This is a genomic window from Sphingobium sp. YR768 (genome assembly GCF_900111125.1).
In the GTDB taxonomy this organism is placed as follows: Bacteria; Pseudomonadota; Alphaproteobacteria; order Sphingomonadales; family Sphingomonadaceae; genus Sphingobium.
On record NZ_FOGE01000009.1, the window covers coordinates 57,672 to 171,557 of the forward strand.

103 protein-coding genes and 1 pseudogene (2 of these 104 running past the window's edge) are annotated in these 113,886 nt (G+C 64.7%); 40 read left to right on the forward strand and 64 right to left on the reverse strand.

The features are described from left to right. The 3 genes from BMX92_RS12235 to BMX92_RS12245 all read left to right on the forward strand — a co-directional run. On the forward strand, nt 1–1,063 hold the 3' portion of the coding sequence (locus BMX92_RS12235; protein WP_093016817.1) for an LLM class flavin-dependent oxidoreductase. Its footprint begins 47 nt before the window's first position; only the last 1,063 of its 1,110 coding nucleotides appear in the window; its start codon lies off the left edge, out of view; it ends in the stop codon at nt 1,061–1,063. Beyond that, nucleotides 1,060–1,614 (forward strand): NADPH-dependent FMN reductase, encoded by a 555-nt coding sequence (locus BMX92_RS12240; protein WP_093016819.1) that lies wholly within the window; start codon nt 1,060–1,062, stop codon nt 1,612–1,614. Before BMX92_RS12235 ends, BMX92_RS12240 begins: the two co-directional genes overlap by 4 nt. 107 nt (nt 1,615–1,721) lie before the next feature. After that, nucleotides 1,722–4,067 (forward strand): beta-glucosidase, encoded by a 2,346-nt coding sequence (locus tag BMX92_RS12245; RefSeq protein WP_093016821.1) that lies wholly within the window; start codon nt 1,722–1,724, stop codon nt 4,065–4,067. 54 nt (nt 4,068–4,121) lie between these two features. On the opposite strand, the gene BMX92_RS12250 is transcribed toward BMX92_RS12245, so the two are convergent. From BMX92_RS12250 to BMX92_RS12315, 15 genes and pseudogenes are all read right to left on the reverse strand, one after another. Then, nucleotides 4,122–5,705: a family 43 glycosylhydrolase gene (locus BMX92_RS12250; protein ID WP_256213407.1), complete on the reverse strand. Its 1,584-nt coding sequence runs from the start codon at nt 5,703–5,705 to the stop codon at nt 4,122–4,124. 46 nt (nt 5,706–5,751) lie between these two features. Further along, on the reverse strand, nt 5,752–6,804 hold the full coding sequence (locus tag BMX92_RS12255; RefSeq protein WP_093016825.1) for a sugar phosphate isomerase/epimerase family protein: 1,053 nt from the start codon (nt 6,802–6,804) through the stop codon (nt 5,752–5,754). After that, nucleotides 6,801–7,916, reverse strand: a complete 1,116-nt coding sequence (locus tag BMX92_RS12260) for a Gfo/Idh/MocA family protein (protein ID WP_093017000.1) — start codon at nt 7,914–7,916, stop codon at nt 6,801–6,803. Before BMX92_RS12260 ends, BMX92_RS12255 begins: the two co-directional genes overlap by 4 nt. An 8-nt stretch (nt 7,917–7,924) precedes the next feature. Continuing rightward, nucleotides 7,925–8,869 (reverse strand): fumarylacetoacetate hydrolase family protein, encoded by a 945-nt coding sequence (locus BMX92_RS12265; protein WP_093016827.1) that lies wholly within the window; start codon nt 8,867–8,869, stop codon nt 7,925–7,927. Nucleotide 8,870: 1 nt separating this feature from the next. Next, nucleotides 8,871–9,662, reverse strand: a complete 792-nt coding sequence (locus BMX92_RS12270; RefSeq protein ID WP_093016829.1) for a cyclase family protein — start codon at nt 9,660–9,662, stop codon at nt 8,871–8,873. Continuing rightward, the gene (locus tag BMX92_RS12275; protein WP_093016830.1) at nt 9,659–10,816 is read right to left on the reverse strand and encodes an alpha/beta hydrolase family protein; all 1,158 of its coding nucleotides are present in this window, start codon (nt 10,814–10,816) and stop codon (nt 9,659–9,661) included. Before BMX92_RS12275 ends, BMX92_RS12270 begins: the two co-directional genes overlap by 4 nt. A gap of 15 nt (nt 10,817–10,831) precedes the next feature. Continuing rightward, a complete protein-coding gene (locus BMX92_RS12280) occupies nt 10,832–11,269 on the reverse strand; it encodes a nuclear transport factor 2 family protein (protein WP_256213408.1) in 438 nt (145 codons plus the stop codon). Further along, nucleotides 11,266–12,168 carry a VOC family protein gene (locus tag BMX92_RS12285; RefSeq protein WP_093016832.1) on the reverse strand — a complete coding sequence of 301 codons (903 nt, stop codon included), beginning with the start codon at nt 12,166–12,168 and terminating at the stop codon, nt 11,266–11,268. Before BMX92_RS12285 ends, BMX92_RS12280 begins: the two co-directional genes overlap by 4 nt. A gap of 18 nt (nt 12,169–12,186) precedes the next feature. Next, nucleotides 12,187–12,462 (reverse strand): FAD-dependent monooxygenase, encoded by a 276-nt coding sequence (locus BMX92_RS28395; RefSeq protein WP_218145783.1) that lies wholly within the window; start codon nt 12,460–12,462, stop codon nt 12,187–12,189. A gap of 368 nt (nt 12,463–12,830) precedes the next feature. Continuing rightward, a pseudogene (locus tag BMX92_RS28400) lies at nt 12,831–13,289 on the reverse strand (FAD-dependent oxidoreductase); the annotation flags it as partial. Further along, nucleotides 13,286–14,509 (reverse strand): MFS transporter, encoded by a 1,224-nt coding sequence (locus BMX92_RS12295; RefSeq protein WP_093016834.1) that lies wholly within the window; start codon nt 14,507–14,509, stop codon nt 13,286–13,288. The gene BMX92_RS12295 and the pseudogene BMX92_RS28400, both read right to left, overlap by 4 nt. A 64-nt stretch (nt 14,510–14,573) precedes the next feature. Continuing rightward, nucleotides 14,574–16,013, reverse strand: a complete 1,440-nt coding sequence (locus BMX92_RS12300) for an MFS transporter (protein WP_218145781.1) — start codon at nt 16,011–16,013, stop codon at nt 14,574–14,576. After that, the gene (locus tag BMX92_RS12305) at nt 16,010–17,692 is read right to left on the reverse strand and encodes a GMC oxidoreductase (protein ID WP_093016836.1); all 1,683 of its coding nucleotides are present in this window, start codon (nt 17,690–17,692) and stop codon (nt 16,010–16,012) included. Before BMX92_RS12305 ends, BMX92_RS12300 begins: the two co-directional genes overlap by 4 nt. After that, nucleotides 17,689–18,333, reverse strand: coding sequence for a gluconate 2-dehydrogenase subunit 3 family protein (locus tag BMX92_RS12310; protein WP_256213409.1), 645 nt, complete (start codon nt 18,331–18,333; stop codon nt 17,689–17,691). Before BMX92_RS12310 ends, BMX92_RS12305 begins: the two co-directional genes overlap by 4 nt. Before the next feature lie 174 nt (nt 18,334–18,507). Next, a complete protein-coding gene (locus BMX92_RS12315; RefSeq protein WP_093016840.1) occupies nt 18,508–19,581 on the reverse strand; it encodes an aromatic ring-hydroxylating dioxygenase subunit alpha in 1,074 nt (357 codons plus the stop codon). A gap of 291 nt (nt 19,582–19,872) precedes the next feature. Between BMX92_RS12315 and BMX92_RS12320 the strand changes: the two genes are divergently transcribed. Together BMX92_RS12320 and BMX92_RS12325 are read left to right on the forward strand one after the other, a co-directional pair. Further along, nucleotides 19,873–22,095, forward strand: coding sequence for a TonB-dependent receptor (locus BMX92_RS12320; protein WP_177185022.1), 2,223 nt, complete (start codon nt 19,873–19,875; stop codon nt 22,093–22,095). Between the two features lie 89 nt (nt 22,096–22,184). Further along, nucleotides 22,185–23,162: an MBL fold metallo-hydrolase gene (locus BMX92_RS12325; protein ID WP_093016844.1), complete on the forward strand. Its 978-nt coding sequence runs from the start codon at nt 22,185–22,187 to the stop codon at nt 23,160–23,162. A gap of 84 nt (nt 23,163–23,246) precedes the next feature. Here the strand turns inward: BMX92_RS12325 and BMX92_RS12330 are convergent, their stop codons facing one another. From BMX92_RS12330 to BMX92_RS12340, 3 genes are read right to left on the reverse strand one after another with little or no spacing between them, the layout of a single operon-like run. Further along, nucleotides 23,247–24,086, reverse strand: coding sequence for a bifunctional 5,10-methylenetetrahydrofolate dehydrogenase/5,10-methenyltetrahydrofolate cyclohydrolase (locus BMX92_RS12330; protein WP_093016846.1), 840 nt, complete (start codon nt 24,084–24,086; stop codon nt 23,247–23,249). A 2-nt stretch (nt 24,087–24,088) separates the two neighbouring features. After that, nucleotides 24,089–24,940: a formyltetrahydrofolate deformylase gene (gene purU, locus BMX92_RS12335; RefSeq protein WP_093016848.1), complete on the reverse strand. Its 852-nt coding sequence runs from the start codon at nt 24,938–24,940 to the stop codon at nt 24,089–24,091. Nucleotides 24,941–24,967: 27 nt separating this feature from the next. Beyond that, the gene (locus tag BMX92_RS12340) at nt 24,968–25,921 is read right to left on the reverse strand and encodes a methylenetetrahydrofolate reductase (protein WP_143066784.1); all 954 of its coding nucleotides are present in this window, start codon (nt 25,919–25,921) and stop codon (nt 24,968–24,970) included. Between the two features lie 156 nt (nt 25,922–26,077). Here BMX92_RS12340 and BMX92_RS12345 point away from each other — a divergent pair, with 156 nt between their 5' ends. Then, nucleotides 26,078–27,406: an aminomethyltransferase family protein gene (locus tag BMX92_RS12345; protein WP_093017006.1), complete on the forward strand. Its 1,329-nt coding sequence runs from the start codon at nt 26,078–26,080 to the stop codon at nt 27,404–27,406. 122 nt (nt 27,407–27,528) lie between these two features. Here BMX92_RS12345 and BMX92_RS12350 read toward each other — a convergent pair whose 3' ends face one another. Both BMX92_RS12350 and BMX92_RS12355 read right to left on the reverse strand, forming a co-directional pair. Continuing rightward, nucleotides 27,529–28,464: a LysR family transcriptional regulator gene (locus BMX92_RS12350; protein WP_093016852.1), complete on the reverse strand. Its 936-nt coding sequence runs from the start codon at nt 28,462–28,464 to the stop codon at nt 27,529–27,531. A 68-nt stretch (nt 28,465–28,532) separates the two neighbouring features. Then, nucleotides 28,533–29,954, reverse strand: a complete 1,422-nt coding sequence (locus BMX92_RS12355; protein ID WP_177185023.1) for an MFS transporter — start codon at nt 29,952–29,954, stop codon at nt 28,533–28,535. A gap of 207 nt (nt 29,955–30,161) precedes the next feature. Between BMX92_RS12355 and BMX92_RS12360 the strand changes: the two genes are divergently transcribed. Beyond that, nucleotides 30,162–31,355, forward strand: coding sequence for an MFS transporter (locus BMX92_RS12360; RefSeq protein ID WP_177185024.1), 1,194 nt, complete (start codon nt 30,162–30,164; stop codon nt 31,353–31,355). A gap of 6 nt (nt 31,356–31,361) precedes the next feature. Here BMX92_RS12360 and BMX92_RS12365 read toward each other — a convergent pair whose 3' ends face one another. The 4 genes from BMX92_RS12365 to BMX92_RS12380 form a co-directional block, all read right to left on the reverse strand. Beyond that, a complete protein-coding gene (locus BMX92_RS12365; RefSeq protein ID WP_371262316.1) occupies nt 31,362–32,120 on the reverse strand; it encodes a ThuA domain-containing protein in 759 nt (252 codons plus the stop codon). 20 nt (nt 32,121–32,140) lie between these two features. Beyond that, nucleotides 32,141–35,206: a glycosyl hydrolase family 28-related protein gene (locus BMX92_RS12370; protein ID WP_093016860.1), complete on the reverse strand. Its 3,066-nt coding sequence runs from the start codon at nt 35,204–35,206 to the stop codon at nt 32,141–32,143. Nucleotides 35,207–35,286: 80 nt separating this feature from the next. Beyond that, on the reverse strand, nt 35,287–38,250 hold the full coding sequence (locus BMX92_RS12375; protein ID WP_093016862.1) for a TonB-dependent receptor plug domain-containing protein: 2,964 nt from the start codon (nt 38,248–38,250) through the stop codon (nt 35,287–35,289). 135 nt (nt 38,251–38,385) lie between these two features. Beyond that, nucleotides 38,386–41,409 (reverse strand): glycosyl hydrolase family 28-related protein, encoded by a 3,024-nt coding sequence (locus tag BMX92_RS12380; RefSeq protein ID WP_093016864.1) that lies wholly within the window; start codon nt 41,407–41,409, stop codon nt 38,386–38,388. Nucleotides 41,410–41,564: 155 nt separating this feature from the next. Between BMX92_RS12380 and BMX92_RS12385 the strand changes: the two genes are divergently transcribed. Further along, the gene (locus BMX92_RS12385; protein WP_093017008.1) at nt 41,565–42,101 is read left to right on the forward strand and encodes a gluconokinase; all 537 of its coding nucleotides are present in this window, start codon (nt 41,565–41,567) and stop codon (nt 42,099–42,101) included. Between the two features lie 224 nt (nt 42,102–42,325). Here BMX92_RS12385 and aspS read toward each other — a convergent pair whose 3' ends face one another. Further along, nucleotides 42,326–44,110, reverse strand: a complete 1,785-nt coding sequence (gene aspS / locus BMX92_RS12390) for an aspartate--tRNA ligase (RefSeq protein WP_093016866.1) — start codon at nt 44,108–44,110, stop codon at nt 42,326–42,328. 128 nt (nt 44,111–44,238) lie between these two features. Here aspS and rnd point away from each other — a divergent pair, with 128 nt between their 5' ends. From rnd to BMX92_RS12405, 3 genes are all read left to right on the forward strand, one after another. Next, on the forward strand, nt 44,239–45,405 hold the full coding sequence (gene rnd / locus BMX92_RS12395; RefSeq protein ID WP_093017010.1) for a ribonuclease D: 1,167 nt from the start codon (nt 44,239–44,241) through the stop codon (nt 45,403–45,405). 11 nt (nt 45,406–45,416) lie between these two features. Then, entirely contained in the window at nt 45,417–45,719 is a 303-nt protein-coding gene (locus BMX92_RS12400) for an I78 family peptidase inhibitor (RefSeq protein WP_177185025.1), read from the forward strand. A gap of 125 nt (nt 45,720–45,844) precedes the next feature. Continuing rightward, nucleotides 45,845–46,228, forward strand: coding sequence for a DUF4440 domain-containing protein (locus tag BMX92_RS12405; protein ID WP_093017014.1), 384 nt, complete (start codon nt 45,845–45,847; stop codon nt 46,226–46,228). Here the strand turns inward: BMX92_RS12405 and BMX92_RS12410 are convergent. The 11 genes from BMX92_RS12410 to coxB form a co-directional block, all read right to left on the reverse strand. Further along, the gene (locus tag BMX92_RS12410) at nt 46,210–48,084 is read right to left on the reverse strand and encodes a diguanylate cyclase (RefSeq protein ID WP_177185026.1); all 1,875 of its coding nucleotides are present in this window, start codon (nt 48,082–48,084) and stop codon (nt 46,210–46,212) included. The two genes, BMX92_RS12405 and BMX92_RS12410, sit on opposite strands and share 19 nt — an antisense overlap. A gap of 86 nt (nt 48,085–48,170) precedes the next feature. Then, nucleotides 48,171–49,040 carry a class I SAM-dependent methyltransferase gene (locus BMX92_RS12415; RefSeq protein ID WP_093016868.1) on the reverse strand — a complete coding sequence of 290 codons (870 nt, stop codon included), beginning with the start codon at nt 49,038–49,040 and terminating at the stop codon, nt 48,171–48,173. Nucleotides 49,041–49,044: 4 nt separating this feature from the next. Further along, a complete protein-coding gene (gene thrC / locus BMX92_RS12420; RefSeq protein WP_093016870.1) occupies nt 49,045–50,445 on the reverse strand; it encodes a threonine synthase in 1,401 nt (466 codons plus the stop codon). Nucleotides 50,446–50,489: 44 nt separating this feature from the next. Beyond that, nucleotides 50,490–51,137 (reverse strand): SURF1 family protein, encoded by a 648-nt coding sequence (locus tag BMX92_RS12425; protein WP_093016872.1) that lies wholly within the window; start codon nt 51,135–51,137, stop codon nt 50,490–50,492. A 200-nt stretch (nt 51,138–51,337) separates the two neighbouring features. Then, complete coding sequence (locus tag BMX92_RS12430) at nt 51,338–52,168, reverse strand: cytochrome c oxidase subunit 3 (protein WP_093016874.1); 831 nt, start codon at nt 52,166–52,168, stop codon at nt 51,338–51,340. A 35-nt stretch (nt 52,169–52,203) separates the two neighbouring features. After that, nucleotides 52,204–52,779, reverse strand: coding sequence for a cytochrome c oxidase assembly protein (locus BMX92_RS12435; protein ID WP_093016876.1), 576 nt, complete (start codon nt 52,777–52,779; stop codon nt 52,204–52,206). Then, a complete protein-coding gene (locus BMX92_RS27345) occupies nt 52,779–52,916 on the reverse strand; it encodes a hypothetical protein (RefSeq protein ID WP_177185027.1) in 138 nt (45 codons plus the stop codon). Before BMX92_RS27345 ends, BMX92_RS12435 begins: the two co-directional genes overlap by 1 nt. Further along, nucleotides 52,913–53,824, reverse strand: a complete 912-nt coding sequence (locus BMX92_RS12440; protein ID WP_093016878.1) for a heme o synthase — start codon at nt 53,822–53,824, stop codon at nt 52,913–52,915. Before BMX92_RS12440 ends, BMX92_RS27345 begins: the two co-directional genes overlap by 4 nt. 62 nt (nt 53,825–53,886) lie before the next feature. Then, on the reverse strand, nt 53,887–54,636 hold the full coding sequence (locus BMX92_RS12445; RefSeq protein WP_177185028.1) for a class I SAM-dependent methyltransferase: 750 nt from the start codon (nt 54,634–54,636) through the stop codon (nt 53,887–53,889). 156 nt (nt 54,637–54,792) lie between these two features. Beyond that, the gene (gene ctaD, locus BMX92_RS12450; RefSeq protein WP_093016882.1) at nt 54,793–56,475 is read right to left on the reverse strand and encodes a cytochrome c oxidase subunit I; all 1,683 of its coding nucleotides are present in this window, start codon (nt 56,473–56,475) and stop codon (nt 54,793–54,795) included. A gap of 17 nt (nt 56,476–56,492) precedes the next feature. After that, on the reverse strand, nt 56,493–57,500 hold the full coding sequence (coxB, locus tag BMX92_RS12455; RefSeq protein WP_093016884.1) for a cytochrome c oxidase subunit II: 1,008 nt from the start codon (nt 57,498–57,500) through the stop codon (nt 56,493–56,495). Between the two features lie 288 nt (nt 57,501–57,788). On the opposite strand from coxB, the gene pyrE reads away from it, so the two are divergent. From pyrE to BMX92_RS12485, 6 genes are all read left to right on the forward strand, one after another. Continuing rightward, nucleotides 57,789–58,370 carry an orotate phosphoribosyltransferase gene (gene pyrE / locus BMX92_RS12460; RefSeq protein ID WP_093017018.1) on the forward strand — a complete coding sequence of 194 codons (582 nt, stop codon included), beginning with the start codon at nt 57,789–57,791 and terminating at the stop codon, nt 58,368–58,370. A gap of 2 nt (nt 58,371–58,372) precedes the next feature. Next, entirely contained in the window at nt 58,373–59,101 is a 729-nt protein-coding gene (locus tag BMX92_RS12465; protein ID WP_093016886.1) for a pyridoxine 5'-phosphate synthase, read from the forward strand. 148 nt (nt 59,102–59,249) lie between these two features. Continuing rightward, on the forward strand, nt 59,250–59,651 hold the full coding sequence (gene acpS / locus BMX92_RS12470; RefSeq protein WP_093016888.1) for a holo-ACP synthase: 402 nt from the start codon (nt 59,250–59,252) through the stop codon (nt 59,649–59,651). Further along, nucleotides 59,651–60,580, forward strand: coding sequence for a signal peptidase I (lepB, locus tag BMX92_RS12475; protein WP_093016890.1), 930 nt, complete (start codon nt 59,651–59,653; stop codon nt 60,578–60,580). Before acpS ends, lepB begins: the two co-directional genes overlap by 1 nt. A 21-nt stretch (nt 60,581–60,601) precedes the next feature. Then, nucleotides 60,602–61,687 (forward strand): AI-2E family transporter, encoded by a 1,086-nt coding sequence (locus BMX92_RS12480; protein WP_093016892.1) that lies wholly within the window; start codon nt 60,602–60,604, stop codon nt 61,685–61,687. Between the two features lie 344 nt (nt 61,688–62,031). Next, nucleotides 62,032–62,370 (forward strand): hypothetical protein, encoded by a 339-nt coding sequence (locus BMX92_RS12485; RefSeq protein ID WP_093017020.1) that lies wholly within the window; start codon nt 62,032–62,034, stop codon nt 62,368–62,370. Between the two features lie 67 nt (nt 62,371–62,437). On the opposite strand, the gene BMX92_RS12490 is transcribed toward BMX92_RS12485, so the two are convergent. Both BMX92_RS12490 and rpsU read right to left on the reverse strand, forming a co-directional pair. After that, the gene (locus BMX92_RS12490; protein WP_093016893.1) at nt 62,438–63,013 is read right to left on the reverse strand and encodes an FKBP-type peptidyl-prolyl cis-trans isomerase; all 576 of its coding nucleotides are present in this window, start codon (nt 63,011–63,013) and stop codon (nt 62,438–62,440) included. A gap of 70 nt (nt 63,014–63,083) precedes the next feature. Further along, nucleotides 63,084–63,290, reverse strand: coding sequence for a 30S ribosomal protein S21 (rpsU, locus tag BMX92_RS12495; protein WP_056686590.1), 207 nt, complete (start codon nt 63,288–63,290; stop codon nt 63,084–63,086). A 225-nt stretch (nt 63,291–63,515) separates the two neighbouring features. Between rpsU and BMX92_RS12500 the strand changes: the two genes are divergently transcribed. After that, on the forward strand, nt 63,516–64,274 hold the full coding sequence (locus tag BMX92_RS12500; protein ID WP_093016895.1) for a class II aldolase/adducin family protein: 759 nt from the start codon (nt 63,516–63,518) through the stop codon (nt 64,272–64,274). A gap of 114 nt (nt 64,275–64,388) precedes the next feature. Here BMX92_RS12500 and BMX92_RS12505 read toward each other — a convergent pair whose 3' ends face one another. Together BMX92_RS12505 and BMX92_RS27350 are read right to left on the reverse strand one after the other, a co-directional pair. Then, nucleotides 64,389–67,961 carry a hydantoinase B/oxoprolinase family protein gene (locus tag BMX92_RS12505; RefSeq protein ID WP_093016897.1) on the reverse strand — a complete coding sequence of 1,191 codons (3,573 nt, stop codon included), beginning with the start codon at nt 67,959–67,961 and terminating at the stop codon, nt 64,389–64,391. Beyond that, complete coding sequence (locus BMX92_RS27350) at nt 67,958–68,284, reverse strand: hypothetical protein (protein ID WP_177185029.1); 327 nt, start codon at nt 68,282–68,284, stop codon at nt 67,958–67,960. Before BMX92_RS27350 ends, BMX92_RS12505 begins: the two co-directional genes overlap by 4 nt. Nucleotides 68,285–68,289: 5 nt before the next feature. On the opposite strand from BMX92_RS27350, the gene BMX92_RS12510 reads away from it, so the two are divergent. The 5 genes from BMX92_RS12510 (at nt 68,290) to BMX92_RS12530 (ending at nt 72,648) form a co-directional block, all read left to right on the forward strand. Then, a complete protein-coding gene (locus tag BMX92_RS12510; protein ID WP_093016899.1) occupies nt 68,290–68,517 on the forward strand; it encodes a zinc-finger domain-containing protein in 228 nt (75 codons plus the stop codon). Nucleotides 68,518–68,685: 168 nt separating this feature from the next. After that, nucleotides 68,686–70,128, forward strand: a complete 1,443-nt coding sequence (tldD, locus tag BMX92_RS12515) for a metalloprotease TldD (protein WP_093017022.1) — start codon at nt 68,686–68,688, stop codon at nt 70,126–70,128. Between the two features lie 91 nt (nt 70,129–70,219). Then, entirely contained in the window at nt 70,220–70,795 is a 576-nt protein-coding gene (locus tag BMX92_RS12520; RefSeq protein ID WP_093016901.1) for a DUF924 family protein, read from the forward strand. 154 nt (nt 70,796–70,949) lie between these two features. After that, entirely contained in the window at nt 70,950–71,288 is a 339-nt protein-coding gene (locus BMX92_RS12525; protein ID WP_004209785.1) for a P-II family nitrogen regulator, read from the forward strand. Between the two features lie 13 nt (nt 71,289–71,301). Further along, nucleotides 71,302–72,648, forward strand: coding sequence for an ammonium transporter (locus BMX92_RS12530; RefSeq protein ID WP_093016903.1), 1,347 nt, complete (start codon nt 71,302–71,304; stop codon nt 72,646–72,648). An 881-nt stretch (nt 72,649–73,529) separates the two neighbouring features. On the opposite strand, the gene BMX92_RS12540 is transcribed toward BMX92_RS12530, so the two are convergent. From BMX92_RS12540 to crtY, 4 genes are all read right to left on the reverse strand, one after another. Then, the gene (locus tag BMX92_RS12540; protein WP_093016907.1) at nt 73,530–74,480 is read right to left on the reverse strand and encodes a phytoene/squalene synthase family protein; all 951 of its coding nucleotides are present in this window, start codon (nt 74,478–74,480) and stop codon (nt 73,530–73,532) included. Nucleotides 74,481–74,596: 116 nt separating this feature from the next. Beyond that, nucleotides 74,597–75,178, reverse strand: a complete 582-nt coding sequence (locus BMX92_RS12545) for an LOG family protein (protein WP_093016909.1) — start codon at nt 75,176–75,178, stop codon at nt 74,597–74,599. 4 nt (nt 75,179–75,182) lie between these two features. Continuing rightward, nucleotides 75,183–76,676, reverse strand: a complete 1,494-nt coding sequence (locus BMX92_RS12550) for a phytoene desaturase (protein ID WP_093016911.1) — start codon at nt 76,674–76,676, stop codon at nt 75,183–75,185. Continuing rightward, entirely contained in the window at nt 76,676–77,824 is a 1,149-nt protein-coding gene (crtY, locus tag BMX92_RS12555) for a lycopene beta-cyclase CrtY (RefSeq protein ID WP_093016913.1), read from the reverse strand. Before crtY ends, BMX92_RS12550 begins: the two co-directional genes overlap by 1 nt. A 163-nt stretch (nt 77,825–77,987) precedes the next feature. Between crtY and BMX92_RS12560 the strand changes: the two genes are divergently transcribed. Both BMX92_RS12560 and dmeF read left to right on the forward strand, forming a co-directional pair. Then, complete coding sequence (locus tag BMX92_RS12560; protein WP_093016915.1) at nt 77,988–78,260, forward strand: metal/formaldehyde-sensitive transcriptional repressor; 273 nt, start codon at nt 77,988–77,990, stop codon at nt 78,258–78,260. Further along, nucleotides 78,257–79,276: a CDF family Co(II)/Ni(II) efflux transporter DmeF gene (gene dmeF, locus BMX92_RS12565; protein ID WP_093016917.1), complete on the forward strand. Its 1,020-nt coding sequence runs from the start codon at nt 78,257–78,259 to the stop codon at nt 79,274–79,276. Before BMX92_RS12560 ends, dmeF begins: the two co-directional genes overlap by 4 nt. A gap of 271 nt (nt 79,277–79,547) precedes the next feature. On the opposite strand, the gene BMX92_RS12570 is transcribed toward dmeF, so the two are convergent. From BMX92_RS12570 to BMX92_RS12580, 3 genes are all read right to left on the reverse strand, one after another. Continuing rightward, nucleotides 79,548–79,976, reverse strand: coding sequence for a TIGR01244 family sulfur transferase (locus tag BMX92_RS12570; RefSeq protein ID WP_093016919.1), 429 nt, complete (start codon nt 79,974–79,976; stop codon nt 79,548–79,550). Nucleotides 79,977–80,120: 144 nt separating this feature from the next. Beyond that, a complete protein-coding gene (recQ, locus tag BMX92_RS12575) occupies nt 80,121–81,893 on the reverse strand; it encodes a DNA helicase RecQ (protein ID WP_093016921.1) in 1,773 nt (590 codons plus the stop codon). A gap of 228 nt (nt 81,894–82,121) precedes the next feature. Then, nucleotides 82,122–82,442 (reverse strand): hypothetical protein, encoded by a 321-nt coding sequence (locus tag BMX92_RS12580; RefSeq protein WP_093016923.1) that lies wholly within the window; start codon nt 82,440–82,442, stop codon nt 82,122–82,124. Between the two features lie 37 nt (nt 82,443–82,479). Between BMX92_RS12580 and BMX92_RS12585 the strand changes: the two genes are divergently transcribed. Further along, on the forward strand, nt 82,480–83,604 hold the full coding sequence (locus BMX92_RS12585; protein WP_093016925.1) for a serine hydrolase domain-containing protein: 1,125 nt from the start codon (nt 82,480–82,482) through the stop codon (nt 83,602–83,604). A 131-nt stretch (nt 83,605–83,735) separates the two neighbouring features. On the opposite strand, the gene BMX92_RS12590 is transcribed toward BMX92_RS12585, so the two are convergent. The 8 genes from BMX92_RS12590 to BMX92_RS12625 form a co-directional block, all read right to left on the reverse strand. Further along, complete coding sequence (locus BMX92_RS12590; RefSeq protein ID WP_093017024.1) at nt 83,736–84,521, reverse strand: PhzF family phenazine biosynthesis protein; 786 nt, start codon at nt 84,519–84,521, stop codon at nt 83,736–83,738. A gap of 77 nt (nt 84,522–84,598) precedes the next feature. Further along, nucleotides 84,599–86,383, reverse strand: a complete 1,785-nt coding sequence (locus BMX92_RS12595) for an SLC13 family permease (protein ID WP_093016927.1) — start codon at nt 86,381–86,383, stop codon at nt 84,599–84,601. Nucleotides 86,384–86,502: 119 nt separating this feature from the next. Then, nucleotides 86,503–87,573, reverse strand: coding sequence for a chorismate synthase (gene aroC, locus BMX92_RS12600; protein ID WP_093016929.1), 1,071 nt, complete (start codon nt 87,571–87,573; stop codon nt 86,503–86,505). After that, complete coding sequence (locus tag BMX92_RS12605; RefSeq protein ID WP_093016931.1) at nt 87,570–87,923, reverse strand: DUF2442 domain-containing protein; 354 nt, start codon at nt 87,921–87,923, stop codon at nt 87,570–87,572. Before BMX92_RS12605 ends, aroC begins: the two co-directional genes overlap by 4 nt. Then, nucleotides 87,916–88,143 carry a DUF4160 domain-containing protein gene (locus BMX92_RS12610; RefSeq protein WP_093016933.1) on the reverse strand — a complete coding sequence of 76 codons (228 nt, stop codon included), beginning with the start codon at nt 88,141–88,143 and terminating at the stop codon, nt 87,916–87,918. Before BMX92_RS12610 ends, BMX92_RS12605 begins: the two co-directional genes overlap by 8 nt. A gap of 4 nt (nt 88,144–88,147) precedes the next feature. Then, entirely contained in the window at nt 88,148–88,954 is an 807-nt protein-coding gene (fabI, locus tag BMX92_RS12615) for an enoyl-ACP reductase FabI (protein ID WP_093016935.1), read from the reverse strand. Then, nucleotides 88,951–89,916, reverse strand: a complete 966-nt coding sequence (locus BMX92_RS12620; RefSeq protein ID WP_093016937.1) for a YihY/virulence factor BrkB family protein — start codon at nt 89,914–89,916, stop codon at nt 88,951–88,953. Before BMX92_RS12620 ends, fabI begins: the two co-directional genes overlap by 4 nt. Before the next feature lie 133 nt (nt 89,917–90,049). Beyond that, nucleotides 90,050–90,979: a DnaJ C-terminal domain-containing protein gene (locus BMX92_RS12625; protein ID WP_093016939.1), complete on the reverse strand. Its 930-nt coding sequence runs from the start codon at nt 90,977–90,979 to the stop codon at nt 90,050–90,052. 150 nt (nt 90,980–91,129) lie between these two features. On the opposite strand from BMX92_RS12625, the gene pdxH reads away from it, so the two are divergent. After that, a complete protein-coding gene (gene pdxH, locus BMX92_RS12630) occupies nt 91,130–91,705 on the forward strand; it encodes a pyridoxamine 5'-phosphate oxidase (RefSeq protein WP_093016941.1) in 576 nt (191 codons plus the stop codon). A gap of 181 nt (nt 91,706–91,886) precedes the next feature. Continuing rightward, complete coding sequence (locus BMX92_RS12635) at nt 91,887–93,218, forward strand: dicarboxylate/amino acid:cation symporter (RefSeq protein WP_093016943.1); 1,332 nt, start codon at nt 91,887–91,889, stop codon at nt 93,216–93,218. Nucleotides 93,219–93,282: 64 nt separating this feature from the next. Here the strand turns inward: BMX92_RS12635 and BMX92_RS12640 are convergent, their stop codons facing one another. After that, complete coding sequence (locus BMX92_RS12640; protein ID WP_093016945.1) at nt 93,283–94,167, reverse strand: bestrophin family protein; 885 nt, start codon at nt 94,165–94,167, stop codon at nt 93,283–93,285. A gap of 155 nt (nt 94,168–94,322) precedes the next feature. On the opposite strand from BMX92_RS12640, the gene BMX92_RS12645 reads away from it, so the two are divergent. Next, nucleotides 94,323–95,636 carry a dicarboxylate/amino acid:cation symporter gene (locus BMX92_RS12645; RefSeq protein ID WP_371262315.1) on the forward strand — a complete coding sequence of 438 codons (1,314 nt, stop codon included), beginning with the start codon at nt 94,323–94,325 and terminating at the stop codon, nt 95,634–95,636. Continuing rightward, nucleotides 95,633–96,259 (forward strand): Pr6Pr family membrane protein, encoded by a 627-nt coding sequence (locus BMX92_RS12650; protein ID WP_093016948.1) that lies wholly within the window; start codon nt 95,633–95,635, stop codon nt 96,257–96,259. The genes BMX92_RS12645 and BMX92_RS12650 overlap by 4 nt, the downstream gene beginning before the upstream one ends. Here BMX92_RS12650 and BMX92_RS12655 read toward each other — a convergent pair. The 3 genes from BMX92_RS12655 to BMX92_RS12665 form a co-directional block, all read right to left on the reverse strand. Continuing rightward, the gene (locus BMX92_RS12655) at nt 96,222–96,791 is read right to left on the reverse strand and encodes an NADPH-dependent FMN reductase (RefSeq protein WP_093016950.1); all 570 of its coding nucleotides are present in this window, start codon (nt 96,789–96,791) and stop codon (nt 96,222–96,224) included. The genes BMX92_RS12650 and BMX92_RS12655 overlap by 38 nt on opposite strands. A gap of 155 nt (nt 96,792–96,946) precedes the next feature. Next, on the reverse strand, nt 96,947–97,129 hold the full coding sequence (locus BMX92_RS12660) for a hypothetical protein (protein WP_093017026.1): 183 nt from the start codon (nt 97,127–97,129) through the stop codon (nt 96,947–96,949). A gap of 129 nt (nt 97,130–97,258) precedes the next feature. After that, on the reverse strand, nt 97,259–98,548 hold the full coding sequence (locus BMX92_RS12665) for an adenylosuccinate synthase (protein ID WP_093016952.1): 1,290 nt from the start codon (nt 98,546–98,548) through the stop codon (nt 97,259–97,261). A 242-nt stretch (nt 98,549–98,790) separates the two neighbouring features. Here BMX92_RS12665 and BMX92_RS12670 point away from each other — a divergent pair, with 242 nt between their 5' ends. Beyond that, nucleotides 98,791–99,684, forward strand: coding sequence for an alpha/beta hydrolase (locus BMX92_RS12670; protein ID WP_093017028.1), 894 nt, complete (start codon nt 98,791–98,793; stop codon nt 99,682–99,684). 40 nt (nt 99,685–99,724) lie between these two features. Continuing rightward, on the forward strand, nt 99,725–100,156 hold the full coding sequence (locus BMX92_RS12675) for a DUF5990 family protein (protein WP_093016954.1): 432 nt from the start codon (nt 99,725–99,727) through the stop codon (nt 100,154–100,156). A 7-nt stretch (nt 100,157–100,163) separates the two neighbouring features. Here BMX92_RS12675 and BMX92_RS12680 read toward each other — a convergent pair whose 3' ends face one another. From BMX92_RS12680 to BMX92_RS12690, 3 genes are all read right to left on the reverse strand, one after another. Further along, entirely contained in the window at nt 100,164–101,294 is a 1,131-nt protein-coding gene (locus BMX92_RS12680; protein ID WP_093016956.1) for an ATP phosphoribosyltransferase regulatory subunit, read from the reverse strand. 80 nt (nt 101,295–101,374) lie between these two features. Beyond that, nucleotides 101,375–102,955 (reverse strand): phosphoglycerate dehydrogenase, encoded by a 1,581-nt coding sequence (gene serA / locus BMX92_RS12685; protein WP_093016958.1) that lies wholly within the window; start codon nt 102,953–102,955, stop codon nt 101,375–101,377. A gap of 128 nt (nt 102,956–103,083) precedes the next feature. Further along, on the reverse strand, nt 103,084–104,244 hold the full coding sequence (locus tag BMX92_RS12690) for a phosphoserine transaminase (RefSeq protein ID WP_093016960.1): 1,161 nt from the start codon (nt 104,242–104,244) through the stop codon (nt 103,084–103,086). A gap of 162 nt (nt 104,245–104,406) precedes the next feature. Here BMX92_RS12690 and BMX92_RS12695 point away from each other — a divergent pair, with 162 nt between their 5' ends. From BMX92_RS12695 to BMX92_RS12735, 8 genes are all read left to right on the forward strand, one after another. Further along, complete coding sequence (locus BMX92_RS12695; RefSeq protein ID WP_093016962.1) at nt 104,407–105,087, forward strand: extensin-like domain-containing protein; 681 nt, start codon at nt 104,407–104,409, stop codon at nt 105,085–105,087. Nucleotides 105,088–105,471: 384 nt separating this feature from the next. Continuing rightward, entirely contained in the window at nt 105,472–106,350 is an 879-nt protein-coding gene (locus tag BMX92_RS12700) for an LOG family protein (RefSeq protein WP_093016964.1), read from the forward strand. Between the two features lie 142 nt (nt 106,351–106,492). Further along, entirely contained in the window at nt 106,493–107,158 is a 666-nt protein-coding gene (locus BMX92_RS12705; RefSeq protein WP_093016966.1) for a pyrimidine 5'-nucleotidase, read from the forward strand. 3 nt (nt 107,159–107,161) lie between these two features. Further along, nucleotides 107,162–108,001 (forward strand): 2,3,4,5-tetrahydropyridine-2,6-dicarboxylate N-succinyltransferase, encoded by an 840-nt coding sequence (dapD, locus tag BMX92_RS12710; RefSeq protein WP_093016968.1) that lies wholly within the window; start codon nt 107,162–107,164, stop codon nt 107,999–108,001. A 449-nt stretch (nt 108,002–108,450) separates the two neighbouring features. After that, nucleotides 108,451–109,695: a putative DNA modification/repair radical SAM protein gene (locus BMX92_RS12720; RefSeq protein WP_093016970.1), complete on the forward strand. Its 1,245-nt coding sequence runs from the start codon at nt 108,451–108,453 to the stop codon at nt 109,693–109,695. Between the two features lie 74 nt (nt 109,696–109,769). Beyond that, on the forward strand, nt 109,770–110,120 hold the full coding sequence (locus tag BMX92_RS12725) for a hypothetical protein (RefSeq protein ID WP_093016972.1): 351 nt from the start codon (nt 109,770–109,772) through the stop codon (nt 110,118–110,120). A gap of 74 nt (nt 110,121–110,194) precedes the next feature. Further along, entirely contained in the window at nt 110,195–110,665 is a 471-nt protein-coding gene (locus BMX92_RS12730; protein ID WP_093016974.1) for a hemerythrin domain-containing protein, read from the forward strand. Between the two features lie 94 nt (nt 110,666–110,759). Then, complete coding sequence (locus BMX92_RS12735; RefSeq protein ID WP_093016976.1) at nt 110,760–112,157, forward strand: UdgX family uracil-DNA binding protein; 1,398 nt, start codon at nt 110,760–110,762, stop codon at nt 112,155–112,157. Nucleotides 112,158–112,160: 3 nt separating this feature from the next. Here BMX92_RS12735 and metW read toward each other — a convergent pair whose 3' ends face one another. Next, nucleotides 112,161–112,754, reverse strand: coding sequence for a methionine biosynthesis protein MetW (gene metW, locus BMX92_RS12740; protein WP_093016978.1), 594 nt, complete (start codon nt 112,752–112,754; stop codon nt 112,161–112,163). Beyond that, nucleotides 112,751–113,886: the 3' portion of a homoserine O-acetyltransferase MetX gene (locus BMX92_RS12745; RefSeq protein ID WP_093016980.1), read on the reverse strand. 1 nt of this gene lie beyond the right edge of the window; only the last 1,136 of its 1,137 coding nucleotides appear in the window; the start codon is cut by the window's right edge — 2 of its three bases fall inside, at nt 113,885–113,886; the stop codon is at nt 112,751–112,753. Before BMX92_RS12745 ends, metW begins: the two co-directional genes overlap by 4 nt.

A 113,886-nucleotide genomic window follows, 5' to 3' on the forward strand; every position in this document is an offset into this window, starting at 1 on the left:
GGATCGCCAGCTCATCCTGGACCTGATCGATCATAGCGAGAAGGCGGAGGCGCTGGGCTTTGACGCGGTGTTCCTGCCGGACCATCATTTCACCGGTTACATGCCCGTGGCGTCAGACCCGATGATGTTCGCCGCCTATCTGGCTGCAAAGCTGAAGCGCATGCATTTCGGTTTCTCCGTAACGTCGGTGCCGCTGCATCACCCGGTTCGTTTCGTGGAACGCATCAACATTCTGGACCAGCTGACGCAGGGCAAGCTGCTGGTCGGCATCGGCTCTGGCACCACGCCGGAAGAGATGATCGGCTTTGGCGTCAACTATAAGGAAGCCTCGGCCGTGTCCGACGCCAATCTGGCGATCGCTGAAGCATTGTGGGCCAAGACGGTCGACTCCGCTCCGGTCAAGATCGACAATGGCCCGTTCAAGGGCGAGGTGCTGCAACGCATTGCCCCTGCACCCTATTCGCCCGGCCATGCCCGGCTGATGCCCGTGGCGATGAAGGAAGCCTCCATGCGCCGCGCCGCCGAAAATGGCTGGCCCGCCTTCATCCCGGCCTTCACCCCGCCCAAGATCGGCGGGACCGAGCCGCTGACCCATGTCACCAAATATTTCACCGCCTATCGCGACGCGCTGCTGGCGGCGGGCCATTCGGACGCCATCGTAGCCGACGCGCTGTCCTGGACCACACATACCTATCAGTGCGTCCATGTCGCCGACACGGACGAGCAGGCCCGCGAGGAGCTGGAGCAGATCCTGACCGCCTATCAGGAAGCGGTCGACCGCGAGCAATATTATGCCGACAAGGCCGAACGCGAATCCGCCAACCAGAAGACCGACAAGACGCCGCTGGCGCTGACCGAGGACTGGATCGGCACCTGGTGCCTCTATGGATCGCCCGAAACGGTGATCGAGCATCTGAAGCCCTATCAGGAACTGGGCATCGGCAATGTGCTGTGCGGCACCACCACCGGTCCCCTGACGCAGGAGCGGCTGGGCTGGGGCAACCGCACGCTGGAATTGTTGTCGCAGAAGGTGATGCCGGCGCTGAACGGGACACGGCCATGACCCTGATCGTCGGCATCGGCGGCACCAATAGGCCCGGATCGTCGAGCGAGCGGCTGACCGAGGCGGCGCTGGGCTTCGCGCGCGAACTGGGTGCGGAGACGCGGATGTTCGGCGGCGCGGCGCTGGCCGCCCTGCCCCATTTCGCGCCGGAAAGCCCGGAGCGGACCGATGACGAGCGCGAACTGGTGGAAGCGGTGCGCGCGGCCGACGGCCTGATCATCGCTTCGCCCGGCTATCATGGCGGGGTGTCGGGGCTGGTGAAGAATGCCATCGACCTGCTGGAGGATCTGCGTGGCGACGCCCGCCCCTATTTTGACGGGCGCGCGGTAGGGCTGATCGTCACGGCAGCGGGCTGGCAGGCGGGCGGTGTGACGTTGCAGGCGCTGCGCGGCATCACCCATGCCATGCGCGGATGGCCGACGCCGATGGGCGTGGCGATCAACAGCATCGAGCAGAAGCCTTTTGGCGCGGATGGCGCATTGGTGGACGAGAGTGTTGCCGGACAGCTGAAGATGCTGGCCGGGCAAGTGATGGGTTTCACTCAAAGATAGAATGAAAGTCCGTTCGGGCTGAGCCTGTCGAAGCCCTGCCCTTCTTTTCCAAGAGAAGAACGGCCCTTCGACAGGCTCAGGGCGAACGGTGGAGAGAGGCAAATATAATGACCAGAGACGACGCCATTGCCCTGACTGTCGGCCGCGACATGTGGTCGACCGCCGACTTGCCCGGCATTCCTTCCGCCAGAATGGCCGACGGGCCGATGGGCATTGCCAGCGGCCGGGTCGACGAACGGGACGTATCGGTGCTGACGCCGTGCGGCATGGCGCTGGGCGCGACCTTCGATCCCCATCTGGTGCGTCAGGTCGGCGCAATCGTCGGCGGGGAGGCCAAGCGGCTGGGCGTCGACATGGTGCTGGCGCCGAACGTCAATCTGGTCCGCACGCCGCTGGCCGGGCGCGCGTTCGAACTGTTCGGGGAAGACCCGCTGCTGGCCGGGACGCTGGGCGTCGCCTGGATCGAGGGGCTGCAAAGCCGCCATGTCGGCGCGGTCGCCAAGCATCTGGTCTGCAACGACAGCGAGACGATGCGCGACAGCTATGACGCGTGGATCGACGAGAAGGCATTGCGCGAAGTCTATCTGCTGCCGTTCGAAATGGCGGCGAAAGCGGGCTGCGCGGGGTTGCTGGCGGCCTATAACCGGGTCAATGGCAGTTACTGCGCGGAACAGGCGCATGTGCTGACGACCGTGGTGCGCGACGATTGGGGCTATCAGGGCTTTACCGTCAGCGACTGGTTCGGCTCCAAATCGACTGCGCCCGCGATGATCGCGGGCCTCGATCTGGAAATGCCCGGCCCGGCGCGCTTTTATGGCCAGAAGCTGAGTGCCGCCGTGGAGGCAGGCGAACTGGACGAAGCGCGCATCCTGACCGCGGCCGATCGGGTCGCTGCGGCGGCGCAGGCATGGGCCGGGGGCGACCCCGGAGAAGAGCCGGGCGATCGCGCCACGATTTTGGCCGATGCCGCCGCTGCCAGCTTCGTGCTGCTGGACAATCGCGATGCGCTGCTGCCGATGACGCCAGGGCGGCACAAGCGGATCGCGCTGATCGGCCCCAATGCCGCCGCGCCCTGTTTTCAGGGCGGCACCTTCGCCAAGATCGCGCTGCGGCCCGACGCCATCGGCCTGGTCGATGCATTGCGGGCGCGCTATGGCGCGGACACGGAAATCAGCTTTGAGCCGGGCACCGATCCCAGCCCCCGCCTGCCCGCCATGCCGGCGACCCCGGCGCAGGATATCGGCGATGGCTGTACGCGCGGCATGACCGTTTCCTTCTTTGGCGGGCATGATTTTTCCGGCACGCCACTTTTTCAGGAAACGCGCGACACCAACAGCCTGACCTGGTTCGCCGGGATGCCGGGCATGGACGCCTTCGATCGCCCCGGCGGCGTACGCGCGGCGGGCCGCTTCGCCGCACCGGTCGATGGCGATTATCGCCTGCATATCGGCGGCACCGGATCGGTGACGCTGCTTGTAGATGGCGAGGCCGTCCATAGCGCCAGCCGGTCGATCGCGCCGGGCGATATCATGGGCGTGCTGAAGAGCGGGGACAGCGATCATGTCGTTCTGTCGCTGGAGGCAGGACGCACCTATCTGATCGAGGCGGAATTGCGGTTCGAACCGGCACGCGCGCAGGGCCTGTGGTATGGCGTGGCGACGCCGGGCGATCCCGAAACCTTGCTGGCGCGCGCAGAGGCTGCCGCACGGGATGCCGATGCGGTGGTGCTGGTGCTGGGCGAAACGTCGGACTCCGGGGTCGAGAGCAAGGATCGCGACACCACCTTCCTGTCGTCCGACCAGATCGAATTGGCCAAGCGCGTCTGCGCCGCCAATGCACAGACCGCGATCATCGCCAATGTCGCCCATGCGATCGACACCGGCTTTGCCGCCGACGCCGCCGCGCTGATGATCGTCTGGTATCCGGGCGAGGAATTCGGACCGGCGCTGGCCTCCGTACTGGCAGGCGACCGGGAGCCTTCAGGCCGCCTGCCGGTCAGCTTCGCGGCGGACGAGGCCGATTATCCGGTGTTCGGTGCGATCCCCGATGCGGACGGCCGCCTGCCTTATGCGGAAGGCACGAAGATCGGCTATCGCGGCTTTACGGCCCGGCCGGCTCATGCTTTCGGCGCGGGGACGGGCTATGGCGCCTTCGCGATGATCGATGCGCAGGCGACCGCGGCCTTCACCGTCGCCGTCACCGTGCGCAATGAGGGCAACCGCGCCAGCGCTTTCGTCGCGCAGGTCTATTGCGTCGAGGATGGCGCGCTGGCCGGATTCGCGAAGCAGATTATCGGCGCTGGCGAAATCGCTACGATCCATGTGACCGTCGATCCGATCGCGCTGCGCCGCTGGCAGGATGATGGCTGGCGCAACCCTGTCGCTCCGGTGTCGGTCGCGGTCGGCGCATCGAGCATCGACCTGCCCTTCCGCCTCGACCTGCCGGTCGCCTGAATTCGTGTCTCTCCCTGACTGCCGCAGGCGTCCTTCGCCTGCGGCACATTTTCGTCAGGTCAGCGCGCGATAACGGAAGTCAGTGAAGCGGACCGATCCCGCTCCGGCCGCGAACAGGGCCGGGCGCAGGCTGGCCAGATCATCGACCGTATTGGCGTGACAGCCCGAAGTCTCGCTGCGCACGCCATGGCGGGTCCAGTGCTGGCCATCCGCGCTATAGTGGAAGGTCAGGATATGATGATCATTGACGATCTTCAGCCATAGGCGGCGCGTGGCGGGCGCGGGTTCCTGCCAATAGGCCGCCTTACCGCCGCGATAGGTGGTCATGCGCGCGCCGTCATGGCCCATGCCGAAGAAGAGCCGGTCATTGTAGAAGAGCAGCAGGCCGCCCTGCACATCGCCGGTCAGGTCCATCGCGACGCTGATCTCATAGGCGCGGTCGCCGACCATTTGCGTGAGCGGGGAGCAGTCCTGCGGGCCGGTGCCCTTGCCCTTCAACAGCAACGCGCCCTTGCCGACCTGCGCCCGCCCCGCCTCACCCGGTGTCGCGCCATAGAAGCTCCAGCGCGTGCCGAAGGCGGGGGCGTCGAATGCATCGGAGCGGGCGATGCCATGGGGGCCAGCGCTCTTTCCGGGCATCGGCAACGGCTTTGACAGGTCGCCGCCCAATGCGCGCGGCCAGCCGTCGGCAGTCCATTCGATCGGCTCCAGCAGAGTCTGCCGACCCAGCGTACGATAATCCTTTTCATAGCCATGATAGACCAGATACCAGCGGCCGCCCGGCCCCTCGACCGCGGTGGCATGGCCACGCGACCACCAGTGTTCGGCATCGCTGCGCGTGCGCACGATGGGATTGTGCGGACAATTTTCCCATGGCCCGTTCACGGATCGGGAGCGCGCGGCGATGACCATATGGCCGGTCGCCGGGCCAGCGGTGCCGCCGACCGCGCTGATCAGATAGAACCAGTCGCCCCGCCGCATCAGCTTGGGGCCTTCCAGCGCATAGGCCTCCGTCACCCAGTCGTCGGGATAATGCCAGCCGTCATAGACTTTCTTCACCGGCCCGATGGTCGACAGGCCATCGCGGGCCAGCTTCACCCGGTTGACGCCGGAAAGGAAGAGATAGCGTTCGCCATCCTCGCCCACCAGATGGCCCGGATCGATCAGGCCGCCGATGCCCAGGTCGACCGGGTCGCTCCATGGCCCGGCCATGGTGTCGGCATGGATGACGTAGATATTGGCGAAATCCTTGAGGTCGGTCGACCAGGGCGCCTTCATGAAGGGGATATAGATATAATAGCGGCCGTCATGCTTCACGAGGTCGACGGCGAACACCGTGCCCAGCACCTTGGTCAACACCGGGCCGATCGGCGTCCAGTTCACCAGATCGCGCGAATGCCAGATGACGAGGCCGGGCGACGCATCGAAGCTGCTGTGCGTCATATAATAATCCTCGCCATCCTTGAGGATGGAAGGATCGGGATGATCGCCGGCGAGGATCGGATTGAGATAGGTGCCATCGCCCAGATCGGCGCGACGTTGCCCATCCATGCCGGTGCCCCAGCGTGGCGCGGTGGGCGCGGCACGGGCCGCTGTGCCAAGGGCTGCGGCAGCCGCGCCACCCGTTAGCGCTACCATAATTGCTTCGCGACGTGACGGCATGTGATCCTCTCCCCTTATCGTCTTAGCTTAATCCCAATATCCGGCGGTTTTGCGCGGCGTCCACGCCCGATGCGGCGAAATCGTCAAAGGCGTGCGGGGTGACGCGGATGATATGGTCGCGGATGAAGGGGGCGCCTTCTCGTGCGCCATCTTCGGGATGTTTCAGCGCGCATTCCCATTCCAGCACGGCCCAGCCGGCATAGTCATAGTGGGCGAGTTTCGAGAAGATCGCGCCGAAATCGACCTGTCCGTCGCCCAGCGACCGGAAGCGACCGGCGCGATCGGCCCAAGGCAGATAGCCGCCATAGACACCGGTACGGCCATTGGGGCGAAACTCGGCATCCTTCACATGGAAGCAACTGATCCGGTCATGATAGCGATCGATGAAGTCGAGATAGTCGAGCTGTTGCAGCACATAATGGGACGGGTCGAACAGGATGCGCGCCCGCTCATGCCCGCCGACCGCTTCCAGAAAACGTTCGAAGGTCGCGCCGTCGTGCAGATCCTCGCCCGGATGGATTTCATAGGCGCAGTCGACGCCGCAATCGGCAAAGACATCCAGAATCGGGCGCCAGCGCCGGGCCAGTTCGGCAAAGGCTTCCTCGACCAGACCCGCAGGCCGTTGCGGCCAGGGATAGACATAGGGCCATGCCAGCGCGCCCGAAAAAGTCGCATGGGCGGTGAGGCCCAGATGCGCGCTGGCCTTGGCCGCCAGCTTCATCTGGTCGATCGCCCAAGCCTGCCGCGCCGCCGGATTGCCGCGTACTTCAGGTGCGGCGAAACCGTCGAACAGCGCGTCATAGGCCGGGTGAACGGCAACGAGCTGGCCCTGCAAATGGGTCGATAATTCGGTCGGCTCGACCCCGAAAGCCGCCAGACGGCCGCGCAGATCGTCGCAATAGCCCTTGCTCTCCGCTGCGGTCTTCAGGTCGATCAGGCGCGGGTCGCAGGGGATTTGCACGCCCTTATAGCCCAGCGATCCGGCCCACTCCGCCAGATGATCCAGCGTGTCGAACGGCGCGGCATCGCCCATGAACTGGGCGAGGAAAATCGCCGGTCCCTTGATCGTCTTCATAGATCCACCCACCCCTTGCCATTGCCCTCGACACAGGCCGACACGAAGCGCATCGACCGCAGCCCTTCCGCTATGCCGGGCAGCAGTGGCGCATCCTCGCCTGCCATGCGATCGGCAAAGTCGCGATAGAGATTGGCGAAGGCCTCCAGATAGCCTTCGGGATGGCCGGCCGGCACTCGCACGGCGCGTGCGGCCCAATCGCCGACATGGCCGCTGCCAGCCCAGAGCGTGCGGTCCGATCCATCCGCATCAGTAATGATCAGCCGGTCCGCCGCCTCATGGCTCCAGCGGATCGCACCGGTTTCGCCATAGATGCGTAAGGTGAGGTTGTTGCGTTCGCCGGTCGCGATCTGCGACGCGCCGACCATGCCGCGCGCACCATTGGCGAAGCGCAGCAGCACCGTCATGTCATCGTCCAGCGCCCGGCCGGGGACGACGATGCCAAGATCGGCATTCACCTGTTCCACCGCATCGCCGACGACGAATTCGGCGAGGTTGAAGGCATGGACGCCGATGTCGCCGATGCAGCCGCCCTGCCCGGCCTGTTTGGGATCGGTGCGCCAGCCGGCTTGCTTGTTGCCGTCCTGTTCGATCGGCTGGGCCAGCCAGCCCTGATAATATTCAGCCACGACCTTGCGCACCCGGCCGATCTCGCCCGCTGCGATCCGGGCCTTCGCCTCGCGGATCATGGGATAACCGGCATAGGTGAAGGTAAGACCGTAGAGGCCGCCCTTGTCCGCCAGCAGCGCGGCCAGTTCCTGCGCCTGCGCCAAGGTCGCGGTGGCGGGCTTGTCGCTCATCACGGCGAGGCCCACGTCCAGTGCCGCCTTCGCGGCAGGCAGGTGCAGATGATTGGGCGTGGCGATGACGACCATCTGGATGCCGTCGGGGCGTTGCGCCTCCGCCGCGATCATCGCCTCGACCGAGGGATAGGCGCGGGTGGGATCGATGCCATAGGCCTCCCCCGCCGCCAGCGAGCGTGCCGGATCGGACGAAAAGGCGCCGGCGACCAGCTCGATCCGCCGGTCCATCTCCGCCGCCAGCCGATGCACCGGGCCGATAAAGGCGCCGGGGCCACCGCCGATCAGGCCCATGCGGATGCGCGCGCTCATGCCGGTGCTCATGGCTGTACCACCTGCTGGTCGATGACGCCGAAGGGACCGCCCAGCGCCTCCATCCGGACCCGGTCGCCAAAGTGGAGGAAGGGCGTCTGCGGCGCGCCATGGTCGATCATCTCGATCGCGCGCCGTTCGGACAGGCAGCTGGAGCCGACGCCGGCATAGTCGGCGTTGGAGACGGTGCCCGATCCGATGATGGTGCCCGCCACCAGATGACGGGTGCGGGCGGCGTGGGCGATCAGGTCATGGAAGCCAAAGGCCATTTCGCGGCCATGGGGATGACCGAACCAGTCGCCGTTGACATGGACCTGCAAGGACAGGTGGACGCGGCCATCGGCCCATGCGTCGCCCAGTTCGTCGGGCGTCACCGCAAAGGGCGCGACCGCGCAGGCGGGCTTGGCCTGGACCCAGCCGAAGCCGGTCTTCATTTCAACGGGGGCGATGGCGCGCAGCGACCAGTCGTTGATCAGCAGCAGCAGTTTCACATGATCGAGCGCATCCTGTGCACTGGTGCCCATCGGCACCGCGTCGGTGACAACGCCGAACTCGCCTTCGAAATCGATCCCGTCCGCTTCGCTGGGCAGCGGTACGTCCTGCGTGCCGGACAGGAAGCGATCGGACAGGCCCTGATACATGAGCGGCCGGTCCGTCTCGATCGGCGGAAGGTGGAAGGCCTTCTGCATCAGTTCGCCATGTTGCGGAAAGGCCGATCCGTCGAGCCATTGCCAGGCGCGCGGCAGCGGCGCGAGCAGACGGCTATGGTCGAGCGGTTCGCCCTCGCCCTGTTCCAGCCGGGCGGCGAGCGCGCGCAGGTACGGTTCGACGGTCGTCCAGCTTTCTATCGCCTGTTGCAGCGTGCCGCCTGCGGGCAGGCAGCGTTGCGCATCGCGCGAGACGACGAACAGGGCGCCGTCGGGCGACCCGTCGGCAAGGGTGGCGAGACGCATCTTATTCCTCGATGATGGCGACGGCGCGGGTCCAGCCGGCCGACGCGCCCTTGATCTTGTGCGGGAAGCAACTGACGGTGAAGCCGTGGGCCGGCAACGCCTCCAGATTGTGCAGCTTCTCCAGATGGCAATAGCCGATGTCGCGGCCAGCCTTATGCCCTTCCCAGATCAGCGATGTGTCGCCGGTTTCCTTGACCTTCTCCGCCGTGTAGCTGAACGGCGCGTCCCAGCTCCAGGCGTCGGTGCCCGTCACGCGCACGCCGCGCGTCGTGAGATACATGGTCGCTTCATAGCCCATGCCGCAGCCGACATTGACGAAATCGGGCCGGCCCAGCGCCTTGCCCGCCGCTGTGTTCACCAGCACGATGTCGAGCGGTTGCAGGTCATGGCCGATGCGCGCGAGTTCCGCCTCCACGTCGGCGGCGGTCACGACATAGCCATCGGGGAAATGGCGGAAGTCCAGCTTCACGCCGGGGCGGAAGCACCAGTCGAGCGGCACTTCATCGATGGTGATCGCCCGCTGGGGTTCACCGTCCTTGGCATCCATGGTCGGGGAGAAATGCCAGGGCGCGTCCAGATGCGTGCCATTATGGGTGGTCAGCGTCACCCATTCCGCCGCCGCAAAGCCTTCGCCGCCCGGCGTCTGCTCCGCCGTCACGCCGGGGAAGAAATGCTGCAATTCCTTCACCGTGTCCTGATGCGTTTCATAGGTGATCCTGGGCCGCATGAAGGGCGGGTCGGACACGACGTCATTGTCCAGCGTGATCGACAGGTCGATGAAGCGACGGGTCATGCGGTCTTCCCTCCGAGCGTTTCGGCGAACCAGTCCGAAATCAGATCGCGACCATAGGCCATATTGTCGGCGCCGACATGCTCCACGCCGCCTTCGCGGGGGGTGAAGATGACCTTCTCGCGACGCGGCGAATTGACGAGCTGGTCGTAGAGATCGTCGGCATAGGCGACGCTGATCTGGCGGTCATTGGCGCCATGGGTGACGAGGAAAGGCACCTTGATCGAACCCATATGGCCGTTGAGGTTCATCGCCTCGGACTTGGCCAGGAAGTCGTCCTGATCCTTCGCGCCGAAGGCCCAGTGGACATGCGCCCAATAATGGGGGACCGGATTCTCGCCCTCGCGCGCCATGCGCTTGTCCTGCACCTCGCGCCAATTATGGTTCGCGCCCCAGACGGCCCCGCTGGCGAAGCGCGGTTCATAGGCGACCGCGCGCGGCGCGAAATGGCCGCCCAGCGAAATGCCGGTCATGCCGATCGCCTTGGGGTCCACTTCGGGCTGTTGTTCCAGCCAGTCGACCGCCTTGCTCGCCCAGCTCTCGCTATGCGGATCAACGGGGAGATTCTGGAGGCGCAGCGCCTCCCCGCTGCCCGGCTGATCGACGCACAGGGTGGAAATGCCGCGTCGCGCCAGCTGTTCAGGCAGCCGGGTCCAGTAGAGCAGTTCCTTGCAGCTATCGAGGCCGTTGCAGAAGACCACGACAGGCTTGCGGCCGTCGCCCGGCGCGCGAGTGAACAAGGCAGGCATGGTGCCGGTGTCGAGCGGGATTTCCACGCGCTCGCGATTGATTTGGCCCAATGCGGTCGATCGGTCGAAAGCATCGCGCGCGCGGGCATAGGTCGCCTCGCGGCCCGGTGCGCCATGGCCCTGCATCCGCTCGGCGGTGATCAGGTAGAGCGACGCGCGCTCCAGCTTGTTGGAGGCGGAGAATTTACGGCCCTTCGCCTCGTCCTCGGCAGCAAGGTCGAGCAGCTTGTCGCCCATCGCGGCCCAGGCCTTCATGAACATCGGCGTGCCCGCGTCGCCGCCATTGGCGGCCGCGTCCCTGATCGGCTGGCACATGTCGACGATCTCGCCGATCTGCCCACCGCTCTCCATCGCGATCGCGACCGACAGGTTCCAGATATAATTGGGGAAATATTCGAACAGGGCCATGGGAAACTCGGTCTTTCAGAACATGGGGTGCGGATTGGCGGCGGTGGTCGGCATGGGTTGCAGCACATCCCAATGTTCGACGATGCGCCCGTCCTTGAGGCGATAAATGTCGGCCACCGCGCCGCCCGCAGAGGCCGGATCGCCCCGGCCGTGCAGATGGATCACGGCATAGTCGCCATCGACGATGATGCGCTTGATGTCGAAGGCGGCGCCGGGCTTCGAGAACATCGGTTCCAGCGCGGCGATCGCGGCGTCGCGGCCGTCGGCGATGCCGGGATTATGCTGGATATAATCGGGCGCGACATAGGTCATGAAGGCCCGGCGCACATCCTTTTCCGCATAGAAGAGCCGCGCGAAATCGCCGATGACCGCGCGGTTCCTCTCGGTATCGCCGGGGGATGCCGCCGCCATCAGCAGCATCCCGGCGACGCCCAGCGCGACCGCACGGATCACGCCTCGACGGCCTGGAACAACCCCTTGTCGGGTTCGGGATGGGGCATGGTCTGCGGACCGCCGACGCCGACGCCCCACTGATCCATCACCTTCGGCCCCGGCACATGGACCTTCGGCTCATGACCCTCGAAATCCACATAGTCCAGTTCGGACGTATATTCGACCGCGAAGCCGGCGGGGGTGGTGAAATAGCTGAAAGTGTTGTTGCCCGCCGTGTGCCGGCCCGGCCCCCAACGAATGTCGGTGCCCTTCTGCCGCAGCCGGTTGATGCCGACCATCATGTCGTCGACGCTCAGCATGTCATAGGCGACATGGTTGAGGCAGGGCGGTCCGGGCAGGATAGCGATGCGGTGATGCGCGCCGTTGCAGCGCAGGAAGCACATGAAATCGCCCAGCCAGTCCGACACCTTGAAGCCCAGCACGTCGCAGAACCACGCCACCAGCGCCTTATGATCGGGCGCGTGCAGGACGATATGGCTGATCTTCTGCGGCACGCCTTCCCAGCGGCTGAGGTCGCGGGCGTCGCGGCGGGCGACGTCGCTGGAAATCTCAAAGGTCAGGCCGTCGGGCGAGAAGAAGCGGAAGCCATAGCCGCCGCCCAGCGTGTCGAAATCCTTCGGCGCGAAGATGATGCGGGCGCCAGCCGCCGCCACCCTGTCATGCAGGGCGTCGACATCGGCGCGGCTGTCGGCGGCGAGCGCGATCACGTCGATGCGCTTTTCCTCGGCCGCGCGCAGACGCACGACATAGAGTTCATCGCCCCCGTCGGCGGCGAAATGGATCATGCCATCCTTCTCGCCCGCCTCGACCAGCTTCCACTGGTCATTATAGAAGGCGCGCTCGGCCTCCAGATCGGGGACGGCATAGCCGACATAGCGAATTTCGGTGACGCGGCTCATGGCTGCTATCCTTGATTGTCAGATGGGTTGGGAGACGACCGCGAACATCTCTGCGGTGGCCTTGTGATTATCGACCTGCGGCCCTTTGCCGATCTGGCCGTGGCAGATGGCCAGCGACTGTTCGACAATATAGCGACAGCGTTCGTAGCGGCGGTCGCGATAGGCAGCGAAGGCGGTTTGCGGGCTTTCGCCCTTGCCCAGTTCCTCGGCCAGCACGATCGCATCCTCGATCGCCATGCCCGCGCCCTGCCCCAGATGCGGCGTGGTCGCATGGACGGCATCGCCCAGCAGCACGACCCGTCCCTTCGACCAGGGACCATCATCGCTTCGAGCGGGCGATAGACGACGCCGTCATTGTCGCTGATCTGCGCGGCGAGCGCCTGAATCTGCGGCGCGGTGTTGGCCAGCTTGGCGCGCATCGTCGCGGCGAGATCGGCGCGGGCATAATGAGGATTGCCCGGCTCCGCGCTGGTCGCGAAGAGATAGATCTGCTCCGCACTCATCGGCACCAGCCCGACGCCGATCGGGCCATTATAGACATGGAGCGCATCCAGCCCGGCGGGGCGCGGGAAATTGTAACGCCACACGCCCTGTCCGGTAAATTCGGGTTTTTCCGCGTCGGGCAGGATCATCTGGCGGGTCTGCGAATAGACGCCGTCCGCGCCGACGACGATGTCATGGCGATCCGCGCTGCCATCGGAGAAACGCACGTCGACGCCCGCGCCATCATCGTCCAGCGCCTCGACGGTGAGGCCCAGCCGAATCTCCGCGCCCAGCGCCCGCGCGCTTTCGCCCAGCACCTTTTGCAGCGCGCGGCGGCCGATGCCGACATTGGCGGGCTTGCCCGGCACCAGCGTCGGAGACGGCACGCGCGCGACCCGATCGCCGCTGGGGATGTAGATTTCCACCGCGTCGAAGCCGCAGGCCGCATCGAGAAAGGCATCGAGCACGTCCAGTTGCTCCATCGCCCGCACGACATTGGCCTGCTGGATGATGCCCACGCCATAGACCGACCAGTTGGGATCGCGTTCGATGACGGTGACGGCATGACCCGCCCGGCTGAGCGCGATCGCCGCCGAAAGGCCGCCAATGCCGCCGCCGATGATCAGCGCCTTCATCATGCGACTCCCAGCTTGCCGGTCGCGCCGCGCGCCGAGCGATCGAGGAACAGGAAGATGATCACCGCCAGCACCAGTCCGATCAGGCCCGCCGCCGTGAAGGCGCCCTGCATCGTGCCGGTCGCGTCATTCAGCTTGTGGACGAGAAAGGGCGAGGAGAATTGGCCGAAGAAGAAGCAGGCGGTCCAAATACCCATGCCGCGCCCGCGATGTTCGAATGGCAACTTGGTCTGCGCCCAGGCGATCAGCGAGGGGACGGCCATGCCGGCGCCGGTCTGCTGTATCACCAGAGCGGCGATCATCCACTTCGCGCTGGTCGCCATGCCGATGCCCAGCAGGCCAAGGCCCAGCATCAGGAAGAAGGCCGAAAGCTGCACCGCATTGCTCTTGCCGCCGAGCGCCCGGAAGACCAGCGCGCCGACGATGACCGACAGGCTGGGCAGCGCGGTCATGGCGCTCAAGGCCGACGGATCGGTCACGCCGACTTCGCGGAAGGCCAGACCGCCATTGATGATGAAGACATAATAGAGGCCCGAGGCGCACAGCGTCACCAGCCCCAGCAGGCCGACCGGCTTCCAGGGGAAAGGCGTCGTCGCGCGCGGCGTGTCGGCGACCTGCGCCACGCTATGGCCTTCGCGCTTGGGCTCGAACAGCCAGGCCATCATCGCGAAAAAGATAGGGAAAGCGATCAGGTAGACGAGGAAGATGCCGTTCCAGCGGATCGCCGTGGCGGGACCGGACAGGGCGATGACGCCGCTGGCCAGGAACGGCCCGGCCACGCCTTGCAGCATCAGCCAGTCGCGCCGCCCTTCATCCTCCCAATAATCGCCGATCAGCGTGTTGACGATGGTCAGGATCGCCGCCTCCGCCACGCCCAGCAACAGGCGCGAGGCGAACACCGCGTTCAGGCTGTCGAGAAAGAAGGGGGCGGTGCCGAAAATACCGTAGAGCAAGGTCGCGCCGATCAGCAGCGGCCGCCGCCCGATCCGGTCCACGAACCAGCCGGCAAAGGGCGCGATCAGCGCGATGGTGAGGCCGGGGGCCGACACCATCATCGGCACTTTCCAGCGCGCATCGGGGTCCGCCGCGAAATGGTCGATGATCGCGGGCACGGCCGGGAACATCGATACGATCGCGAAGATCGGCAGGAAAGCGGCGGTGACGATCGTGATGCCCTGGGGCACCAATGTCAGTCGCCGAAAGAAGGAAACCAGCCGCGACATCTACCCTCCACTCAAATCTATTATTAGAATACTGGTTCTTTTTTGACGTCGATCAAGGCGCCTGTCAAGCGTCGAACAACCGGGCCGGCAACATCCGCGCCAACAGGGCGACGATCAGCAGCAACGCCACCATCGCCCCTGCCGTCGCGGTAAAGGCTTGGCGGCTAATCTCCGCCTCCTGCGCGCCCTTGGCAAGCCACAGGAACAGCGCGCCGATGCCGGCCGCGCCGATCGCGCTGCCCAGTTGCTGCACAGCTTTCAGTACCCCGCCAGCCGCGCCAGCATGCGCCCGATCGATTCGCGCCAGCGCGATCGGGGTCAGCGGGCCGGCGAGCATGCCCATGCCAAGGCCCGCCATCAGCAGGGCCAGCGCCAGCGGAGTGGCAGGGCCGCCAGCGGCGAAGACCGGCACCAGCGCGACGATCCCCGCGATCATGCAGGCTGCGCCCAGCACCAGCACATTGCGCCCCAGCTTCGGCACCAGCCCGCGTCCGATGAAGCCGACGCCCAGCCCGGCGCCGATCGCGAAGGGAATATGCGCGACGCCTGCGGTGAGCGGGTCCATGCCAAGGCCGATCTGCAACACCAGCATCATGGTCAGCAGCAGGCCGGAGGTTGCGGTGGCAAAGATGAGCGAGGCGATCACGCCCAGCCCGAAGCTGCGCTGCCGGAACAGCGCGGGATCGAGCAGCGCCGATCCATCGCGGGCGGTGCGCGCTTTCAGATAGCGCAGCGTCGTCCAGACCAGCGGCAGCGTCGCCACCAGCAGCGCCACGCACCAGAGCGGCCAGCCCAGATCGCGCCCGATCGCCAGCGGGAAGATCAGCGCAAACAGGGTCGCGATCACCAGTGCGTTGCCGGTCCAGTCCATCCGCAGCGGATGGGCGGATCGACCGACAGGCAGGAATTTCAACGCCGCGATCACCCCGGCCACGCCCAATGGCGCGTTGATGAAGAAGATCGGCCGCCAGCCAAGACCTGCAATATTCGCGTCTATCAGCGCGCCGCCGACAATCGGGCCGAGGATCGCGGACACGCCGCCCAGCAAGCCGAACATGCCCAGCACGCCCACCCGTTCCGACGGACCATAGAGCAGCTGGATCAGCGCCAGCACCTGCGGCGCCATCAGCGCGGCCGTCGCCCCCTGCGCGATTCGGGCCAGCACCAGATGCAGCGCATCATCGGCCAGACCGCAGGCGACGGAACTGAGCGAAAAGCCGATAATCCCGGTCAGGAACAGTCGGCGATAGCCGTAGAGATCGCCCAGCCGCCCGCCGCTGATCAGCAACATGCCGAACGCCAGCGCATAGCCGGCCACGATCCACTGCACCGCCAGCGCGCTGGCATGCAGATCGCTGCGGATCGCCGGGACCGCGACATTGACGATCGTGCCATCCAGCACATCGACGACAAAAGCGATGATCAGCGTGCCCAGCGCTGCGCGGCGCTGAGCCGGACTAAGAGATGCGGCCGATTGCGCCGCATCCGCCGTCAGCGCCGTCAAAGCCGGCCTTCCTTCAGCATCGTCACCGCCGCGTCGCAGGCCCGCGCGGTCAGCGCCATATAGGTGAGCGAAGGGTTCTGGCAGGCGGACGAGGCCATGGCCGCGCCATCCGTGACGAACAGGTTGGGCACGTCATGCGCGCGGTTCCATTTGTCCAGCACCGACGTCACGGGATCATGGCCCATGCGCGCGCCGCCCATTTCGTGAATGGAGGAGCCACCCGCGCCCGGCTGGTCGAAGCCGAACAGGTACGTACCCCCTGCCGCCTCCAGCATCGCCTTGGCCTCGACCTTCGCGTCGGCCAGCGCGGCGCGTTCATTGGCGCCATGGTCGAAGGCGATGTGCAGCGCCGCCATGCCATGGGCGTCGGTCTTGACCGGATCGAGCGTCAGTCGGTTGGATGCGCGCGGCAGGCTTTCGGCATAGGTGACGAGCACCATCTTCCAAGGCCCGACTTTATGGAGATTGTCCTTCATCTCCGCACCGATGCCGGGCATCCGCTTGCCCTGCGTCCAGGTCGATTGCAGCGCGCCCCCCTGATAGCTGTAACCGCGCGTGAAGCCATGCCCATCCGCCTTGTCGAGGTTGCGGAAGCGCGGGATGACGATGCCGGTCGGCCGGTTGCCATAGGTGGTCCGATCCTCGAACCCGTGCATCAGCGCCATGCCCGACAGGGTGGAGGCATGGTCCATGATATGCGTGCCCAGCACGCCACTGCTGTTGGCGAGGCCGTTGGGGAAGAGTTCCGACCGCGAGCGCAGCAGGATATGCACGCTGTTGAAAGCGCTGGCGTTGAGGAAGATCATCCGCGCCGTGGCGCGCATGGTCTTGCCGGTCGCGGTGTTCAGGATCAGCACGCCGGTCGCCTTCTTCGTGACCGGATCGATCTCCACCTGGTCCACGATGCTGTCCGTCACCAGCGTCAGATTGCCGGTCGCCTGCGCGGCGGGCAGCGTGGAACTTTGCGTCGAGAAATAGGCGCCATAGCTGCATCCACGCGCGCAGATGGAACGGTACTGGCATTTCGCCCGCCCCTCCTTCTCCTGCGTCAGATTGGCGGTGCGGCCCACGGTCAGGCAGCGGTCGGGCCACTGCTGGCCGATGACGCCGCGCACATGCTGCTCGACCACATTCAGCGCCATGGGCGGCTGGAAATGACCGTCCGGCAGGGACGCCAGCCCTTCGGCCGAACCCGATACGCCAACGAAATCCTCGACCTTGTCATACCAGGGGGCCAGGTCGGCATAGCGGATCGGCCAGTCGCTGCCATGGCCATCGGCCTTGTTCGCGCCGAAATCATAGTCGGACCAGCGATAGCATTGCCGCCCCCAGGTCAGCGATCGTCCACCCAGCTGATAGCCGCGCCACCAGTTGAACGCCTGCCCCTCGCCCACCGTATAGGGATTGATGTCGTCGCGGACGAAATGATGCTGCGTATATTCGTTGAAATGGCGATTGCCCGACTGGACCGGGTAGGATTTCAGATATTCCTCCGCGTCGCCCATGCCGCGAAAGGGCATCTCCCACGGCGCCTTCATCTCGGTCGGATAGTCTCCATGCGGTTCATTGGGGCCGCGCTCGACCAGCAGCACCTTCAGGCCCGCCTGCGTCAGTTCCTTGGCCGCCCAGCCCCCGGTGATGCCGGAGCCGACGACGATCGCATCGAAGGTCGCGCTCATCCGAAGTCCACCGCGGTCCAGTCGCTGGAAAAGGCGCGGGTTTGCAGCGTGATCGGAATGTCCGGCTCCCATCGGCCCGGCACCAGTTCATAGCGCAGTTCCTGCGAACCGCCGATTTCGGACGTATAATAGCCGGTCAGGATGAGATCCTTGATCTTGTGCCAGGGATGGGCGTCATTGCCGGGCTTGAACGCCTCTGCATCGAGCGCCGAAAGAAGGTCATGCTGGGCCTTTGCGGCGAGGCTGACGAAATCCCCCTTGGCCATGGCGTTCAATTGACGCCCGACGGCATCGAGCCAGGCGAGGCCCACCGGCACGGCCGATCCGACTGGCCGGGCCAGCACATAGGGGCCAGTGGGCTGCGCGGCCGTACCGGCCTGCCCATGGCTAAGCGCGAGCAACAGCCAGTCCGGCACCTTCACCGCCAACGCGCCGGGCGTGTCGGTCGCGGGCACCACCAGATCGCTGAGCCGTTCGGCAAGGGCGCGCTGCCCGACATCGGCAATGTCGCTTTCGCCCTCGGCATGGCGGCGCCATAGCTGAAGCGGCGTGCCCACGCCCAGCGCCAGCAACAGGCCGGCGCCCAGCAGTTGCCGCCGATCCATCGATCCGATCGTCCCGGTAGAGGCCATCGCCGCCATCCACTCCTTCCCTGCCCGCATGACTCGCGCGGTTATAAGAATTAAAATTGTTGTTCTGTTATTAGGATGGAGAAAGGGGCTGGTCAAGCGACTGCGGCGCGCATCCCTATGGGATACGCGCCGCAGTCTGTCAGAAATTCGGAGCGCCCGGAAGAGCGACCGTCGACGCCCCGTTCAGGCGGGGACCGGCACATCCTCGCTTGCCTGTTCGGCAGCGATCATCCGGTCGATCATGCGCAGCGCCATGACCGGCGCGCGATCGATGGCGATGGCGGTCTTCTGGCGCAGGCCGGTCCGTTCCTGTTCGACCTGAATGGCGCTGGCCATGACATTATCTTCCTGAAAGGTCTTTTCCAGACTGGCGCGCAGCCCTGCGTCGAAGCCGCTGTCGGCCTGACGGTAATTGCGCAGGTGCAGCCAGAAGAAATGGGTGGTCCGTTCGGTCTCCGGTGTCAGGAATTTATAGCTGAAGGTGCGGATGCCGCCATGCATCAGATTGGCGTCGGTCCGGTCCATGCCCGCCGGGATTACCGCGATATCGACGAAGCTGGTGGCGGGCAGTTCGAAATGGAAGGCGACCTGCCGGTCGACGCGACCATCGCCAAAGTCGCGGCTTTTCTGGTCGAGCGGGGTCGGCGGGACATTTTCGATCCAGCGATAGGCTTTGAGGCCATAGTCGCTCTGCGCCACCTGCACCGGGATATCCTTGGCCGCCTTGTTCCCGATCGTCTCCTTGTGGAGGAAGGTGGTGTGCGCCGGGTCCATGAGATTTTCGATCTCGATCCGGTAATTGGCGCGATGATGCTGATAGCCCTGGTCCAGCACCGCCCAGCCCGGCTCGCCATGGCCCAGCACCTGCGGCAGCTTCGCCTCGTCGGCCGCGCCCTCTCCGGTCCAGAGCCACACCAGCCCGTAGCGCTCCGCCACCGGATAGGCGCGCGCCCGCGCCGTCGGCGGAATGATGGCCTGCCCCGGAATGCCGATACAGTCGCCCCTGCCGTTGAACACCATGCCATGATAGCCGCAGCGCAGCCCGCCATCGGCGCATTCGCCCAGCGACAGCGGCGCCAGCCGATGCGGGCAGCGATCCTCCAGCGCGCCGATCACGCCATCGGGCTGGCGGAACAGCACCACGGTTTCGCCCAATATCTGCCGGGCGACGGGCGCGTCCCCGATCTCCGTCGCCCATGCAGCCGCATACCAATGGTTGCGGGCGAAGCCCTGGGTGAAATCCGCCTTGATCGACATGCCTCTAATCCTCTGCTGTCCTTTCCCGCCATAGTAAGCGCCGCCGCCGCGCCAGAAAGGCGACAATCGGCACGTTTATGGTGCGGAAACGGCAATGGTGGCTGGCAGTCGGGATCAGAAACAGCGCAGACGCGATCGGAAATCCGCCACCATTGGTGCATCCGGCGCGACACATATTTGCGATTAGCGCTATCGCCGGGACCAATCCCCTGTCCTACCACTGTTGCTGACGAAACGATGCGCCGCAGGGCGCCAACGCCGATCGTCCGGCGAACCCAAGGAGGGGAAGTCATGCTTTCAACCAAGACGAGATTGCGCGCGCTGCTGATGGCCGGCACCGGCGCGGCCTGTGCGCTGGCCATGCCGGCGCTGGCGCAGGAGAATGCCGCCCCGGCCGGTGGCATCGCCGACATCATCGTGACCGCCCAGAAGCGCGCCGAAAACCAACAGAATGTGCCGATCGCCGTGACCGCCGTGTCGGCCGCCACGCTGGAGAGGGTCGGCATTGCCGATACATCGGACCTGAAAAATGTCGCGCCGAGCCTGAATTTCAGCACGGCGGTCGGCGGCTTTGGCCTGCCGCGCATCCGCGGCGTCGGATCGACCGGCACAGGCCCCGGCGTCGAGAATCCGGTCGCCACCTATATTGACGGCGTCTATGTCAGCTCGCCGATCGGGGCGCTCACCAATCTGAACGATATCGAGCAGGTGGCGGTGCTGAAAGGGCCGCAGGGCACGCTGTTCGGTCGCAACGCCACGGGCGGCCTGATCCAGATCACGACCAAGAAGCCGAGCGAGACGCCGACCGCCAATGTCCGTTTCGGCTATGGCAATTATGATATGGTGACGGCGTCGGCCTATCTCAGCGGCGGGCTGACCGACGGGCTGTCGGCCAGCATCGCCGCCAAATATGAGAATAGAGACAAGGGTTTCGGCGTCAACGTCTATACCGGCAACGACATCATGACCCAGCGCAGCTTCAGCACGCGCGGGAAATTGCTGTGGGAGGGGGACGCCACCACGGTCCAGATGTCGGGCGACTATTCGACGGTCGAGGGCGTCAATCCCGCCTTCCGCCCGATCAGCAAGAATGTGCGCGGCCTTTATGCCGGTGGCGGGCGACGCGACATCGATTCCGATTTCGATCCTTGGATGGATTCGAAACAATATGGCGGCAGTCTGGACATCACCCATGACTTTGGCGGCTTTTCCGCCAAGAGCCTGAGCGCCTATCGCAAGATGCGCCTCTATGTGAAGTTCGACCCCGATGGCACGACCGAAAGCGACTGGGTCGGCGTGCCGGGCGCCAACAGCCCGCCGCTGGGCTTCGCTCATGGCTTCCAGATCGAAAATACCCAGATCGACGAACAGTTCACCCAGGAACTGCAATTGCTGTCCGACGATGACGGGACGCTGAGCTGGGTGCTGGGCGGCTTCTATATGTGGAGCAAGGGCCGCTTCAATCCGGGGCGCAGCCGCACTGCCTTCCTCAACCAGTTCGGCCGCTATACCGATGTGACCGCGACGCAGACGCTCAACAGCCTCGCCGCCTTCGCGCAGGGCACCTATCATCTGGGCGAGGCGACCAACCTGACCGCCGGCATCCGCTACACCCACGACAAGCGCGAGGCGGAGGGCATCCGCATCACCTATGCCGCCGATGGCACGCCGCTGGCCGTGCAGACTGCGCCGCAGGGCGTGGTGGAAAGCTATGAAGATACTTTCCCCAAAATGACCTGGCGGCTGTCGCTCGATCACCGTTTTTCGCCGCAGGTCATGGCCTATGCCAGCTATAATCGCGGTTTCCGCAGCGCGGCCTATGTCGTCGGCAATTTCGGCCTGGCCACGTCGATCACCAACAAGGTGCTGAAGCCCGAAGTGGTCGACGCCTATGAAGTGGGCCTGAAGACCGACCTGCTGGACCGCCGCCTGCGCTTCAACGTCGCCGGCTATTATTATGACCAGAAGAATGTGCAGGTGATGCAGATTCAGAATGGCATCCAGACGGTCTATAATGCCGACGGGGCAAAGATTTACGGCGTGGACGCGGACTTCATCCTCCAGCCCTTCGCGCATTTCAGCATCACCGGCGGCGTCAACTGGACCCATGCGCGCTACAAGAATTTCACCAATGCGCAGGTGACGACACCCAATCCGGCAGGCGGCAACATTCTGACCACCGGCGACGCCAGCGGCAAACGCTTGCAGAATGTGCCGGACTGGACGCTGTCGCTGGGCGCCTCCTACGAGATCGGGCCGGTGACGATCACGGGCAATTATTATCATAATGACGGCTGGGCCGCCGACCCCGACAATCGCGTGCGGCAATCGGCCTATGATCTGGTCGACGCATCGATCAACTGGCAGGTCGGCGGGGGCGCCAGCCTCTCCGTCTGGGGCAAGAACCTGACCAATGCCTTCTATTTCCAGCAACTCGGCGCCAGCAATTTCGCCGACAACGGTGTCCAGGCGTCGCCGCGAACCTATGGCGTGACCCTCGGTTTCGATTTCTGAACCGAGCCGGGTTTCTGGGAATAAGGGGGAGCGCGCCATTTGCCTGGCCGGGCGGATGGCGCGTTTTCCTGTCGATCAAGGAGAGCTATATGAGACTGGATCGCCGCATGATGATGGGCCTGATCGGCGCAGGCGCGCTGATGCCGACGCGGCTGATGGCGCAGGCGGCGAAGGGCGCGACCGTCACCCTGCTCGGCACGGCGGGCGGGCCGCCCGCCCATGCCGGCCGGTCGCAACCCGCCAGCCTGTTGCAGGTGGGCGGCAAGACCTATCTGATCGACGCGGGCGAGAATGTGGGCCAGCAACTGGCGCGCGCGGGCGTGCTCGCGTCGAAGGTGGATGCCACGCTGCTGACGCATCTCCACTGGGATCATACGCTGGGCCTCGACTATCTGATGGCGACCGGATGGATGCGCGGGCGACGCCAGCCCATGCCGGTCTGGGGACCGCCGGGCACGCGCATGCTGGTCGAGCGCACGGTCGCAGCGATCGGGGTCGGAGAGGATATTTTCCGCGCGCAGGCGCAGGAGCGGCCGCCGATCGCCAGCCTCTACCCCGCGCGGGAGGTGGATGTGAGCGCGCCGCAACTGCTGTTCGATGACGGCACGGTGAAGCTGAGCGCCGTCGCCAACACGCATTTCGCGGAGATCCGCAGCGCGCCGCATGCCTATGGCGTGGACAAGGCCTATAGCTATCGGTTCGACACGGCGGCAGGGGCTGTGGTGTTCACCGGCGATACCGGGCCGTCCGAGGCGCTGGCGGGTTTCGCCAAGGGCGCGACGCTGATGGTGTCGGAGATTGTCGACCTGCCCAGCATGAAGGCGGCGCTGATTGCGGCGGGCAGCAAGGGGCAGGAGCTGGACTTGCTGATGCAGCATATGGCGCATCAGCATCTGACCGCCGACGCGCTGGGACGGATGGCGGCGCAGACCGGGGTGAAGAAGCTGGCGCTCAGCCATTATGTGATCGGGCGGGATTTCGATCCGGCGGGCTTCGTCGCGCCGCTGCGGAAATATTTTGGCGGCGAGATTATCGTCGGGCAGGATTTGATGGCGATCAGAATATAGTTTCCGTTCGCTTCGAGCGAAGTCGAGAAGCGGATAGGACTGCGCTTCTCGTTTCTCGACTTCGCTCGAAACGAACGGAGATTTTCAAGTCGCCCGCGCCGCCTGTACCGTGTTGCGCAGCAGGCAGGCGATGGTCATCGGCCCTACCCCGCCGGGCACCGGGGTCAGCGCGGCGGCATGGGCCATTTCGTCCGCCGCCGCATCGCCGACGATCCGGCCGTCTGCATCGCGGTTGATGCCGACATCGATCAGCACTGCGCCCGGCTTCACCCAGTCGCCCCGCACCAGCCGGGGGCTGCCCGCCGCGACGACGACGATGTCGGCGCTGCGCACGATATCGGGCAGGCCGCGCGTGTGGATATGGGTGACGGTGACGGTACATTCCCGCTCCAGCAGCAACAGCGCCACCGGCTTGCCGACGATGTTGGACTTGCCGATCACGACGGCCTTGAGGCCGCGAAAATCATCGATCACCCGCTCCAGCAGCAGCATGCAGCCAAGCGGCGTGCAAGGGATTAGACCACCCGTGCCGGTGGACAGCCGCCCGACATTGACCGGATGAAAGCCGTCCACATCCTTTTCCGGCGCGATCGCGCCCAGCACCTTGTCGCTGGCGATCTGCGGCGGCAGGGGGAGTTGCACCAATATGCCGTGCGTGGCGGGATCGGCGTTCAGCCGGTCGATCAGCGCGAGCAGGTCGGCCTCGCTGGTTGCGGCGTCCAGCCGATGTTCGACCGAGCGGATGCCGACCCGCGCCGCCGCCTGCTGCTTGCGGCGGACATAGATGGTGCTGGCCGGATCATTGCCCACTAAAATGACAGCGAGTGAGACAGCTATGCCGTCTTGCGCCAGCGTGGCCACGCCCGCGCGCGTTTCCGCCTCCAGTTCGCGGGCGATCTCGTCGCCCCGCACGATGCGCGCCATGCTCAGTTCCCGAACACGACCGTCTTGGCGCCGTTGGGCAGCACCCGATGGGCGATGTGCCAGCCGACCGCCCGGCCCAGCACCCGGCTTTCGATCTCGCGCCCCTTGGCGACCAGCACGTCGGGCGAATCCTCATGGCTGACCGGTTCGACCGCCTGATGGATGATCGGCCCTTCGTCGAGGTCGGCGGTGACATAATGGGCGGTCGCGCCGATCATCTTCACGCCCCGGGCATGCGCCTGATGATAGGGTTTGGCGCCCTTGAAGCTGGGCAGAAAGCTGTGATGGATATTGATGCAGCGGCCCGACAGGAAGGCGGCCAGATCATCGCTCAATATCTGCATATAGCGGGCCAGGATCACCAGTTCCGCGCCGGTCTGATCGACCAGCGCCTTGATCTGCGCCTCCTGCTGCGGCTTTATATCCTTCGTGATCGGCAGGTGATGAAAGGGGATGTCCCCGATCTGGCTGACCGTCAGCGCATCCGCCGGATGGTTGCCGGCGATGGCGACGATGTCCATCGGCAGCTCGCCGATCCGCTGCTTGTAGAGCAGATAGCCCAGACAATGATCGAATTTCGACACCAGAATGAGGACGCGCATCCTTTGGTCGGCCGGCACCAGTTTCCAGTCCATGCCATGGTCGCCCGCCAGCAGAGCGATTGCATCGCGCAAACTGTCCACATCCTTGTCGCTTTCGAACATGATGCGCAGGAAGAAGCGGCCCGTCTCGCGATCGTCGAACTGGCGGGATTCGAGGATATTGCCGCCCTGCGCGAAAATCGCGCCGCTCACATGATGGACGATGCCCGGCCGGTCGGGGCAGCTGAGGACGAGCGTATAGGTCTGGGGCATGTGTCTCTCCTGATATTATGATGGGGGTCAGGCGGCGCGGCAGCCGCGCGGCGCGGCGCCCGCCTGCACCAGCCAGTCGGCGGTCTGGGCGAAGCCGCCGAAGGGGAAGATGTGCAGATGCACCTGCCCCGTCCGTGTCGGTTCCAGCCCCGCCTGCAAATCCGCGACGAAGCGATCCGGCCCGGCATTGCCGAACAGGCGGCCGAGCGACAGGCCATATTTGGCGACCGCGCCCGCCGACGCCGTGACGCCACAGCGCGTGGCATAGCGCAGCAGGGTGCGCACGCCGGTCGGCCCCGGAATGCCGATACGCACTGGCTGGCCGATGCCGCGCGCCCGCACCTGCCGCAGCCAGTCCAGCACCCGCTGCGCGTCGAAGGAAAATTGGGTGACGATCTGGCTGTCCAGCCCGCGCGCGGTCAGGGCGGCGACCTTGTCCTGCATCGCCTGCCAGATCACATCTTCCGCCACATCGGGATGACCGTCGGGATGGCCGGCGATGCCGACGCTTGTGACGCCATGTCGTTCGATCAGGCCGGTGGCGATGACCGACAGGCTGTCCGCGAACGGCCCGATCGGTCGGGCTAGGTCGCCTGCGATCAGGAAGATCGTGTCGACCTGCGCCTTCTCCCGCAGCGCGCCAAGGAGCGTGTCGAGCGCCGCCTCGCTTGGCAGGCGCCGGGCCGAGATATGTGGCACCGGCACAAGGCCGGCGGCGCGGATCATGGCGCAGGCGTCGATCCGGGCGGCGTCGCTCTCTTCGGGCAGATAGGGAACATAGACCTGCGCCGGGCAAGGCAGATCGTCGGCGATGACGATGGTGGCGGCGTCCTTCGCCGTGGCTTCGATACTATAGTTGCTAAGAATGTCGCTGAACATCGGCGTGACCTGTCGCTGTGTCGGGATGGTCGCGACATGCCATCGGCGTCGGCGCGGCAGTAGCGCGCGAACCCGCAACAATCTGGTGCGGAAGAGGCGCATCCCTCGATTTTGCCGGCATTTTGCGCCGTCCGCGCGCTGTTGCGGAAGACGCGACAGTGTGGCGCGGATCGGGGCGTATCTGGGGACAGTCGAGCCTTGCTAAGCCCCATGACGGGCCGCGAGAACGCGGCAGGAGGATCGAGGAAAGGAATGAACATGACGCCCAAAAGCCTGCAACAGGCGATCGATGACGCCGGATCGCCGCTGGGCGTGGTCTGGAAACCCAATGCCAAGAGCTGGGAAGTGCCGGTGATCCAGCCCGAATATATCGGCTGGCGCGCCGAACAGGCCGCCTGGCGCGACAATGTGGCGCTGAGCGACCTGTCGCATCATATGTGGGACTTGTGGATCGAAGGGCCGGACGCGCTGCGCCTGCTGAAGGATTATAGCGCCAATAATTACGAGAATTTCGTCGTCGGCCAGGCCAAGCAGTTCGTGCCGGTCACGGCGAAGGGCGACATCGTCACCGACGGCATATTGATGCGCGACGCGGAGGAGCGGTTCAACCTGTCGGGCGTGCCCGCTTCGCAAAGCTGGATCCGCTATCATGGCGAGAAGGGCAGCTATGATGTGGAGATGCGGGTCGACCCGGATTCCGGCCTGCGCAAGGCGGGCGAACCGATCCTGTTCCGCTATCAGATTCAGGGGCCGAACGCCCTGCCGCTGGCCGAAGCCCTGTTCGGCGGACCGCTGCCCAAGACGAAATTCTTCCATTCGACCCCGGTGTCGCTGGGCGGCCGCAATTTCCGCGCCTTCCGCCATGGCATGGCGGGGATGCCGGGTTATGAATTTATCGGCGACTGGGCCGACGCCGCCTATGTGAAGGAGGCGATCCTGAAGGCGGGCGAGGAATTCGGCCTGGTCCATGTCGGCGGCAAGGCCTATTACACCAACGGCATCGAAAGCGGCTGGATCCCCACCCCCACGCCCGGCATCTTCAGCGATCCCGACCTGCGCGGCTATCGCGAATGGCTGAGCCTCTTTTCCTATGAGGGGCAGAAGCCGCTGCACGGCAGCTTCTATTCGGACAATATCGAGGATTATTATGTCTCCCCGTTCGAGCTGGGCTATGGCAAGTCGATCGCCTTCAACCATGATTATCTGGGTCGCGAGGCGCTGGAGCGGGCGAAGGATGATTATCGCCGCCGCCGCGTGACGCTGATCTTCGACAAGGACGATATGGACCGGGTGTTCGGCCAGCCGGACTATCTCAACAGCTATGGCCGTTATCGGATCGAGGCGGGCGGCAAAATGGTGGGCATGTCGTTCCAGACCGGGCTGATCGGGCCGCTGAACACGATATTGTCGCTGGCGCTGGTCGATCAGGACCATGCGGCGCCCGGCACGCAGGTCGAATTCGTCTGGGGCGAGCATCCCGGCCCCGGCCATGATCCGGCGGGCGATTTCGGCTTCCAGCGCCTGCGCGCCACGGTCGCGCCGTCGCCCTATAATGATCATGCGCGGACGGATTATCGGAAAGATTGAGGGCTGCGTGCTCCTGCGAAGGCAGGAGCCCAGTTCCGCCGTTTCAACTGGGCTCCTGCTTTCGTAGGAGCACGTTGTGAAGAAGCAAATAGCGCCCGGTTCATCACGAGCCGGGCGTTTTGCTATGTGCGGGGCGTATCGTCCTGGATCGAAGCGAGGCTGCGCGAGGCGCCGCCGCGCGCCTTGAACCAGTCGGCGAGGAAGGAGATGAGCGCGCGGGTCTTGCGCGGCGCATCTCCACCCGGCGGAAAGGCGACGTAGAGCGGACGGCTGGCCAGCGGATAATCGGGCAGGACATGGACCAGAGCGCCCTGCGCCAGCGTCCCCTGAATGATCCCCTGTGGCAGCATGGCGATGCCGAGGCCACCCGCCGCTGCCTCCCGCAAGGCAAAGACGCTGTTGGAGGAGAAGCGCGGCGGCTGGGGCAGCGGCACGCGCTCGCCGTTTGCGAAGGTCCAGGACGTCTCGGTTGTCTTGGCGAGGCATTGATGCACGGCGAGATCGGCGATCTGCGCGGGTGCGCCATGCTGGGCGATATAGGCGGGAGAGGTCGCAAGGATATGATCGATCTGGCCGATTTTCTTCACCATGATCGAACTGTCGCGCAGCACATTGGGCTGGATGCAGACGTCGAAGCCCATCGCCAGAAATTCATGCGGGTTGCTCGACGGTTCGGCGAAATGGATCTTCACGCCAACCTTGGGATTGAGCGCGCAAAATTCCGCCGTGGCGACCGATATGCCGAAGCTGCCGATCCAGATCGGGCAGAGGATCGAAATCTCCCCCTCCACCTCATTCTTGATCGCGGTGATTTCCTCCTCGCCATGGCGGATGTCGCCCAGCACGCGGCTGCACAGCTCATGATAGCGCAAACCCGCTTCGGTCGGCGTGACCGAGCGGGTGGTCCGGTTGAGCAGGCGGATGCCGAGATAGGCCTCAAGGTCCGCGACATGGCGCGACACCAGGGTCCGGCTGATCCCCAGATCATCAGCGGCCGTGGTGAAATTGGCATATTTGACGACCTTCTGAAAGGTCATCATCGTCGCCAGGCGGTCCATCGCCCCTCCTATTCTCTCTTATATGGTGCGCCCTTTTATTCCCGGCGCACAGGGAACTGGCAAGAGGTTCAGGCGCGGGCGCGATGGCCGCTGATCTCGTCGCCGACATCGCGCGCCAGACTGCGGTAGGAGAGCGCGGCGAGTGCGCTCATCGCCCCGGCCAGCACCAGCGCGACGCGGAAGTCGGCAAGGCCGATCGCATCCGCGCCCCGCGCCATCTGGCTGAGCGTCAGCAGCAGCGCGCCCACCGCCACGCCCGCGCCCATGCCGATCTGCTGGGTGAGCGAGGACAGGACGGAGGCGGGCTGGCGCTGTTGCGGGGCGATGTCGGCGAAATTGACCATGGTGATGGCGGTCAGTTGCAGCGAGCGGCCCGCGCCGGCCAGAGCAAGGATCAGTCCGTTGAGCAGCAGATGCTGTTCCGGCACGATGAAGGCGCAGAGCGCGATGGTGATGCCCGCGCCGATGCTGCTCCAGATGAGCGTCGCGCGGATGCCGAAGCGGGTGATGACCGGATTGGTCAGCATCTTCATGCCCAGATTGGCGAGCATATAGATCATCAGCATGCCCCCGGCCTCCAGAGGGCTGAGACCGAAGGCGAGCTGGAACATCAGGGGCAGCAGGAAGGGCGTGGCGCTGATCGTCGCGCGGGAGAGGACACCGCCGGTCACGCTGCTGATAAAGAAGCTGTGAACCTTGAGCGCTTCCAGCCGGACGAGCGGCGCCTGCGTGCGGCGCATATGGCGCAGCGCCGCCATGCCGACGGCCAGCGCGAACAGCATCAGGCCAAGGCCGATCGCCAGCGCCGATGTTTCACGCAGCCCCAGCAGGTCGAAGCCATAGGTCAGCGCCAGCAGCGCCACCGCCGTCAGGATGAAGCCGGTGCCGTCGAAGCGCGTCGGTTCCTTCTTCTCATTGGGGACAAAGGCCAGCACCAGCGCCATGCCGATCAGGCCGACCGGGATGTTGACGTAGAAAATCCAGTGCCAGGAGGCCGCATCGGTGATCCAGCCGCCCAGCGGCGGGCCGAGGACCGGGGCGACCAGACCGGGCCAGATGAGCGCGGACAGCGCCTTCATCAGATCCTTCTTCTCCGACGTGCGCAGCACCACCAGCCGGCCGACCGGCGACATCATCGCTGCCGCCGCGCCCTGCATGGCGCGGCCGACGATGAAGGTGGTGAAATCGGGCGCCAGGCCGCAGACCAGCGACGACAGGGTGAACAGGCCGATCGCGCCGCAGAAGAGGGTGCGGGTGCCGACGCGGTCCGCCAGCCAGCCCGACGCGGTGACGCAGGCCGCCGCCGCCATCAGATAAGCGGTGATGCCCATGCTCATCCGCGCGGCATCGACGCCGAAATCGCGCGCCATCTGCGGCAGGGCCGTGACGATGATTGTCGCGTCCAATGTCTCCATGAAGAAGGCGATCGCGACGATCAGCGATACCAGCATCGATCGCCCGCCCACCATAGACGCCAGTCTCTCACTCACCCTTTGTCTCCAATTTCCGGGATAATGCCGCAGCGCGTCTGTCGCCCCCGGCCCTGTTTCATGCCTAAGGGTGTCAAATGCCGGCAGGGTCCGCAACCCGCGCATTGGTGCGGTTTTGGCAACATAGAAGTGTCGCCCTTCCGGTTGCCGCCATCAGGTAGTTGGCCGACAAGGAAAGCCAGAAAAGAGAAGTTGGAGGAGCCCTGCATGTCGCAAGCCGAGCGCGCACCCTGGTCGCGCATCATCCTGATCTATCTGATCGGCGTCTTCGGCATGATGGTGGTCAGCGCCGCCCTGCCCGCATTGGGCGGGATCGCGGCGGAGTTCCGGCCGCCCTCCCCCTCCACCATCGGCTGGGTCATGTCGGCGCCCGCGCTGGCGGCGGCGCTGGCTTCGCTGGCGATCGGCGCGCTGGTCGACCGGTTCGGCGACCGGCGGATGATGCTGATCGGCGGGGCGCTGGTGCTGCTGGGCGATATCGGCGTGGTGACGGTGCATGACATGACGCTACTGCTCGCCTGGCGGATCGCGGCGGGGCTGGGCTATGTCTGCATCGTCGTGGCGGCGGTGACGATGATCATGCGTATGACCAGCGGAAGGGCACGCACGGCCGCGCTGGCGCTGTGGTCCACGGTCATTCCGGCGAGTTTCGTGATCGCGTCGCTCTATGGCGCGGCCTTCGGTCATGGCGGGGGATGGCGGACGATATTCCTGCTGCATGCCGGTGGCGTGGCGCTGTTGATGGCGCTGGCGATCGCCTGCCTGACGGGTGGCGTGGCGGCGGAAACGGGCCGGTCACGCCTGAACGGGATTGGGCAGGTGCTGCGCAGCCCATGGCCCTATGTGCTGGGCGCGTCCTTCGCCGCTGCCGCCTTCCTCCAGACCGGTTTCGTCTCCTCCCTGCCGCGCCTGCTGGCTGGCAGCATCGGGGCGAGCGAAGCGCAGGTGCATAGTTTCAACGCGCTGGCCATGGTCTGCAACATGGTGGGCGCTTTCTCCTTCGGCTTGTTGTTCAATCGGGGCCTGAAGCCCTGGCAGATGGGGGTAGCGAGCGTGGCGATGTGCGGCCTCGCCGGACTGGGGCTGGTGCTGGCGCCGACCAGCCTGATGCTGGCGATCGTGATGAATTGCGCGCTGATGTTTGGGCTGGGCATATTGGTGGGCATGTGGGCGCTGCTGCCCGCCGTTACGCCCTCCCCCGCCTGCACCGGCGCGGCGAGTGGCCTGATCACGCAGATTACGCTGCTGGGCGTGCTGTTCGGTCCGCCGGTCGCCTTTCAGGCGCTGCATGCCGGGCCGACGACGATGCTGCTGTTTCTGGCGGCGGCGCTGCTGGTCTGCATGATCGGCTGGCCGGTGTGGCGGCGACCGCTGACCGCCGCCGTGGCAGCGGCGCACTGACTCCGGTCAGCGCACCTGGCCCCGGCCGGTCGCGCTCCACCAGATGCCGCCCATTAAGTGGGCGAGATAGGTGGGGTCGCGATACATTTCGACATCGTGGCCCAGCGTGGTGACGAAGACGCGGCCCTTTTCATAGGAATGATACCAGGCGACCGGATGGTCCGGCCCCATCGGCTTTGCCACCTGACCCGGCCAGATTTTGGTCGGATCATAGCTGCTTTCATCCACGGTCAGCACCGGGTGGATCGCGACATGCCAAGGATTGGCGAGGACATAATATTCGTCGCTCCAGATCCAGCGATCGGGCAGGCCGAAGGTGGCGGGAAAGCCCTTGTCGGCGATCGTCACCGCGGCGGTTTGCAGCATGGGATGGTTGATGAAGCTGCGGCCGACGAGTTTCTCATACCAGACCCAGTCATTGGCCGGGGTGATGGCGGCGCGATGCACGATGATCGCATTGCCGCCGGCGCGCATATAGGCCTCGAACTTCGCGCGCTGGGCGGCGTTCAGTTGCTCGCCCGGCGTGTTGAGGAACATCACCGCCGCATATTGGCTGAGATCGCCGTCGAACACATCGGTCCGATTGGCCCAGGTAAAGGTGAAAGCGTGGAGCTTCGCCAGCCGTTCCAGACTATCGCGGGCGACCGGAATATATTCATAATGATATTTATTGGGGATGGAGAGGACGAGCAGCTTATATTGGGGATCGGCCAGCGCGGCCGAGGGGAGTAGCATCCCCAGCAGCGCCAGCAAGGCCCAGATCATCCGCCGCATCGCCACCCCTTTCAGTCGATATGCGCCGCATATAGGCCATGGTGCGACAGCATGAACAGCGTCTTGCCGTCTGGCCCACCGAACAGCAATTGCAGCGGCCGTTCGGGCACGTCGATCCGGCCGATTTCCTTGCCATCAGGCGCATAGACGAACACCTGCCCATTGGCGACATAGACGCGGCCCTGCGCGTCGGCGACCACGCCCTCCCCGCCGCGATCGGCGAAGAGTTTGAGATCGCTCAGCGTGCCGTTGGCGCTGACCAACGCGCTGTAGGTGCGGTTTTCCGATGCGTTGGTGACATGAATGCGCTCGCCCGGCTTGCCCTGCACGAAGCCATAGCTGTCGAGAGAGTGGGAGAAGCGCAGGCCGCGATGGTCGGCCGGTCCCTGCGCGAAGACGCGCCAGGCCGGGAGCGCGATGCTGCCATCGGGCGAGACATAGGATTGCGCATTGGGCTGTGCCGTGTCGTGGGCGAACATCTCTGACAGGGTGGTGAACTGGTAAGTTTTGGGATCGATCTGGTCCTTGAACTCGCCATTCACCCACCAGTTGACCGGGAAGACCGTGGCCGCATTGCCCTGTGCCGTCGAGGTCTGCGCCGCCGGGGTGGCGGGGATGACGCTGATCTGCGTTTCCGGCGCATCGGGCGTGACGCTGTAGACCGTGCCGTTGCGGCCATAGGAGGAGAGGACGAGCAAATTGCCGGACTTGTCGATGCTGAGGTTCACCGGATCGAGCGCGGCGTCGCGGACCATTTCCAGACGGCCCGTGTCGGACCAGCGCCAGATGCGCGAGAAGAAACGGTCGATGAAATAGAGCCGCCCCCGCGCATCGACCGCGCCGCCGCCAATGCCGTAAAAGCCATCGGCCAGCTTGGCGACCGTGGCGTTGCCGAAGGTCGAGGGGGCGACGGGTTCGGGCTTGGCCGGCACGTCGAGCACGGCAAATTCACGCTCGCGCACCTCAAGGCCGTGAGTCACGTCCGTAATGGCGTTTTCGAACGGATATTTGGTGAGCCGCAGGAAGGTGGCGCAGCCATTTTCGTCGCAGGTGCCGACGCCGCTTTCCGCATTCACATGGACATTGCGGAAGCGGATATCGTGGGAATTGTAGAGCGACACGGCGGTCGGCGCGGGCTTGCGCGTGCGGGTGACGCGATAGCCGTGGAAATTGGCGACCAGGATATTTCGGGAATCGCGGATTTCGAGCGCGACGGCGTCGCCGCTCTCGCCCGCTTCCCCTTCGGTCTGGGGGGCCAGCAATTCCCAGTTGGCGACGCGGTTGAGGCCGATTTCGGTGCGGACATGATGTTCGACCGACGCCTGAATCAGGCGACCGGGGGTTTCCGTATCGGAAATCAATATGCCGGGATGGCCGAAGCTGCTGGGGCTCCAGATATTGGCGAAGGTGCCGCCGCCGCCCTGCGTCACCCACAGGCTGGCATATTGACCGGCCCAGCGGCGCGCGGCGTCGGGATCGGCCGTGGCATTGTTGTTGTAGGGATTGCGGCGACTGCCATCGAAAGCGTCGGTGCCATGGCCGCCCTGAAATTTGACGTCGTTGACCATGGAATTGGCCCCGGCCTTCCACAGCAAGGCGGTCGCGCGTGGATTGGCGCCGTTGGTGTCGAGCGCGATGCCCGCGACGATCGCGTCGCCGCCCTGTGCGCTTTCGACCAGCGCCCTGGGCGCGCCGACGCCCTGAAAGGCGGGCGTGCCGTCGGGCAGGACGATCTGGGTCAGGCTGGGGTGCAAGCCGATCAGCGCCGTGTCGGCGCGCAGCCGCAGCGTGTCGCTGACCTTGTAGAAGCCGGCGGGCAGATAGACGACACGATGGCTGTCGATCGCCTTTTGCAGGACGGCAGTATCGTCCGTGCTGTTGTCGCCCTTCGCGCCCAGCGTGCGGACATTGACCCAGTCGGACACGGGCGGAAGCGAACGGATGGCGGGCGCGGCGGGTGCGGGCAGGCTGGCGATGCTCTCCGCCTGCATATCCGTCTTATACGCACCGATGCGGCCGAGGCCCGGCAGGGTCAGGCCGTGGGTGAAGGACGTGACCTTGTAGGTCGCGCCCTTCCCCGCGACCGTCCGGCCGCTCTCGCGGAAACGGGCGAAGGTGGGGGTGTTGGCGGCCAGCACATTCTGGAAGCCGACCTGCGTATAGACATTCTTCTCGTTGGAGATGATGACGCCCGCCTTCGACACATTTTCGAAGCGGACATCCTGTCCCCAGAGCCAGTCGCCATAGCCGCGGTCGATCTCGATCCCGACCGGCACATTGCGGAAGGCGACGTTGAGCAGCGTCAGCCCCGCCTCATGTTCGCGGATAGCGGCGTCGCGCTGGCCTTCAAAGGTCGCGTCAACCAGGGCGAAGGGCCATGCCGGCGAGGTTTTTTCCGCCAGGATGCCATAGCGGCCGCCCTTGAAATGCAGATCCTCCGCTTCGTTGGCGACATGGTAGAGGCCGGCGAGGCCCGATCCGATGTCGAAATCGACATGGCTGACGAAACTATGCTGGGCGGAATGGAAGCGGATCGCGGTGGCGGCCGGATTGCCGTCCTTGATGCGGAAATCGATATTGCCGAGCGCGGAATAGAAGGTGCCGGGATTGGCGTCCGCCACATTTTTGTCGAACGGCACGCTGCCGGCCGGGGGGAAGGCGGCGGGCGTGCCGTCCTTGTCGGTCTGACGCTTGCCACCGGCGAAGATCAGCATATGGGCGACGCCGCGCTGGAAGCCGGGCGTCTTGACGCCCAGTTCGATCACCGGGCGCTTTTCGCCGACGCCGAAGATGCGCACGCCCGGCCAGAGGAAGAGGGTGCGGCTGATGCGGTAGGTACCGGCAGGAAGAAAGACGATGCCGCCGCCGCCCCTTGCCGCCGCCGCGTCGATCGCCTGCTGGATCGCCGCGCTGTCATCGGCGCGGCCGTCGCCCACGCCCCGAACCGTCACGGCGCGCGCATCGTCGGGCATGGCGGTATAGACGGACGGCGAGGCAAGGGCTGGCTGCGCCGCCGCCAGATATAGCAGCACCGACGCGCAGGCTCCGCTCAATCCACCATGTATGCCGCGATACATCCATCAGGCTCCGTAAAAATGAAGACGTCCCGGCCGTGCAGGACCGGGACGAGTTTGGGGGGAGGTAATCTTATTTTCTATCAGAAATTGAAGCGGACACCGGCGCGATAGACACGGCCCAGCGTATCGTAGAGCGCCGGATTCACGTCCAGACCGGTGTTGGTCTGGGGCGATGCCGTCGGATCGCGATCGAACAGATTGTCGACCTTGCCATAGATGGACAGATTGTCGCCCAACTTGAAGGTGGCGCCGATGTCGACATAGAAGGCGCCCTTCATCTTGTTATAGTCGATCGTCGGATGGTTCGCGGTCGAAGTCGGGCAGGACGACTGGCAGACGACATATTGGTTGCCGAAAGTGCCGTCGCTGAACCAGCGTTCCTGCACCGTCAGGCTGAACCGGCCGCTGTCATAGGTCTGCACCGCCAGCCATTTCCAGTCCGGCGTGTTGCCGTTATTGGCGCCCGCCTGATCCACCGGATCGACGCCCGCGATGCCCGCATTGACGATGAACTTGCGGATATGGGTGCCCAGCGCCCGGACGGTGAAGCTGCCCGGCAGGCCGAGCGGCTGCTGCCACTGATAGCTGGCCTCGATATCGAAGCCGCTGGTCCGCCAGGAGGCAAGGTTGAACGGCTGGACATTGACATAGTTGAGGCTGGGATCGGCATTGTCGAGGCTGAAGCCGCCGCAAAAGGCCTGATTGCCCTCAAAGCAGAATTGCACGATCTGCTGCGCCGACAGGCTGGAGACGACGCCCTTCAGCTTGATATCATAATAGTCGAAGGACAGGCTGAGGCCCGGCAGCCAGGAGGGGCGCGCCAGCACGATGCCCAATTCGGTGTTGCGGGCGATTTCCGGCTTCAGATTCTGGTTGCCGATCGTGTTCTGGAAAATCTGCACCGCCTTGCCCTGGAAGGGATCGTTGAAGCTGGGCACAGTCGTGACGGTCGGGGCGGCGAACAGTTCGGACAGATTGGGTGCGCGGACGTCGCGCGAGGTGACGGCGCGCAGGCGGATGCCGTCGAGCGGCGTGTCCCATGTGCCGCCGACCTTCCAGGCCCAGACCGTGCCCGACGTGCTGTAATGGGTGCCGCGACCCGCCGCGTTCAGGTTCGCGCGGCCCATCGCCTCGCTGTCGAACAGCGGCATGTCGATTTCCACGAAGCCTTCATAGACTTCATATTTGCCGCGGCCATTTTTGTAATTGCCCGCCGCCCAGTTGCTGCCCAGCGAGGAGTTGAGCAAAGGATCGGCCGGATAATCAGGGCTGTTGGGGCTGAGATCGGATACGCCCGCGCCATAGGGATCGGCATTCACGCGATAGAATTCGCGGCGATATTCCGCACCGAAGGCGACCGAGAGCGGCCCGGCCCACAATTCCAGCGGATTGCCCGAGAAGTTGAGGCTGGCGACATCCTGCGTCAGCTTGGTGTGCTGGAACGGGCCATTTTCGTGCGGCGCGACATAAGCGAGCGCGGCGGCCGAAGGGGTGAAACCACCGAAGACGTTGATCGGCACGCAGCCATTGGCGCGGGCGACCGGATCGGCACAGACGATCGCGCCGTTCAGCTCAATCGCATTGGATGCCGCCGCATAGCGGCTTTGCAGCACGATATCCTTCACCCTTATGTCCGAGATGGTGATGCCATGTTCATAATAGGCATCATAATTCCAGTCGGTGCCGGCCGCGCCGAACTTGCCCTTTGCCCCGGCGACGAAGCGATATTGCTTACGGTCGGTATAGACCTGCGGATCGGGGAAGGCGCCGTTGGAGGAACCGAAGCTGAAGGACGTGATGCCGGCCTCTGCGCACTGGTCCTTCACCAATTGCGGCAGATAGGCATTGGCGCACTGCACCGTCAGGCTGGACCGGGTATAGCCGGGATTGGGCTGGTTGTTGGTCTTCACCTGCGCGACGTTGACGGTGACATAGGCTTCATTGTCGTCGGCGAAATCATAGCCGATCCGGCCATAGCCGTTGATGCGCTCCAGCGAGGATTTGAGCGACGCGCCCGATCCCGGCGCGCCCGTCAGGTCGCCGCCTTCGCAGAAGCTGTTGCCGCGATAGCAGTTGGTGACGGCGCCGGTGCCGGTGGGCGTGCCGTTCGACCCATAGTTGAACTGATAGGGATTGCCCTGCGGGTCGAAGGCGATGCCCTGCAACGGGCCGTTGTTGATCAGGCCGTAGCGGGCATATTGATAGGGCTGCGCATAATCGCGATACACATATTGCGGCAGGCCATTGTTGGTCTGGCCCGTGTTCATCAGCGTGGTGGCGCGATACCAGTTGCGACTGCCGGCCAGGTCCGTGCCGAAGTCACCGGCGCCCACGCCGCCTTCATGATCATATTCGCCGCTGACCACCACATGCAGGCGATCGTCCATGAAGGACTTGCCATAGGCGGCCTGCACCAGCGCGGTTTCGTCATCGCCATATTTGGTGATGCTGCCCAGGATATTGCCCTTGAACCCTTCGAAATGGGTGTCGGTGATGAAGTTGACCACGCCGCCGACCGCGTCCGACCCATAGGAGGCCGAGGCGCCACCGGTGACGACGTCGACGCGCTTCACCAGCAGTTGCGGGAACATGGAGATGTCGGGAACGCCGGTGACGTTGGCGCCGACGACGCGCTGGCCATCGAGCAGAGTCAGGGTGCGGATCGCGCCGAGGCCACGCAGCGAGAAGGAACTGAGGCCCTGCTGGCCGCTCGACGTGGAGAAGGTGCCGGTGGCGGCGCCGGTCGAGCCTTGCAGCGAAGGCAGCTGGGCGATGGTGTTGAAGATGTTGGGCTGGGCGTTGTTGGCGATCTGCTCCTCACCGATGACGGTGGTGGGCGTGGGCGCATTGAAGCCGCTGGTGGTGATGCGCGATCCGGTGACGACGATGTCGGCGGCGCGGGGCGCTTCGGCCTGTGCGGCGTCTTCCTGCGGGGCGACGGCTTGCGGGGCTGGCGCGGTCTGGGCCTGCGCGGTGCCCGCCAGCGCTATGGCGGCCAGGCTGACGCTGGCCAGATGCCGGTGGAGTGCGATCGTCACTTTCATTCATCCATCCCCTTTTATCTCCGACAGCCCTCCCGCCGCCGGGCGCCCATGACGGGCTATTGTGTGAGTATTACCCCCTGCCCTTCTTCGCCGCACTTACGACATAGGTCGTAGATGCGACGGAAGGCCGGATTTTCAGGGCTTTGCGGCGTAAAGCGCGTGGTGCGTCAGGATGAACAGCGTGCGCTTGTCCGGGCCGCCGAACAGGATCTGGAGCGGGCGTTCGGGCACGTCGATGCGGCCCGTTTCCTTGCCGTCGGGACCGTAGACGAAGATTTGCCCGTTCGCGACGAACACCCTGCCCTGCCCGTCCACGGCGACGCTTTCGCCGCCGCGATTGGCGAAGGGCTTGAGCGCGGTCAGCGTGCCGCTTGGCCCCACCGTGCCGCTATAGGTGATATTTTCCGACCCGTTGGTGACGAACAGGCGATCGCCGATCTTGCCGGAGACGAAGCCGTTGGCGTTGAGCCCATCGGACCAGCGCCAGCCGGTGTGATCGATCGGACCCTGCTGCCAGACGCGGAAGGCGGGCAGGGACAAGCTGCCGTCGGGCGAGACATATTCCTTTGCCTTGGGCGTACCGGCATCGCGGACGAACATGTCTGCGAGGGTGGTGAATTCGTAGGTCTTCGGGTCAAGCTGATCCCTAAACTCCCCATTATTCCACCAGTTGACCGGCAGCAGCGTCTTGCCCGCGCCACCGCTGCGCATCGGGGTCGGCTGGATGAGCGTCATCGCGTCCTTGGGACCGGCGGGGTCGAAAGAATAGGCGCCGCCCTTCGCGCCGAGCGAGGACAGGACCAGGACATGGCCCGAGGCGTCGATGGCGAGATTGACCGGATCGAGCGCATGATCGCGGACGATTTCCAGCCCCTTGCCCTCGCTCCAGCGGTGGATGCGCTGGAAGCGGCGGTCGATGAAATAGAGTTGCCCTTGCGCATCCACCGCCGCGCCGGAGATGGACCAGAAGCCATCTTCCAACTTCTCGACCTTGGTGCCCGAGGGCGCCGCTGCCGGGACCGCGCTACCGGCCGGACCGATGTCGAGCCCGGCGAACTCGCGTTCGCGCACCAGCAGCTTGCGGCTGACATCCTCGATCGCATTGTCGAACGGATATTTGCTGGCGCGCAGGAAGGTGCCGCAGCCTTCATCGTCGCAGGTGGCAAAGCCGCTTTCGCCATTCACATGGACATTGCGGAAGCGGATATTGCCCGAATTGGTGATCTTCACCGCGCTCTTTTCCGGCGCATAGGTGCGAGTGACGCGATAGCCATGATAGTTGGCGAAGAGCAGGTTGCTGGAGTTGCGGATATCGAGCGAGATGGCGTCCGGACCATCGTCCACTTCCTGCTCGGTCTGGGGGGCAAGGAATTCCCAGTTGCGCACATTATCGAGCACGATCTCGTTGCGGGCATGATGTTCGACCGACATTTCATAGACATGGCCGGGCGTGTCGGTGTCGGTGACATAGAAGCCCGCCTGCGCAAAGCTGTTGGGGCTCCACACGTCGGCGAAGGTGCCGCCGCCCCCGTCCGTCACCCAGATGCTGGGATATTGGGCGTCGAGCCGGCTGTCGGTGATCGGATCGCCGGTGTTGACGCGCAGCGTGCCCAGCATCTTGCCATCGGCGGTGGGCGTGCCGCCGCCGCCCATGATCTTGACGTCCTCGACCAGGCTCCGCTCGCCCGAACGCCATAGCAGGGCGGAGGCGCGCGGGTTCACCCGGCCGGTGAACAGGCCGAGGCCCGACAGGATATTGTCGCCACCCTTGCGGCTTTCGAGGATCGGAAGGACGGCGCCGAGGCCCGCATGTTTGGGGTTGTTGTCCGGGATGAACAATTGGGTGATGGCCGGGTGCAGGCCGATCAGGATACTGTCCGGGCGCAGGGTCAGCCGGTCCGTCACCTTGTAGAAGCCGGTCGGGAAATAGAGGATGCGGTTGGCGTCGATCGCCTTTTGCAGGGCGGCGGTGTCGTCCGCCTTGCCGTCGCCGACCGCGCCCAGCGTGCGGACATTGATCCATTGGTCCATGGGCGGCAGGTCGCGGATCGCGGGCGCGCGTGGCGCCGGTAGGCTGGAGAGCGACTGGATGTCGGCGGTGGTGGCGTATTCGCCGGTGTGACCGAGCGCCGGGACGGCAAGGCCGTAGGAGAAGTTCGCGACCTTATAGGCCTTGCCCTTGCCGTCGATCGTCTTGCCGCTGTCGCGGAAGCGGGCGAAGACCGGGCTGTTCACGGCCAGCGCGTTGTCGAAGCCGATCTGGGTGAAGACATTCTTCTCGTTCGAGATGACGACCCCGGCCTTCGACACATTCTCGAACCGGACATCCTTGCCCCACAGGCTGTCGCTATAACCGCGGTCGATCTCGATCCCGACCGGCGTATTCTTGATCGCGACATTGACGAGGGTGAGATCGACTTCATGCTCGCGGATCGCGGCGTCGCGCTGGCCGTCGAAGCTGGAGTCGAGCAGGGTGAACTGCCAGGCGGGCGAAGTCTTTTCGGTGACGATGCCGTATCGGCCGCCCTGGAAATGGACATTCTCGATCACGTTTCCGGCCTGATAGACGCCGGCAAAGGCGGTGCCGAGGCGGAATTCCATATGGCTGAGAAAGGCATGCTGGGCCATGCGGAAGCGCACACCGGCGGCGGCCGGATTGCCCGCGCCAATCTCGATATCGACATTGCTCATCGCGGAATAGAAGGTGCCGGAATTGGCGTCCCGCACCACCTTGTCGCGGGGTATGACGGTCGGCACAGGGACCGGCACCTGACCGACATTATATTGATCGCCGCCCGCGAAGATCACCATGGTCGACACGCCCTGCTGGAAGCCGGGGGTGTTGACGCCGAGCAGCAGCACCGGCCGGGTCGGGCCGACGCCATAGACGCGTACGCCCGCCGGGACGATCAGCGAGCGGGTGATGCGATAGGTGCCCGATGGCAGGAAGACGATGCCATGGCCGGTCGCGTCGCGGGCCTGATCGAGCGCCTGCTGGATCGCGGCGCTGTCGTCAGCGCGGCCGTCACCCACGGCCTTCACCGTGACGGCATGGGGCTCGGCGGGTGCGACCGGGAAGACCGAGGTCGTCGCGGCAAAAGCCGGTGCCCCCAATGCGGTTGCCGCCAGCAAAACCGCGATCATGCTGCGTCCGATCATGTCCGCCTCCTATTTCTCTTTTTCTGGATACAGCATGGCTAGGGGAGCGGGCGCGGATTGGCACTTGCGACAAAGGTCGTAGTTTTCCTGAGGTGTGGCGCGGCCTTATAGCAGTGGAACCGATCCCCACTATCCCAGCGCATAAGGACGCCCGCTTGCCGATTTCCGCCGATCCTGCCCCTGGCTCCCACCGTGCTGTCATCGTTATGGGGGTGAGTGGCTGTGGCAAGTCGACGTTGGGGGCGCTGGTGGCGCTGGCGCTGCATTGCCCCTTTCTGGAAGGCGACAGCTATCATTCGGCGGCGGCGGTGGAGAAGATGCGCGGCGGAGAGGCGCTGACCGATGCGGATCGCTGGCCCTGGCTCGACCGGCTGGGCGCGGCGATCGCCGACACGGTTGCGGCGCAGAGCGTGGCGGTCGCCGCCTGCTCGGCATTGAAGCGCGTCTATCGCGACCGGCTGCGCGCGGCGATCGGCGTGCCGGTGCATTTCATCCTGCTCGACAATGACCGCGACGCCCTGCTGACGCGAGTGGGCAACCGGCCGGGCCATTATATGCCCGCCAGCCTGCTCGACAGCCAGCTCGCCACGCTGGAGCCGCCGCTGCCCGAAGAAGGGGCGATGATCCTGACGACCGACATGCCGCCGGAAGCGCTGCGCGACCGGGTGCTGGACTGGCTGGGATGTCGTTGAAAGCCCCAGTGCTGCCTTTGCCGTTCGACCGAGCCCACTTCAGTCATCCGCCGACAGCGCGCAAATCACGTCATCTGCTTGCGATCCGCATCAAAAATAATCTGCCACATATGATCCCCCCATCATATCGCACACCGATCCACACGGCCTGGGCCCGCAACTGACGTGAAAAAGGGCGCAGGACACCAGTTCCCACGCCCTTCTCATCATTTCGTCGGAACGGATCAGCCCTTCGTCTGCGGCTCGACGACGCGGACATGGAGTTCGCGCAGCTGCTTGAATTCGGCGGCGCTCGGCGCGCCCATCAGCAGGTCTTCGGCGCGCTGGTTCATCGGGAAGAGCGTGATTTCACGCAGATTCTGCGCGCCGCACAGCAGCATCACGATACGGTCGACACCGGCAGCCATGCCGCCATGCGGCGGGGCGCCATATTGGAAGGCGCGATAGAGGCCGCCGAAACGCTCCTCGACATCCTGCTGCGACAGGCCGACCAGTTCGAACGCCTTGACCATCAGTTCGGGCGACTGGTTACGGATAGACCCCGATGCGATCTCAAAGCCGTTGCAGACCATGTCATACTGGTAGGCGTTGATCGTCAGCGGGTCCTGATTGTTCAGCGCATCCAGACCACCCTGCGGCATGGAGAAGGGATTGTGGGCGAAGTCGATCGACTTCGAATCCTCATCATATTCGTAGAAGGGGAAGTCCACGATCCAGCAGAGTTCGAAACGGTTCTTGTCGATCAGGTCGAGTTGCTCGCCCACGCGGATACGGGCGAGGCCTGCGAGCTTGGCGGCCTGCGATTCCTTGCCGGCGGCGAAGAAGACGCCGTCATTGGGACCAAGGCCGAGCGCTTCGATGAGCTTCGCGGTCGCTTCCTCGCCATGGTTCTTGGCGATGGGGCCGCCGGGCACGCCATCCTTGATGTTGATATAGCCAAGGCCCGAATAGCCTTCGCCGCGTGCCCAGACATTCATCTCATCGAAGAATTTGCGGCTGCCAGCGCCAGCGCCCGGCGCGGGGATGGCGCGGATGCGTGCGCCGCCTTCGACCAGCGAAGCGAAGATGCCGAAGCCCGAGCCGACGAAATGATCGGTCACGTCCTGAATCAGGATGGGGTTGCGCAGGTCGGGCTTGTCGCTGCCGTACTTCAGCAGCGCTTCGGCATGCGGGATGCGCGGGAAGCTGCCGGCCGGGGTCACGGGCTTGCCCTCGGCAAACGCTTCGAACACCTGAGCGATTACCGGCTCCATCGTGTTCCAGACATCTTCCTGCGTGACGAAGCTCATTTCCAGGTCAAGCTGGTAGAATTCACCGGGCAGACGGTCGGCACGCGGGTCTTCATCGCGGAAGCAGGGCGCGATCTGGAAATAGCGGTCGAAACCTGCGACCATCAGCAACTGCTTATATTGCTGGGGCGCCTGCGGCAGGGCGTAGAATTTGCCGGGATGGATGCGCGAGGGAACGAGGAAGTCGCGCGCACCCTCCGGCGAAGATGCCGTCAGGATCGGCGTCGAATATTCGGTGAAGCCCACGCCTTCCATGCGGCGGCGCATGTCGGAGATGATCTTGGTGCGCTTGACGATGTTGGCGTGCAGCGTTTCGCGACGCAGATCGAGGAAGCGATAGCGCAAGCGAATATCTTCGGGATAATCCTGCTCGCCCGCGACCGGCAGCGGCAGTTCGGCGGCGGCCGACAGGATCGTCACGCTGTCGGCCACGACTTCGATTTCGCCGGTGGCCATGCGGGGGTTGATCGCTTCGGCAGCGCGCGCGACGACGGCGCCCTCGATCGTCACGACCGATTCAAGGCGCAGACTTTCCAGCGCACGGAGCGGATCGCTGTCCGCCTTCGCCACGATCTGGGTGATGCCATAATGATCGCGCAAATCGACGAAGAGAACGCCGCCATGATCGCGCTTGCGATGCACCCAGCCCGATACGCGGACCTGATTGCCGACTTCGGCTGTCGTCAGGGCGCCGCAGGTGTGAGTGCGATAGGCGTGCATGGCGTTTTGTATCTTTCAGATTCGTTTTACGGAAATGACAAACTGTTGCAGCGTCGCTATGCCCGGTCTTGTCAAGCATTGACGAGCCCGTGAGCGACGGGCCAGCCCATAATAAGATCGAAGACCATATGCAAATTCATCCGCTGATTACCGACAGCAAGACCCTTGCCGATTTCTGCGCCCGCATTGCGAAATCCCCGTACATCGCCGTCGACACCGAATTCATGCGGGAAAACAGCTATTGGCCCGAACTGTGTCTGGTGCAGGTTGCCGACCCGAACGAAGCCGCGGCGATCGACCCGAAGGCGCAGGGGCTGGACATGACGCCGCTGCTGGACCTGCTGGTCAATAATGAGGATGTGCTCAAGGTCTTCCATGCTGGTGGGCAGGATATCGAGATCGTCCACAACCTGACCGGCAAGACGCCGCATCCGATGTTCGACACGCAGATTGCGGCCATGGCGCTGGGGCTGGGCGAGCAGATCGGCTATGGCAATCTGGTCGATGCGTGGATGGGCGTGCAACTGGACAAGGGCGCGCGCTTTACCGACTGGGCGCGGCGGCCGCTGGACAAGCGCCAGATCGACTATGCGATCGGCGACGTCACCTATCTGATCCAGATTTTCCCCAAGATGCTGGAAGAGTTGCGCAAGACCGGGCGTGGCGACTGGCTGGATCAGGAAATGGAGCGGATCAGCGATCCCAGCCATTATGAAAATGATCCCTCGCAGGCATGGCAGCGCGTGCGCATCGCCAGCAAGAAGTCCGACGTGCTGGGACGGCTGAAGGCGCTGGCGGCATGGCGCGAGATCGAGGCGCAGGACAAGAATCTGCCGCGCGGGCGCATCGTGAAGGATGAGACGCTGGCCGATATCGCCAGCCATCCGCCGCGCACGCAGGAAGATCTGGGCAAGGTGCGCGGGTTGAGCGCGACATGGCGCAGCAATGATATCGGCGCGCGGCTGATGAACGCGCTGGCCAAGCACCAGCCGCTGGGCAAGGACGAGATGCCCGAGCGCGATCCCAAGCGGCCGGGGCTGGGCAAGGACGGCGCGCTGGTCGCGGATTTGCTGAAGCTGTTGCTCAAGATTCGCTCGCGCGACATCAATGTCGCGGCGCGGCTGATCGCGCGGACGGATGATATCGACGCGCTGGCGGCGGGCGTGCGTGAGGGCCTGTCGATCCTGGAAGGCTGGCGTTATGAACAATTTGGCCGGGACGCGGTTGATCTGGTCGAAGGCCGGATGGCCTTTGCGGTCAAGAATGGCCGGTTGAAGATGACGCGCACGGAGTAAGGAGAGGCAAGATGCGGATGGCCTTTGTGGGATTGATGGCGCTGCCGCTCGCCGCCTGTGCGGGTGCCAGTGGTCAGGGGCCGGAGACGCCGCCCGCCGCATCCGCGGAGGGGCCTTGCCGCAATGACGGGCTGGAGCGGTTCGTCGGGCAGAAGGCAAGCGCCGAACTGGGCGCGGACCTGCTCAAGGCATCTGGCGCGAAGACGCTGCGCTGGGGCGGGCCGGGCATGGCGATGACGATGGATTTCCGTCCCGATCGGCTGACCGTCAGCTATGATGAAGCGATGGTGGTTACGTCTGCGCGGTGCGGGTAAAAGCAACATGTTCCTGCGAAGGCAAGAACCCAGTCCCGCCGTCTGAACTAGGCTGAGGGCGAGCCGCTTGTCTCGCCTCAGTGCTTTCGCAGGAGCACGTTTCCTATGATCTCGAAAGTCTGTTCATGACCGCTGCCGCCGATCTGGCCATTCGCATGGCACGCGCCACGTTCAACCGGGCGCTGGAGGAGGCTAACCTGAATGCGATCGGGCCGCTGCTGGCCATGCATGTCGTGATGGTGACGGGCACGGACAGCGCCGTGATCAGCGGGCGCAAGGCGCAACTGATGGCGTGGAAGCGGGAATTCGCGGCGCGGGAGCGGATGATCTACACGCGCACGCCAGACAGCATCGTCATGTCCCCCACCGAACCGATCGCGATGGAACATGGTCGCTGGCAGGGCGCCGTCGATGGCGTGGTGCAGGCGTCGGGCGACTATAGCGCGAAGTGGCGCGATATCGGCGGCGACTGGGTGATCGAGGCGGAAATCTACCTGACGCTTGCCTGAGCCGGGGCCGGAACGAGCGTCGTTTCGCCGTCATCGGCAACGGGCGTGTCGAGGATGATGCGATTGCGGCCGCCCCGCTTGGCGCGATAGAGCGCAGCGTCGGCGGCCTGCAACAGGGTCGATCCGTCGCGGGCCATGGGTTCCGCCCAGGTGGCGATGCCGAAGGACATGCTGGTCGATCCCAGCGCGCGCCCACCCTGTTTCAGCACGATTTCGCTAATGCTCTTGCGCAGCAGTTCGACCCGCGCCGACAGCGCCTGCGCGGTGGTGCCCGGCGCGATGATGGTGAATTCCTCCCCGCCATAGCGGCAGACGATGTCGCCGTCGCGGAAGCGGCTGCGCATTTCGCTGGCCACCGACTGGAGCACGCTGTCCCCTGCATCATGGCCGAATTCGTCATTGAACCGCTTAAAATGGTCGACGTCGCACATGACCAGGCTGAGCGGGATGCCGGACCGGCGCGAGCGGGCGATCTCGATCGCCAGCGCCTCTTCCATATAGCGACGGTTGAACAGGCCGGTCAGCGGATCGCGGATCGTCTGTTCGCGCAGGCCACGCTGGAGGCTATGGTTGACCAGCGCGGAGCTGATATTTTCCGCCATCACGGTCAGGCGGAAGCGATGTTCTTCGCCGACCACACCCTGAAGATAGAGGGTGCCGATCACCTCGCCACCGGCCAGCAAAGGCTCGCAATGATAGATGGCGTCGGCATCGACATGGGCGCAAACGATGTCGCCACCCGGTTCGGCGACGAAGTGGCTCTGTCCGCGCCGCAAGGCCCAGCACTGGTCTGGCGCGAAGCCATCTGCTCGCGGGGTATAGCCGCCCCATCCCGCAATCGGGATCAGCAGGTTGCGGCTGTTATTATGGGCATAAAGGCCGCCGGGGATGCCGGGGAGCACGCGCGGCACGAACACGCCGATGACCTGAGCCAGTTCCTCGTCTGTGCGGGCGGCCTGCATGCGGTGGGCCATGCCGCCCAGCAATTCGATCACCTCGCCCCGTTCCCGCAGCGTATCGCTATTCTGCATCAGTTCGGTATGGGCGGCCTTGAGTTCCCGCTCACTGCGTCCCTGATCGGCGATGGCGGTCTGTAGCTGATCGGCCATGGCGTTATAGCCGTCGGCAAGTTCTTCAAATTCGCGCGATCCCATCGGTTCGGTGACGCGCACCTCCCGCTCCCCCTGCCCCAGCGCCGTCATCGCCTGACGGATCAGGCCAGCAGGCCGACGGATGCCCCAGATGAAGAGCAGGGAGATGGAGAGGATCAGCAATGCGAGCAGCGGGCCACCGACCAGCGCCAGCTTGCGGACCCAGGCGAGGCGATGGTCCGCCGCCTCGATCCGGCTGGTGCGCAGCGCCCGTTCCTCGATCAGGAAACTGTCGATCCGCAGCGATACCATGGCCATCAGGTCGCGGCCGCCGCCGCTGGCGATCACGGCCCGTGCCTGATCGAAATCGCCCCGCCGGGCCAGATCGATCGTGCCCCGAAGCATGGCGATGCGCCGTTCGACCAGCGTGCCGATTTCGCGCGCGCGCGCATTCTGGGCGGGATTGTCGGCCGTGAGGGTGACGACCTGGCCAACGGCGCGACGGGTATCGCCGATGCGCGAATCGACAGAGTCGGCAAAACTGGCGTTGCGGGTCAGGACGAAACCGCGCTGGCCCGATTCGGCTTCGCGCAGAGCGGCGAAGGCGTCGTCCATCGTCTCGATCACCTGCGCCGAATGCGTGACCCAGCGGAAGCTGTCCCGCGTCTGCATCGACGCATCGACCAGCATCCAGATGAGCGCCAGCAGGGCCAGCATGACCAGCAGGCCGAAAGTGGCGATCCTGGCGGTGAGAGACGAGAACATGGGCGGCCCTGATTGTGAGGCGCAACAATATCAGTCACGTCACCATGGATAAAGCATCATGCGACGCGGTTCGCCGCATCGCAGCATCAGCGGCGCCAGCGCGCCCAGATGGCGGTGGGCAGCGCGATGCCGCGTGCCTCCTCCCGTACGACCAGCTCGCCCGCATCGACCGTCCCGGGCAGGTCGGCAAAGGCCTGACGCAGCAATTCGCCGATCGCCAGAGCCGACATGCGCACGGCATAGACGGTCAGGAACAGGAAGCGGCTGTCGGCGTCCAGCAGCGCGCGGCAATTGGCGATCAGACCGGGGAGATCCTCCTCCAGACGCCAGACTTCACCATCCGGGCCACGGCCATATTTGGGCGGATCGAGCAATATGCCGTCATAGCGGCGGTTGCGGCGCACTTCGCGGGCGACGAACTTGGCGGCGTCCTCCACGATCCAGCGGACAGGCTTGTCCTCCATGCCCGAAAGCGCGGCATTGGCGCGGGCCTGCGCCACCGACTTCTTCGACGCATCGACATGCACCATGCGCGCGCCGCCGGCCGACAGGGCCAGCGTGCCGACGCCGGTATAGCCGAACAGGTTCATCACCTCTGCGTCCGGCTTGTCGGCATAGCTGGCGCGCAGTTCGTCCCAGATCGGCGCCATGTCGGGAAAGAAGCCGAGATGGCGGAAGGGGGTGCAACTCGACTGGAAGGTCACTTCCTTCCAGTGCAGCGGCCAGCCTTCGGCCGGGACCGGCTTGTCATAATACCAGCGGCCGCCGCCATCCTCGTCCGAACCGGGGATGAATTCGCCGTCGGCCTTCCAGTCGGTCGTCGCGGGCTTCCACATCGCCTGCGGTTCGGGACGGATGAAGCGGAAGCGGCCATAGCGTTCCAGCTTTCGCCCGTCGCCCGAATCAAGCAGGCCGTAATCCGACCAGGGTTCGCCGATGAGGGTCTTGAGTTCCAAAGGGCTAGCCGCGCGGGGTCGCGCGTTCGGCGACATAGGCGGTCACCGCCTCGAACGTGCCGGGCAGCTTGGCATAGCTTTCCTCCCGCGAGAACAGATCGCCCACGCGCGAAGGCAGCGGCGGACGGGTGCCGGTGGCGCGCTCGACCGCGTCGGGGAATTTGGCGGCATGGGCGGTCGCCAGCGTGACGACGGGGATGGAGGCATCCACGCCAGCGGTGCGGGCAGCGGCCAGACCGATCGCGCTGTGCGGATCGATGATCTGACCGGCCGCGTCATAGGCCCAGCGCATCGCCATGGTCATGCCATCGGCATCGACGCGCGAGGAGGAGAAGAGGCGCGCTGCCCCTTCCCGCTGAGCATTGGTCAGGCGCATCGCCTTGCTGGCTTCGAAGCCGCGCATCTGTTCGGCGAGCGCCAGACCGTCGCGGCCGCCGGCAGCGAACAGCAGCCGTTCGAAGTTGGAGCTGACCTGAATGTCCATGCTAGGGGTGGCGGTCGCCACGACCTGACCCTGGCTATAGTCGCCTTCGGCCAGCGCGCGGTGCAGGATGTCGTTGACGTTGGTCGCGACGATCAGCTTGGCGACCGGCAGGCCCATCTGCGCGGCGACATAGCCCGCAAACACGTCGCCGAAATTGCCGGTCGGGACCGAGAAGGCGACTTCGCGATGCGGCGCGCCCAGACGCACGGCGGCGTAGAAATAATAGACGACCTGCGCCATCAGCCGCGCCCAGTTGATGCTGTTCACGGCGGACAGGTTGAAGCGGCTCTTGAAATCGGCGTCATTGAACATCGCCTTCACCAGCGCCTGCGCATCGTCAAAGCTGCCGTCGATGGCGATGTTGTAGACGTTGGGCGCCAGCACCGTGGTCATCTGGCGGCGCTGCACGTCGGACACGCGGCCTTCGGGGTGGAGCATGAAGATATCGATCTTCGCCCGGCCCGCGACCGCATCGATCGCGGCGGAGCCGGTATCGCCCGAAGTGGCGCCCACGATGGTCAGATGATCGTCACGGCGCGAGAGGAAGCGTTCGAACAACTGGCCGAGAAGCTGGAGCGCGACATCCTTGAACGCCAGTGTCGGGCCGTGGAACAGTTCCAGCACCCAATGTTGATGATCGAGCTGCACCAGCGGGGTCACGGCCTGATGGCTGAACCGACCATAAGCGGCGGTGCAGAGTTCGCGCAGTTCCTCTTCGGTCAGCGAACCGGCGACGAAGGGGCTCATCACCCGGACGGCGGTTTCGACATAGGAGAGGCCGGCAAGACCGCTGATCTGGTCGGGCGTGAAGGCCGGCCAGCTCGTCGGCAGATACAGGCCGCCATCGGACGCCAGCCCGGCCAGCGTCACATCCTCAAAACCGAGCGCGGGCGCGCTCCCCCTGGTGCTCTGATATTGCATAATGGGAAAGCGCGGTAGCGATCCACGCGCGCCGGAGCAAGCGTTTAGGCGGGTTTGGCCGCGTTCCGCCAGCGCAGGGCCAGAATATAGATGATGATGGCGATTCCGGCGAACAGGAACCATTGCACGGCATAGGCCAGATGATTGTTGGGCAGATCGTCCGCGACTGGTGGCGCGACGGGTTTGAGACCGGCAGGCGCGGTGCGGGCGATCAGCATCGGGCGGAGCGGTGGCGCCTTCCCATCGATGCGGGTGAACAGGGCGCGATGGTCCGGCTCCTGACTGATCCAGCCTTCCACCCGCCCCCCGGTCCAGTCAGGCTTGTCATCCGGTTTCTGGCCGACGCCGATCGCCACCAGCACGCCCGGCCCCTCCGCCCCGGTCGCGCAATGGGCGATATGGCGATAGCCGGTCGATCCATCGGCGGCGCGGCCCGCCTCCACCTGCCATTCGACGACGTTCAGGCAATGGACCGAGGACGGGCGAAAGAGGATCGCCGGGTCGACGGGCGGCAGCTTCGGGAAGGCGACGGCAGGCCGGGTGGGATTGGCGGTGGCGAGGGCCAGCGCCTGCGCCTTTTCCGCGCGGCGCTGCAACTGCCAGATGCCTAGGCCGATCATGGTCAGTACCGCCAGCGCGACGAGGATCGTCGGGATCAGGGGAATGCGGGCTTTGGCGGGCTGATCGGTCATGGCCGGTCCTTGAGACTGGATAGAATATCGTCATTGCGAGCGTAGCGAAGCAATCCACCGCAGCGACAATGGATTGCTTCGCTACGCTCGCAATGACGGAGAAAGGCAAATCCGTCTTCGTGATATCCCCATGCGCGACAAAAGAAAACGGCCGGAGTTTTCGCCCCGGCCGCTCCGAACATCATGCGAGGGTCAATGGCTCAGCCGCCATGGACCGGGGCGCCCCAGCCGCCCCAGACATAGATGGCGACGAAGAGGAACAGCCACACCACATCGACGAAATGCCAGTACCAGGCAGCCGCTTCGAAGCCGAAATGCTGGCGCGGGGTGAAGTGCCCCTTATAGGCGCGGACGAGGTTGACGATCAGGAAGATGGTGCCGACGATGACGTGGAAGCCGTGGAAGCCGGTCGCCATGTAGAAGGCCGAGCTATAGGGGCTGCCGCCGAATGCGAAGGGTGCATGGGCATATTCATAGGCCTGGATGCACGAGAAGATCGCGCCCAGAATGATGGTGCACCACAATCCCTTGATCAGGCCATCGCGGTCGCCATGGATCAGCGCATGATGCGCCCAGGTGACGGTGGTGCCCGAACAGAGCAGGATCAGCGTGTTGAGCAAGGGCAGCTCAAACGCGTTCATCACCTCTATGCCCTTGGATGGGAACATACCCTCGATAGGCGCGAGCGCGCTGGGGAAGAGGGAGAAGTCGAAAAAGGCCCAGAACCAGCCGACGAAGAACATCACTTCGGACGCGATGAACAGGATCATGCCGTAGCGCAGGTGCAATTGCACCACCGGCGTATGATCGCCGGCATGGGCTTCGGTGATGACATTGCCCCACCAACTGAAGAAGGTGAACAGCACGCCGCCCAGCCCGATCAGGAAAACCGCGCCGCCACCGGCGGGCATCGCGTCGGGATGCATCCACATGATCGCGCCGAACGCCATGACCAGTGCGGACATGGAGCCGAACAGCGGCCAGATGCTGGGCGGAAGGATGTGATAATCGTGATTCTTTGCGCCTGCCATGACCGCTTTTCCCTGCTCCTGTTCTTCTCTTTTCCTTAGCTTGCCTTCTTGCCCTGCTCAACAGGATAGAAGGTATAGCTCAGCGTAATCTGTTGCGTGTCCCTGTTGTCGGGATCATCGAGGATTTTCGGGTCGATATAATAGAGGACGGGCATCCGCACCTCTTCCCCCGGTTGCAGCGTCTGCTGGGTAAAGCAGAAACACTGGATCTTCGTGAAATAGCCACCCGCCTGCGTCGGGGTGACGTTGAAGCTGGCCGTGCCGGTGACCGGGCGATCCGACATATTCTTCGCGATGAAGATCGCCATGTCCTTCGCCCCCACCGTCACCGTGTCGGTCGGATGTTCGGGGTAGAATTTCCACGGCATGCCCGGCTGGACATTGGAATCGAAGCGAATCGACATGGTGCGGCCGATGACGGCGCGCGCGGCCTTGTCATCGGCGGCGCGGCTGGTGGTGCCGCCAAAGCCGGTCTGTTCGCAGAAGATGCGGTAGAGCGGGACCGACGCGAAGCCGAGGCCCAGCATGGACAGGCCCACCACCGCCGTCGCCACCAGCGTCCGGCGATTGCGCCGGTCACGGTCGAAGGGCGAAGGCGGGATAGAGGCCATCAGATCGCGTGGCTCGCGCCGATCTTGGCCAAAGTGATGGCGAAGAACAGGATGGCGAGAAAGCCCAGCAGCAGGCCGGTGACGATCGAGCGCGACTTTTGCCGGGCGCGAATCTGGTCCTGATCCTCCGGCTTCATGCCAGCAGCCAGCGGTCGACGACCACTGCCCCGAACAAGAGGAAGAGATAGAGGATCGAATATTTGAACAGGCGCCGTTCCGGCTTCATGCGAGCGGGGTCGGTTTCCCGGCTGCGATAGACCTGGAAGGCGAGCGCCACGAAGACCGCTGTGCCGGCGAGCGCCACGCTGCCATAGACGATGCCGGTCAGGCGCAGCAGCACCGGGGCCAGCGCGGCGGCGGCCATGATCGCGGTGTAGAACCAGATCTGGCGACGGGTCGCGCGTTCACCGGCGACCACCGGCAGCATCGGGATGCCGGCGGCGGCATAATCGGGGCGCACGAACAGGGCGAGCGCCCAGAAATGCGGCGGCGTCCAGAAGAAGGTGAGCATGAACAGGGCGACCGGCAGCGCGCCGACATCGCCCGTCACCGCCGCCCAGCCGATGATCGGCGGGAAGGCGCCGGCCGCGCCGCCGATGACGATATTCTGCGCCGTCCGGGGCTTCAGCCAGATAGTGTAGATGAAGACGTAGAAGAGGATCGAGACGAGCAGCACGCCCGCCGCGAACCAGTTGGTCGCGACCCCCATCAGGATCACCGAGAAGAAGGACAGGCCGACGCCGAAATGCAGCGCCGCCTGCCGGTCCATGCGCCCGGCGGGCAGCGGACGGTTGGCGGTGCGCTTCATCTTCGCGTCGATATCGGCTTCCCACCACTGGTTGAGCGTGGCGGCGGCCCCGGCGCCCAGCGCGATGCACAGGATAGCGGTGAAGGCGAGGACGGGATGGATATGGCCCGGCGCGGCGAGCAGGCCGCACAGGCCGGTGAACACGACCAAAGTCATGACGCGCGGCTTGGTCAGCGCGACGAAATCGCGCCAATGGGCGGGCATGAGCGTGGCGGCGGGGTAGGTCAACATGGTCATTGCGAGGCGGCCTATACGCTGCTTCTGCCCCAAGAGGAAGAAGCAGCCTGTTGTCCGATGAATCAGCCAGGAATTTCGCGCGGCTGGAACCGGCGCGCCAGCGGCAGTTGCTTCCTGCACGCGATGAGATCCTGATGATTGTCCCAGGCGCGCGGCTTGTTGATGATCGGGATCAGATCGGCATCAAGGCAGATTTGCGTCATCTTCGAGGGATGAGTCGCCGAGGTGCCATAATCGGCCGTCCATTCCTTGTAGATGGCGTAGCCATAGCCGCGCTCGCCATATTCGCGCAGCACCTTTTCCCGACCGGCGTCGTCCAGGCCATAAGGGGTCTTGGGGCTGGTGAGGAGATTCAGCACATATTCGCCATGATAAGTGAAGACGATAATGCCGTTTTCGCTCAACTGATCCTGCAAGTAAGCAAGAACCCGGCGGGTTTCGAATTCCGATAGATGGGTAAAGAGCGATCCGACCCAGATCAGGTCGAATTTGCGCGGCATGTCTTCGCGCAGGCTGATGTCCGCCTGGATGATCGTCGCGCCCAGATTGAGCGCCCGCGCACCCGCGACGGACGGACCGTCGGCATCCACCCCATAGAGATCGGCCGTGGGAAAGCCTGCGCGCAGCCAGCGCAGGACGCGACCGAAACCGCAGGCATAATCGAGAACGGAGGTTACGGCCGCCATGTTCGACCCGGCGACATTGAGCGCCTGTCGAATATGCCCGAGCGCATTCGACCCTACCGACAGATAATGCCGCGCGCTGCCATACATGGTATCGCCCGGCACCAGCGTCAGGCTGACATCCGGCATGAATTGATCCTGGCCATGCAACAACAATGAGTGGCTATGGATATCCAGCAACGTGGTTTTCTGACTCATCATTCCCCCAGAAACACGCAGATTTTCAACAAGAAAGGCGCAACATTGATGTCGCGCCTTTCAAATCCTGTCAAACTTTTCAGGACATCAATGATGCACGCTGTCTTCGATCACTGGCAGCGTTTCGAACTGGTGGAAGGGCGGCGGGCTGGACAGGGTCCATTCCAGCGTCGTGGCGCCTTCGCCCCAGGGATTGCCCTCCGCCTTCCTGCCGGCCGCGAGCGACCAGATCAGGTTGATGAAGAAGATCACCATGCCGCTGGCCATGACCATATAGCCCATGGTCGCGACCCAGTTCCAATGCTCGAACGCCGCCGGATAATCGGGGTAGCGACGCGGCATGCCCGACAGGCCCAGGAAATGCATCGGGAAGAACAGCAGGTTCACGCCGATGAAGAAGACCCAGAAATGCAGGTGGCCGAGGAACTCGTTATACATCTTGCCCGACATTTTCGGGAACCAGTAATAGAAGCCCGCGAACAGGCCGAACACCGCGCCCAGCGAGAGGACGTAATGGAAGTGGGCGACGACATAATAGGTGTCGTGCAGCACATCGTCCACGCCGCCATTGGCCAGCACGACGCCGGTCACGCCGCCCACGGTGAACAGGAAGATGAAGCCCAGCGCCCACATCATCGGCGTCTTGAAGCTGATCGACCCGCCCCAGATGGTCGCGATCCACGAGAAGATCTTGATGCCCGTGGGGACGGCGATGACCATCGTCGCGGCGGTGAAGTACATCTTCACATTCACCGACATGCCGGTGGTGAACATATGGTGCGCCCAGACGACGAAGCCGACCACGCCGATCGCGACCATGGCATAGGCCATGCCGAGATAGCCGAAGACCGGCTTGCGGCTGAAGGTCGAGATGATCTGGCTGACGATGCCGAAGCCCGGCAGGATCATGATATAGACTTCGGGATGGCCGAAGAACCAGAAGAGATGCTGGTAGAGTTCGGGATCGCCACCGCCGGCGGCATCATAGAAGGTGGTGCCGAAATTGCGGTCGGTCAGCAGCATCGTGATCGCAGCGGCCAGGACCGGGAGAGCCAGCAGCAGCAGGAAGGCGGTGACCAGCACCGACCAGACGAACAGCGGCATCTTGTGCAGGGTCATGCCCGGCGCGCGCATGTTCAAAATGGTGGTGATGAAGTTGATCGCGCCGAGGATCGACGAAGCGCCCGCGATGTGCAGCGACAGGATCGCCATGTCGACGGCGGGGCCAGCCGATCCGCTGGTCGAGAGCGGGGCATAGACGGTCCAGCCGGTGCCCGCGCCATTGCCGGTGCCGCCAGGAACGAAAGTGCTGCCGAGCAAAAGAACGAACGCGGGGATGAGCAGCCAGAAGCTGACATTGTTCATCCGGGGGAAGGCCATGTCCGGCGCGCCGATCATGATCGGCACGAACCAGTTGCCGAAGCCGCCGATCATCGCGGGCATGACCATGAAGAAGACCATGATCAGGCCGTGGGCGGTGATCAGCACGTTCCACAGATGATAGGCCTGGTCCAGAGTCGCCTCCGGCCCGTCCATCATCATCGCCCATGTGTGCAGATACTGAATGCCCGGATGGGCCAGTTCGGCGCGCATAAGCCCCGAAATGCCACCGCCGATGATACCGGCGACGATCGCGAAGATCAGGTAGAGGGTGCCGATGTCCTTATGATTGGTGGACATGAACCAGCGCTGGAAGAAGGCTGGCTTGTGATCGGCATCATGATGATCATGGGCATGATCGCCGTGATGATCCGCGGTGATGGTGGTCATGACGTTCCTACCCCTGATCAGATTTTCTTCTCGGTCGCGGCGGGAGCGGCTTGTGCCGTCTTTTCCGCTGCGCCCTTCAGGCTGCCGCCCTGCGACAGCACCCACTGGTCGAACTGTTCGGGCGGCAGCGCCTCGATCGCGATCGGCATGAAGCCGTGGCGCGCGCCGCACAGTTCGGAACATTGGCCGTAATAGACGCCCGGCTTTTCGATGAAGACGCTCTTTTCATTGAGGCGGCCGGGGACGGCGTCCATCTTCAGCCAGAGCGAGGGCACGGCGAAGGCGTGGATCACGTCCGCGCCGGTGATGATCAGCTTGACCGGGCGCCCGGCCGGCAGCACCAGACGATTGTCGGGCGCCAGCAGATAGGGTTCGCCATTGGCCTTCGCCTTGTCTTCGGGCAGCAGGTTGGACACATATTCCGGGATCGCATTGTCCGGATATTCATAGCCCCAATACCATTGATAACCCGTGACCTTGACCGTCAGCGCATCCTTGGGCGCGGGCTTATACTGGTCGGCCAGCAGGCCGATCGAGGGCACAGCGACGATCAGCAGGATCACGACCGGCAAAACCGTCCAGATCACTTCGATCAGCGTGTTGTGCGACGTCTTGGACGGCACCGGATTAGCGCTGCGGCGATAGCGCCACATCACATAGAGCATCAGGATCAGCACGAAGACCGAGATGATGGTGATCAGCGGCAGCAGCAGCACGTCGTGCAGCCAGCGCGCGGTGTGGCCGGTGGGGCTGAATTGCTTTTGCAGGGTGATTTCACCCGGCATCGGCATACCGATGCCTTCGGTCGGCTTCATGCGCGGCGGCGCGGCGACCTTGGGCGCGGCGGGCGCCGCTTCGGCTGTCGGTGCGGTGGCGTTGGAGGCCGATTCGGCCGGTGCGGCGGCATTGTCCGCTGCGGGCGCGGCAGCGACACTATTGTCCTGTGCGAGTGCCGATCCATTCAATGCGAGTGCGGGCATCAAGGCCAACAACCCGGCGAGAACGAGCGATTTCACCGTTTTCATAGCGTCTTCGTACCCCTAACCCCTTGGCGCCGCTGCAACGAAGACGCACTTTATGCGCTATGGTCCTCGCCCGTTTCGGTTCTTCCGCGGCTTATAAGCAGGCTTTTCCCCTGCCTCAAGCATGAGGGAGCAGATTTTCTTCGCTGTTGCAACGCTTCCCTTGGCCGCCTATTCGGCAGGCAGAGCGCACAGGGGCGCGATCATGGCGGGCCGAAGGGCCGGTCATGCTGACGGAATGGCGGACCGGACGCAGCAGCGGCGGGCCGCCCGACATGGATAGTGGACGGCATGAACGACGAGGAAGTATTGGCGGAATTCCGGGCGGCGGGGGCGCTGCTCGAAGGACATTTCATCCTGTCTTCGGGCCGCCGCAGCGCCAATTATCTGCAATGCGCCCGCGTGCTGATGAATGCGGAGCGGGCCGGCAAGCTGGCCCGCGCCACCGTGCAGAAGCTGCCCCGCGAATTGCGGCAGGAAATCGATCTGGTCGTGTCGCCCGCCATGGGCGGCCTGATCATCGGCCATGAAATCGGCCGCGCGCTGGACAAGGACGCGGTGTTCCTGGAACGGCCGGACGGCTTTTTCGAGCTGCGTCGCGGCTTCGCCATCACGCCGGGGCAGAAGGTGCTGATGGTCGAGGACGTCGTGACCACCGGCCTGTCGTCGCGTCAGGCGATCGAAGCGGTCGAGAAGGAAGGCGGCATCGTCATCGCCGAAGCGGCGCTGGTCGACCGGTCGGCTGGTGAAGTCGATCTGGGCGTGCCCTTCTACCCGCTCGTCTCGATCAACTTCCCGGTCTATGACGAAGACGCCGTTCCGCCAGAACTGGCGGCGGTCCCCGCGATCAAGCCCGGCAGCCGGAAGCAGTAACGATGACCATGCCCCTTCGCCTTGGCGTGAATATCGACCATGTGGCGACCATCCGCAACGCGCGGGGGGGCGAACATCCCGATCCGCTTCGCGCGGCCTTTATGGCAGTTGAGGCGGGGGCCGATGGCATCACGGCACATCTTCGCGAAGATCGGCGTCACATCAGGGATAGAGATATCGATGCGCTCGTAAACGGGATCAGCGTACCGCTGAACCTGGAGATGGCGGCGACGCAGGAGATGCTGGACATCGCCCTGCGCCACAAGCCGCACGCCGCCTGCATCGTGCCGGAAAAGCGCGAGGAACGCACGACCGAGGGCGGGTTGGACGCCGCCGGGCAGTTTGCGACGCTGCAACCGATCGTGACGGCGCTGAACGAGGCCGGCATTCGCGTCAGCCTGTTCATCGAGGCGGACGCCGCGCAGATCGACGCGGCGATTCGGCTGGGCGCGCCGGTGGTGGAATTTCATACCGGCGCCTATGCGCATCTGAGCGGCGAGGCCCGCGCGGTCGAACTGCGCCGCATCGCCGACGCCGCCGCGCTGGCTGCCAAAAATGGCATCGAGCCGCATGCCGGCCACGGCCTGACCTTCGACAATGTCGCACCGATCGCCGCCATCCCGCAGATCGCCGAACTCAATATCGGCCATTTCCTGATCGGCGAGGCGATCTTTGGCGGGCTGGAAGCGAGCATCCGCGAGATGCGGCGGCAGATGGATCTGGCGCGGTGATTCCTCCCCGGCACGGGGAGGGGGACCGCCAGCGAAGCTGGTGGTGGAGGGGGCTGGCCTCTGGGCAGGCCCTGTCATGTTTCGCTGCACTCCCCCTCCACCACGTCGCTGCGCGCCGCGGTCCCCCTCTCCTTGCAGGGGAGGAGAGATGATCATCGGCCTTGGCTCCGACCTCTGCAATATCGAGCGTATCCAGAATTCGCTCGACCGGTTCGGTGAGCGATTCGTGCAGCGCGTCTTTACGCCGGTGGAGCAGGCCAAGGCCGAACGCCGCCCCTTCACCAAGGCAGGCACGCTGGCCAAGCGTTTTGCCGCCAAGGAGGCTTTCTCCAAGGCGGTGGGCACCGGGTTCAAGGCCGGGGTGTTCATGAAGGATATCGGCGTCGTCAACGCGCCGTCGGGCGCGCCCACGCTGGCGCTGACCGGGGGGGCGCTCAGGCGGCTGGAATCGATGGTGCCGGCGGGGCATAAACCCGTCATTCATCTGACGCTCACCGACGATCATCCATGGGCGCAGGCCTTCGTCATCATCGAAGCCCTGCCCCTGTAATGACCAACCCGATCACCGATCCCGACGCCCCCAAGGAAAGCCCGCCCGTGACGGCCATCGACCTGCCCGAAGACCAGACCATATCGGATGCCCCGACCCCGGCGGAGGCCAAGACCCCGGTCAACTGGTTGCAGGAGGTGAAGAGCATCACCCTGCTGATCCTGGCGGTGCTGGCGTTCCACAGCTTCGTCGCCAAGCCTTTCTACATCCCGTCCGAATCGATGATGCCGGTGCTGCTGACCGGCGACCGGCTGGTGGTGAGCAAATTCCCCTATGGCTGGTCCTATGTCTCGCCCAGCTTCCACCCCCTGCCCTTCATGAAGGGGCGCGTGCTGGGCCGCCTGCCCGAGCGCGGCGACATCGTGATCGTGTCCCCACAGAACCGGCGGGAAGATTATATCAAGCGGGTGATCGGTCTGCCCGGCGACATTATTGAGGTGCGCGGCGGTCAGGTGATCCTGAACGGCGTGGCGGTGCCGCAGAAGGTGCTCAAGCCCCTGCGCATCCCCGTGGACGGCAATGCCCCCTGCCCGCCGCTGCAATTCCCCGGCGCGCTGGTGACGGGCAAGGATGGCAAGGAATATTGCGAACTGCCGGTGCGGCAGGAAATCCTGCCCAATGGCAAGACCTATGTCACGATCGACATGGGTCCGAGCGCGCTGGACTGGTATGGCCCGGTGCGGGTGCCCGAAAACCATGTCTTCCTGATGGGCGACAATCGCGACAACAGCGCCGACAGCCGCGCGCCGCTGGAGGAAAATGGCCTGGGTGGACCGGTGCCGTTCGAGGCGATCGGTGGCCGGGCGGAATTCATCACCTTCAGCCTGGACGGCGATTCGACCTGGAATCCGCTGACCTGGCTGCATGCCTTCCGTAGCGGACGGGCGGGGAACAGCCTGCGGCCGGAGAGCGTTGCAGCAGCGAAATAACCGACGAAGGGGCACCGGCTTTTGAGCGACACGAACAGACAGCATGTCGAGGAACCCGGCCCCAGCGAAGTTCGCAGTCCGTTAGTCAGCCATGAATTGCAGCGCGCGGGCGTGTGGTTCGCGCTGGCCATCGCCATTGCTATGGTGGTGCTGCTGGCGCAGCCGCTGATGCTGATCATGGGCGCGCTGGTGCTGGCGACGATGATGGACGGCGGCACGCGGCTGCTGGGCCGGGTGCTGCCGATTTCGCGCGGATGGCGCCTGACCATCGTGCTGCTGGGCGCAGTCGCCTTCATGGCCTATACTTTCTACCTTACCGGATCGAGCCTGGCGGCGCAGGCGCAGGCGATGCGCACCATCGTCGAGGCACAGGTGGCGCGGGTCGGCGGCTGGATGCAGCAATTGGGCATCAGCACCACGCCCGACGACCTCAAGAGCCTGGCCAGTCAGGCGATGAGCAGCATGGGCCGGGTGACGGCGGCGGTCGGCACGGCGGTCGGCGCGGTGACGAGCGGCGTCATGATGCTGGTTCTGGCGATCTTCATCGCGGTCGAGCCGAAACTCTATGAGCGCGGCGTCGCCTGGATGCTGCCGATGGAGAAGCGCGCCCATTTCTACGCCATCGCCGACAAGATGGGCTGGACGCTGCGCCGGCTGATGTTCGGCCGGCTGATCGGCATGGCGGTGGAGGGCGTGGGCACATGGCTGTTGCTGTGGGCCGGCGGCGTGCCGATGGCGGGGCTGCTGGGCATATTGACCGGCCTGTTCGCCTTCCTGCCCAATATCGGATCGATCATATCGGGCGTGCTGATCATATTGGTCGGCTTTTCCGGGGGCACCGACACGGGCCTCTATGCCTTTGGCGTCTATCTGGCGGTGCAGGTGATCGACGGCTATCTGATCGTGCCGATGGTGGCCAAGCGCGCCACCGATCTGGCCCCGGCGCTGGTGCTGGCGGCGCAGATATTGTTCGGCGCGCTGTTCGGCCTGATGGGCCTGTTCCTGGCCGATCCGATCGTGGCGATGATCAAGGTCTATCTTGAGGAACGGTCCAAGGCGCTGAAGGGACGGGCGAAGGATGGCGCCAAGGCGGAGCCGGGCGTTTAGGGCGCATAGCGCTAGAATGTTGCGCGTTAACCAGTTTCCGTTCGTCCTGAGCCTGTCGAAGGACGTTGCGCGCGTCGTTGACCTTCGGTCGCCTGCGGCCCGACAGGCTCAGGACGAACGGCTCTGAGTCAAACCTCTGATCGCTTAACTTCGCATATTTCCCGTGAATCGTGAAATTTCCTGTCTTTCTCGCGATATATTGTGACAAGCCTTCGTTCAATGCGCAGCCCTCCCGTCTAGGCCGATACCGGCAGATAGGACAGGTATCCGCTTTTGCGCTGGATCATTTCGCCCGCTTCTGCGCTTCTCTATAAAGGCAGAGGATGACGAGAAGGACGCGAATGATGTCGATGCATCTGGACAAGCAGAAGAAGCTGCATTTCGACCTGACCAATGTGGGCATGCGGGCGCAGGCGACCGCGGTGGGCATGTTGCAGATGTGCCTGGAATTGCGGCGCGCGGGCGTGCTGGACGAAGCGGCGATCGAGCGGATCAAAAATGCGATCGCCTGTGACATCGAGGTGTCGGCGCCGCGATCGGTCGCCAATGCCGAATATCGGCGCGACATCAAGGCGCGGCTCGACAAGCTGTTTGCGGGCGAAGAGCGGGTCGGCAGTGCCGATGCGCTGGCCTTTGGCGCCAGCCCGGTCACAGATGATTCGGTCTGTCAGGGGCACGCCTGAACGCAGGCAAAGAAAAAGGGGCCGGAAACGGCCCCTTCTCCTGATCAGACTGGCTGGCTGATCTGACTTACTGGCCGCCCTGCGGCATCGCACCCTGGGGCATGGCACCCTGCTGCTGCTGCATCTGCTGCTGGATCTGCATCAGTTCCGCCTTCGACTTATAGTCGTGGAGCGTGACGTCGAACACCAGCACCGAACCGGCCGGGATCGGGCCGGCGGCCTGATCGCCATAGCCAAGCTGCGGCGGAATCCAGAGGCGATACTTGCCGCCCTTCTTCATCTTTTGCAGGCCTTCGGAGAAGCCCGGCACCACGCCGTCGATCGGCATGGCGGCCTGCGGATTCTCGTCGAACACGGTGCCGTCGAGCAGCGTGCCCTTATAACCGACCAGCGCCACGTCGGCGGTGGTCGGGCTGGCGCCCGTACCTTCCGACAGGACTTTGAACTGAAGGCCCGATTCGGTGGTCACGACACCGTCCGCATGGGCATTCTGGCTCAGGAAAGCGGCCGGCGAAGCGTCCACGCCCTGCTGTCCCGCCCAGGCAAGACCACCAGCCGCCAGAGCGACGGCGGCAACGCCGATCCAGAGCCGCGTCAGCGACCCCTTGGCAATAGGGCGAAGGGGGACAGCCGTGATGGACATGGGCGTTAAGCTCGCAATTCAAGGGCAGGATAAGCAAGGAAACGGGGCGCGGGTGCGCCCCGGACGGCGCTTACTTCGCGCCGTCGCGCTCTGCGCGCTTGCGTTCCATCTTGCGGGCGCGACGGACCGCAGCAGCCTTTTCACGGGCGCGCTTTTCCGACGGCTTTTCGTAGTGACGACGCAGCTTCATTTCGCGATACACGCCTTCACGCTGCAGCTTCTTCTTGAGCGCGCGAAGAGCCTGGTCGACATTATTGTCGCGAACGATGATCTGCATAAGTCCGTTAATCTCCAATCGAAAACGAGCGGTTCGCCGGGACTTGTCTGTCCATCCCGACGGGCCGACCGAATAGCAAAGCCAGTGAGTCGTCGCGGGTCACCCCACGCCATGTGGGCGGCGCCCTACCAGCAGGGCCATGGGAATTCAACCCAAAAGGACCATAGCTCGACATTCCGGGCGGATCGGCGGATAGTGGCGGCATAAAAATACAGGAGGATCGCCATGGCCACCGCCGCGAAACGGCCCGATATGTCGCCCGCCGAATGGGAGGCGCGCCAGCAACTGGCCGCCTGTTACCGGATTTTCGACCATATGGGCTGGTCGGAACTGATCTACAACCACATCACCCTGCGCGTTCCCGGTGAAGATAGCGCATTCCTGATCAATCCCTTTGGCCTGAGCTATGGGGAGGTGCGCGCGTCCAATCTGGTCAAGATCGATATCGATGGGCAGGTGCTGGACGGCAGCCCCTATCCGGTCAATCGCGCCGGCTTCACCCAGCATAGCGTGTTCCACCGGCATTTGCCCGACGCCCATTGCATCATCCATACCCATACGACGGCCGGGATGGCGGTGAGCGCCTGTGCCGAGGGGCTGCGGCCGATCAGCTTCTATGCCGCCGCCTTCATCGGGCGAATCGCCTATCATGATTTTGAGGGCGTCACGATTCGCGCGGACGAGGGGGAAAGGCTGATCGCGCATCTGGGGGACCAGCGGGCGATGATCTTGCGCAATCATGGGACGCTGGTGATGGCGCCCACCCTGCCCGAAGCCTTTCTGAAGCAATGGCTGCTCCAGCGCGCCTGCGAGATACAGGTGGCGGCCGGGGCTGCGGGGACGCCGATCGACATCCCGCCCGAGGTGATCGCGGTGCATCAGCGCGATCTGGCAGGGGTGCAATTGCCGGTGGGGCCGGGCGTGCCGGATTTTCAGGCGATGCTGCGGGTGATCGACAGGGTCGATCCGAGCTGGCGGGATTAGGGCGTAATTCCATCCATCTGAATCGTCATTGCGAGCGCAGCGAAGCAATCTATGGGTGCGCCAGTGGATTGCTTCGCTGCGCTCGCAATGACGGCGTGGACTAAGGCAAAGTCATCATAATTTAGGGCCGAATCCCCCGCCGCCCGGCGTTTCGATGATGAAGGCGTCGCCGGCCTGCAAGTGCGCGGTGGCGGTGGGGCCGAGCGGTTCGATCGTGCCGTCGGCGCGCTCCACCCGGTTGCGGCCGACATCGCCGGGCTGGCCGCCAGCCAGGCCGAAGGGCGGCACGGTGCGGCGGTTGGAGAGGATGCCGGCGGTCATGGCCTCCAGGAAGCGAATCCGGCGCAGACCGCCATTGCCGCCATGATGCGCGCCCTGCCCGCCTGAACCGGGGCGAATCGCAAATTCTTCCAGCAGCACGGGGAATCGGGTTTCGAGGATTTCGGGATCGGTCAGGCGGCTGTTGGTCATGTGCGTCTGAACCACATCGGCGCCGTCATAGTCGGGACCGGCGCCCGATCCGCCCGCGATCGTCTCATAATATTGGTGGCGGGCATTGCCGAAGGTGAAATTGTTCATCGTCCCCTGCGCCCCGGCCATGACGCCGAGCGCGCCGAACAAGGCGTCGGTGACGACCTGGCTGGTTTCGACATTGCCCGCGACCACGGCGGCGGGATGGCGGGGGCGCAGCATCGAGCCTTCGGGGACGAGGATGGCGATGGGTTTGAGGCAGCCATCATTCATCGGCACCGCCTCATCGATCAGGGTGCGCACGACATAGAGGACGGCGGCGCGCACGATCGAGGCGGGGGCGTTGAAATTGCCGGGCAGTTGCGCCGACGTGCCCGCAAAGTCGATGGTTGCGGCGCGGGCTTCCCGGTCGATCGAGACGGCGACATGGACAGTTGCGCCATTATCCATCGCATAGCTGAAACGGCCATCGTCCAGCTTGCCGATCAGGCGGCGGACGGCGGCTTCGGCCTGATCCTGCACATGGCCCATATAGGCGGATATCGTTTCGATACCGTAATTATCACTGATGCGGCGCAGTTCGCTGGCCCCCTTCGCACAGGCGGCGATCTGGGCGGAGAGATCGGCGATATTCTGGTCGATATTGCGCGCCGGGAAGGAGCCGGAGGCCAGCAGGGTGCGGATCGCCGCTTCGCGGAAATCGCCCTGATCCACGACGAGGAGGTTATCGAGCAGGATGCCCTCCTCCTCCACCGATTGGCTGCCGGGCGGCATGGAGCCGGGGGTGATGCCGCCGATATCGGCATGATGACCGCGCGCCGCGACATAGAAGCGGGGCGTGTCGCCATCGACGAATACAGGCATGACCACGGTGACATCGGGCAGATGGGTGCCGCCATCATAGGGGGCGTTTAGGGCATAGACATCGCCGGGCAGCATGCCGCGCCCGTCTATCGGGGCGCCGTCCGCGCCGGGGCCACGGCGGCGCAGGATGGCGCGGATGCTTTCGCCCATGCTGCCAAGATGCACCGGCATATGCGGCGCGTTTGCGACCAGATTGCCCTGCACATCGAACAAAGCGCAGGAGAAATCGAGGCGCTCGCGGATGTTGACCGAGGAAGCGCTATGCTGGAGCGCGGCGCCCATTTCCTCGGCAATGGCCATGAACAGGCCGCCCATCACCTCCAGTCGGACCGGATCGACGGCGGTGGCGTCGTCGCTTTGCGGTTTCGGGCGGGGCGTGTGCCGGGTGAGGAGGAGATTGCCGATCGGATCGAGCCGCGCGCGCCAGCCCGGTTCGACCGCCGTGGTGGAAACGGGATCGATGATGAGCGCAGGGCCATCGATGACGCTGTCGAGGGACAGGCCGGCACGATCATGGACCGGCGCTTGCGTCCCGGCATAGTCGACCTGCGCCAGTGGCGGGGCGGCCCGTTCCGCTATGGCCACGATATTGCCCATATCCTCGGCGGTGGAGGCGATCGCTTCCACGCGGGCCATGTCGATGAGGATGCGCCCCTGCCCTTCGAAGCCGAAGCGGGCGCGATGCTGGGTCAGGAAATCGGCGCGCATGGCGTCCGCCTCGCCCAGCGGCACGTCGAACAGGCTGTCGGTGCCGTCATAACGCAGGCGCAGCAGGGTTTCGGTGCGGTCGGCCTGTGGCAGATCGGCACGGGCGTCGGCGGCGAGCGCGGCAATGGCGTCGGAGAGCGCCGTCGCTTCGTCCAGCGGCAAGGCGAGGGTGCGTTCGCGCACGGCGCGGCGATCGGCCAGACCCATGCCATAGGCGGAGAGCACACCGCCCAGCGGGTGGATCATCACCCGGTCCATGCCCAGCGCGTCGGCGACCAGACAGGCATGTTGCCCCCCTGCCCCGCCGAAGCTGGCCAGCGTATAGCGCGCCACATCATGGCCGCGCGCGACCGAGATGCGCTTGATCGCATTGGCCATGCTGGCGACGGCGACGGCGATGAAGCCCTGTGCCGCCTCCCGCGCGGTCAGGCCGCGACCGGTCTCTTCCTTCACCTGCGCGCAGATGGCGGCGAAGCGCGCCTCCACGGCGGCGCTATCGAGCGGCTGGTCGCCATTGGGGCCGAACAGGCTGGGGAAGACATCGGGCTGGATCTTGCCCAGCATGACATTGCAGTCGGTGATGGTGAGCGGCCCGCCGCGCCGGTAGCAAGCGGGGCCGGGCACGGCGCCCGCCGATTCCGGGCCGACGCGGAAACGGCCATCGACAAAGGAGCAGATGGAACCGCCGCCCGCCGCGATGGTGTGGATGCGCATCATCGGCGCGCGCAGGCGCACGCCCGCGACCTTTGCTTCATTGTCGCGCTCATAGGCGCCGGCATAGTGCGACACGTCGGTCGAAGTGCCACCCATGTCGAAACCGATGACTTCGGTGAAACCGGCCTGCTCCGCCGTGCGCGCCAGACCGACAATGCCGCCGGCCGGGCCGGACAGGACGGCATCCTTGCCCCGGAACAGCGCGCCGTCGGTCAGGCCGCCGCTCGATTGCATGAACAGCATGTCAGCCTCCGCCCCCAACGCATCGTGCAGGCCATCGACATAGGCGCGCAGCACGGGGGAGAGATAGGCGTCGGCCAGCGTGGTGTCGCCGCGCCCGACCAGCTTGATCAGCGGCGCGACATCATGGCTGGCGCTGATCTGGGTGAAGCCGATGTCTGCGGCGATCTGCGCCAGCCGCTGTTCATGGGCGGGATAGAGATAGCCGTGCATCAGCACGATCGCGACGGCGCGCAGGCCCAGGTCATAGGCAGATTGCAGCGCGGCGCGGGCGGCATCTTCATCCAGTGCCGTGCGGATCGTGCCGTCGGCCATCAGCCGCTCTTCGATCTCGATCACATCGGCATGGAGCGGATCGGGCAGATGGATGGCGCGGGCAAACAGGTCCGGCCGTTCCTGCGTGCCGATGCGGATCGCATCGCGGAAACCGCGGGTGATCGCCAGCAGGACGGGCTCGCCCTTGCGCTCCAGCAGCGCATTGGTGGCGATGGTGGTGCCGATACGCAGCGAACAGGGCGGGATCGGGCCTTCGCCTGCGCCGGTCAGCCGCCGCACCGCCTCCACCGCCGCGTCGGCATAGCGTTCGGGGTCGCTCGACAGCAATTTGGCGGTGCGGAGGATGCCGTCGGGTGCGCGTGCGACCACATCGGTAAAGGTGCCGCCGCGGTCGATCCAGAATTGCCATGTCATGGGTGGGCGTGATGGCGGCACGCCCGGCGATTGGCAAGGCGGATCGGCGAACCATCCAGTCCGCCTACGTAACGTTCATGCTCCAGCAAGCATGGATGCGGCAGATGATGCTGCATGCCATTTGCAGCTTCCCTTGGCGGCACGGTCGCGCCGGTCCTGTTGATGCTGTCGCCCTTCGCGGTGATGGCGGCGAAGGATTGCAGCGTCTGGAAACCGGCCGCCAAAGTCGCAAAAGCCACCAGTGACACCCCCTGCACCCCGGCCCGCCCGCCGTTGATGTGACGGCGCATATTGCAGCGCAACCGTGCCGCTGCTAACGCCATGGGCCATGATCCAGCCGCCCGAAACCATCCGAGTCTCCAAGTCCCGCGTCTCCTGCGACGGTTCAGGGGACATTCCCGCCGCCCTCGGCCATCCGCGCGTCTTTCTGGAGATTGACGAACATGGCTATGTCGACTGCGGCTATTGCGATCGCCGCTTCGTGCTGATCGGTGGCGCGGCCGACACCCCCGACGTCGCGGCCAAGCCGGACATCGCCTCGGGCGCCAGCCTCTAACTCTATCGGCGGCGCTGCCGCTTATGAAAAACTCTGCGTTCTCTGCGCCTTTGCGCGAATAAATTTTTGCGCGCAGAGGCGCGGAGAAGGCAGAGCCATTTCGAGAGCCGCTTCGCGGCCTTGTTTTTGCCCTTGGGCGAACGCGACCTCCCGCCTATATCGGGCGGCATGACCGATCTCGCTTCGCAATTCACCGATGCCCGTGGCCTTCTCTATCGTCCGGGCCTGCTCGATCCCGATGGCGCGCGCCGCCTGACCGCACAGGCGCTTGGCCAGTGCGACGATGGCGAGCTGTATCTGCAATATCGGGCGAGCGAGAGCTTCGGCTTCGACGATGGCCGATTGAAGACCGCCGACTATTCGACCGACGCGGGCTTCGGCCTGCGCGGCGTGTCGGGCGAGATGACCGGTTTCGCCCATGCCAATGACCTCAGCGAAGCGGCGATCCGCAAGGCTGCACAGACGCTGACCCTGCTCGATCCGGCCAAGGGCCAGCCCGCCCCGCCGCCGCAGCGCACCAACCGCCATCTTTATACCGACGCCAATCCGCTGGAGATCGTGCCCTTCGCCGAGAAGGTCGCGCTCTGCGCCGAGATTGACGCCGCCGCCCGCGCCCGCGACCCGCGCGTCGCGCAGGTGTCCGTCAGCATCGCGGGAAGCTGGTCCGTGGTCGAAATCGTCCGCGCCGACGGCTTTACCGCCACCGACATTCGCCCGCTCGTCCGCCTCAACGTCTCCGTCATCCTGGAGGAAAATGGCCGCCGCGAAACCGGCGTGTTCGGCATTGGCGGCCGCTATCTCTATGATCAGGTCATGGATCCGGCGGTCTGGAACCGCGCCATCGACGAAGCGCTGGCGCAGGCCCGCGTCAACATGCGCTCGGTCGCCGCGCCCGCTGGTGAAATGACCGTGCTGCTCGGTTCCGGCTGGCCCGGCGTGCTGGTGCATGAAGCGATCGGCCATGGTCTGGAAGGCGATTTCAACCGCAAGGGCACCAGCGCCTTCTCCGGCCGCATCGGTCAGCGCGTCGCCGCGCCCGGCGTCACCGTGGTCGACGATGGCAGCATCATGGACCGTCGCGGCTCGCTCTCGATCGATGATGAAGGCACGCCGACGCAGGAAAATATCCTGATCGAGGACGGCATTCTCAAAGGCTATATGCAGGATCGCCTGAACGCCCGCCTGATGGGCGTCGCCCCCACCGGCAACGGGCGCCGCGAATCCTATGCCCACGCCCCCATGCCGCGCATGACCAATACCTTCATCAAGGGCGGCAAGGACGATCCGGAAGAGCTGCTCGGCCGCATGAAAACCGGCATCTTCGCCAAGAGCTTCGGCGGCGGTCAGGTCGACATCGTCTCCGGCAAATTCGTCTTCTCCTGCACGGAGGCCTATAAGGTCGAAAATGGCAAGCTGGGTGACCCGATCAAGGGCGCGACCCTGATCGGCGACGGCCCGACCGCCCTGACCAAGGTGGTCGGCATCGGCAGCGACTGGGCGCTGGATGAAGGCGTGGGCATGTGCGGCAAGGGCGGGCAAAGCGTGCCCGCAGGCGTGGGCCAGCCTACCTTGCTGGTGGAAGGCCTGACGGTCGGCGGTACGGCGACCTGACGAAATAAGGCTCCGGTCGGCAGTACGGCGACCTGAGCCTTACGCCCCATGAGTGGCGGGAACCGACCCGCTACTTCGTCATTGGGGTTATATGAACATGCTGACCGACAGCCATGATGCCGTGACCGCCGACTGGGCGGCCGCTTTGCTCGATTTCTGGTTCAACCAGATGGGCGAGGCGGGATGGTACAGCCATGATCCCGCGCTCGACCGGACCTGCATCACCCGATTCGACCAACTCTGGCGGGAAAAGCAGGCGCTGGCCGCCGACGCCTTTCTCGACCGGGCCGACGATGCGCTGGCGGCCGTGCTGCTGTTCGACCAGCTACCTCGCAACATGTATCGCGGCACGGCGCAGGCTTTCTCGACCGATGCGCTGGCGCGCGACATTGCGCGCGGCGCCATCGCGCAGGGCTATGACATCCAGATTGGCGGCGCGGGTCGCCTCTTCTTCTACATGCCCTTCCAACATAGCGAGGCGCTGGAGGATCAGGATCTGTCCCTGACCCTGTTTGAGGGCGCCGGGGACGAACGATCGCTGGAATTTGCGCGGGAACATCATGCAACCATTGCCCGCTTCGGCCGTTTTCCGCATCGCAACGCCGCCCTTGGGCGCCCTACCCTGCCCGCAGAAGCCGAGGCGGTGGCTGAAGGCGCGCGCTGGTAACAAAACTGCCCAAAATTTAGGCATCAATGCCGCACTGCCCATTTTTTTGGCGGTGCAGCATGGGCCGTCGCGGCCAAAGCCCGCATTAACCCGTCTTTAGCAATTTGGCACGCCTCTTGCTGGTAGTCGTCCGCACACCAAATAAGGGGGCGACATGAAACTTGTCATGGCTATCATCAAGCCGTTCAAGCTTGACGATGTCCGCGAGGCACTCTCCTCGCTCGGCATCGCGGGTATGACGGTCAGCGAAGTGAAGGGCTTCGGCCGCCAGAAGGGGCAGACCGAAATCTACCGCGGCGCCGAATATTCCACCAACATGGTCCCGAAGATCAAGATCGAGGTCGTTTGCGACGACGATCTGGCGCCCCGCGTCGTGGAAGCGACCCAGGCGGCGGCCAATTCGGGCGCCATCGGCGATGGCAAGATCTTCGTCCTCGATGTCGGTCAGGCCGTGCGCATCCGCACCGGCGAGACCGGCGAAACCGCGCTGTAAGAAGGGGGAAATAATGACCTTTTCCAAGAAACTTGGCGGCGTGGCGGGGGCTATGGCCCTGTCGCTCTTCACCGCCCTGCCCGCCTGGGCGCAGGACGCTGCCGCGCCTGCCGCCACGGTCGACAAGGGCGACGTCGCCTGGATGATGACCTCCACCATTCTGGTGCTGGCGATGATCCTGCCGGGCCTGGCCCTCTTCTACGGCGGTCTGGTCCGCAGCAAGAACATGCTGTCGGTGATGACGCAGATCGGCGCCGCCGCCTGTCTCGCCATGCTGATCTGGGTGATCTACGGCTATTCGATGGCCTTCGGTCCCGATTATACCAGCGGCCTCAGCAACTTCGTCTCGACCTTCGACAAGGCGTTCCTGAAGGGCATCACGCCCGCTTCGCAGGCCGCGACCTTCACCGCCGGCGTCGAAATCCCTGAATATGTCTTCGTCTCCTTCCAGATGACCTTCGCCGCGATCACCGTCGCGCTGGTGCTGGGTTCGGTGGTCGAACGCATCAAATTCTCGGCCGTGATGGTCTTCGCCGCCGTCTGGCTGACGATCGTCTATTTCCCGATCGCGCACATGGTGTGGGCGGCTTCGGGCTATTTCTTCAAGGCTGGCGCCCTCGACTTTGCGGGCGGCACCGTCGTCCACATCAACGCGGGCGTTTCGGCTCTGGTGGCCTGCATCATCCTGGGCAAGCGCATCGGCTATCCCAAGGAACCGATGGCTCCGCACAGCCTGACGCTGACGGCCGTCGGCACCGGCCTGCTGTGGGTTGGCTGGTTCGGCTTCAACGCCGGTTCGGCGCTGGAAGCCAATGGCTCGGCGGCTCTCGCCATGATCAACACCTTCGTCGCCACCGCTTCTGCCGGCCTCTTCTGGATGCTTGCTGAAAAGCTGAACGGTCACAAGGGTTCGGCTCTGGGCTTCTGCTCGGGCATCATCGCCGGCCTCGTCGCCGTCACCCCGGCCGCCGGCAACTCCGGTCCGTTCGGTGCGATCATCCTGGGCGCCGTCGCCTCGATCGTCTGCTTCTATGCCGTCACCGTCCTCAAGCCCAAGCTCGGCTATGACGACAGCCTGGACGCCTTCGGCATCCACGGCATCGGCGGCATGATCGGCGCCATCGGCACCGCCATCGTCTACTCGCCTGCCTTTGGTGGCCCCGGCGCAGCGGACTATGAAATCGGCGCCAAGCTGATCGTCCAGATCGAAGCGGTCGTCGTGACCATCATCTGGGCCTCGATCGGCACCGCCATCGCCATCTTCATCGCCAAGGCCGTCACCGGTCTGCGGGTCAGCCAGGAGGTCGAATATGAAGGCCTCGACCTCGGCGAACATGGCGAGCGCGCCTACAATCTCTAAGTTTGGCAGGGCGGGCCGTCCCACAGGGACAAGGCCCGCCCGCCCCACCTCGTTCCTCCTGCGAACATGCCTTGGGGCCGGTGTGAAAACACCGGCCCTATTTTTGTGGGTGGTTCTGGGGGCTGGCCGGATAAAGGGAGGGAGTCGAAAAAAATGCCGTCACCCAGGCCCCTTTGACCGGCTCAGGACGGACCTGATCCAGGGGCTCCTGATCTGGCGCTTGCGGAGAAAAGCCGGATGTCAGATCAAGCCCGGCATGACGAAGGCTATATAACGGCTGACGACCACTATCAGACGCCGGACCTTTAAGGTATTTGCACAAGGGACAGACCGCGAAGGGGGAATGGTGGTGATACGTCTTTGGTTTCTTGCAGTTTTCATGCTGACGGCTTGTGGGAACAGTGCCGAACAGCGACTACCAGCCACCGAAGTTGTCGCTCAGAAATTTATGGCAAATCCTCAACCGCCCGCACCGTCTCCGGAGCTACAAAAGCAGATTACTTTTATGGACGCATGCGCCGTTAAGCTCATCCGGGCCAGTGACATAACTTGGGACACGCCTAACGACGACATAACCAAGAAGGTCCGAGCTTTCATGAAGCAATGTGAGACAGAACTTCATGCCCGACTTGATAAGAAACAGGCTCTGGACTGATTAACGTGGCTTCTGCGTCCTGCTGCTCGATAGCTGCCAGTCTCCTACCGCCCCTTTCGTCATTCCCGCGACCCGAAGGGCGGCCGTAGGCCAACGCGGGAACCCATCTCCCCACCTGTCAACAGAGTGAAAAGGCGCGAGATGAATCCCCGCGTTGGCCTACGGCCGCCCTTCGGGTCGCGGGGATGACGGTGTAGGAATGATGCGTCCGCCATCCAGCCAAGCCTCAGTCCGGCATCGTCCACAACCCCTCAGCCCGCGCCACCTCTCCCGGCCAGCGCCGCCCGCGCCCCGGCACCTGCAACCCCGCGCGCGCCACCCAGCCCAGCTTATCGCGCTTGGGCGTCACCACGCGATGGTCCCAGGCCTGCTCGCCCCGGCGCGCCACTTCGCGCGCAATGTCGCCATAGATGCCCGTCGCCGCCAGTACCGCCCAGGCAGCCCGTGGCGGCAGCGCCCCCGTGCCATGGCGCGCGCTTGCTTCATAGGCCGCCGCCATGTCCGCCAGCCGCCGCGCCAGCATCGCCAGACGCGGCCGGACCCAGGGCTTCATATGCTCGCCCGGCGGGATATCCATCTCCGCCAGCCACTCCTGCGGCAGATAGCAGCGGTCCGCCGCCTCATCCTCGCTGATGTCGCGCGCGATATTGGCGAGCTGGAACGCCAGCCCCAGATCGCAGGCCCGATCCAGCGTGGCCCGGTCATCCGGATCGACGCCCATCAGCACCGCCATCATGCACCCCACCGCGCCCGCGACATGATAGCAATAGCGCAGCATGTCCGCCTCGCTGCGCGGCCGCCAGTCGCGCGCATCCAGCGCGAAGCCTTCGATCAGATCATGGGCATAGCGCGCGGGAATAGCGCACTCCCGCATCACCACGCCAAAGCCGTCGAACGCCGGATCGCCGGTCGCCTCTCCGGCCAGCGCCTTATCGGTCAGCACCCGCATCATCGACAGCCGCGCCTGCGCGTCGGCCACGCTGGTCATCGTCCCGCCATGGTCCTGCCCGTCGGCGATATCGTCGCATTTGCGGCACCAGGCATAGAGCAGCCAGGCCCGCTCGCGCGTCACCCGATCGAACAGTTTCGACGCCATGGTGAAGGATTTGGAGCCACGCGCGATGCTGTCGCGGGCATGGGCGACGAGGGCGGTGCGGTTTGGAATGATGGAGGACATGGGTCAGACATGCCCGTCCCATGACCTGCCTGCAACAGCACAACGTGCTCCTGCGAAGGCAGGAGCCTAGTTCTGCCGTCTCAACGGGGCTCCTGCCTTCGCAGGAGCACTGCTTCCTAAAGCCGTGCCGCCTTCATCGCGAAGATCGTTTCGTGCGGCTGATAGGCCGCCATCGCATCGACCAGCGCTTCGATACTGTCCTCATGGATCAGGATGCCGGCATGCTGGGCGCGGATGAAGCCCGTCTCCACCATCTGCCGGTTGAAGCCGATCAGCTGGTCATAAAAACCCGCCACATTCAGCAGCCCCACCGGCTTGCTATGATAGCCCAGCTGCGCCCAGCTGATCGCTTCCCACAATTCGTCCATCGTCCCCACGCCGCCGGGCAGGGTCACGAACCCGTCCGACAGGTCGGTGAACAGCTGCTTGCGCTGGTGCATGGTCTGCACGACATGCAGCTCAGTACAGCCGCGATGCGCCACTTCCGCGCCGACCAGCGCTTCGGGGATCACGCCGATCACTTCGCCGCCCGCCTCCAGCGCCGCATCCGCCACCGCGCCCATCAGGCCCAGCCGCCCGCCGCCATAAACGACGCCGATGCCCCGCTCCGCCAAAGTCCGCCCGACATGGCGCGCCGCGTCGATATAGGTCAGGTCGGCCGGCGTCGCCGACCCGCAATACACAGCCAGTCTCTTCATATCTTCAACCCAAATCCTGCAACATCAGCGCCGCGGTCGCCTTGGCGCTGCCCACCACGCCGGGGATGCCCGCGCCGGGATGGGTGCCGGCCCCTACCAGATAGAGGTTGGGAATGACATCGTCGCGATTATGCGCGCGGAACCAGGCGCTCTGCGTCAGCAACGGCTCCAGGCTGAAGGCGCTGCCCAGATGCGCGTTCAGGTCGCGCCCGAAGTCGCTCGGCGCATAATGGAAGCGCGTGACGATGCGCGATCGTATGTCGGGGATCAGCCGGTGCTGGATCTCGTCCAATATCCGCTCGGCATAAGCCGGCGCAAACTGGTCCCAGTCGATCGGCAGCTTGCCCATATGCGGCACCGGGGCGAGCGCATAGAAGGTCGAATGCCCGTCCGGCGCCATCGACGGATCGGTGACGGTCGGGTGGTGCAGATAGAGCGAGAAATCCTGCGGCAGCACGCCATGATCGTAAATGTCGGTCAGCAGTCCTTCATAGCGCGGCCCGAACAGGATCATATGGTGCGGAATGCCCGGCCAGCTGCCCTTGATGCCGAAATGCAGCACGAACAGGCTGGGCGACCAGCGTTTCTGGCTCAGACTGTCCGCCTGCTTCACCCCGCGCGGATGATGGCCCAGCAGATCGCGATAGCTGTGCATCAGATCGGCATTGGTGGCGATCGCATCCGCCTCCCCGCGCCAGCCGGATGCGGTATGCACCGCCGTCGCCTTGTCCCCGTAAGTTTCGATCCGCGTCACCGCATCGCCCAGCCGCAACGTGCCGCCCAGCCGTTCGAAATGCGTGGCCATCCCCTGCACCAGCCGGTTGGTGCCGCCCTTGGCGAACCACACCCCGCCATCCTTTTCCAGCTTGTGGATCAGGGCATAGATGGCGCTGGTCTTCATCGGATTGCCGCCGACCAGCAGCGTGTGAAAAGACAGCGCCTCGCGCAGCTTCTCATTCTTCACATGGGACGACACGACCGAATAGACCGATCGCCAGGCCTGATATTTGGCGAGGCTGGGGGCCGCCTTGATCATCGATGCAAAGTCGAGGAAAGCGACCGAGCCGAGCTTGCGATAGCCCTCCTCATAGACGCCCGCGGCATAGTCGCAGAAGCGTTCGTAACCGGCGACATCATTGGGATCGAGCTTGGCGATCTCCGCCCGCAACGCGGCTTCATTGTTCGAATAATCGAAATTGGTGCCGTCGCGCCAGTTGAGCCGATAGAAAGGCGACACCGGCATCAGCGTCACGTCCTGCGCCATGTCATGCCCCGACAGGCGCCATAATTCGCTCAGGCAATCGGGGTCGGTGATGACGGTCGGCCCCGCGTCGAAGGTGAAGCCGTCCTTCTCCCACATATAGGCGCGCCCGCCCGGCCGGTCCCGTCCCTCGACCAGCGTGGTGTCGATCCCGGCCGATTGCAGGCGGATGGCAAGCGCAAGGCCACCAAAGCCCGCACCAATGACGATCGCGTTTTTGGGATTTGGCCTGTCCATCAGGCGGGCGGGTTCCACAATGTTTGCATGGCATCCCTTATGGGCACGGGGGGCCGCCCGCACAAGATGCGGATGCGATCGGCGATGGTCGACCGCCCGGCATAGAAACGCTGGATCAGCCCCGGATTGAGGGCGTAGAATCGCGCAAATATGCGCCATCGCTGGTCCGGCCGCGCCGCGCCGAACAGCATCTTGCCCAGCAGCCGATAATAGCCGCCCCGCCGCCAGTGCGCCGTCGCATAGGCGCGCGTGGCCCCGGCCAGCCCCTCCAGCGGCTGCCCCGCCAGCCACAGCGCGAATCGCACCGCATCGGGCAGCGAATAGCCGGTCATCGGCTGGAACAGCCCGGCCCGCACCCCGGCACGGGCAACCCCATCATCCTTGGGCCAATAGAGATCGAAATCGCCACCATGCACCACCGGCAACACGCCCTGTTCGCGGTGGATCACCTCCGCGCGCAATCCCTTAGCCTGCGCATAGGCCGCGATCCGCGCGTCTATGGCAGGGACGTCCAGATCGGGCGTATCGCTATAATAGGTATCCTCGACGAAGATCGTCCGCTCATCCCATGGCAGCAGATAGACGAAGCGATAGCCATCGATCTGATCGACCGTGGCGTCCATGATCACCGGCCGGTCGATCCCGTGCGGCGCCTCGCACCGCAGCGCATGGCCCACAAATTTCTGCCAGCCACAGCGCAGGGCGGACAAATCTCCCGCCCCCCGCGCATCGATCACCGCCCCGGCGCAGATCACCCGCCCATCGGACAGGCTCACCCGATCCGGCGCCACCGCCGCAACCGCTGCCCTGGTCAGCAGCCGATCGCCCAGTTGCCGCTCCAGCGTGACCGCGAGCCGCTCGCTCGTCGCGCTATTATAGGGCGTATCCAGACGGCGCGCATAATCGGGAAAGCGCACGTCATGCCCCTGCGCCCAGCGATGCGCGATCAGCGGCTCCACCAGCCAGCGATCGGCCGCCGAGACATCGCCATCGAAGAAGGACCAGATATGATTGCCGCCGGGCCGATCCCCCTGCTCCACCAGCAGCAACCGCACCTCCGGCCGCAACGCCGCAAAGGCCAGCGCGATCAGCCCGCCGGACAGGCCGCCGCCGATAATCGCCAGATCGCAGTTGAGAATATCCGCCATAGCCCCCTGTTAGAGTTTGTCCCGTTGCAGGGAAAGCCGTGTTCCGGCGAAGGCCGGAATCCAGTTCGGACGGCGGGACTGGATTCCGGCCTTCGCCGGAACACGCCGGTCTTTAACCTGAAGCCCTTGGCGACTCCGCCAATATAGTATAGGGGGGTACCCTATGCACATTATCGCAGACAGAGACAAATTACTGGCGCGGGTGCGCCGGATCGCGGGACAGGTCGCCGCCGTCGACCGTCAGTTGACGGGCGACGCGGGCTGTTCGGAAACGCTGCAACTGGTGGCGTCCGTACGCGGCGCGGTCGGCAGCCTGATGGAAGAACTGATCGAGCAGCATATGCGCGAACATGTCGCCCGCCCCGGCCTGACCGATCAGGAACGCGCCGCCGCGACCGAAGAAATGCTGGCCCTGATCCGCCGTTACGGGAAATGACGATGCACGACGACCACAAGCATGATCATCATGGCCATGATCACCATCATGGCTGCGATCATGACCATGGCAGCCACAGCCATGCCCCCGCCCCTGTTCAGGACGATGCGGAAGAAAGCCATTATTTCGACCATATCTATCTGGCCGCCGGTCATGATCAGAATGCGAAGCGGACGCTCTGGGTCGTCTGGCTGACCGCCGCGACCATGGTGGTGGAAATCTTCTTCGGCTGGCTGACCGGATCGATGGCGCTGCTGGCCGATGGCTTCCACATGGCCACCCATGCCGGTGCACTGGCGGTGGCCGCCGCCGCCTATGGCTATGCCAAGCGGCACGCCCGTAACCCGCGCTACACCTTCGGCACGGGCAAGGTCGGTGATCTGTCGGGCTTCGCCTCCGCGCTGCTGCTGGGCCTGACGGCGCTGTTCATCGCGGTCGAATCGACCATGCGCTTCTTCCAGCCGATCCATGTCGCCTTTGGCGAGGCGACGCTGGTCGCGGTCGCGGGCCTCATCATCAACATCATCAGCGCGCTGCTGCTGGGCCATGACCACAGCCATGATCATGGACATAGCCATGACCACGGGCATGATCACGACCACAAGCATGGCCATACCGACAATAACCTGCGCGCCGCCTATATCCATGTGTTGACCGACGCGCTGACGTCGGTGCTGGCGATCGGCGCGCTGCTGGCGGGCCGCTACCTCGGTTGGTGGTGGATGGACCCGGCGGTCGGCCTGCTGGGCGCGGTGGTGATCGCGCGCTGGGCCTGGGGCCTGATGAAGGATACTGCCGCCATCCTGCTCGACACCGCCGAACCCGCGCTGATGGCCACCGTCCGCCGCGTGGTGGAGGCCGAAGGCGCGACCATCCGCGACCTGCATGTCTGGCGCATCGGCCCGCACGCCCATGCCGCCATCGTCAGCCTGGCCCCCGGCGCGGACGGTGTCGCCGTCCGCCAGCGCGTCCGCGCCCTGCCGCGGATGGAGCATGTCACGGTGGAGTGCGGGTAAAGCAACATACTCCGCCCTCACAATCCGTTCGGGCTGAGCGGAGCGAAGGGACTTCGACTTCGCTCAGGGCGAACGGATCATGTTGGGAACGCGCGGTTCCATGCCGCCCACACCTGTCCTATCCGGGCCAATCCCGCCATGGTGCGAACCGGCTCTTTCCCATCGCCCGCAGCCTGACCGGCCCGCAACAAGATTTCCAACTCTTGTTCGATCCTGTCAAAATCTGCGGGACATATGCGAAGTTAAGCCCGGACTTTCCTATTCGCCCGCCTTACTGGCCCGCCAGCGCATCCATGATCTGACGAACCGGCGTGATGTCATAACCGGCCGCCGCCGCCTGCGCCGCCAGCACGTCCGCATTGTCGCCCGCCCGCGCGCGGGTCAGCGACCAGAGCAGGGTGCTGCGCGTGCCCGACCGGCAATAGGCCAATACCTTGCCGTCCCCGGCCTGCTCCAGCGCGGCGGCCATGCCGTCCAGCTGCCAGGGGGCAAAGCCGCCATGCGCCACCGGCACCGCGACATAGGCAATGCCAGCCTCCTTCGCCGCCGCCTCGACCTCCGCGCCATTCAGCTGCCCCGGCTCTTCATCATCGGGCCGGTTGTTGATGATGACGGTCACGCCCAGCGCCTTGGCTTCAGCCACCTGATCGAGGCTGATCTGCGGGGCGACGAGGACGCGATCGGTGAGCTTGCGGAACATGGGCTTCTCCTTTGCCGCGAGCCATGCGCCACAGCGGATCAGGATTCAAGTCACAGCACGGTGCTCCTGCGAAAGCAGGAGCCCAGAGCGAACCGTCACGCCCTCGATCCTGGGCTCCTGCTTTCGCAGGAGCACGGACGATAATCACAAAAACGGCCGGATCGCGTTCAGGAAAGCATCGCCATAGGCATCCAGCTTCTTCTGCCCGATCCCGCTGATATGGCTGAGTTCGCGGATGCTGGACGGGCGCTGTTCCGCCATCTCCCGCAGCGTCGAATCATGGAAGATGACATAGGGCGGCACCCCCTGATCCTGCGCCAGTTCCCGGCGACAGGCGCGCAGCGCGTCGAACAGCGGATCGCCGACCGGATTGGCATCCGCGCCGTTGCGGGCGCTGCGCGTGCGCCGTTCCCGCTTGGGCGGCATCAGGATGCGCACCTCTTCCTCACCACGCAGGATCGGCCGGGCATTGGGGCCGAGCATCAGCCCGCCATGCTCCGTCGTCTCCAGCGCGTCGCGCACCAGCAGCGCGCGGGAGACGGGCCGCAGCAGCACCGTCTCCTCCCCGTCGACAATGCCATAGACCGAAATCTTGTCATGGCCGCGCTCGCGAATCTTGTCGGTGGTCGCCCCGCTCAGCACCTGCTCGATATGACCGGCGCCGAAACTCTGCCCGGTGCGATAGACCGCCGACAGATATTTGCGCGCCGTCTCGGTCGCATCGACGCTCGCTGGTGGGCTCAGACAATTGTCGCAATTGCCGCAGGTCGGCGCAGGATCTTCCCCGAAATGCCGCAGCAATATCGCCCGCCTGCATGTCGCCGTCTCGACCAGCGCGCCCAGCGCCGATATCCGCGCCCGCTCGCCCTGCTGGCGCGCCGGTTCCAGTTCGGCGATTCGCATGCGGGCGCGGGCGAAATCCTCCGCCCCCCAGAAGAGATGCGCCACAGCCGGCTCGCCATCGCGGCCCGCCCGCCCCGATTCCTGATAATAGCCCTCGATCGACTTGGGCAGCCCTGCATGGGCGACGAAGCGCACGTCCGGCTTGTCGATCCCCATGCCGAATGCGACGGTGGCGACCATCACCATATCCTCGCTGGCGATGAAGGCGGCCTGATTGCGCGCGCGCACCGCCGGATCGAGCCCGGCATGATAGGCCCGCACCGACCGGCCACCGCGCCCCAGCGTCTCCGCCAGCTTCTCGGTCGCGGCGCGGGTCTGGGCATAGACCACGCCGGGACCGGGATTGGCGGCGACCAGATCGGCCAGCTGCCGCGACAGCCCGTCGCGCGGATGCACGGCATAGCGAATATTGGGCCGGTCGAAGCCCGAAATGATCAGGCCATCATCGGGAATGCCGAGCTGGACGAGAATGTCCTTGCGCGTATGGGCGTCCGCCGTGGCGGTCAGCGCCAGACGCGGCACATCGGGAAATTCGTCCAGCAGCGGCCGCAACAGCCGATAGTCGGGGCGGAAATCATGCCCCCATTCGGACACGCAATGCGCTTCGTCGATCGCGAACAGCGCGACCTTCGTGGCGCGCAGCAGATTGCGGAAATTTTCCTGGCTCGCCCGTTCCGGCGCGACATAGAGCAGGTCGAGATCGCCATTGCGCAACCGGTCCTGCGTCTCGCGCCAGTCCGCGTCCACGCTGGTCAGGCTGGCGGCACGCAGCCCCACCGCATTGGCCGCCCGCAACTGGTCATGCATCAGCGCGATCAGCGGCGACACGACGACGCAGCAGCCATCGAGCGCGACAGAAGGCAGCTGATAGCAGAGCGACTTGCCCGCGCCGGTCGGCATGATGGCGAGCGTCGGCTGCCCCGCCATGACGCGGCTCACCACCTGCTGCTGCACCCCGCGAAAGGCCGTGAAACCGAATATATCGTGCAGAAGCGTGGGGATATCGCGCGCCATGGGGTGGCCTTAGCGGCTAGTCGCCCAAGGGGCCAGCCTGTTGAACGAGAAGGCGAGTTAGGAGTTGCTAACGATGGGTGGTTTCAAGCCATTCCGTTTCCAACTCAGCCGTGTTCCTGCGAAAGCAGGAACCTAGGGCAATGAAGCGCCAAGTCGCCCCTAGGCTCCTGCTTTCGCAGGAGCACAGCATCGCCCAGCATGTTCTTCATTGATCGCCAGCAAACGCCCCTACCCCACCGGATCGAGCAGACACCCCCAGCCCGGTCTGAACCGCGCGGTGCGGCTGGCGAGTAGCGGCACGCTGGCGCGGACGGCGCGTTCCTCGGGCACATCGTTCAGGCGCACCATCGCCATGCCCGGCTCCTTGTCGTCGGCGCAGCTCCCCATGGCGCGCCCTTCGACATAACGGCAGGAACAGCCCAGCCGCGCGCCATAGGCCGCGCCCAGCTCCGCCCGCGCACTCAGGCTCGCCCAGCGCCATGCCAGCACGCCCAGCAACGCCACAACGACCAGCGCCACCACTATCCACCATTTCCGCCGAACCGCCATGGCTCTTTCTGATTCCACTGTGTAAGGGCGCCGGCTTATGCAGATCGACAGCCGAATCGTAAAGCGCCTTGGCCTGGGCGCGGGCATCGCCGCGCTTGTCGTGGCGGGCACGCTGGTCGGGCGGGCGCAGCAGGCCCCCGATCCGGTCTACAGCGTCGCGTCGGACGCCGTCGTCGGCGCCAGCGCGCTGCGCGGCGCGATCGACCCGCTGTTCGACGACAAGACCATGGGCCAGACCCGCGCGCTGCTGGTGATGCGCGACGGCAAGGTGATTGCCGAACGCTATGCCCCCGGCTTCGGCCCGGACACGAAATTGCTGTCCTGGTCCATGGCCAAGACGGTGACGTCTGTGCTGGTCGGGCTGATGGTGTCCGACGGGCGGCTGGCGCTCGACGCGCCGGTGCCGGTCGCGGCCTGGAGCCAGCCGGGCGACCCGCGCGGCCGCATCACCCTGCGCCAGTTGCTGACGATGAGTTCGGGGCTCGACCATGTCGAAGATGGCGAGCCGATCATGAATGGCGATACGGTGCGCATGCTCTTTGCCGATGGCGCGCAGGACATGGCCGCCTATGCCGAATCCAAGCCACTGGCCCATGCGCCGGGCGAGGAATTCGCCTATTCCACCGGCAGCAGCATGATCTTGTCCGACCTGATGACGCGCATGCTGACCAACAGCGCCGATCCGGATGTGCGGCGGCGGGCGATGCAGATGTTCGTCGACGGGCGGCTGAAGGCGCCGGGCAACCTGTCCAGCCTGACAGCGGAATATGACGCCAACGGCACAATGATCGGCGGCAGCATCCTGCACATGACCGCGCGGGACTATGGCCGGTTCGGCGACCTGCTGCGCCGCCGGGGCCGATCGCCCAGCGGGCATCAGATATTGCCGGAAAAATGGATCGACCTGATGACCACCCCGTCGGCGCGCAACGCCGCCTATGGTCTGCACATCTGGCTTAACCGCGACAGCAGCGAAAGCGCGCTGATGCCGGGGCAGGCCCCCGCCAGCCTGTTCGGCTGCGTCGGCCATAATGGCCAATATATCCTGATTTCTCCGTCCCAGCGGCTGACCGTGGTGCGGATCGGCATGTCCCCCGACAAGGACCAGCGCCGCGCGGTGCGCAGTGCGCTGGCCAAGCTGATCGGGCTGTTTCCGGGGTAAAGCGCCCCCTCTTAAATATGATCCGTTCGGGCTGAGCCTGTCGAAGCCCTGTTCTTTTCTTGAAAACGCTTAAGAAAAATACGGCCCTTCGACAGGCTCAGGGCGAACGGATCATGGGTAAAGCACAAACATTAAAGGAAAAACCGTCCCTCGATCACCGTGCGGCAGGCCCCGTTCAGGATGACGCGATCGCCCTCCAATGTGCAGCCCAGCCGCCCGCCCCGCGCCGACGCCTGATAGGCGCTGATCTCCGCCTTCCCCAGCCGTTCCGCCCAGAAGGGCGTCAGCAGGCAATGGGCCGACCCGGTCACGGGATCTTCATTCACCCCGCCGCCGGGCACGAAGACGCGGCTGAGGATATCGCTATCCTCTCCCGGCGCGGTCGCGATCAGCATCATATCGCCCAGCGCCCGGAGCGCAGCGAAATCGGGCGTCAGCGCCCGCACCGCCGCCGCGTCGGGGAAGAGAAACAGGCTGTAGCCGCCCTCGCGCCAATGCGACTCCAGCGGCTGACCGCCCAGCCCGGCCGCCAGGTCCGGCAGCGGCTTTGGCGCCATCCCCCAGGCCGGGAGCGAAAGGGCATAGCCTTCGCCCACGCGGGTGACGGTCAGCACGCCGGCCTTGCGCGTGCGGAAACGGATCGGCCCGTCCCCCATCAGCACATGCCCGCTGGCCAGCGTGGCATGACCGCACAGCTTGATCTCGACCGCCGGGGTGAACCAGCGCAGTTCATAATCCGCATCCGGATCATCGGGCGTCGGCACGGTGAAGGCCGTTTCGGACAGGTTATTTTCTTCCGCGATAGCCTGAAGCGTGGCGTCATCCAGCCAGCTATCCAGCGGCATCACAGCCGCAGGATTGCCGGTAAAGGGCGCGTCGGCAAAGGCGTCGACCTGAGTAAAGGGCAGGCTGGTCATGGGCATATCCTCATCATTTCGTCCCTGATGCCCAGCCTGCGCCAGCACGAACAGGGCCGCCCCCGCCGGATTGGCTTTCACCCCAGCAGCACCAGCGCGCTGCACACCGCCAGTCCGACCGCGATATTGATCGGCACCCCGATCCGCACGAAATCGGCGAAGCGATAATCTCCCGCCGCATAGACCAGCGCATTGGTCTGATAGCCGATCGGCGTCGCGAAACAGGCCGACGCCCCGATCATCAGCGCAATCACCAGCGGCCGGGCATCGACGTCCAGTTGATGCGCCAGCGCGATGGTGATCGGCGTCAGCAGCGCCGCCACCGCATTGTTGCTGAGCAATTCGGACAGCAGCAGCGCGGCGAAATAGACGATGAACACCAGGCTCCAGCCCGGCGCCACCTGCATCAGCGGCGTGATCCATCCGACCATCAGCGCCACGCTGCCCGCCTGCTCCAGCGCCAGCCCCACGGCCAGCATGGCGAAGATCAGGATCAGCGTATCCCCGTCGATCGCGCCCCACGCCTCCTCCGGGTCGATGCAGCGGGTGATCAGGATCAGCCCAACGGCAATCACCGCCGCCAGCCCGATCCCCACCACGTCGAAGGCGGACAGCAGCACCGCCCCCGCCATGGCGGCGATGGCGATCCACGCCTTGCGCGGGCGAAAGGCGCGGGTGCGGCTGACATCGACACCGATCAGATGCGGATTATCCTTCAGCGCCCGCATCGCATCGTCCCCGCCCGCCACCAGCAGGCGGTCGGCGCCGCGGATGCGCGCATCCGCCAGATCGGGACCGGGCAGATGGCGGGCACGGTGAATGCCGATGATCCGCACCCGCAGCGCGTGGAGAAAGGGAATGTCCAGCAACCGCTCGCCGATCGACGGATGGCTGGGCGCGACCATCGCCTCCACCACCGTCCCTTCCTGCGCGCTGGTGCGCGAGTCGGCGGCGACACCCAGGTCGAACCGCCCCGATTCGCGCAATGTCATGATCGCGGCGCCATCCGCCCGCACGATCAGCCGGTCGCCGGAATGCAGTTCCTCGCCCTCCAGATCATGGCGCCGCACTTCGCCAGCGCGCTTGAGGCCCAGCAATTGCACCGACCGGCCGAACAGGCCCAGCGACCCGATCTCCCGCCCGATATCGTCGCTCTCCTGCGGCACCACCAGTTCGGTCAGATAATCCTGCACCGCCGTCCCGCCATCCTCCCCGGCGATGGAGGGCGGATCGCTGGGCAACAGGAAGGACAGGCAGAGCAGCGCCACGATCCCCGCGGCAGCCCCCGCCGCACCATAAAGGCTGATGTCGAAAATGCTGAAGCGCGGCAGCCCCTGTTCGGCCGCGATGCCCGCGACGACCAGATTGGTCGACGTGCCGACCAGCGTGAGACACCCGCCCAGCACCGCAACCACATTCATCGGGATCAGCAGCTTCTTGACCGGATAGCCGGTCGCCTGCGCCAGCTTGAACATGATCGGGATCAGCAGCACGACGACCGGCGTGTTGTTGAGGAAGGCCGACAGCGCCAGCGTGCCCAGCGTCACTTCCGCCAGGGCGATGCGGGGATGGCGCTCTGCTCGCGTCATGATGAGGTCCGCGATCCGGCCGATGACCCCGGTCCGGATCAGCGCGCCCGACAGGACGAACATCGCCCCCACCGTCAGCGGCGCGCTGTTGGAGAAGACCGAGAACATCGCCTTCTCGTCCAGCAGGCCCAGCACGCCATAGGCGCAGGCACCCACCACCGCGATGACCGTCGGCGAATAGCGTTCGCGCACAAAGGCGACGAACATGCCCGCCAGGATGATCAGCCCGATTTCCGCGCGATAAATGCCCAGCAGCGCGGTGATGAAATGCATGTCCGGCCGTCCCCCTGAAAGATCGCGTGGTCGCGTGTCCTTACGAAGGGGAAACGAGACGGACCGGCCATGGTTGCATGACCGGTCCGTCCTGCCGATTTTATCGGTTGTTCAGCGCGTCATTCGCCGCATTGGGCGCGATGCAGCAGCTTCTGGTCCGCCAGCACCAGCGCCATCATCGCCTCTACCACCGGCACGCCGCGAATGCCGACGCAGGGGTCGTGCCGCCCCTTGGTGATGATGTCCGATGCTTCCCCGTCGCGCGTCACCGTCTCGACCGGGATCAGGATCGAGCTGGTCGGCTTGAAGGCGACACGGACCTTGACCGGCTGCCCGGTGGAAATGCCACCCGCAATGCCGCCGGCATGGTTGGCGAGGAAAACCGGACCATCGTTACCGGGGCGCATCGGATCGGCATTCTGTTCGCCGCGCAGGCGGGCGGCGGCGAAACCATCGCCAATCTCCACGCCCTTGACCGCGTTGATGCTCATCATCGCGCTCGCCAGTTCGCTGTCCAGCTTGGCATAGAGCGGCGCGCCCCAGCCGGCCGGAACGCCTGACGCGACGCATTCCACGACCGCGCCGATCGAGGAGCCATCCTTGCGCGCGCCATCGACCAGCGCTTCCCAGCGCTGCGCCGCGACCGGATCGGGGCAGAAGAAAGGGTTCTGGCCGATCTGCGATGCATCGAAATTGGCATAGTCGATCGCATCACCGCCAATCTCACTGACATAGGCGAAGATATCGACTTCGGGGATGACCGCACGGGCCACCGCGCCCGCCGCGACCCGGCTGGCGGTTTCCCGCGCCGAGGACCGCCCGCCGCCGCGATAGTCGCGGAAACCATATTTGGCGTCATAGGCATAGTCGGCATGGCCGGGGCGGTATGCCTTGGCGACCTCCGAATAATCCTTGGACCGCTGGTCGGTATTCTCGATCATCAGGCTGATCGGCGTGCCGGTGGTCTTGCCCTCGAACACGCCGGACAGGATGCGGACCTCGTCCGGCTCGCGCCGCTGGGTCGTGAATTTGGACGTGCCGGGCTTGCGCAGGTCCAGCCAGGGCTGAATGTCCGCCTCACTGAGGTCCAGCCCCGGAGGACAGCCATCCACCACCGCGCCGATGGCAGGACCATGGCTCTCGCCCCAGGTGGTGAAGCGGAAAACGCGACCGAAACTGTTGAAACTCATTCTGCTGCTTCACTATCCCAATCGGAGCCGAAACGCTGCGCCATATAGCGTGCGCTGCCGAAACGGCCAGCCAGCAGTCCTTCGACCGTCAGGTCGGCATCCAGTTCTTCCCAATGCAGGCCGAAACCGGCGCCTGCAATCTCGACCTTTTCGAGCTGGTCCGCGCGCGCCCGTTCCAGCCCCTGCGCCAGCGTGGCGGGGAAGGAGAAGGTGGCGCCGCTGACCAGATCGATCACGACATACCCGCTGCCCCGATCATAGCGCGCGGCACGGGCGCGGGGCTTGATCGCCAGATCATGCTCGCCACGCCGCACGGCCTCTTCGAACTGGGACTGGGTCAGTTCACCCATGAATGTCGCGCCACCTTTCGAGCAGATAGTCCCGCTTTTCTCGCACAATATCGAGAGCGCGTCGACTCTCGCGCCGATCGGCCCCGACGATCCGCACGACCTCCGGCCGGAGAAGCGCGATCTTGGTTTCGCCGTCCCAGAACGCATGGACATGGGGCGGTGGATGGTCGTCCGTGTAGATCAGGATCCGCAGACCGGCTTCACGCAGGACCGTCGGCACGCCCTCACTTATCCAGCGCGATATCCGGCGCGTCTTCGGCCTTCATGCCGATGACGTTGTAGCCCGCGTCGACATGATGGATTTCGCCGGTCACGCCCGATGCCAGATCCGACAACAGGTACAAGCCGGCGCCGCCCACATCCTCGATCGTCACATTGCGACGAAGCGGGGAATTCAGCTCGTTCCACTTCAGAATATAGCGGAAGTCGCCGATGCCACTGGCCGCCAGCGTCTTGATCGGGCCTGCGGAGATCGCGTTGACGCGGATATTTTCCGGGCCAAGGTCCATCGCCAGATATTTGACGCTGGTTTCCAATGCCGCCTTGGCGACGCCCATGACGTTATAGTGCGGGATGACCTTTTCCGCGCCATAATAGCTCAGCGTCAACAGGCTGCCGCCGTCCTTCATCAGCTTGCGCGCGCGCGCCGTGACGGCGACGAAGCTGTAGACCGAGATGTTCATGGTCAGCAGGAAATTGTCGAGGCTGGTGTCGGCATAGAGGCCGCGCAGCTCATTCTTGTCGGAAAAACCGATGGCGTGGACCACGAAGTCCAGCTTGCCCCAGCGCGCTTCGATCTCGGCAAAGGCGGCGTCCAGCTTGTCCATGTCGGACACGTCGCAATCGATCAGGAAGTCGGACCCGACCTGCTCCGCCAGCGGCCGGACGCGCTTGGCCAGCGCATCGCCCTGATAGGAGAAGGCGAGTTCCGCGCCCTGTGCGTGCAGTTGCTGGGCGATACCCCAAGCCAGCGACTTGTCATTCGCCAGCCCCATGATGAGCCCGCGCTTTCCTGCCATCAAGCCTGTCATAATCTTATTCCATTCCCTTCGTCCTGCGCGATCGGCTGCGCATCCTCTTCGGGGAATTCTGCCAGCGCCGCGTTCAATTCCGCGCCAATTACCACGCCAAGCCCCACGAGAAAGAAAAAAATGAGGGTGATCATGACACCCGCCAGACTGCCATAGGTCCGGCCATAGCCGCCCAGCAGCGACAGCGTCGGCGGCAACAGCAATGTCGTGCCATACCACCAGAGCGACGTCGCCACCGCGCCGGGCCATTTGGGGAAGCGGCGCGGCTTGTAGGCGGTGGGCGTCAGCGCCACGAACAGCGACCAGAGCGCGACGCATAATATGCCCATCGGCACCAGCTTGGCTGATGCAACCAGCCCGATCGCTTCATCGGCCCAGGGCAATATCTGGTGCAGAAACTGGTCGACGCCGGTGATCGCCACCTGAAGCGAAAAGGCGAACATCACCAGAAAGACGCTGACCAGCGTGATGCCGATGGCGCCGAGCCGATAGCGCCAGAAAGGCTTAGTGCTCTTCGTGCCATAGGCGCGGCGGAGGATGTCGCGGATCGTCTCGATCAGGCTGCCAACCGTCCACAGCCCAACCAGCCCGCCCAGCCAGAGCAGCGGCCCACTGCGCGCGGTCAGCACCTCGTTGATCGGCTGGCGCACCACATCGGCCACCCCGCGCGGCACGGTGGTGAGAAAGGCGTTGACCGCCTGCACCCCGTCTTCGGTCCGGCCGAAGATGCTCGCCACCGCCGCCGCGACGATGAAGAAGGGGAACAGCGTCATCAGCGATAGATAAGCGAGGTTCCCGGCATGGATGAAGCCGTCGCTATAGGTGCCGACCGCGACCCGCTTGGCCACTTCGAAGATATGGGAACCCGGCCGCACCCGGTCCATCTGCCGATGGAAATGCGCCCGCGCCTCCTGCGTCACCTGACGGCGCGATTCGGGCGAAAGGGGCGAGGGCATCGGCATGGGACCTAAACGCTTGCCGCCTGATATCGGAGCCACAGTGTTCCTACGAAAGCAGGAGCCCAGGATGCAGGGGCACCACGTTCGGCCCTGGGCTCCTGCCTTCGCAGGAGCACATGTTGCGGTTGCGCGCGCACTAAACCCCTAACGACGCACGTACCGCACGCCCATCGGTCCAGCCTTCGACAAAGGCCTTCAGGGCCGGATCGTCGGCCGGCACGTCGATCTGGAGCGTGACCAACTGGTCGCCGCGCTGGCCATCCTTGCCGGTAAAGCCACGCCCACGCAGGCGCAGCGTCTTGCCCGACGCGGCGCCCGGCGTCACGCCCAGCATCACCGGACCATCGACCGTCGGCACCTTGACCTTGCCGCCCTTCACCGCCTCATCGAGCGTGATCGGCAGGTCCAGCAGCACATTGTCCCCGTCCCGCTTGAAGAAGGGGTGCGGCTTCACTTCGATCGTGACGATCGCATCGCCCGCGCCGCCCGGCCCCGGCTGCCCCCGGCCGGAAAGGCGCATCTGCGTGCCCGTCTCCACGCCGGCCGGCAATTTCAGGTCGATCGTCTTGCCATCCTGCAAGGTGATGCGCTGCGGACTGAGCGTCGCGGCATCATTGAACTGCACGGCCAGTCGATAGGCGACATTCGCGCCCTTTTGCGGCGGCGCCTGCCGACCGAAACCGCCAAAGCCGCCGCCTCCGCCACCGCCCGCGCGACGACCAGCGCCACCGAACAGGCCTTCGAAAATATCGCCGAAATCCGCGCCGCCAGACTCGAAACCGCCGCCGTGCTGGCCCCGGAAGCCGCCGCCTCCACCGCCGCCAAAGCCGAAGGGCGAGGTCGGATTACCGTCGCCGTCAATCTCACCCCGGTCGAAGCGCGCCCGCTTGTCCTTGTCCGACAGCAAATCATAGGCATTGGTCGCGGCCGAGAATTTCTCCGCCGCCTGCGGATTATCCTTGTTCCGGTCGGGGTGCAGCTCTTTGGCCAGCTTGCGATAGGCGGACTTGATCTCCGCTTCGCTGGCGTTGCGGGCTATGCCCAGAGTGGAATAGGGGTCGGCCATCGTCTACCTGTTGCAGAAAAGCATCACTTGTCGACTATGTGGACGATGCGCGGCCCACATTCAAGAAGAGGATGGCAAGAAGAGGATCGCGCACAGGACGCAGGGCATCCCCTTATCGACACGCCTGCCCCCCTCTCCTAAGAAGCGGGCATGACCGATCCCTTCGCCCTTTTCGACGAGTGGTATGCGCAGGCGCGCGACACCGAACTCAATGACAGCAACGCCATGGCGCTGGCGACCGCCGATGCGCGCGGCCGCCCGTCGGTGCGGATGGTGCTGCTCAAGGGCCATGGGCCGGACGGTTTTATCTTCTACACCAATTTCGAGGGGCGCAAGGCGGGCGAACTGCTGGCCAATCCCCATGCGGCGCTGCTGTTCCACTGGAAATCGCTGCGGCGACAGATACGGATCGAAGGGGCGGTCAGCCCGGTCGACGATGCGACCGCCGACAGCTATTTCGCCAGCCGCAGCCGCGACAGCCAGTTGGGCGCCTGGGCCTCCGACCAGTCCCGCCCGCTGCCCTCGCGCGATATATTCATGGACCGGTTCGATGCGGTCAGCACCCGCTTCGATGGCGGCCCGGTGCCCCGCCCGCCCCATTGGTCGGGCTTCCGCCTGACGCCCGAACGCATCGAATTTTGGCAGGATCGGGAGCATCGGCTGCATGAACGCCGCCTGTTCGAGCGATCCGCCGATGGCTGGAACGAAGGCCTCCTCTATCCCTGACATTTCCGCCCACGCCGGGCAGAACAGGAAAAATCGGGGGCGGAAAGACCATCCTGCTTCGTCTTTGTCCATGCGGATGGGGTTGCGCGCCGATTGCGGGCCGCCTCTTCGCCTGTTAGGCGTCAGCCTGACAGACGTACAATAGGTGGGGGCTGCGCCCGCGCGGCCCATGAGGAATTTGATGCGAAACAGACTGACGGCCTTCATCCTGATCGGCATGGTCCTTGGGGTGATAACGGGCTTCGTGGCCAATCAGATCGTCGGCGGCGACGCCACATTGGCGAAGGATGTGGCAGGCTATTTCCACCTGCTGGCCGACATTTTCCTCCACCTGATCAAGATGATCATCGCGCCGCTGGTCTTTTCCACGCTGGTCGCGGGCATTGCCCATATGGGCGACAGCGCGGCATTGGGCCGGATCGGCGGCCGTGCGCTCGCCTGGTTCATCATCGCCAGCCTGATTTCGCTGACGCTGGGCCTGATCTTCGTCAACTTCTTCGAACCGGGCGCTGGCCTCAATCTCGTCCGTTCGGGCGTCGATTCGGGCGTCAGCACCGAAGCGCTCAACTTCCGCGACTTCATCCTCCATGTCTTCCCGACCTCCATGATCGGGGCAATGGCGGATAACCAGATCCTCCAGATCGTCGTCTTCTCGCTATTCGTCGGCGTCGCGCTGACCGCGATCGGGGAGAAGGGCAAGCCCATCGTCACCATGATCGAGGCGATGGTCGAGCTGATGCTGCAAGTGACCGGATATGTCATGCGCGTCGCCCCCTTCGCAGTGTTCGGCGCGCTGGCCTCCTCCGTCACGGTGCAGGGTCTGGGCGTGCTCAAAACCTATGGCGCGCTGGTCGGCGAATTCTACATCGCGCTTATCTGCCTGTGGGTGCTGCTCTTCTGCGCCGGGGCGATTTTCCTCGGCAAGCGGATGTTCAAGCTGATCCGCTATGTCCGCGAACCGATCCTGATCGCCTTCTCGACCGCTTCGTCCGAAGCCGCTTATCCCAAGATGCTGGAACAGCTCGACCGGTTCGGCATCCCGCGCCGAATCTACAGCTTCGTGCTGCCGCTGGGCTATTCGTTCAACCTCGACGGGTCGATGATGTATTCGACCTTCGCGACGATCTTCATCGCGCAGGCCTATGGCATCGATTTGCCGATCGCGACCCAGATCACCATCCTGCTCGTCCTGATGGTCACGTCGAAGGGCATCGCCGCCGTTCCCCGCGCCTCGCTGGTCGTCGTCGCCGCGACGCTCGGCCAGTTCGACCTGCCGGTCGAAGGCATCGCCTTCATCCTGGCCGTCGATCATTTCATGGACATGGGCCGCACCGCGACCAACGTGCTGGGCAACGCCATCGCCACCTCGGTCATCACCAAATGGGAAGGCATGCTGGAGGTCGAGGAAGATATCGACGTGCCCCATCCCAAGGCCCCGGCCCACACCGCCGCCCATGGCCGCGCGGGACTGGAACTGGCGTCGGACATGGTGGACGACAGCCGCAAGGGATAAGGTCCCGCCCTGCCTTCCAAATGAAAAGCGCCTCCGGTTCCATCGACCGGAGGCGCTTTTCATGTCACCACAATACGCCGCGCACCGGCTTGATCGGTTCCGGCGCCGGATCGCCGATCGACTGGAGCAGGTCGATCTCGATCGTGCGGCACATGGCGGTCAGCGGCACGTCATGCACGCTGTCGGCAAAGGGATCGGTCAGGTCGTCGCCGATCCGCAGCACGGTCATGAACATGAAGCCCGCCACCGTCGAACCCAGCGGCGTCGCAAAGCCCAGCGATTCGACCAGCCCGATCGGCAGCAGGATGCAGAACAAATGGGTGAAGGCGGTCGGGATGAAGCGATATTGGAAGGGCAGCGGCGTGTTCTTGATCCGCTCCATGCCGCCCTGCGCATTGGCGATGTCGACCAGCACACGCTCCATCTGCGCCTGCTGGATGGTGTCGATCCAGCCCTCCCGACGGGCCAGATCGATCCGCCGCCCGGTGCTGTCCAGCAGGCCGTTCGCCGGATTGGTGCGGGCCAGCGCCTTGCCCTTGTCCTCGTCCCGCAGGAAGCCGGTCACATCCTCGCCGATCGGCTGACGACGCAGTTGACAGCGCAGCGCATTCACATAGGCGATCTGGCGCTTGACGATCTCCCGCTTCAGATCGCGCCCTTCCGGATCGGGCAGGAAATTGCGGGCGGCGCGCGACAGGCTGCGCGACGCATTGATCATCGCGCCCCACAATATCCGCCCTTCCCACCAGCGCTGGTAACTGCTGTTCGACCGGAAGCCCAGGAACAGCGCCAGCGCCGAACCGAAGATGGTCAGCGGCAGCGATGGCGCCTTGAAAGGCAGCACATAATAAGTGACCGTCACGGCACAGTCCCAGACGAACAGTGCGGTCAGCGGCTTCCACACTTCGGAAGCGATCCGGCGCATACTGGGGACGGCATCGACGATCATGCAAGACTCCTGATATTGAACCGGCGCAACGCCTAATGGCCCGGAAATGCTCCCTTGATGCCATAGCGAAACGAAACATTGCTGCGACTGCAACCTGCACAGTTGCGGGTCGTTGAACAACAATCGAGCAGGAGGCGGGCCAACAGGAGATGGGCATGACCAGCGACGCGGCGGACGCCGGCGAGAAGAAGGCAGCGCTCTCGCTCCAGTGGCAGATGCTGGCCGGCTTTCTGACCGGTCTGGTCGTCGGCCTGATCGTCTACATGGTCGCACCCGACGCCCGCTGGGTCGATACGGTCACCACCTATGTCACCGGGCCGATCGGGCAAATCTTCCTGCGGCTGCTGTTCATGCTGGTCATTCCGCTGCTGGTGTCCGCGCTGATCGTCGGCATCGCGGAAATGGGTGAATTGCGATCGCTGCGCCGCGTCGGCGTGCGGACGCTGGTCTACACGCTGATCGTGTCGGGCATCGCCGTGGCAGTCAGCCTGTTGCTGGTGAATCTGCTGCGCCCCGGCGCCGGGGTCGATCCCGCGCAGGCGCAGGCCCTCCTCGCCGATGCCGGACAGGGCGCGAAGGCGATCCTCGACCGGGGCGGCGAAACGCCGTCCGGCATGGAAGCCCTGCTCAACATCATCCCGCAGAACATCATCAAGGCCATGGCCGATAATGACATATTGGCGGTGATGGTCTTCGCGCTCTTCTTCGGCATCGGGTTGGTGCTGGTGCAGACGAAGGAATCGAAGCTGCTGCTGAGCGCGATGGAGGGCCTGTTCGAGGTGACGATGCGGCTGATGGGCCTCGTCATCCGGCTCGCCCCGATCGCCATCGCCTGCTTCATGTTCAACCTCGCCGCGCAATTCGGCTGGGACTTGCTCATCCGCCTGTCCGCCTATGTCGGCGTCGTGGTGCTGGCGCTCGCGCTCCAGATGTTCGGCGTCTATTCGCTGCTGATCGCCTTCGTCGCGCGCCGGTCGCCACTGCGCTTCTTCGCGGCGGTGCAGGAAGCCAGCGTCATGGCCTTCGCCACCGCCTCCTCCAACGCCACCCTGCCCACCGCGATCCGTGTGGCGGAGGATAATCTTCACCTGCCCCGCCGCATCGCCCGCTTCGTCCTGACCATCGGCGCGACCGCCAATCAGAATGGCACGGCGATGTTCGAAGGCATCACGGTCATCTTCCTCGCGCAATTTTTCGGCGTGGACCTGTCGCTCAGCCAGCAACTGATGGTGATGCTGGTGTGCATATTGGGCGGCGTCGGCACGGCGGGCGTACCCGCCGGATCGCTGCCGGTGGTGGCGATGATCCTGGGCATGGTCGGCGTGCCGCCCGAAGGGATCGGGCTGGTGCTGGGGGTCGATCGCTTCCTCGACATGTGCCGCACCGCGCTCAACGTGACGGGCGATCTTGTGGCTGCTACGGTGATATCCGCCGGTGAAGAAGACGGGCGGGAGGCTGCGCGGACATGAAGAGGAAAACGGGGCGGATCGGGGCGGCCATCGTCGCGCTGACCGCACTGGCGGGTTTGGCCGTGCAGTTCGACGCCACGCTGGCGCAGACCGGATCGGTCGGCGAAACGCTGTGGACGCTGCTGCGCTTCTTCACCATCTGGGCCAATATATTGGTCGTCATCACATTCGGGCCGATCGCATTGGGGCGGCATGTGTCGGCTCGCCGCGTGGGCGGCACGGTGCTGGCGATCCTGCTGGTCGGCATCATCTACGGCCTGCTGCTGCGCGGCCTCCTGTCGCTCAGCGGCGGGGCGTTGCTGGCCGACACGCTGCTGCACAAGGTGACGCCGCTGCTGGCGCCGCTCTGGTGGATCGGCTTTGCCCGCAAGGCGCAACTGAGCCGCCGCGATCCGTGGATCTGGGCGATCTTCCCGGCCGCCTATCTGCCCTACGCCCTGCTGCGCGGCATGATGGAGGGGGCCTATGCCTATCCCTTCATCAATGTCGCGAAGCTGGGATGGGGGCAGGTCGCGATCAACGCGCTGCTGATCGCGATCGGCTTCGTGCTGGCGGGCTATGCGCTGGTCTGGATCGACAGCCGGTTCAGCGGGCCGCCTTCGCGGCTTCGCCCCACCAGATAAGGTTGTTCGCGAAACCGGCAAAGCCCCGCTCCAGCGCCGCGCCGCTGTCCCCTTGCGGCTGCGCCTGTTCGTCCAGCGTCTGGCCGATCTGACCGACGCTCAGCCGCTCCGGCACCACCGCCATGCCCATCGCCGACAGCGTCACCGTCCAGTCGGCATGGCTGTTCACCCCGGCAAAACGGCCCGCCGAATAACTGGCGATGGCAGCGGGGCGGCGATCAAATTCCTTGAGATAATGATCGACCAGATTTTTAAGGCCCGGCTGCATCCCCCGATTATATTCGCCCGCTACGAAGACGAAGGCATCGGCAGCGGAAAGGCGATCGGCCAGCCCGGCCATGGCAGCGGGCGCTTCGCCAGCCGGATAATCGCTGTAGCGCAGGTCGAGCATCGGCAGGTCGACCGCCTTGGCGTCGACCAGCTCGGCCTTGTGGCCCAGCCCTTCGAAACCCCGGATCAAATAGTCGGCCAGCCGAATGCCGAGCCGTCCCCGTCGATAGGAACCGTAGAGGACGAGGATGTCGAGCGCCATGCGAAGCCTTCCCTGATGTGGTGGGGCGGTCTTCGCATGGCCGCTGGCAAGCGTCCAGACGCTCCGTGCTCCGGCGCAGGCCGGAGCCCAGTTCAGCCCTGGCACATTGGATCAAGGGCAGGACTGGGCTCCTGCTTTCGCAGGAGCACAACAATCTACCGCAATTTCGCGATGTTCAACCCGTCCTGCTTGGCGCGGGCCTTGGTCGATTCCTCGCTGCGGGTCAGCGCCTTGGCGATCGCCTTCAGCGCCATGCCCTTCTTGGCCAGCGTATGCAGCTTCTGGATCTCGTCCGGAGTCCAGGGCTGCTTGTGACGTTCAAAGCGATCGCCTGCCATGATTTTTTCCTTTGTCGCCGCACCGGCCCTCACCCCCACCCGACCACCCAACGGCATTATCATATGGGTGGTCGGGTGGGGGTGAGGGCCGGTGCCGATCTGTTTCAGCTTAGCTGAAACCCAAAAAGATCAATCCGCGAAGGGATCGCGGACGAGGATCGTGTCGTCGCGTTCCGGGCTGGTGGAAACCAACGTGACCGGGCAACCGATCAGTTCCTCGATCCGGCGGATATATTTGATCGCCTGCGCCGGCAGTTCGGCCCAGCTACGCGCGCCGGCGGTGGTTTCGCTCCAGCCACCGATCGTTTCATAGATCGGCTCCGCCTTCGCCTGATCCTGCGCATGGGCGGGCAGATAGTCGAACGTCTGGTCGCCAATCTTGTAGCCGACGCAGATTTGCAGCTCTTCAAAGCCGTCCAGCACGTCCAGCTTGGTCAGCGCAATGCCGGTCACGCCCGACACGGCGACCGACTGGCGCACCAGCACCGCATCGAACCAGCCGCAGCGACGCTTGCGGCCGGTGACGGTGCCGAATTCATGGCCGCGCTCACCCAGGCGCTGGCCGATGTCATTCTCCAGTTCGCTGGGGAACGGGCCGGAGCCGACGCGGGTGGTGTAGGCCTTGACGATGCCGAGCACGAAGCCCGCCGCATTGGGGCCAAGGCCGGTGCCGCTCGCCGCCGTGCCCGCCACCGTGTTGGAGGAGGTGACGAAGGGATAGGTGCCATGGTCGATGTCGAGCAAAGTGCCCTGCGCGCCTTCGAACAGGATGCGCTGGCCCGCCGCCTTCGCCTTGTTCAGCGTCAGCCAGACGGGCTTCACGAAAGGCAGGATGAATTCGGCGATTTCGGTCAGGTCCGCCATCAGCTGCGCACGATCGATCGGCGCTTCGCCAAAACCGGCGCGCAGCGCATCATGATGGGCGGTCAGGCGATCGATCTGAAGGTCCAGATCATCCAGATGGGCCAGATCGCAAACGCGAATGGCGCGACGGCCGACCTTGTCCTCATAGGCCGGGCCGATGCCGCGACGGGTGGTGCCGATCTTGCCGGCGCCCGACGCATCTTCGCGCAGGCCGTCAAGGTCGCGGTGGAAGGGCAGGATCAGCGGGCAGGTTTCGGCAATCTGAAGATTGTCGGGATTGATCTCGACGCCCTGCCCCTTCAGCTTCGCGACTTCGTCGCGGAAGTGCCAGGGGTCCAGCACCACGCCATTGCCGATCACGCTGAGCGTGCCGCGCACGATGCCCGACGGCAGCAGCGACAGCTTGTAGACCTTCTCACCCACCACCAGCGTATGGCCGGCATTATGGCCGCCTTGAAAACGGGCGACGACATCGGCGCGTTCCGACAGCCAGTCGACGATCTTGCCCTTGCCTTCGTCGCCCCACTGAGCGCCGATCACGGTCACATTTGCCACAGATACAGTCCTCCGCCCGCCGCGCGGACCGGCCATGCCCTTCGACGGGACTCGGCATGCCGGTGGGATAGGATGGGCGCGCCGACAACAGTCATGGGCACCCTATACGGGGCGCGCGTTACCCGCACGGGCGCGGCGCGTCAAGGCGGGAGGGCCATTACACTTTGATACAGCACAGCCGCTTTACGACCGCTTGCCGCCCAACGATCATAGGCGCGGGGGCAGGCATGAGGAAGAAGATGATGCGTGAACGACTTTCCCTGTTCCTGATCCCGGCGCTGCTGACGGCCAGCGCCGCCGACGCGCAGACGCTGCGCGAACGCTGGCGCGCGCGTCTGGCCGAAGGGCAACAAAGCGCACCGGGCGGGCAAGCCATGGCCTATGGCAAGGATGCACTCCAGACACTGGACTATTGGCCGGGCAAGGGCGCGAAGCCGCCGCTCCTCCTCTTCGTCCATGGCGGCGGCTGGAAGCGCGGCGACAAGGATAACGCAACCGGCGCGACCAAGGTCGATCATTATACCGGCCTTGGCTATGCCTTCGCATCGATCAACTATCGGCTGGTGCCCCACGCCACGGTCGAGCAGCAGGCGCAGGATGTGGCGGACGCGATCGCCTATCTGCGCGGCAAGGCCGGAGCGCTGGGCTTCGACCCCGGCCGGATCGTCCTGATGGGTCATAGCGCCGGCGCGCATCTCGTCGCGCTGGTGGGCACCGACATGCGCTATTTCGCGAAGGCCGGCTTACAGCCCGATGCAGTGAAGGGCGTCATCCCGCTCGACGGCGCCGCCTATGATGTCGCCCGGCAGATGCAGGAGGGCGGCCGCGCCATGGCCGATACTTATCAACAGGCCTTCGGCACCGATCCCGCCCGCCAAAAATCGCTGTCGCCAACGCTACAGGCGGCAAAACCCAATGCCCCTGCCTTCCTGATCCTGCATGTCGACCGGACGGACGGCACCGCCCAGTCCAACGCCCTCGCCGCCGCGCTGAAGCAAGCCGGCACCCCGGTCGAGCTCCAAGCACTGGGAGGGCGCGGCCTGCGTGGCCATATGCAGATCAACCGATCGATGGGCGATCCCGCTTATCCGGGAACGGGCATCGTGGATATATGGCTGAAGCAGCTTCTGGGTTAGCCCCCTCGCTTTCACGCGCCGCGCGGGCTACAAAAAATGCATGGCGAAGGCAGACCAGATCGCAATCACCTTGCGCATCATCATCGAACAGCCGGTGATCGGCGTGCGCCACAGCCTGCAAGCGAAGGATGATCAGCCACTCGATCCGAAGACGTCGCAGACCGGCGAACCGCTGTCCTTCGACCTGCCGATCCGCATCGCGCCCGGCCCGAAATTTATCGGCGATCAGGTCCGTCGCGAAGGACCGGTCCGGCGCTTCCTCTATATCCGCATCGGCCAGCTTGCCGGCGATCCGGCCTCAGACTGGTCGCGCCGGATGAAGATCGACATTCACGATCTGGACGCGGCGCTGCTGGCGCGCGCGATCGAGACGCAAGGAATCATCGAAATAACGGTGAACGGCACCGGCAAGGACGGCAGCCCCGCCTGCGCCACGGTGCCACCCATCCGCCGTCAACTGGCCGAACGCTGAACCGGGATCAGTAAGCGCGCGGCTCCGCGCCATCCAGCCAGTGCGAACAGCGCTGGGCCGCGCCATCTTCACCTTCGGACAAGGCCGCAACCGTATGCCATCCTTCCGCCCGCAACTCCGCGGCACGCGCGGCATCGGCGCCCAGCGGCAGGAACAGCCGCTTGGGACTGTCGCCACCAAAGCCCGCATCGATCAGCGGATCGGGATAGAGCGAGAAGCCCATGGCCGGTTCGTCCGCGCCGTCGGCCCGCGCGATGGCATAGCTGCCGCCACGGCCGATCTCGCCAATGAACCCCTCGGCAAAGATGGAGAAGCCGAACCAGTTCTGGAATTCAAAGCCATGCCGCTCGGTCGGATCGAGCGTCAGGGTAATGTCCCATCCGATCGGTTTCGCAACAGCGCGCAGGCCCGCAATGCGGCTGTCGATCGCGCCGCCGATGCTGGCGCTGAACGCTTCCAGCCGCTCCATCGCCGCATGGAAGGGGCCGGTCGCCTCGATCAGCGGCAGATAGGCCGCCGCCGCCGGGCTGATCGCCACCAGCGCGCCGGCATCCTTGGCGTCCAGTTCGGTGCGCACAGCCTCCACCTCATTGGGCGCGAGCGGCAGCGGCCCGGCAGCCAGCGCGTCGATCAGGTCGGGCAAAGTAAAGTCGATGGTGATGCCGGTCACGCCGGCGGCCTGCAACGCCTCGATCGCGATATTCACGATCTCGACTGCGGCGGCGGCGCTATCGCTACCGATCAGTTCGGCGCCAAGCTGCATCTTCTCCCGCTCGGGGCGCAGCTGGCTCGCCTTCTGGCGAATAACCGGCCCGGCATAGGACAGGCGCAGCGGGCGCGGCGCGGTGCGCAGGCGGGTGGCGGCGATGCGCCCGACCTGCGCCGTCATGTCCGGACGAAAGGCCAAAGTACGCTGCGACACCGGATCGACCACGCGCACCAGATCCTGCGCGCGCATGGACTTGAGCCGCTGGGTCAGCGTATCCTCAAATTCCGCGAGCGGCGGCATGACCCGTTCATAGCCATGGGTCGCCACCGTATCCAGCACGCGGCGCGCCAGACGCGCAGAAGCTTCGGCCTGCGGCGGCAGGCGGTCGGATAATCCTTCGGGAAGAAGGCCGGGCGGGATCATGGTCATGGGACAGGCCCTTTAGCGGAATTTTGGGGTTAGGCCATCCCCAACCCTCTCCCCGACGGGGAGAGGGCTTTTCGGGCAGCTTAGGCGAAGCGCAGCAGCTTCACCGTCTTGACGCCGGTCAGGTTGCAGATTTCCCAGCGCAGCGGTTCGGTGACGGTGCCGTCGACCGACAGCAGCAGCACGGCTTCACCGCCCTGATCGCGACGGCCCAGATGGAAGGTGCCGATATTGACTTCGGCCTCGCCCAGCTTCGACCCCAGACGACCGATGAAGCCCGGCGCATCCTGATTGACGATGTAGAGCATGGTGCCATCCAGATCGGCTTCCACCTTGATGCCGAACAGTTCGACCAGACGCGGCTGAGCGTGACCGAACAGCGTACCCGCCACCGACTTGTCGCCATTGACGGTCGACACGGTGACGCGCACCAGCGTCTGATAGTCGCCTTCGCGGTCATGACGCACTTCGCGCACGTCAAGGCCGCGCTCCTTCGCCAGGAAGGGCGCGTTGACCATGTTCACCGTGTCCGAATAGACGCGCATCAGCCCGGCCAGAACGGCGGCAGTGATTGGCTTCTGGTTCAGCTCGGCGGCATGACCCTCGACTTCCACCGCTACGCCGGTGATCGCGTCGCCTTCCAGCTGACCGACCAGCGAACCCAGCTTTTCCGCTAGCGCCATATAGGGCTTCAGCTTGGGCGCTTCCTCGGCCGACAGCGACGGCACGTTCAGCGCATTGGTGATGCCGCCGTCGAGCAGATAGTCGGACAGCTGATCGGCGACCTGCAACGCCACATTGACCTGCGCTTCGTCGGTCGACGCGCCCAGATGCGGGGTGCAGATGAAGTTGGGCGTACCGAACAGCGGCGAGTCCTTGGCCGGCTCGGTCTGGAACACGTCGAGCGCGGCGCCCGCAACTTGACCCGAATCCAGCGCTTCCTTCAGCGCCGCTTCGTCGATCAGGCCGCCACGCGCACAGTTGATGATGCGCACGCCCTTCTTGGTCTTGGCCAGATTTTCCTTCGACAGGATATTGCGCGTCTGGTCGGTCAGCGGCGTGTGCAGCGTGATGAAGTCGGCCTTGGCCAGCAGCGTATCCAGATCGGCCTTTTCCACGCCCATTTCGATCGCGCGTTCCGGCGTCAGGAAGGGATCGAAAGCGACGACCTTCATCTTGAGGCCCAGCGCGCGAGTGGCGACGATCGAACCGATGTTACCGGCGCCGATCAGGCCCAGCGTCTTGCCGGTCACTTCCACGCCCATGAAGCCATTTTTGGGCCACAGGCCCTGCTGCGTCTGGGCATTGGCTTCGGGCAATTGGCGGGCGAGCGCGAACATCAGCGCGATGGCATGTTCAGCCGTGGTGATGCTGTTGCCGAACGGCGTGTTCATCACGATCACGCCCTTGGACGAGGCATAAGGGATGTCGACATTGTCGACGCCGATACCGGCGCGGCCGATGACCTTCAAATTGGTCGCGGCGTCCAGGATTTCCTTGGTGACTTTGGTCGAGCTTCGGATGGCAAGGCCATCATAGTCACCGATGATGGCGATCAGTTCTTCGGGGGTCTTGCCGGTGATGACGTCGACCTCGACGCCGCGCTCCTTGAAGATCGCAGCGGCGCGGGGGTCCATCTTGTCGCTGATAAGTACCTTGGGCATCTGTATTTCCTTCGGAAAATAGTCCCGTCATCCCCGCGAAGGCGGGGACCCATCTCCCATAAGAAGCGTCAAGCGGGACGGTCGGGAGATAGGTTCCCGCTTTCGCGGGAATGACGACTTAAAGAGAGTTAAGCAGCCTTGACGGTCGCATAGGCCCAGTCGAGCCACGGACCGAGCGCTTCGATATCCGCCGTTTCGACGGTCGCGCCGCACCAGATGCGCAGGCCAGCCGGAGCGTCGCGATAACCCGCGACGTCATAGGCAGCGCCTTCCTTTTCGAGGAGAGCGGCAAAGGCCTTGATGAAGGCTTCGTCCGCGCCTTCCACCGTCAGGCAGACGCTGGTCTTCGACCGCGAAGCCTCATCGACGGCGAGATGGCCCAACCAATCCCGTTCCGCGACGATCTTGCCCAGCGCGGCCGCATTGGCATCGCTGCGCGCGATCAGGCCGGCCGAACCGCCCAGCGACTTGCCCCATTCCAGCGCGAAGATCGCATCTTCCACGGCCAGCATGGACGGCGTGTTGATGGTTTCGCCCTTGAACACGCCTTCGGCCAGTTTGCCCTTCGCCATCAGGCGGAATACCTTGGGCAGCGGCCATGCCGGGGTGTGGGTTTCCAGACGCTCGACAGCGCGGGGGCCGAGGATCAGCACGCCATGGCCGCCTTCACCGCCCAGCACCTTCTGCCAGGAGAAAGTGGCGACGTCGATCTTCGCCCAGTCGATGTCATAGGCGAACACCGCGCTGGTCGCGTCGGCGAAGGTCAGGCCCTCGCGATCCGCCGGAATCCAGTCCGCATTGGGCACGCGCACGCCCGAAGTCGTGCCGTTCCAGGTGAACAGCACATCGTTGCTGAAATCGACGGTCGTCAGGTCGGGCAGCTGGCCATAATCGGCGCGAATGACTGTGGGGTCCAGCTTCAACTGCTTGGCGGCATCCGTCACCCAGCCTTCGCCGAAGCTTTCCCAGGCCAGCGTCGTCACCGGGCGGGCGCCCAGCATCGTCCACATCGCCATTTCGAAAGCGCCGGTGTCGGAACCGGGGACGATGCCGATGCGGTGCGTGTCGGGCAGGTTCAGCAGCTCGCGCATCAGGTCGATGCTGTAGGCAAGGCGGGTCTTGCCGATCTTGGCGCGATGCGAACGACCGAGCGACTCTGTGGCCAGCTTGGCGGCATCCCAGCCCGGAGGCTTGGCGCAGGGACCGGAAGAGAAAAAGGGGCGGGCCGGACGGCTTACGGGCTTTGCGGCAGGCGCAAGGGTGGCGTCAACGGCAGTCAAATCAGTCATGTAATGCTTCTCCTTACAGAGAGCACGCGCGGCGTTGGGACCGCGTGGCCCGTCGGCCGCACTAATGTCCGCGAAAAAAGAGTCAAGCCGTTTGTGGAAATGCGACGAGGCGAAAAGGGCGGTTAACTTTCGTAAAGATTCGCGATGGTAAACATCTGATTCATGGAAGAGCGGGTGACAGAAACAGGCTTTCTGCGCGGCGCGGCCCTGGCCGTGCTGAGCGCAATGATGCTGAGTGCATGCGGTGGCGATCTGGTCCCGCGCGGGCGGGTGGTGCAGGCGTCAAAGCCCATACGCGCGCCCGCGCAACCCGCCATGGAAACCCGCCAATGTTTCGCGAAGCTCGAATCGCAATCGGTCAGCTTCACCCCCCTGCCCGACCGGAATTTCGGCGGCGGATGCAGCGCCATCAGCAGCGTCAAGCTGACCGATATCGGCGTCCCCGTGTCGGGCGCCGGCGCCATGACCTGCAACCTTGCCGCCAATTTCGCCGCCTGGGCGCGCTATGGCGTGCAGCCCGCCGCCCGCCTGATTCTGGGCGCGGAAATCGAGAAGATCGAAACGTTCGGCACCTATAATTGCCGGCCGATCGCGGGCAGCGGGAAGCTGAGCGAACATGCGCACAGCAACGCCATCGACGTATCCGCCTTCGTCCTGTCCGATGGTCGCCGCATCAGCATCCAGAAGGACTGGCATGGCGACAAGCAGACCCGCCAGTTTCTGGCCGTGGTCCATGCCAGCGCCTGCAAACGGTTCAACACGGTCCTCAGCCCCAATTACAATGCGGCGCATCACGACCATTTCCATTTCGACATGGGCGGCCGCGGAGGGTTCTGTCGCTAGCGCGACGGGGGCGGCTTTTGTGGCTAGACCCACGTACGCTGCATTGGGATCACCCAACCTCCGTTCGGGCTGAGCCTGTCGAAGCCCCCTTTTTTCTTGAGGCGTTTCAGAAAAGTAAGGCCCTTCGACAGGCTCAGGGCGAACGGATCATGTTTAAAGCGTGATGCCCTGTTCGACGGTGGGGCCTGCTGTCCTACATGGCCGGATTTTGCGATGACCGGACCATCGCCAACTCACAGGGCAACTTTCCGATAGGATCATAATCCCGTAACAATATTTCACGATTCGCGGTACATATGCGAAGTTAAGCCCGCGCAATCCTATTTCCGTCCCGGCGCCATTGCGGACTTGGTTTTGGCCTTGTCCGCTACTAAGTTTGTGCAAATGACGAAAAAAGAGATTGAAGAACGCAAGTTCCGCCCGGCCCGCGAAGAGGCCGATGATGCCGCAAAACAGACCGGCACCCCCCAGACCCGCAGTGAAGCCTATAAGCTGGCCTTTCAGGACGCCGAATTCCTGCTGCGCGAGGATTTGCGCCCCGTCCGCTTCCAGCTGGAACTGCTCAAGCCCCAATTGCTGATGGATGAAGCGAAGATCGAATCGACCTTCGTCTTCTACGGCTCCGCCCGCATCCCCCAGCCCGAACAGGTGCAGGCGCGGATCGACGCCGCCACCACCCCGCAACAGAAGCGCATCGCCGAAAATCTGGGCAAGAAGGCGGTCTATTATGAAGAAGCCCGCAAACTCGCCCGCATCGCCGCGCAATATCCGGTGAACGAAGCGGGTTGCCGCCACTTCGTCGTCTGCTCGGGCGGCGGCCCCTCGATCATGGAAGCCGCCAATCGCGGCGCGCAGGATGTCGGCCAGACCACCATTGGCATGAACATCGTCCTGCCGCACGAGCAGGCGCCCAACCGCTTCGTCACCCCGGAGCTGAGTTTCCAGTTCCACTATTTCGCGCTGCGCAAGATGCACTTCCTGCTGCGCGCCCGCGCTCTGGCCGTCTTCCCCGGCGGCTTCGGCACGTTCGATGAAATGTTCGAACTGCTGACCCTGATCCAGACCGGCAAGATGAAGCCGATCCCGATCCTGCTGTTCGGCAAGGATTTCTGGAACCGGGTGGTCGATTTCGAGGCGCTGGCCGACGAAGGCGTGATCGCGCCGAGCGACCTCAATCTGCTGACATGGGTCGAAAGCGCCGAAGACGCCTGGGCTGCGGTGCAGACCTTCTATCAGGACAGCGAAGCACCGGCCTGCGGCTGACCCCCCTCTCCCCTCGGGGGAGAGGGCAGCGAGACTTGGCGGCTTTGCCGCCTGGTCGCAGCCGGAGAGGGGGCGGGCCACGCGCCTTCCCTGCCTCCTCTTCCGCCTTGCCCTACCGGCCATCCCGGATTAGGGCGCGGCCATGCGCGCGGATATGGCCCATATCGATAGCTGGATCTTCGATCTGGACAATACGCTCTATCCGGCGAAGGCGGATCTGTTCGCGCTGATCGACGTCAAGATGGGCGAATATATTCAGGGCCTGCTGGGCTGCGATCCGGTGATCGCCCGCCAGACCCAGAAGCGCTATTTCATGGAGCATGGCACGACCCTGTCGGGGCTGATGCACCATCATGGGATCGAGCCGCGCGAATTTCTCGACTATGTCCATGACATTTCGATGGAGCGGCTGACGGTCGACGCCGATCTCAACGCCCGCATCGCCGCGCTGCCGGGCCGCCGCCTGATCTTCACCAACGGCGACGCCGCCTATGCCGGCCGCGTGCTCGACAAGCTCGGCCTGATCGGCGCGTTCGAGCTGATCCACGACATCCACGCCTGCCAATATGTGCCCAAGCCCGACCCGTCGGGCTATGACCAACTGTGCCGCGTCCATGCCATCGATCCGACCCGCGCCGCCTTTTTCGAGGATATGGCCCGCAATCTGCGCCCGGCCAAGGCGATCGGCATGACGACCATATGGGTCAACAACGGCTCCGAAGCGGGCGACCATGACCATCATCCCGATTTCATCGATTTCGAAACCGACCATCTGACGCCATTTCTGGCCGACATCATTGGGGACTGAACCATGAGCACCGACCTGATCACCACCATCGACGCCGCGTGGGAAGACCGCGCCAACGTCAATCTCCAGACCCAGGGCGACGTGCGTTCGGCCGTCAATCAGGCGCTCGCCCTGCTCGACAAGGGCGAGTTGCGCGTCGCGCAGCCGACCGAAAACGGCTGGCAGGTCAATCAGTGGGCGAAGAAGGCCGTGCTGCTCTCCTTCCGCCTCAACGACAACGCCATGATCGACAATGGGCCGGGCGCAGGCCATTGGTGGGACAAGGTGCCCAGCAAGTTCGCCGGCTGGGACGAGGCCGCCTTCCGCGCCGCCGGTTTCCGCGCCGTGCCGGGCAGCTTCGCCCGCGCGGGCAGCCATATCGCGAAGAATGTCATCCTGATGCCCAGCTTCGTCAACATCGGCGCGTTCGTCGATGAAGGCACGATGGTCGATACCTGGGTCACGGTCGGCAGTTGCGCCCAGATCGGCAAGAATGTCCATCTGTCGGGCGGCGTCGGCATTGGCGGCGTGCTGGAGCCGCTTCAGGCCGACCCGGTCATCATCGAGGATGACTGCTTCATCGGCGCCCGCTCCGAAGTGGTCGAAGGCGTGCGCATCGGCAAAGGCTCTGTGCTGTCGATGGGCGTGTTCATCGGCATGTCGACCAAGATCGTGGACCGCGCGACGGGCGAAGTCTTCATCGGCGAAGTGCCGCCTTATTCGGTCGTCGTCCCCGGCTCGCTGCCCGGCAAGCCGCTGCCCGACGGCACGCCCGGCCCCAGCCTCTATTGCGCCGTGATCGTCAAGCGCGTCGACGCCCAGACCCGGTCCAAGACCGGCATCAACGAACTGCTGCGCGACTGATAATCTACAAAGCCCCACCCCGCCGCGACTTGGCCGCGCTACGCGCCGCCAAGTCGCGGCTCCCCTTCCCTGAACGAGGGGGCCTTCGACCCGGTCTTGATATCCTCGACCGCCGTCCGCTTACGCCACTTCATCACCGTCTTGGGGTTGATCCCGGTTCTCGGCTCAGCGTCGCGAGCGACGCTTGCTATCTCTGTCTTGCTGCTCTGACGGCGTGCGTGGTCGCGCCCCTCCCGTGACGTACCTGTCCTTCCACTGCTGCAAAAGGGTCACACCATCAAACCGTGGAATCAAACAACCTACACAGCAAGCGGCCAAGTCTGCGCAATCTCAGCCAGAAGCACATGACTCTGCCGACCCTCAAGGGACAGGAGTAGCATCCCCTCCCCCTTGGTGCAGTCCTGATCCAGATCATGGACAAGTCGCCATTCCGAACATATCAGGAACATATGGCGCAACTTTCCACCCGGCAGAAACTCGAAATCTTGGCAGATGCGGCTAAATATGATGCTTCCTGCGCGTCGTCGGGCACGGCGAAGCGGGACAGTCGCGGGGGGAAGGGGATCGGGTCGACGGAAGGGATGGGCATTTGCCACGCCTATGCGCCCGATGGCCGCTGCATATCGCTGCTGAAGATATTGCTGACCAACAGCTGCATCTTCGACTGCCATTATTGCATCAACCGTCGGTCGAGCGATGTGCGCCGCGCGCGCTTCACCGCGCAGGAGGTGGTCGACCTCACCCTCAATTTCTACCGCCGCAACTATATCGAGGGGCTGTTCCTCTCCTCCGGCATCATCCGCTCGTCCGACTATACGATGGAACAGATGGTCGAGGTCGCCCGGTCGCTGCGGCAGGACCATGATTTTCGCGGCTATATCCACCTCAAGACCATCCCCGATGCCGACCCGGAACTGCTGCGGCTGGCCGGACTGCATGCCGACCGGCTGTCGATCAATGTCGAACTGCCGACCGAAAGCGGCCTCAAGCGGCTGGCGCCGGAGAAGGATGGCGGGCGGATCGAGGGCGCGATGCGGCATCTGCGCGCCGAGATGGAGGACGGGCAGGACGCAAGGCGCAAATATAGGAGCGCGCCGCGCTTCGCCCCGGCCGGCCAGTCGACGCAGATGATCGTGGGCGCGGACGCGGCCGACGACCGGGCGATCATCGCGCGGGCCAGCAGCCTCTATGACCGGCACCGGCTGCGGCGCGTCTATTACAGCGCCTTTTCCCCCATCCCCTCGCCCAGCGCGGTGCTGCCGTTGAAGCGCCCGCCGCTGATGCGGGAGCATCGCCTCTACCAGTCGGACTGGATGATGCGCTTCTATGGCTATGAGGCTGGGGAGATTGCGGCGGCGACCGATCAGGCGACGGGATGCCTGCCGCTGGATATCGATCCCAAGCTGGCCTGGGCGCTCAACCATCGGGCGATCTTTCCGGTGGACGTCAACCGCGCCCCGCGCGAGGCGCTGTTGCGGGTGCCGGGACTGGGGGTGAAGGCGGTCGACCGCATCCTGATGAGCCGCCGTCAGGGCCGGTTACGGCTGGAGGATGTCGCACGGCTGACCACCTCTATCCGCAAATTGCGGCCCTTCCTGATCGCGGCCGACTGGCGCCCGCTGGCGATGACCGACCGGGCGGACTTGCGCGCGCGACTGGCCCCGCCGGCAAAACAGCTCGATCTCTTCGCATAAGCGCCATTTTTGGGTTGATCCGTGGGAGCGATCGTGAAATCGTGGCTTCCCGGTCACATAGGGAGTTTCGGGTTTTGGCGACGGCACTGGGCAGCAGGACGCAACCGCGCAAGAGCTTTGCCAAGCGGATCAGCAGCCATCTTGCCGCCGCGCTCGTCGTCTTCTGCCTGCTCCAGATCGGCATCGTCGCCAAGATGGGCGGATCGCTGGTCTTGCATCTGGGCATCATCATCGCGATCGGCGGCTATGCCGTGGCCGCGCGCGGGCTGGAACGCCGCTGGCACATGCTGGAACAGGGTGGCCTGTCGGACGGCGGCATGGCGCTGCGCTTCCGCCGCGACGTGGTGCAGCTCTGGGGCGCCAGCCTGGTCGGCGCGCTGCTGTGGGTGCCGGTGGCGATCATCTACCGCTTCCTGTTCGGCTAAACCCTCTTCGGCGCGCGCGCCGGACCCAATTCCATTTTGCCACGTTGTCCTTCCTCGAACGAGGAGGTTCCCCCATGGCCAATGCAACGATTTTCGACCGTCTGAAGCAGGATCACGACGCCCACCGCCAATTGTTCGCCAAGATGGCGGAAGCCGACCGGGAAAAGGACGAGGCCCGGCTGGAAAAGCTGTTCGAGCAGTTCAAGGTGGAGGTGAGCGCCCATGCCGCCGCCGAGGAAGAGACGCTCTATGCCACCATGCTGTCCCGCCCGGACCTGCGCGAGGATGCGCAGCACAGTGTGTCAGAGCACAAGGAAATCGACGATTATCTGGAAGAGTTGAGCGAATTGAAGTTCAACGGCGAAGCCTGGCGCCGCGAGTTCGACAAGATGAAGAAGCGCTACCTCCACCATATCGAGGAGGAAGAGGAAGAGATGTTCCCCGACGCGGCCAAGGATCTGAGCGCGGCGGAAGAGGAAAAGCTGGGCAAGCTGTTCGCCAAGCGCAAGCCGGCGGAACTGGAGCGAGCGAAGGCGGAAAGCTGAACGCAGTCGCCGTTCGTTTCGAGCATAGTCGAGACACGCTGGCGCTGCTCCAACCGCTTCTCGACTTCGCTCGAAGCGAACGGGGCCTGAGATAATGCATCGCGTTTCGTTAAGCGCGCCGGACGATTTCGACGGCTGGCGCGCGGCGGCGCGGCGGCTGGCTGTCGCGGGCGTCGATCCGGCGGATGTGGTCTGGCAGGTGGGCGATGCGCCGGGCGACCTGTTCGGCCATGATCCTTTGCCGCCTGAACCGGAGCGGGCTGCGTTCTCCGTGCCGCGCGCCTTCGTCGATCTGGCCCAGACGGCGATCCTGCATCGAGATCCGGAGCGCTTCGCCTTGCTCTATGCGCTGCTCCACCGGCTGCGCGATCGCCCCGGACTGATGGAGGACCGGGCCGATCCGCTGCTGCGCCGGATCGATGCGCTGGGCAAGGCGGTGCGGCGCGATATCCACAAGATGCGCGCCTTCGTGCGCTTCCGCGAGGTGGCGGAGGGAGATGACACCCGCTTCGTCGCCTGGTTCGAGCCGGAGCATCATATCGTGCGGGACAATGCCGGTTTCTTTGTCCGCCGCTTCGCGTCGATGCGCTGGTCGATCCTGACGCCGGACCTCAGCATCCATTGGGACGGCGCAACGCTGAACGAAGGGCCAGGCGCGCAGCGATCCGACGCGCCCGATGGCGATCCGGTCGAGGCGCTGTGGAAGGGCTATTATGCCGCCATCTTCAACCCCGCCCGGCTGAAGACCGGGGCGATGCTGTCCGAAATGCCGAAGAAATATTGGCGCAACCTGCCCGAAGCGGCGCTGATCCCCGACCTGATCGCCGGGGCGCAGGCGCGCGAGGCGGCGATGATCGCTACGACCTCGGTCGCGCCCCGGCGGCCGGATGATATTGCCACCGCATGGGCGGCCCTGCGCGAAGGCGCCATGGGCTGCACCCGCTGCCCGCTGCATGGGCCAGCAACGCAGACCATATTCGGCGAAGGGCCGTTGGACGCGCCGATCCTCTTCATCGGCGAGCAGCCGGGCGATCAGGAGGATCTGGCCGGGCGCCCCTTTGTCGGTCCGGCCGGGCAATTGTTCGACACGGCACTGGTGCAGGCCGGGGTCGACCGGTCGCGCGCCTATGTCACCAATGCGGTCAAACATTTCAAATTCGAACGGCAGGGCAAGCGCCGGCTGCACCAGTCCCCCGATGCGGGCGAGATAGAGGCCTGCCGCTGGTGGCTGAGTCAGGAGATCGCCCTTGTCCGCCCGCGTCTGATCGTCGCGCTGGGCGCCAGTGCGGCGCGGGCGATGCTGGGCAAGGCGGTGACGATCGGAGCGACGCGCGGCATGCCGATCCCGCTGGCCGACGGCGCGGAAGGCTGGGTCACGGTGCATCCCAGCTATTTGCTGCGCCTGCCCGATGCGGCCCGGCGGGCGGAAGAGCATGCGCGCTTCGTGGCGGAGTTGCGGATGGTGGGCGAGCGACTGACGGCGCTGGCCTGACCGCTATTTCCGCAGCAAAAACACCGCATGTTCGGCGAACAGATTGGCGTTCGCATGGGTGGTTTCCTTGTCGCCCTTCAGGAACCACTGGCCGTCGATCGTCCAGCCCCGTTCCTTCACCAGCGCGCGGAAATCGTCCACAGTCACATGATGGATGTTGAGCGTGTCATACCAGGTGTCGGGCAACAGCCGCGTCACCGGCATCCGGCCGCCCCACATCAGCGACAGCCGCCCGCGCCAATGGGCGAAATTGGGGAAGGAGACGAAGGCCTGCCGCCCGATCCGCAGCAATTCCTCCACCACCTTGTCGGGGCGACGGGTGGTCTGAAGCGTCTGGCTCAATATCGCATAGTCGAAACTGGCGTCGGGATAGTAGGTCAGGTCGGTGTCGGCATCGCCCTGCACCACCGACAGGCCACGCCCCACCGCCGCCGCGACGTTCGACCCGTCAAGCTCCAGACCGCGCGCATCGACCTGACTGCTGTCGCGCATGGCCGCCATCAGCGCGCCGTCGCCGCAGCCGACATCCAGCACGCGCGCGCCCTGCCGCACGGTGCGCGCGATCAAAGCGAGGTCGGGGCGCAACGTCTCGCTCATGCCCGGCCACCGCGCAGGAAGCCGTCAACCACCCGGTTCAATTCCGGGCATTCCAGCAGGAAGGCGTCATGGCCGAAGGGGCTGGACAGTTCGACGAAGCTGGCCTGCGCGCCCGATGCGTTGAGCGCATGGACGATGATCCGCGATTCCGCCGTGGGATAGAGCCAGTCAGTATCGAAGCTGACCAGACAGAAGCGCGCGCTGGTGGCGGTGAACGCCTTGGCCAGCGATCCGCCATGATCCTCCGCAATGTCATAATAGTCCATCGCGCGGGTGATGTAGAGATAGGAGTTGGCGTCGAACCGCTCGACGAAGCTCAGCCCCTGATGGCGCAGATAGCTCTCCACCTGGAAATCCGCGTCGAAGCCGAAGGTCTTGGCGTCGCGCCCCTGCAAGCGTCGCCCGAACTTTTCGGTCAGACCCGCTTCGGAAAGGTAAGTGATGTGCGCCGCCATCCGCGCGACGGCCAGCCCCGCCATCGGCGCCTGCCCATCGGCATAATAGTCCCCGCCGCGCCAGTGGGGATCGGCCATGATCGCCTGCCGCCCCACTTCGTGGAAGGCGATATTCTGCGCGCTGTGGCGGGCGGTCGATGCAATGACGACGCAGCTTTCGACGCGATCGGGGAACAAAGTGGGCCAAGTCAGCGCCTGCATCCCGCCCATCGATCCCCCGATGACGGCCGACAGGCGATCGACGCCCAGATGATCAAGCAGCAGCGCCTGCGCCCGCACCATATCGGCAATGGTCAGCACCGGGAAGCGCATCGCATGCGGATCGCCGGTGACGGGATCGAGGCTGGCGGGACCGGACGACCCCATGCAACTGCCGATGACATTGGAACAGACGATAAAATGGCGCGCCGGATCGACCGGCTTGCCTTCGCCCACCAGCCGCCACCACCAACCCGGCTTGCCGGTAACGGGATGGTCCGACGCCACATATTGGTCGCCGGTCAGCGCATGACAGATCAGGATGACGTTGGATTTGTCCGCATTCATCCGCCCATAGGTTTCATAGGCGATGTCGACCGGGCCAAGCTGCGCGCCGCTCGACAGGCGCAGGGGACCGGCCAGGCGGGCCTGCCGACGCAGGCCGAAGCGGTTGTCTTCGCTGATGGGGACGCTGGCCA

What these genes read in the sequence shown, in the direction of transcription:
- BMX92_RS12330 (WP_093016846.1), bottom strand. Translation starts at nt 24,086, where the DNA reads ATGGCGCGCATCGTGCGGGGCGACGAGATCGCCCGCGAACTGGAGGCG.
- BMX92_RS12400 (WP_177185025.1), top strand. Translation starts at nt 45,417, where the DNA reads ATGCGGATGGCCTTTGTGGGATTGATGGCGCTGCCGCTCGCCGCCTGT.
- BMX92_RS12570 (WP_093016919.1), bottom strand. Translation starts at nt 79,976, where the DNA reads ATGTTCCGCAAGCTCACCGATCGCGTCCTCGTCGCCCCGCAGATCAGC.
- recQ (WP_093016921.1), bottom strand. Translation starts at nt 81,893, where the DNA reads ATGGCGCGCGATATCCCCACGCTTCTGCACGATATATTCGGTTTCACG.
- BMX92_RS12700 (WP_093016964.1), top strand. Translation starts at nt 105,472, where the DNA reads ATGACGAAAAAAGAGATTGAAGAACGCAAGTTCCGCCCGGCCCGCGAA.
- BMX92_RS12430 (WP_093016874.1), bottom strand. Translation starts at nt 52,168, where the DNA reads ATGGCAGGCGCAAAGAATCACGATTATCACATCCTTCCGCCCAGCATC.
- BMX92_RS12510 (WP_093016899.1), top strand. Translation starts at nt 68,290, where the DNA reads ATGATCCAGCCGCCCGAAACCATCCGAGTCTCCAAGTCCCGCGTCTCC.
- thrC (WP_093016870.1), bottom strand. Translation starts at nt 50,445, where the DNA reads ATGCAATATCAGAGCACCAGGGGGAGCGCGCCCGCGCTCGGTTTTGAG.
- BMX92_RS12560 (WP_093016915.1), top strand. Translation starts at nt 77,988, where the DNA reads ATGCACATTATCGCAGACAGAGACAAATTACTGGCGCGGGTGCGCCGG.
- BMX92_RS12585 (WP_093016925.1), top strand. Translation starts at nt 82,480, where the DNA reads ATGCAGATCGACAGCCGAATCGTAAAGCGCCTTGGCCTGGGCGCGGGC.
- BMX92_RS12595 (WP_093016927.1), bottom strand. Translation starts at nt 86,383, where the DNA reads ATGCATTTCATCACCGCGCTGCTGGGCATTTATCGCGCGGAAATCGGG.
- BMX92_RS12340 (WP_143066784.1), bottom strand. Translation starts at nt 25,921, where the DNA reads ATGCGCCTCTTCCGCACCAGATTGTTGCGGGTTCGCGCGCTACTGCCG.
- BMX92_RS12520 (WP_093016901.1), top strand. Translation starts at nt 70,220, where the DNA reads ATGAACATGCTGACCGACAGCCATGATGCCGTGACCGCCGACTGGGCG.
- BMX92_RS12465 (WP_093016886.1), top strand. Translation starts at nt 58,373, where the DNA reads ATGACCATGCCCCTTCGCCTTGGCGTGAATATCGACCATGTGGCGACC.
- BMX92_RS12690 (WP_093016960.1), bottom strand. Translation starts at nt 104,244, where the DNA reads ATGACTGATTTGACTGCCGTTGACGCCACCCTTGCGCCTGCCGCAAAG.
- BMX92_RS12605 (WP_093016931.1), bottom strand. Translation starts at nt 87,923, where the DNA reads ATGGGTGAACTGACCCAGTCCCAGTTCGAAGAGGCCGTGCGGCGTGGC.
- BMX92_RS12360 (WP_177185024.1), top strand. Translation starts at nt 30,162, where the DNA reads ATGTCGCAAGCCGAGCGCGCACCCTGGTCGCGCATCATCCTGATCTAT.
- BMX92_RS12590 (WP_093017024.1), bottom strand. Translation starts at nt 84,521, where the DNA reads ATGACCAGCCTGCCCTTTACTCAGGTCGACGCCTTTGCCGACGCGCCC.
- dapD (WP_093016968.1), top strand. Translation starts at nt 107,162, where the DNA reads ATGAGCACCGACCTGATCACCACCATCGACGCCGCGTGGGAAGACCGC.
- BMX92_RS12345 (WP_093017006.1), top strand. Translation starts at nt 26,078, where the DNA reads ATGACGCCCAAAAGCCTGCAACAGGCGATCGATGACGCCGGATCGCCG.
- BMX92_RS12525 (WP_004209785.1), top strand. Translation starts at nt 70,950, where the DNA reads ATGAAACTTGTCATGGCTATCATCAAGCCGTTCAAGCTTGACGATGTC.
- BMX92_RS12655 (WP_093016950.1), bottom strand. Translation starts at nt 96,791, where the DNA reads ATGGCGCTCGACATCCTCGTCCTCTACGGTTCCTATCGACGGGGACGG.
- BMX92_RS12720 (WP_093016970.1), top strand. Translation starts at nt 108,451, where the DNA reads ATGGCGCAACTTTCCACCCGGCAGAAACTCGAAATCTTGGCAGATGCG.
- BMX92_RS12645 (WP_371262315.1), top strand. Translation starts at nt 94,323, where the DNA reads ATGACCAGCGACGCGGCGGACGCCGGCGAGAAGAAGGCAGCGCTCTCG.
- BMX92_RS27350 (WP_177185029.1), bottom strand. Translation starts at nt 68,284, where the DNA reads ATGGCGTTAGCAGCGGCACGGTTGCGCTGCAATATGCGCCGTCACATC.
- BMX92_RS12240 (WP_093016819.1), top strand. Translation starts at nt 1,060, where the DNA reads ATGACCCTGATCGTCGGCATCGGCGGCACCAATAGGCCCGGATCGTCG.
- ctaD (WP_093016882.1), bottom strand. Translation starts at nt 56,475, where the DNA reads ATGACCACCATCACCGCGGATCATCACGGCGATCATGCCCATGATCAT.
- BMX92_RS12305 (WP_093016836.1), bottom strand. Translation starts at nt 17,692, where the DNA reads ATGAGCGCGACCTTCGATGCGATCGTCGTCGGCTCCGGCATCACCGGG.
- BMX92_RS12245 (WP_093016821.1), top strand. Translation starts at nt 1,722, where the DNA reads ATGACCAGAGACGACGCCATTGCCCTGACTGTCGGCCGCGACATGTGG.
- BMX92_RS12705 (WP_093016966.1), top strand. Translation starts at nt 106,493, where the DNA reads ATGCGCGCGGATATGGCCCATATCGATAGCTGGATCTTCGATCTGGAC.
- BMX92_RS12650 (WP_093016948.1), top strand. Translation starts at nt 95,633, where the DNA reads ATGAAGAGGAAAACGGGGCGGATCGGGGCGGCCATCGTCGCGCTGACC.
- BMX92_RS12380 (WP_093016864.1), bottom strand. Translation starts at nt 41,409, where the DNA reads ATGATCGGACGCAGCATGATCGCGGTTTTGCTGGCGGCAACCGCATTG.
- pyrE (WP_093017018.1), top strand. Translation starts at nt 57,789, where the DNA reads ATGAACGACGAGGAAGTATTGGCGGAATTCCGGGCGGCGGGGGCGCTG.
- crtY (WP_093016913.1), bottom strand. Translation starts at nt 77,824, where the DNA reads ATGGCGGATATTCTCAACTGCGATCTGGCGATTATCGGCGGCGGCCTG.
- rnd (WP_093017010.1), top strand. Translation starts at nt 44,239, where the DNA reads ATGCAAATTCATCCGCTGATTACCGACAGCAAGACCCTTGCCGATTTC.
- BMX92_RS12295 (WP_093016834.1), bottom strand. Translation starts at nt 14,509, where the DNA reads ATGTCGCGGCTGGTTTCCTTCTTTCGGCGACTGACATTGGTGCCCCAG.
- BMX92_RS12540 (WP_093016907.1), bottom strand. Translation starts at nt 74,480, where the DNA reads ATGTCCTCCATCATTCCAAACCGCACCGCCCTCGTCGCCCATGCCCGC.
- metW (WP_093016978.1), bottom strand. Translation starts at nt 112,754, where the DNA reads ATGAGCGAGACGTTGCGCCCCGACCTCGCTTTGATCGCGCGCACCGTG.
- BMX92_RS12485 (WP_093017020.1), top strand. Translation starts at nt 62,032, where the DNA reads ATGTCGATGCATCTGGACAAGCAGAAGAAGCTGCATTTCGACCTGACC.
- dmeF (WP_093016917.1), top strand. Translation starts at nt 78,257, where the DNA reads ATGACGATGCACGACGACCACAAGCATGATCATCATGGCCATGATCAC.
- lepB (WP_093016890.1), top strand. Translation starts at nt 59,651, where the DNA reads ATGACCAACCCGATCACCGATCCCGACGCCCCCAAGGAAAGCCCGCCC.
- BMX92_RS12410 (WP_177185026.1), bottom strand. Translation starts at nt 48,084, where the DNA reads ATGTTCTCGTCTCTCACCGCCAGGATCGCCACTTTCGGCCTGCTGGTC.
- BMX92_RS12490 (WP_093016893.1), bottom strand. Translation starts at nt 63,013, where the DNA reads ATGTCCATCACGGCTGTCCCCCTTCGCCCTATTGCCAAGGGGTCGCTG.
- BMX92_RS12625 (WP_093016939.1), bottom strand. Translation starts at nt 90,979, where the DNA reads ATGGCCGACCCCTATTCCACTCTGGGCATAGCCCGCAACGCCAGCGAA.
- coxB (WP_093016884.1), bottom strand. Translation starts at nt 57,500, where the DNA reads ATGAAAACGGTGAAATCGCTCGTTCTCGCCGGGTTGTTGGCCTTGATG.
- BMX92_RS12620 (WP_093016937.1), bottom strand. Translation starts at nt 89,916, where the DNA reads ATGCCGATGCCCTCGCCCCTTTCGCCCGAATCGCGCCGTCAGGTGACG.
- BMX92_RS12260 (WP_093017000.1), bottom strand. Translation starts at nt 7,916, where the DNA reads ATGAGCGCGCGCATCCGCATGGGCCTGATCGGCGGTGGCCCCGGCGCC.
- BMX92_RS12440 (WP_093016878.1), bottom strand. Translation starts at nt 53,824, where the DNA reads ATGACCATGTTGACCTACCCCGCCGCCACGCTCATGCCCGCCCATTGG.
- purU (WP_093016848.1), bottom strand. Translation starts at nt 24,940, where the DNA reads ATGCCCCAGACCTATACGCTCGTCCTCAGCTGCCCCGACCGGCCGGGC.
- fabI (WP_093016935.1), bottom strand. Translation starts at nt 88,954, where the DNA reads ATGACAGGCTTGATGGCAGGAAAGCGCGGGCTCATCATGGGGCTGGCG.
- serA (WP_093016958.1), bottom strand. Translation starts at nt 102,955, where the DNA reads ATGCCCAAGGTACTTATCAGCGACAAGATGGACCCCCGCGCCGCTGCG.
- BMX92_RS12250 (WP_256213407.1), bottom strand. Translation starts at nt 5,705, where the DNA reads ATGGTAGCGCTAACGGGTGGCGCGGCTGCCGCAGCCCTTGGCACAGCG.
- BMX92_RS12635 (WP_093016943.1), top strand. Translation starts at nt 91,887, where the DNA reads ATGCGAAACAGACTGACGGCCTTCATCCTGATCGGCATGGTCCTTGGG.
- pdxH (WP_093016941.1), top strand. Translation starts at nt 91,130, where the DNA reads ATGACCGATCCCTTCGCCCTTTTCGACGAGTGGTATGCGCAGGCGCGC.
- BMX92_RS12580 (WP_093016923.1), bottom strand. Translation starts at nt 82,442, where the DNA reads ATGGCGGTTCGGCGGAAATGGTGGATAGTGGTGGCGCTGGTCGTTGTG.
- BMX92_RS12730 (WP_093016974.1), top strand. Translation starts at nt 110,195, where the DNA reads ATGGCCAATGCAACGATTTTCGACCGTCTGAAGCAGGATCACGACGCC.
- BMX92_RS12545 (WP_093016909.1), bottom strand. Translation starts at nt 75,178, where the DNA reads ATGAAGAGACTGGCTGTGTATTGCGGGTCGGCGACGCCGGCCGACCTG.
- BMX92_RS12365 (WP_371262316.1), bottom strand. Translation starts at nt 32,120, where the DNA reads ATGATCTGGGCCTTGCTGGCGCTGCTGGGGATGCTACTCCCCTCGGCC.
- BMX92_RS12425 (WP_093016872.1), bottom strand. Translation starts at nt 51,137, where the DNA reads ATGACCGATCAGCCCGCCAAAGCCCGCATTCCCCTGATCCCGACGATC.
- BMX92_RS12270 (WP_093016829.1), bottom strand. Translation starts at nt 9,662, where the DNA reads ATGACCCGTCGCTTCATCGACCTGTCGATCACGCTGGACAATGACGTC.
- BMX92_RS12310 (WP_256213409.1), bottom strand. Translation starts at nt 18,333, where the DNA reads ATGGCGGCGATGGCCTCTACCGGGACGATCGGATCGATGGATCGGCGG.
- BMX92_RS12500 (WP_093016895.1), top strand. Translation starts at nt 63,516, where the DNA reads ATGGCCACCGCCGCGAAACGGCCCGATATGTCGCCCGCCGAATGGGAG.
- BMX92_RS12675 (WP_093016954.1), top strand. Translation starts at nt 99,725, where the DNA reads ATGGCGAAGGCAGACCAGATCGCAATCACCTTGCGCATCATCATCGAA.
- rpsU (WP_056686590.1), bottom strand. Translation starts at nt 63,290, where the DNA reads ATGCAGATCATCGTTCGCGACAATAATGTCGACCAGGCTCTTCGCGCG.
- BMX92_RS12325 (WP_093016844.1), top strand. Translation starts at nt 22,185, where the DNA reads ATGAGACTGGATCGCCGCATGATGATGGGCCTGATCGGCGCAGGCGCG.
- BMX92_RS12505 (WP_093016897.1), bottom strand. Translation starts at nt 67,961, where the DNA reads ATGACATGGCAATTCTGGATCGACCGCGGCGGCACCTTTACCGATGTG.
- BMX92_RS12695 (WP_093016962.1), top strand. Translation starts at nt 104,407, where the DNA reads ATGGAAGAGCGGGTGACAGAAACAGGCTTTCTGCGCGGCGCGGCCCTG.
- BMX92_RS12670 (WP_093017028.1), top strand. Translation starts at nt 98,791, where the DNA reads ATGCGTGAACGACTTTCCCTGTTCCTGATCCCGGCGCTGCTGACGGCC.
- BMX92_RS12550 (WP_093016911.1), bottom strand. Translation starts at nt 76,676, where the DNA reads ATGGACAGGCCAAATCCCAAAAACGCGATCGTCATTGGTGCGGGCTTT.
- BMX92_RS12640 (WP_093016945.1), bottom strand. Translation starts at nt 94,167, where the DNA reads ATGATCGTCGATGCCGTCCCCAGTATGCGCCGGATCGCTTCCGAAGTG.
- tldD (WP_093017022.1), top strand. Translation starts at nt 68,686, where the DNA reads ATGACCGATCTCGCTTCGCAATTCACCGATGCCCGTGGCCTTCTCTAT.
- BMX92_RS12350 (WP_093016852.1), bottom strand. Translation starts at nt 28,464, where the DNA reads ATGGACCGCCTGGCGACGATGATGACCTTTCAGAAGGTCGTCAAATAT.
- BMX92_RS12285 (WP_093016832.1), bottom strand. Translation starts at nt 12,168, where the DNA reads ATGAGCCGCGTCACCGAAATTCGCTATGTCGGCTATGCCGTCCCCGAT.
- BMX92_RS12255 (WP_093016825.1), bottom strand. Translation starts at nt 6,804, where the DNA reads ATGAAGACGATCAAGGGACCGGCGATTTTCCTCGCCCAGTTCATGGGC.
- BMX92_RS12375 (WP_093016862.1), bottom strand. Translation starts at nt 38,250, where the DNA reads ATGAAAGTGACGATCGCACTCCACCGGCATCTGGCCAGCGTCAGCCTG.
- BMX92_RS12265 (WP_093016827.1), bottom strand. Translation starts at nt 8,869, where the DNA reads ATGCGTCTCGCCACCCTTGCCGACGGGTCGCCCGACGGCGCCCTGTTC.
- BMX92_RS12445 (WP_177185028.1), bottom strand. Translation starts at nt 54,636, where the DNA reads ATGCCGGATGTCAGCCTGACGCTGGTGCCGGGCGATACCATGTATGGC.
- BMX92_RS12660 (WP_093017026.1), bottom strand. Translation starts at nt 97,129, where the DNA reads ATGGCAGGCGATCGCTTTGAACGTCACAAGCAGCCCTGGACTCCGGAC.
- BMX92_RS12735 (WP_093016976.1), top strand. Translation starts at nt 110,760, where the DNA reads ATGCATCGCGTTTCGTTAAGCGCGCCGGACGATTTCGACGGCTGGCGC.
- BMX92_RS12315 (WP_093016840.1), bottom strand. Translation starts at nt 19,581, where the DNA reads ATGTCGATCAAGGCGGATTTCACCCAGGGCTTCGCCCGCAACCATTGG.
- BMX92_RS12370 (WP_093016860.1), bottom strand. Translation starts at nt 35,206, where the DNA reads ATGTATCGCGGCATACATGGTGGATTGAGCGGAGCCTGCGCGTCGGTG.
- aroC (WP_093016929.1), bottom strand. Translation starts at nt 87,573, where the DNA reads ATGAGTTTCAACAGTTTCGGTCGCGTTTTCCGCTTCACCACCTGGGGC.
- BMX92_RS12530 (WP_093016903.1), top strand. Translation starts at nt 71,302, where the DNA reads ATGACCTTTTCCAAGAAACTTGGCGGCGTGGCGGGGGCTATGGCCCTG.
- BMX92_RS12680 (WP_093016956.1), bottom strand. Translation starts at nt 101,294, where the DNA reads ATGACCATGATCCCGCCCGGCCTTCTTCCCGAAGGATTATCCGACCGC.
- acpS (WP_093016888.1), top strand. Translation starts at nt 59,250, where the DNA reads ATGATCATCGGCCTTGGCTCCGACCTCTGCAATATCGAGCGTATCCAG.
- BMX92_RS12275 (WP_093016830.1), bottom strand. Translation starts at nt 10,816, where the DNA reads ATGGCCCTGTTCGAATATTTCCCCAATTATATCTGGAACCTGTCGGTC.
- BMX92_RS12320 (WP_177185022.1), top strand. Translation starts at nt 19,873, where the DNA reads ATGCTTTCAACCAAGACGAGATTGCGCGCGCTGCTGATGGCCGGCACC.
- BMX92_RS27345 (WP_177185027.1), bottom strand. Translation starts at nt 52,916, where the DNA reads ATGAAGCCGGAGGATCAGGACCAGATTCGCGCCCGGCAAAAGTCGCGC.
- BMX92_RS12435 (WP_093016876.1), bottom strand. Translation starts at nt 52,779, where the DNA reads ATGGCCTCTATCCCGCCTTCGCCCTTCGACCGTGACCGGCGCAATCGC.
- BMX92_RS12405 (WP_093017014.1), top strand. Translation starts at nt 45,845, where the DNA reads ATGACCGCTGCCGCCGATCTGGCCATTCGCATGGCACGCGCCACGTTC.
- aspS (WP_093016866.1), bottom strand. Translation starts at nt 44,110, where the DNA reads ATGCACGCCTATCGCACTCACACCTGCGGCGCCCTGACGACAGCCGAA.